The sequence below is a fragment of the Catenulispora sp. GP43 genome (assembly GCF_041260665.1).
Classification (GTDB): Bacteria; Actinomycetota; Actinomycetes; order Streptomycetales; family Catenulisporaceae; genus Catenulispora.
In genome coordinates, this window is the sequence record NZ_JBGCCT010000019.1 from 112,992 (window position 1) to 228,334 (window position 115,343).

Annotated in this window: 96 protein-coding genes and 6 pseudogenes (1 of these 102 only partly in view); 45 read left to right on the forward strand and 57 right to left on the reverse strand. The window is 70.5% G+C overall.

Annotated elements, in window-relative coordinates; all coding sequences use genetic code 11:
- Positions 1-198 precede the first annotated feature (198 nt).
- Together ABH926_RS32845 and ABH926_RS32850 are read left to right on the forward strand one after the other, a co-directional pair.
- A complete protein-coding gene (locus tag ABH926_RS32845; protein ID WP_370369809.1) occupies positions 199-3,402 on the forward strand; it encodes a discoidin domain-containing protein in 3,204 nt (1,067 codons plus the stop codon).
- Between the two features lie 14 nt (positions 3,403-3,416).
- Positions 3,417-3,731: pseudogene (locus tag ABH926_RS32850) on the forward strand (L-rhamnose mutarotase); the annotation flags it as partial.
- 72 nt (positions 3,732-3,803) lie between these two features.
- Here the strand turns inward: ABH926_RS32850 and ABH926_RS32855 are convergent.
- The 4 genes and pseudogenes from ABH926_RS32855 to ABH926_RS32870 form a co-directional block, all read right to left on the reverse strand.
- Positions 3,804-4,127: pseudogene (locus ABH926_RS32855) on the reverse strand (AraC family ligand binding domain-containing protein); the annotation flags it as partial.
- A gap of 43 nt (positions 4,128-4,170) precedes the next feature.
- On the reverse strand, positions 4,171-5,067 hold the full coding sequence (locus ABH926_RS32860; protein WP_370369810.1) for a serine protease: 897 nt from the start codon (positions 5,065-5,067) through the stop codon (positions 4,171-4,173).
- A gap of 68 nt (positions 5,068-5,135) precedes the next feature.
- On the reverse strand, positions 5,136-6,125 hold the full coding sequence (locus tag ABH926_RS32865) for a hypothetical protein (protein WP_370369811.1): 990 nt from the start codon (positions 6,123-6,125) through the stop codon (positions 5,136-5,138).
- Positions 6,122-7,078: an STM4015 family protein gene (locus tag ABH926_RS32870; protein WP_370369812.1), complete on the reverse strand. Its 957-nt coding sequence runs from the start codon at positions 7,076-7,078 to the stop codon at positions 6,122-6,124. Before ABH926_RS32870 ends, ABH926_RS32865 begins: the two co-directional genes overlap by 4 nt.
- A 122-nt stretch (positions 7,079-7,200) precedes the next feature.
- Between ABH926_RS32870 and ABH926_RS32875 the strand changes: the two genes are divergently transcribed.
- Complete coding sequence (locus ABH926_RS32875) at positions 7,201-7,476, forward strand: hypothetical protein (protein WP_370369813.1); 276 nt, start codon at positions 7,201-7,203, stop codon at positions 7,474-7,476.
- Here ABH926_RS32875 and ABH926_RS32880 read toward each other — a convergent pair.
- On the reverse strand, positions 7,470-8,117 hold the full coding sequence (locus tag ABH926_RS32880; RefSeq protein WP_370369814.1) for a GntR family transcriptional regulator: 648 nt from the start codon (positions 8,115-8,117) through the stop codon (positions 7,470-7,472). The genes ABH926_RS32875 and ABH926_RS32880 overlap by 7 nt on opposite strands.
- A 114-nt stretch (positions 8,118-8,231) precedes the next feature.
- Here ABH926_RS32880 and ABH926_RS32885 point away from each other — a divergent pair, with 114 nt between their 5' ends.
- The 7 genes from ABH926_RS32885 (at position 8,232) to ABH926_RS32915 (ending at position 17,388) form a co-directional block, all read left to right on the forward strand.
- Positions 8,232-9,254, forward strand: a complete 1,023-nt coding sequence (locus tag ABH926_RS32885; RefSeq protein WP_370369927.1) for a bile acid:sodium symporter family protein — start codon at positions 8,232-8,234, stop codon at positions 9,252-9,254.
- A 43-nt stretch (positions 9,255-9,297) separates the two neighbouring features.
- Positions 9,298-10,122, forward strand: a complete 825-nt coding sequence (locus tag ABH926_RS32890; RefSeq protein WP_370369815.1) for an HAD family hydrolase — start codon at positions 9,298-9,300, stop codon at positions 10,120-10,122.
- Positions 10,123-10,241: 119 nt separating this feature from the next.
- Positions 10,242-11,057 carry a class I SAM-dependent methyltransferase gene (locus tag ABH926_RS32895; RefSeq protein ID WP_370369816.1) on the forward strand — a complete coding sequence of 272 codons (816 nt, stop codon included), beginning with the start codon at positions 10,242-10,244 and terminating at the stop codon, positions 11,055-11,057.
- A gap of 416 nt (positions 11,058-11,473) precedes the next feature.
- Positions 11,474-12,454: an ABC transporter permease gene (locus ABH926_RS32900; protein WP_370369817.1), complete on the forward strand. Its 981-nt coding sequence runs from the start codon at positions 11,474-11,476 to the stop codon at positions 12,452-12,454.
- Positions 12,454-13,422 carry an ABC transporter permease gene (locus tag ABH926_RS32905; RefSeq protein WP_370369818.1) on the forward strand — a complete coding sequence of 323 codons (969 nt, stop codon included), beginning with the start codon at positions 12,454-12,456 and terminating at the stop codon, positions 13,420-13,422. The genes ABH926_RS32900 and ABH926_RS32905 overlap by 1 nt, the downstream gene beginning before the upstream one ends.
- Positions 13,423-13,433: 11 nt before the next feature.
- Positions 13,434-15,596, forward strand: a complete 2,163-nt coding sequence (locus tag ABH926_RS32910; protein WP_370369928.1) for a dipeptide ABC transporter ATP-binding protein — start codon at positions 13,434-13,436, stop codon at positions 15,594-15,596.
- A 49-nt stretch (positions 15,597-15,645) separates the two neighbouring features.
- The gene (locus ABH926_RS32915; protein ID WP_370369819.1) at positions 15,646-17,388 is read left to right on the forward strand and encodes an ABC transporter family substrate-binding protein; all 1,743 of its coding nucleotides are present in this window, start codon (positions 15,646-15,648) and stop codon (positions 17,386-17,388) included.
- Positions 17,389-17,491: 103 nt separating this feature from the next.
- Here the strand turns inward: ABH926_RS32915 and ABH926_RS32920 are convergent, their stop codons facing one another.
- On the reverse strand, positions 17,492-18,265 hold the full coding sequence (locus tag ABH926_RS32920) for an ATP-grasp domain-containing protein (RefSeq protein WP_370369821.1): 774 nt from the start codon (positions 18,263-18,265) through the stop codon (positions 17,492-17,494).
- Between the two features lie 2 nt (positions 18,266-18,267).
- On the reverse strand, positions 18,268-19,011 hold the full coding sequence (locus ABH926_RS32925) for a class I SAM-dependent methyltransferase (protein WP_370369822.1): 744 nt from the start codon (positions 19,009-19,011) through the stop codon (positions 18,268-18,270).
- A 53-nt stretch (positions 19,012-19,064) separates the two neighbouring features.
- On the opposite strand from ABH926_RS32925, the gene ABH926_RS32930 reads away from it, so the two are divergent.
- A complete protein-coding gene (locus tag ABH926_RS32930) occupies positions 19,065-19,721 on the forward strand; it encodes a pentapeptide repeat-containing protein (protein ID WP_370369824.1) in 657 nt (218 codons plus the stop codon).
- A gap of 82 nt (positions 19,722-19,803) precedes the next feature.
- Positions 19,804-21,861, forward strand: a complete 2,058-nt coding sequence (locus ABH926_RS32935) for a prolyl oligopeptidase family serine peptidase (protein ID WP_370369825.1) — start codon at positions 19,804-19,806, stop codon at positions 21,859-21,861.
- An 18-nt stretch (positions 21,862-21,879) separates the two neighbouring features.
- On the opposite strand, the gene ABH926_RS32940 is transcribed toward ABH926_RS32935, so the two are convergent.
- The gene (locus ABH926_RS32940; RefSeq protein ID WP_370369826.1) at positions 21,880-22,608 is read right to left on the reverse strand and encodes a GNAT family N-acetyltransferase; all 729 of its coding nucleotides are present in this window, start codon (positions 22,606-22,608) and stop codon (positions 21,880-21,882) included.
- Positions 22,609-22,779: 171 nt separating this feature from the next.
- Between ABH926_RS32940 and ABH926_RS32945 the strand changes: the two genes are divergently transcribed.
- Positions 22,780-25,080: an FdhF/YdeP family oxidoreductase gene (locus ABH926_RS32945; protein ID WP_370369828.1), complete on the forward strand. Its 2,301-nt coding sequence runs from the start codon at positions 22,780-22,782 to the stop codon at positions 25,078-25,080.
- 223 nt (positions 25,081-25,303) lie between these two features.
- Here ABH926_RS32945 and ABH926_RS32950 read toward each other — a convergent pair whose 3' ends face one another.
- From ABH926_RS32950 to ABH926_RS32960, 3 genes are all read right to left on the reverse strand, one after another.
- Positions 25,304-25,639: an RNA polymerase-binding protein RbpA gene (locus ABH926_RS32950; protein WP_370344021.1), complete on the reverse strand. Its 336-nt coding sequence runs from the start codon at positions 25,637-25,639 to the stop codon at positions 25,304-25,306.
- Positions 25,640-26,109: 470 nt separating this feature from the next.
- On the reverse strand, positions 26,110-26,826 hold the full coding sequence (locus ABH926_RS32955) for a response regulator (RefSeq protein ID WP_370369829.1): 717 nt from the start codon (positions 26,824-26,826) through the stop codon (positions 26,110-26,112).
- Positions 26,823-28,466: an ATP-binding protein gene (locus ABH926_RS32960; protein ID WP_370369830.1), complete on the reverse strand. Its 1,644-nt coding sequence runs from the start codon at positions 28,464-28,466 to the stop codon at positions 26,823-26,825. The genes ABH926_RS32955 and ABH926_RS32960 overlap by 4 nt, the downstream gene beginning before the upstream one ends.
- Before the next feature lie 219 nt (positions 28,467-28,685).
- Between ABH926_RS32960 and ABH926_RS32965 the strand changes: the two genes are divergently transcribed.
- The 3 genes from ABH926_RS32965 to ABH926_RS32975 are packed head-to-tail and all read left to right on the forward strand — an operon-like array spanning position 28,686 to position 31,545.
- Positions 28,686-29,489, forward strand: a complete 804-nt coding sequence (locus tag ABH926_RS32965) for an ABC transporter ATP-binding protein (RefSeq protein ID WP_370369832.1) — start codon at positions 28,686-28,688, stop codon at positions 29,487-29,489.
- Between the two features lie 3 nt (positions 29,490-29,492).
- Positions 29,493-30,398 carry an ABC transporter permease gene (locus tag ABH926_RS32970; RefSeq protein WP_370369833.1) on the forward strand — a complete coding sequence of 302 codons (906 nt, stop codon included), beginning with the start codon at positions 29,493-29,495 and terminating at the stop codon, positions 30,396-30,398.
- Positions 30,399-30,444: 46 nt separating this feature from the next.
- Positions 30,445-31,545, forward strand: a complete 1,101-nt coding sequence (locus tag ABH926_RS32975) for an ABC transporter substrate-binding protein (protein ID WP_370369834.1) — start codon at positions 30,445-30,447, stop codon at positions 31,543-31,545.
- Between the two features lie 18 nt (positions 31,546-31,563).
- On the opposite strand, the pseudogene ABH926_RS32980 reads toward ABH926_RS32975, so the two are convergent.
- Positions 31,564-32,100 (reverse strand): annotated as a pseudogene (locus tag ABH926_RS32980) (TetR/AcrR family transcriptional regulator); the annotation flags it as partial.
- A 127-nt stretch (positions 32,101-32,227) separates the two neighbouring features.
- On the opposite strand from ABH926_RS32980, the gene ABH926_RS32985 reads away from it, so the two are divergent.
- Positions 32,228-33,022, forward strand: a complete 795-nt coding sequence (locus tag ABH926_RS32985) for an alpha/beta fold hydrolase (protein ID WP_370369835.1) — start codon at positions 32,228-32,230, stop codon at positions 33,020-33,022.
- A gap of 149 nt (positions 33,023-33,171) precedes the next feature.
- On the opposite strand, the pseudogene ABH926_RS32990 reads toward ABH926_RS32985, so the two are convergent.
- The 15 genes and pseudogenes from ABH926_RS32990 to uvrA form a co-directional block, all read right to left on the reverse strand.
- A pseudogene (locus ABH926_RS32990) lies at positions 33,172-33,513 on the reverse strand (TipAS antibiotic-recognition domain-containing protein); the annotation flags it as partial.
- 40 nt (positions 33,514-33,553) lie between these two features.
- Positions 33,554-33,736, reverse strand: coding sequence for a MerR family DNA-binding transcriptional regulator (locus ABH926_RS32995; protein WP_370369836.1), 183 nt, complete (start codon positions 33,734-33,736; stop codon positions 33,554-33,556).
- Positions 33,737-33,846: 110 nt separating this feature from the next.
- Positions 33,847-34,092: a preprotein translocase subunit SecG gene (secG, locus tag ABH926_RS33000; protein WP_370369837.1), complete on the reverse strand. Its 246-nt coding sequence runs from the start codon at positions 34,090-34,092 to the stop codon at positions 33,847-33,849.
- Between the two features lie 85 nt (positions 34,093-34,177).
- On the reverse strand, positions 34,178-34,969 hold the full coding sequence (gene tpiA, locus ABH926_RS33005) for a triose-phosphate isomerase (protein ID WP_370369838.1): 792 nt from the start codon (positions 34,967-34,969) through the stop codon (positions 34,178-34,180).
- Between the two features lie 5 nt (positions 34,970-34,974).
- On the reverse strand, positions 34,975-36,168 hold the full coding sequence (gene pgk / locus ABH926_RS33010) for a phosphoglycerate kinase (RefSeq protein WP_370369839.1): 1,194 nt from the start codon (positions 36,166-36,168) through the stop codon (positions 34,975-34,977).
- Between the two features lie 79 nt (positions 36,169-36,247).
- Positions 36,248-37,273: a type I glyceraldehyde-3-phosphate dehydrogenase gene (gene gap, locus ABH926_RS33015; protein WP_370369840.1), complete on the reverse strand. Its 1,026-nt coding sequence runs from the start codon at positions 37,271-37,273 to the stop codon at positions 36,248-36,250.
- A 321-nt stretch (positions 37,274-37,594) separates the two neighbouring features.
- A pseudogene (gene whiA / locus ABH926_RS33020) lies at positions 37,595-38,545 on the reverse strand (DNA-binding protein WhiA); the annotation flags it as partial.
- A gap of 259 nt (positions 38,546-38,804) precedes the next feature.
- Positions 38,805-39,704, reverse strand: coding sequence for an SGNH/GDSL hydrolase family protein (locus ABH926_RS33025; RefSeq protein WP_370369841.1), 900 nt, complete (start codon positions 39,702-39,704; stop codon positions 38,805-38,807).
- A gap of 116 nt (positions 39,705-39,820) precedes the next feature.
- Positions 39,821-41,221, reverse strand: coding sequence for a uridine diphosphate-N-acetylglucosamine-binding protein YvcK (gene yvcK, locus ABH926_RS33030; protein ID WP_370369842.1), 1,401 nt, complete (start codon positions 41,219-41,221; stop codon positions 39,821-39,823).
- A gap of 44 nt (positions 41,222-41,265) precedes the next feature.
- Positions 41,266-42,096, reverse strand: a complete 831-nt coding sequence (rapZ, locus tag ABH926_RS33035; protein WP_370369929.1) for an RNase adapter RapZ — start codon at positions 42,094-42,096, stop codon at positions 41,266-41,268.
- Between the two features lie 149 nt (positions 42,097-42,245).
- On the reverse strand, positions 42,246-44,237 hold the full coding sequence (gene uvrC, locus ABH926_RS33040; RefSeq protein WP_370369843.1) for an excinuclease ABC subunit UvrC: 1,992 nt from the start codon (positions 44,235-44,237) through the stop codon (positions 42,246-42,248).
- Between the two features lie 95 nt (positions 44,238-44,332).
- Positions 44,333-44,938, reverse strand: coding sequence for a hypothetical protein (locus tag ABH926_RS33045; RefSeq protein WP_370369845.1), 606 nt, complete (start codon positions 44,936-44,938; stop codon positions 44,333-44,335).
- Positions 44,935-45,525, reverse strand: coding sequence for a helix-turn-helix domain-containing protein (locus tag ABH926_RS33050; RefSeq protein WP_370369846.1), 591 nt, complete (start codon positions 45,523-45,525; stop codon positions 44,935-44,937). Before ABH926_RS33050 ends, ABH926_RS33045 begins: the two co-directional genes overlap by 4 nt.
- A gap of 159 nt (positions 45,526-45,684) precedes the next feature.
- Positions 45,685-46,179: a Rieske (2Fe-2S) protein gene (locus ABH926_RS33055; protein ID WP_370369847.1), complete on the reverse strand. Its 495-nt coding sequence runs from the start codon at positions 46,177-46,179 to the stop codon at positions 45,685-45,687.
- 149 nt (positions 46,180-46,328) lie between these two features.
- A complete protein-coding gene (gene uvrA, locus ABH926_RS33060; protein ID WP_370369848.1) occupies positions 46,329-49,451 on the reverse strand; it encodes an excinuclease ABC subunit UvrA in 3,123 nt (1,040 codons plus the stop codon).
- 156 nt (positions 49,452-49,607) lie between these two features.
- On the opposite strand from uvrA, the gene ABH926_RS33065 reads away from it, so the two are divergent.
- From ABH926_RS33065 to ABH926_RS33090, 6 genes are all read left to right on the forward strand, one after another.
- Positions 49,608-50,378, forward strand: a complete 771-nt coding sequence (locus ABH926_RS33065; protein ID WP_370369849.1) for a maleylpyruvate isomerase family mycothiol-dependent enzyme — start codon at positions 49,608-49,610, stop codon at positions 50,376-50,378.
- An 11-nt stretch (positions 50,379-50,389) separates the two neighbouring features.
- Positions 50,390-50,998: an MBL fold metallo-hydrolase gene (locus ABH926_RS33070; RefSeq protein ID WP_370369850.1), complete on the forward strand. Its 609-nt coding sequence runs from the start codon at positions 50,390-50,392 to the stop codon at positions 50,996-50,998.
- Positions 50,999-51,191: 193 nt separating this feature from the next.
- Positions 51,192-51,854 (forward strand): MBL fold metallo-hydrolase, encoded by a 663-nt coding sequence (locus tag ABH926_RS33075; protein ID WP_370369851.1) that lies wholly within the window; start codon positions 51,192-51,194, stop codon positions 51,852-51,854.
- 7 nt (positions 51,855-51,861) lie between these two features.
- Positions 51,862-52,773, forward strand: a complete 912-nt coding sequence (locus ABH926_RS33080; protein ID WP_370369852.1) for a hypothetical protein — start codon at positions 51,862-51,864, stop codon at positions 52,771-52,773.
- A gap of 121 nt (positions 52,774-52,894) precedes the next feature.
- A complete protein-coding gene (locus tag ABH926_RS33085) occupies positions 52,895-53,572 on the forward strand; it encodes a hypothetical protein (protein WP_370369853.1) in 678 nt (225 codons plus the stop codon).
- Positions 53,573-53,748: 176 nt separating this feature from the next.
- Positions 53,749-54,459 (forward strand): YoaK family protein, encoded by a 711-nt coding sequence (locus ABH926_RS33090; protein ID WP_370369854.1) that lies wholly within the window; start codon positions 53,749-53,751, stop codon positions 54,457-54,459.
- Between the two features lie 54 nt (positions 54,460-54,513).
- Here ABH926_RS33090 and ABH926_RS33095 read toward each other — a convergent pair whose 3' ends face one another.
- The 3 genes from ABH926_RS33095 to ABH926_RS33105 form a co-directional block, all read right to left on the reverse strand.
- Entirely contained in the window at positions 54,514-55,401 is an 888-nt protein-coding gene (locus ABH926_RS33095) for an RNA polymerase sigma-70 factor (RefSeq protein WP_370369855.1), read from the reverse strand.
- Positions 55,398-56,003 carry a carboxymuconolactone decarboxylase family protein gene (locus tag ABH926_RS33100; protein WP_370369856.1) on the reverse strand — a complete coding sequence of 202 codons (606 nt, stop codon included), beginning with the start codon at positions 56,001-56,003 and terminating at the stop codon, positions 55,398-55,400. Before ABH926_RS33100 ends, ABH926_RS33095 begins: the two co-directional genes overlap by 4 nt.
- A gap of 105 nt (positions 56,004-56,108) precedes the next feature.
- Complete coding sequence (locus ABH926_RS33105; protein ID WP_370369857.1) at positions 56,109-57,389, reverse strand: chitinase; 1,281 nt, start codon at positions 57,387-57,389, stop codon at positions 56,109-56,111.
- A gap of 276 nt (positions 57,390-57,665) precedes the next feature.
- On the opposite strand from ABH926_RS33105, the gene ABH926_RS33110 reads away from it, so the two are divergent.
- Positions 57,666-58,943 carry a chitinase gene (locus tag ABH926_RS33110; protein WP_370369858.1) on the forward strand — a complete coding sequence of 426 codons (1,278 nt, stop codon included), beginning with the start codon at positions 57,666-57,668 and terminating at the stop codon, positions 58,941-58,943.
- 90 nt (positions 58,944-59,033) lie between these two features.
- Here ABH926_RS33110 and ABH926_RS33115 read toward each other — a convergent pair whose 3' ends face one another.
- The 6 genes from ABH926_RS33115 to ABH926_RS33140 form a co-directional block, all read right to left on the reverse strand.
- A complete protein-coding gene (locus ABH926_RS33115) occupies positions 59,034-59,597 on the reverse strand; it encodes a TOPRIM nucleotidyl transferase/hydrolase domain-containing protein (protein WP_370369859.1) in 564 nt (187 codons plus the stop codon).
- Positions 59,598-59,622: 25 nt separating this feature from the next.
- Positions 59,623-60,087, reverse strand: a complete 465-nt coding sequence (locus ABH926_RS33120; RefSeq protein WP_370369860.1) for a hypothetical protein — start codon at positions 60,085-60,087, stop codon at positions 59,623-59,625.
- A 272-nt stretch (positions 60,088-60,359) separates the two neighbouring features.
- The gene (locus tag ABH926_RS33125) at positions 60,360-61,223 is read right to left on the reverse strand and encodes an SDR family NAD(P)-dependent oxidoreductase (RefSeq protein ID WP_370369861.1); all 864 of its coding nucleotides are present in this window, start codon (positions 61,221-61,223) and stop codon (positions 60,360-60,362) included.
- Complete coding sequence (locus ABH926_RS33130; protein ID WP_370369862.1) at positions 61,220-62,701, reverse strand: flavin-containing monooxygenase; 1,482 nt, start codon at positions 62,699-62,701, stop codon at positions 61,220-61,222. Before ABH926_RS33130 ends, ABH926_RS33125 begins: the two co-directional genes overlap by 4 nt.
- Positions 62,702-63,025: 324 nt before the next feature.
- Complete coding sequence (locus tag ABH926_RS33135) at positions 63,026-64,306, reverse strand: NADH-quinone oxidoreductase subunit D (RefSeq protein WP_370369863.1); 1,281 nt, start codon at positions 64,304-64,306, stop codon at positions 63,026-63,028.
- Between the two features lie 377 nt (positions 64,307-64,683).
- Entirely contained in the window at positions 64,684-65,106 is a 423-nt protein-coding gene (locus ABH926_RS33140; protein ID WP_370369864.1) for a DUF5990 family protein, read from the reverse strand.
- Between the two features lie 93 nt (positions 65,107-65,199).
- Here ABH926_RS33140 and ABH926_RS33145 point away from each other — a divergent pair, with 93 nt between their 5' ends.
- The gene (locus ABH926_RS33145) at positions 65,200-65,640 is read left to right on the forward strand and encodes a hypothetical protein (RefSeq protein WP_370369865.1); all 441 of its coding nucleotides are present in this window, start codon (positions 65,200-65,202) and stop codon (positions 65,638-65,640) included.
- 168 nt (positions 65,641-65,808) lie between these two features.
- On the opposite strand, the gene thrS is transcribed toward ABH926_RS33145, so the two are convergent.
- From thrS to ABH926_RS33160, 3 genes are all read right to left on the reverse strand, one after another.
- Positions 65,809-67,038, reverse strand: coding sequence for a threonine--tRNA ligase (thrS, locus tag ABH926_RS33150; protein ID WP_370369866.1), 1,230 nt, complete (start codon positions 67,036-67,038; stop codon positions 65,809-65,811).
- Between the two features lie 174 nt (positions 67,039-67,212).
- Entirely contained in the window at positions 67,213-68,928 is a 1,716-nt protein-coding gene (locus tag ABH926_RS33155) for an ABC transporter permease (RefSeq protein ID WP_370369867.1), read from the reverse strand.
- Positions 68,925-69,824 (reverse strand): ATP-binding cassette domain-containing protein, encoded by a 900-nt coding sequence (locus ABH926_RS33160; protein WP_370369868.1) that lies wholly within the window; start codon positions 69,822-69,824, stop codon positions 68,925-68,927. The genes ABH926_RS33155 and ABH926_RS33160 overlap by 4 nt, the downstream gene beginning before the upstream one ends.
- A 75-nt stretch (positions 69,825-69,899) precedes the next feature.
- Here ABH926_RS33160 and ABH926_RS33165 point away from each other — a divergent pair, with 75 nt between their 5' ends.
- On the forward strand, positions 69,900-70,457 hold the full coding sequence (locus ABH926_RS33165; RefSeq protein WP_370369869.1) for a GbsR/MarR family transcriptional regulator: 558 nt from the start codon (positions 69,900-69,902) through the stop codon (positions 70,455-70,457).
- Between the two features lie 25 nt (positions 70,458-70,482).
- Here the strand turns inward: ABH926_RS33165 and ABH926_RS33170 are convergent, their stop codons facing one another.
- Entirely contained in the window at positions 70,483-71,145 is a 663-nt protein-coding gene (locus ABH926_RS33170; RefSeq protein ID WP_370369870.1) for a response regulator transcription factor, read from the reverse strand.
- A gap of 377 nt (positions 71,146-71,522) precedes the next feature.
- Between ABH926_RS33170 and ABH926_RS33175 the strand changes: the two genes are divergently transcribed.
- From ABH926_RS33175 to ABH926_RS33190, 4 genes are all read left to right on the forward strand, one after another.
- On the forward strand, positions 71,523-71,939 hold the full coding sequence (locus ABH926_RS33175; protein ID WP_370369871.1) for a hypothetical protein: 417 nt from the start codon (positions 71,523-71,525) through the stop codon (positions 71,937-71,939).
- A gap of 61 nt (positions 71,940-72,000) precedes the next feature.
- On the forward strand, positions 72,001-72,396 hold the full coding sequence (locus ABH926_RS33180) for a BlaI/MecI/CopY family transcriptional regulator (RefSeq protein WP_370369930.1): 396 nt from the start codon (positions 72,001-72,003) through the stop codon (positions 72,394-72,396).
- Complete coding sequence (locus ABH926_RS33185) at positions 72,393-73,442, forward strand: M56 family metallopeptidase (protein WP_370369872.1); 1,050 nt, start codon at positions 72,393-72,395, stop codon at positions 73,440-73,442. The genes ABH926_RS33180 and ABH926_RS33185 overlap by 4 nt, the downstream gene beginning before the upstream one ends.
- Positions 73,443-73,560: 118 nt before the next feature.
- Positions 73,561-74,256, forward strand: coding sequence for a hypothetical protein (locus ABH926_RS33190; protein ID WP_370369873.1), 696 nt, complete (start codon positions 73,561-73,563; stop codon positions 74,254-74,256).
- A 162-nt stretch (positions 74,257-74,418) separates the two neighbouring features.
- Here ABH926_RS33190 and ABH926_RS33195 read toward each other — a convergent pair whose 3' ends face one another.
- The 5 genes from ABH926_RS33195 to ABH926_RS33215 all read right to left on the reverse strand — a co-directional run bounded on the left by ABH926_RS33195 (position 74,419) and on the right by ABH926_RS33215 (position 80,536).
- Complete coding sequence (locus ABH926_RS33195) at positions 74,419-75,312, reverse strand: sigma-70 family RNA polymerase sigma factor (RefSeq protein WP_370369874.1); 894 nt, start codon at positions 75,310-75,312, stop codon at positions 74,419-74,421.
- Positions 75,313-75,335: 23 nt separating this feature from the next.
- Positions 75,336-76,673: an MFS transporter gene (locus tag ABH926_RS33200; RefSeq protein WP_370369875.1), complete on the reverse strand. Its 1,338-nt coding sequence runs from the start codon at positions 76,671-76,673 to the stop codon at positions 75,336-75,338.
- Positions 76,674-76,792: 119 nt separating this feature from the next.
- A complete protein-coding gene (locus ABH926_RS33205) occupies positions 76,793-78,733 on the reverse strand; it encodes an ABC1 kinase family protein (RefSeq protein WP_370369876.1) in 1,941 nt (646 codons plus the stop codon).
- A gap of 111 nt (positions 78,734-78,844) precedes the next feature.
- The gene (locus ABH926_RS33210) at positions 78,845-79,393 is read right to left on the reverse strand and encodes an MscL family protein (protein WP_370369877.1); all 549 of its coding nucleotides are present in this window, start codon (positions 79,391-79,393) and stop codon (positions 78,845-78,847) included.
- A 96-nt stretch (positions 79,394-79,489) separates the two neighbouring features.
- Positions 79,490-80,536, reverse strand: coding sequence for a TerC family protein (locus ABH926_RS33215; protein WP_370369878.1), 1,047 nt, complete (start codon positions 80,534-80,536; stop codon positions 79,490-79,492).
- A gap of 297 nt (positions 80,537-80,833) precedes the next feature.
- Between ABH926_RS33215 and ABH926_RS33220 the strand changes: the two genes are divergently transcribed.
- From ABH926_RS33220 to ABH926_RS33230, 3 genes are all read left to right on the forward strand, one after another.
- Entirely contained in the window at positions 80,834-81,607 is a 774-nt protein-coding gene (locus ABH926_RS33220) for a sugar isomerase domain-containing protein (RefSeq protein WP_370369879.1), read from the forward strand.
- 160 nt (positions 81,608-81,767) lie between these two features.
- Positions 81,768-82,691 carry a proteasome assembly chaperone family protein gene (locus ABH926_RS33225; RefSeq protein ID WP_370369880.1) on the forward strand — a complete coding sequence of 308 codons (924 nt, stop codon included), beginning with the start codon at positions 81,768-81,770 and terminating at the stop codon, positions 82,689-82,691.
- 70 nt (positions 82,692-82,761) lie between these two features.
- Complete coding sequence (locus tag ABH926_RS33230; RefSeq protein ID WP_370369881.1) at positions 82,762-85,941, forward strand: NACHT domain-containing NTPase; 3,180 nt, start codon at positions 82,762-82,764, stop codon at positions 85,939-85,941.
- Here the strand turns inward: ABH926_RS33230 and ABH926_RS33235 are convergent.
- The 4 genes from ABH926_RS33235 to uvrB form a co-directional block, all read right to left on the reverse strand.
- Entirely contained in the window at positions 85,838-86,869 is a 1,032-nt protein-coding gene (locus ABH926_RS33235; protein ID WP_370369882.1) for an LLM class F420-dependent oxidoreductase, read from the reverse strand. The genes ABH926_RS33230 and ABH926_RS33235 overlap by 104 nt on opposite strands.
- Positions 86,870-86,923: 54 nt before the next feature.
- On the reverse strand, positions 86,924-87,796 hold the full coding sequence (locus ABH926_RS33240) for a hypothetical protein (protein WP_370369883.1): 873 nt from the start codon (positions 87,794-87,796) through the stop codon (positions 86,924-86,926).
- On the reverse strand, positions 87,793-88,287 hold the full coding sequence (locus tag ABH926_RS33245) for a DUF6343 family protein (protein ID WP_370369884.1): 495 nt from the start codon (positions 88,285-88,287) through the stop codon (positions 87,793-87,795). The genes ABH926_RS33240 and ABH926_RS33245 overlap by 4 nt, the downstream gene beginning before the upstream one ends.
- 358 nt (positions 88,288-88,645) lie before the next feature.
- Positions 88,646-90,757, reverse strand: coding sequence for an excinuclease ABC subunit UvrB (uvrB, locus tag ABH926_RS33250; protein WP_370369885.1), 2,112 nt, complete (start codon positions 90,755-90,757; stop codon positions 88,646-88,648).
- A gap of 72 nt (positions 90,758-90,829) precedes the next feature.
- On the opposite strand from uvrB, the gene ABH926_RS33255 reads away from it, so the two are divergent.
- Both ABH926_RS33255 and ABH926_RS33260 read left to right on the forward strand, forming a co-directional pair.
- Positions 90,830-91,525: an alpha/beta fold hydrolase gene (locus ABH926_RS33255; RefSeq protein WP_370369886.1), complete on the forward strand. Its 696-nt coding sequence runs from the start codon at positions 90,830-90,832 to the stop codon at positions 91,523-91,525.
- 121 nt (positions 91,526-91,646) lie between these two features.
- Complete coding sequence (locus tag ABH926_RS33260; protein WP_370369887.1) at positions 91,647-94,010, forward strand: family 20 glycosylhydrolase; 2,364 nt, start codon at positions 91,647-91,649, stop codon at positions 94,008-94,010.
- A 26-nt stretch (positions 94,011-94,036) separates the two neighbouring features.
- Here ABH926_RS33260 and ABH926_RS33265 read toward each other — a convergent pair whose 3' ends face one another.
- Positions 94,037-94,498, reverse strand: a complete 462-nt coding sequence (locus tag ABH926_RS33265; RefSeq protein WP_370369888.1) for a GNAT family N-acetyltransferase — start codon at positions 94,496-94,498, stop codon at positions 94,037-94,039.
- Between the two features lie 128 nt (positions 94,499-94,626).
- Here ABH926_RS33265 and ABH926_RS33270 point away from each other — a divergent pair, with 128 nt between their 5' ends.
- Positions 94,627-97,104, forward strand: coding sequence for an RICIN domain-containing protein (locus ABH926_RS33270; RefSeq protein WP_370369889.1), 2,478 nt, complete (start codon positions 94,627-94,629; stop codon positions 97,102-97,104).
- Between the two features lie 282 nt (positions 97,105-97,386).
- Positions 97,387-99,831, forward strand: coding sequence for an RICIN domain-containing protein (locus tag ABH926_RS33275; protein WP_370369931.1), 2,445 nt, complete (start codon positions 97,387-97,389; stop codon positions 99,829-99,831).
- A 94-nt stretch (positions 99,832-99,925) separates the two neighbouring features.
- Here ABH926_RS33275 and ABH926_RS33280 read toward each other — a convergent pair whose 3' ends face one another.
- Positions 99,926-100,627 carry a zinc-binding dehydrogenase gene (locus ABH926_RS33280; protein ID WP_370369890.1) on the reverse strand — a complete coding sequence of 234 codons (702 nt, stop codon included), beginning with the start codon at positions 100,625-100,627 and terminating at the stop codon, positions 99,926-99,928.
- Between the two features lie 147 nt (positions 100,628-100,774).
- Here ABH926_RS33280 and ABH926_RS33285 point away from each other — a divergent pair, with 147 nt between their 5' ends.
- From ABH926_RS33285 to ABH926_RS33295, 3 genes are all read left to right on the forward strand, one after another.
- Positions 100,775-101,269 (forward strand): hypothetical protein, encoded by a 495-nt coding sequence (locus ABH926_RS33285; protein WP_370369891.1) that lies wholly within the window; start codon positions 100,775-100,777, stop codon positions 101,267-101,269.
- Between the two features lie 228 nt (positions 101,270-101,497).
- Positions 101,498-101,881: an LD-carboxypeptidase gene (locus ABH926_RS33290; RefSeq protein ID WP_370369892.1), complete on the forward strand. Its 384-nt coding sequence runs from the start codon at positions 101,498-101,500 to the stop codon at positions 101,879-101,881.
- 82 nt (positions 101,882-101,963) lie between these two features.
- On the forward strand, positions 101,964-102,359 hold the full coding sequence (locus tag ABH926_RS33295; RefSeq protein WP_370369894.1) for a hypothetical protein: 396 nt from the start codon (positions 101,964-101,966) through the stop codon (positions 102,357-102,359).
- A gap of 91 nt (positions 102,360-102,450) precedes the next feature.
- On the opposite strand, the gene lon is transcribed toward ABH926_RS33295, so the two are convergent.
- Positions 102,451-104,955, reverse strand: coding sequence for an endopeptidase La (lon, locus tag ABH926_RS33300; RefSeq protein ID WP_370369895.1), 2,505 nt, complete (start codon positions 104,953-104,955; stop codon positions 102,451-102,453).
- Positions 104,956-105,508: 553 nt separating this feature from the next.
- Here lon and ABH926_RS33305 point away from each other — a divergent pair.
- Entirely contained in the window at positions 105,509-106,096 is a 588-nt protein-coding gene (locus ABH926_RS33305; protein WP_370369896.1) for a hypothetical protein, read from the forward strand.
- Here ABH926_RS33305 and ABH926_RS33310 read toward each other — a convergent pair.
- A pseudogene (locus ABH926_RS33310) lies at positions 106,081-106,581 on the reverse strand (cupin domain-containing protein). The gene ABH926_RS33305 and the pseudogene ABH926_RS33310 sit on opposite strands and share 16 nt — an antisense overlap.
- Positions 106,582-106,771: 190 nt before the next feature.
- Between ABH926_RS33310 and ABH926_RS33315 the strand changes: the two are divergent.
- Positions 106,772-106,855: a putative leader peptide gene (locus ABH926_RS33315; RefSeq protein WP_370369932.1), complete on the forward strand. Its 84-nt coding sequence runs from the start codon at positions 106,772-106,774 to the stop codon at positions 106,853-106,855.
- Positions 106,856-106,975: 120 nt separating this feature from the next.
- The gene (locus ABH926_RS33320; RefSeq protein ID WP_370369897.1) at positions 106,976-108,364 is read left to right on the forward strand and encodes an LLM class flavin-dependent oxidoreductase; all 1,389 of its coding nucleotides are present in this window, start codon (positions 106,976-106,978) and stop codon (positions 108,362-108,364) included.
- Positions 108,365-108,832: 468 nt separating this feature from the next.
- Here ABH926_RS33320 and ABH926_RS33325 read toward each other — a convergent pair whose 3' ends face one another.
- The 4 genes from ABH926_RS33325 to coaE all read right to left on the reverse strand — a co-directional run bounded on the left by ABH926_RS33325 (position 108,833) and on the right by coaE (position 112,765).
- Positions 108,833-109,588 (reverse strand): decaprenylphospho-beta-D-erythro-pentofuranosid-2-ulose 2-reductase, encoded by a 756-nt coding sequence (locus tag ABH926_RS33325; protein WP_370369898.1) that lies wholly within the window; start codon positions 109,586-109,588, stop codon positions 108,833-108,835.
- A 58-nt stretch (positions 109,589-109,646) separates the two neighbouring features.
- Entirely contained in the window at positions 109,647-111,041 is a 1,395-nt protein-coding gene (locus ABH926_RS33330) for an FAD-binding protein (protein WP_370369899.1), read from the reverse strand.
- 71 nt (positions 111,042-111,112) lie between these two features.
- Complete coding sequence (locus ABH926_RS33335; RefSeq protein WP_370369900.1) at positions 111,113-112,126, reverse strand: decaprenyl-phosphate phosphoribosyltransferase; 1,014 nt, start codon at positions 112,124-112,126, stop codon at positions 111,113-111,115.
- Positions 112,127-112,135: 9 nt separating this feature from the next.
- Positions 112,136-112,765 carry a dephospho-CoA kinase gene (gene coaE, locus ABH926_RS33340; protein WP_370369901.1) on the reverse strand — a complete coding sequence of 210 codons (630 nt, stop codon included), beginning with the start codon at positions 112,763-112,765 and terminating at the stop codon, positions 112,136-112,138.
- Positions 112,766-112,875: 110 nt separating this feature from the next.
- Between coaE and ABH926_RS33345 the strand changes: the two genes are divergently transcribed.
- Both ABH926_RS33345 and ABH926_RS33350 read left to right on the forward strand, forming a co-directional pair.
- Complete coding sequence (locus tag ABH926_RS33345) at positions 112,876-114,639, forward strand: N,N-dimethylformamidase beta subunit family domain-containing protein (RefSeq protein WP_370369902.1); 1,764 nt, start codon at positions 112,876-112,878, stop codon at positions 114,637-114,639.
- Positions 114,640-114,996: 357 nt separating this feature from the next.
- On the forward strand, positions 114,997-115,343 hold the 5' end (the start) of the coding sequence (locus ABH926_RS33350) for a N,N-dimethylformamidase beta subunit family domain-containing protein (protein WP_370369903.1). The gene runs 1,282 nt beyond the window's last position; only the first 347 of its 1,629 coding nucleotides appear in the window; the start codon lies at positions 114,997-114,999; its stop codon lies beyond the right edge, outside the window.

Sequence of the window (115,343 nt, forward strand, 5' to 3'; positions counted from 1 at the left end):
TGGCTTTGCTGTGGTGGCGGAAACCCTTGCGGTGCAAAGGATTCACGACACCGTAAAGCAGAACGTTGACGAGTATCCGAGCTCTGACTAGTCTCCGACCGACCGAAGCGAATGAATCGTTTCAACACCGGCTGAGACGCCTTCCCAGAGCCCGGAGTCCCTATGCGCATACGTTCTGGCACTTCCTTGCGCCTTCTGATGAGCCTCGCGCTGACGACCTTGTCGTTGAGCGCGCTGGCCGAACCCGATGTGGCGTCCGCCGCCACCGCCGGTCCCGCCGTGTGGATCCTCGACGCCGCCGACCGGCCCTTCACCTCCACCACCGAGCCGAGTACCGCGCCGACCTCAATCCAGTTGTACACGGCCGGCGACGACACCGAGGCCGCGCAGATCCTCGTCCGGTCGGCCTCGGCGCAGACCGGGGTGTCGGTCACGGCCGGGGCGCTGACCGGGCCGGGTGGCGCGACCATACCGGCCGCCGACATCAGCGCCCGGTATGAGTACGACCACCCGTCCATCTCCAAGGTCGGCAACATCCAGAACCCGCCCGATGGTGGCACCGCTTACTACGACGCGTTGATCGACGACAGCCCGCAGTCGGTGGCGGCGAACACGACCTTCGCCAGCTACTACGAGGTGGCCGTGCCCTCGGGGCAGGCACCGGGTGTTTACACCGGTACTACGACGGTGAACAGCAGCCTGGGCGCGGTGGCGGTGCCGGTGTCGGTGACCGTGTATCCGGTGACGATCCCGCCGACCAGCCAGTCCACGTTCAAGATGAACAACTGGTTCACCTCGGCGGGCTGGGACTACACCGGTACGGTCACGTCCATCCCCGGCGAGTACGGGGTGCAGATGTTCGACCCGAACTGGTGGACCGTCGAGACCAACATCGCCGCCGACATGGCCAGGCACCGCAACAACGTGATCTACGCCGACGCCGAGGCGCTGGCGATCCCGGACACCACCGTCGACGCCTCCGGGAACTTCACGTTCGGCTGGAGCACCTTCGACCGGTTCGTGAACCTGTTCGTGAACTCCGGCGCGATGCAGTACATCTACACCCCGACGCTGCTGGAGCCCAGCCCCACCAACGGCGGGACCGACCCGCAGGTGGACACGCTGGTCGCGGCCAACGGCGTGAGCGGCGCGGTCAAGCACGTGCTGTGTCCGGTCAACGCCGGCCCGGCAGCAGGCTGCCCGAACACGACGACGTGGCTCAACCAGTTCTTCCCGGCGCTCAAGGCCCACCTGGACGCCATGGGCTGGACGAACCGCTTCTACATGAGCGGCCTGGACGAGCCGACGACCTCGCAGCAGGCCGCGGCGGCCAACTGGTTCTACGCCGTCTACGACAAGTACTTCCCGAACCCGCTCACCAACGAGGCCCAGGACAACGCCTTCACCGGCGACGCCTCCTACCTGACGACCTCGACCCCGCAGAGCATCGTCTACGACCAGAACACGGCGCTGTACCAGAACTACCGGATCAGCGGGAAGGACCTGTGGCTCTACACGTGCATATCGCCGCAGGGCAAGTACATGAACAGGTTCACCAGCAACTACTTGGACGAGACCCGGTTGATCCCGTGGTTGGACTGGAAGATCGGCGGCGACGGCTACCTGCACTGGGGCTGGAACTACTGGATCGACACCTCCAAGCCGCAGTGGACGCCGGCCGACACGTTCAACGGCCCGCAGACCGGCGACCAGTGGCTGGTGTATCCGGACAAGTCGGCTTACACGATCTACGACAGCCTGCGCAGCGAGGCGCAGACCGCCGGGTTGCAGGACTACGAACTGCTGCACCAGCTCGCGGCGGTGAAGCCGGATGCGGCGCGTACCCTGTCCGAGACCCTGGTCACCAACCCGACGTCGTACGACACGTCCGGGTGGGACGTCGAGGCCGTGCACAAGCAGCTGCTGGACGAACTCGCCGGCACCAGCGCCGACCTGGCACTGCCGTTCACCGACGACTTCAGCGGCGGCGACCACTTCTGGACCCACACCAAGGGCACCTGGTCCACGAACGGGGCCGAGTACACGCAGTCTGACTCCTCGGCGAACTGGGGCTACGTCTCCTACCTCCGCGGCCGCGGCTACCAGGACGTCTCGGCCAGCGTGGACCTGCAGATCACCGGGGTGAACGCCAGCGGCGGGAGCCAGAACTGGGCCGGGCTGATGGTGCGCTCGGCGAACGGCACGGACATGGACTCCGGGTATCTCATAGCCCAGCGCGACGACGGCGAGGTGTTCGTCTACCGCAGTGGCACCACGCTCGCGCACGCGACCGTCCCGGGCTACGTCTCCGGAGCGCGGACCCACCTGCGGGTGGTCGCTCAGGGCAGCACCCTGACGGTGTACTCCGGGACCGGCCAGGCGCCGGTGCTGACCGTCACCGACTCGGCGTTCAGCGCCGGCGACGTCGGGGTGGTCACCGGCGGGGCCAGCGCGAACTTCTGGAACGCGCGGGTGATGCCGACGTCCGTCGACCCGGTGGAGACCGCGGCGATCACGGCCTCGAGTTCGTACGAGGGCGAGGGCTGGGGCATCCGGTCGGCCGTCGACGGGCAGCGCTCCTCGGCGGCTGACGCCATGGGCTGGAGCAGCCTGGGGACGTACACCGTCAACCACACCGAGTGGGTGCAGCTGGATCTGGGGTCGGCCCGTTCGTTGGACCGCGTCGACCTCTACCCGCGTGACGACGGGGCCAACACCGGTTTGGGCTTCCCGATCGACTTCACGATCCAGGTCTCGGCCGACGGCACGAACTGGACCACCGTGAGCACCCGGACCGGCTATCCGAAGCCCGGCGCCGGAGCCCAGACGTTCCCCTTCGCCGCGACCACGGCCCGGTATGTGAAGGTCACCGGCACGAACCTGGGCACCGACCCGCTGGGCCACTACCACATGCAGTTCGCCGAGATCGAGGCGCACGGCGGCGACCTGGCGCTGGGCCGCCCGGCCAGCGCGTCGAGCTCGGCGAACCTGCCGAACGAGGGCTGGCTCACCGCGAACCTGACCGACGGTGCGCACCACACCGACCTGTGGAGCTCCTCGGGCTGGAGCAGCGCCGGATCGAGCTCGCCGGACACCACGCAGTGGGCCCAGGTGGACCTCGGCGGGCCGTCGCTGATCAGCCAGGTCACGCTCTACCCGCGCGATGATGCCCCGAACACCGGCCTGGGCTTCCCGACCGCGTTCACGATCCAGATCTCCCCTGATGGCACGAACTGGACCACGGTGACGACGCAGAGTTCGTACCCGCGGCCGACAGCCGGCGGGCAGGCCTTCGGCTTCGGTGCGAGCACGGCCCGGTATGTACGGGTCACGGGCACTCAGCTCACTGCCGATCCGTTTGGTACGTACTACATGCAGCTGGCCGGGATCTCGGTCACGTAGGGGGGCAGCACAGCATGCAGCGCGTCTGTTTCCTGTTGAAGGTGAAGGCCGAACTGGCTGAGGAATACCGGGCACGCCACGAGACGGTGTGGCCGGACATGCTGGCGACGCTGAGCGCGTCCGGTTGGAGGAACTACTCGCTGTTCCTGCGGCCGGACGGGCTGCTGGTCGGCTACCTGGAGACCGAGGACTTCGGCGCCGCGCTCGCCGCGATGGCCGGCTCCGAGGTCAACGCCCGGTGGCAGGAGGAGATGGCGCGCTACTTCGAGGGGATCGACGGCGGTGCGCCGGATGGGGCGATGGTGCCGCTCGATGAGGTGTTCTATTTGGAAGGTCAGTGTGTGCAGGGCCCGCAGGACCGGGACGTCCTCGGGATGGCCTACCAGGAAGTCCTCGTTGAACAGCAGTACCGAGCCTTCGACGCCGGTGGCGTCCTGCCAGTGGTGCACCTGTCCCGGCACGATGACCCCGAAGTGCGGCGGGGTGATCGGCCAGGGCTGGGAGTCCACGACGTGCAGGCCGCGGCCGGCGGTCACCAGCACGATCTCGTAGAAGGTGTGCCGGTGCGGGAAGTCGGCCAGCGACAGGGGCCCGATGCGCTGGAAGGAGCCGGCCGCGAACGGCAGGAGGGCGACCTCGGGCACCTCCAGCTCGTGCAGGTCCAGACGGCCGCGGCCGGCGCCGGGTGCGCGCTCGGTGTGGGGGGACGGCGCCGAAACGTCCATATCGGCATCCTGCGATGTCCGCACGCCGCGCGTCCAGCCCGGGTCAGGACCCTGAGGTGGCCTGGTAGATCTTCGCGATCCGCTTCGAGAAGTAGATGCTGTAGGAGATGTCCGGGGAGTTGCCGCCCTGTTCGTACCCGCCGAGCACGCCGACCAGCCGGTTCCCCGAGGCGATGAACGGGCTGCCGCTGGCCCCTTCGGGCAGGCCCGAGCAGTCCAGCTCCAGCTGGGTGTCGGTGTACTTCTTCGTCGGCGCGGTGCAGCCGACGGGCCGGGACGCCAGCAGCGGATACGACGCGATGCTGATCGAGTTCGCGTACCCCGGCTCGGCGGAGAACGTGTCGGCGCCGGTGAGGCTCTCCAGGGTCTGCGTTCCGCCGCCGACCTTGCGCACCTTCAGGAAGGCTATGTCGGCGTCCGGGTCCTCTTGGGCCACCCAGTTCGAGTCCAGGTAGGCGGTGGTGGCGACCCACTCCCCGTAGGGCGCGGTGTTGTCGTGGTACCCCGGTACGAACACGATGTGGTTGTTCCAGCCGGTGTAGAGCTTGTCGTACACGCAGTGCCCGGCAGTGACGATCAGGTCCCCGGATCCGCTGTGTACGACACTGCCGGTGCAGTAGTGCGCCGACACCACGCCCCCGACGCTGAAGAACACCGCGCCGACCTTGGGGATCCCGTCGAAGGCGACAGCGCTGACCTTGCCGTTGGCCGTGGTGCCGGCCGGGATCGATCCGGTCAGCGGCGGCCCCGAACGCAGCACGGTGTGCGGGTCTTCCGGGGTGGACTCCATGACGTGCGTGACGACCTTCGTGGCGGCCGCCTCGCTGCTGGCGGAGCTGGCAGCGGCATCAGCGGCGGAAGAGCCGCCGTGGCAGGCCGTCGCCAGCACCGACACGGCGAGGGCTGTGGACGCGAGCAGACCGTGGCGGCGGTTCTTCATAACAGTGAGGATGCCTCCGGATTCGGAACGTTGTCAGTCGCGCAGCATACCGGTCGCGGTTGTCGGGATTACCAATGCGCTGATAGCGAGCGCAGCACCGCGCCGCGCACGGAAACCGGCTCCCCCTCGGCGCCCGGCAGGCCGCCGACGAGTCCGGGCAGGGACGCGCCGAACGGGTCCACGTCGAAGACGTATTCGGATTTCTCGTTGTCCAGGATGAGATCCACTCCCAGGGAGCGGATCCCGGCGAAGAGCGTGGCGGTGCGCTCGGCCAGCGCGATCAGCCGCTCCCAGCGCTCGGTCGCGAACCGGGTGAGGAAGGCGTCGATCTCGCGGCGCCTGCCGCCGTACCACTCGCGCAGCGCGTCCCCTTCGCGCTTCACGCCGACGGCGTGGGTGACTTTGCCGTCCAGCACCGCGAACCGGAAGTCGTAGAAGTTGTTGAGCAGGTGCACGCGGTGAAGCGAGGCGACCGCGTGGATCCCGTCGGGGGCCAGCAGTTCGGCGACTTCGGCCAACTCCCGTCGGTCGCCGGCGCCCTGGCCGGGAGCGCGCCAGACCTCGAAGCCGGTGCGGGTGCGGTGCCGGAACAGCTGCGTGCGCCAACCGTCGATCATCCACTCGTCGGAGCCGGCGAACCGGGGTCGCAGGGTGTTGCCGCCGACGGCGGACACGTCGGAGAGTTCCAGCAGCGGAAGGCCGCTGTCGCGCAGGAACGCGTCACACTTCGTACGGTCCAGTGCCAGCAGCGTCTGCTCGACAGAGGCCGCGAGGCTCGCGCCGGCCTTGGTGGCCGCCGCGTCCAGGCGTTCCAGGGCTGCTTGAAGGTGCGCGTACCGCGCACGCTGGCCGCCGACCGGATCGGCCGCGGTGTCAGGGTACAGACGTTCGGCGAAGACCACCTCGCCTGAGCCGAACTCGGCCTCGGAGTCCACCACGGCGGACCACGGCACGAAACGCGGCTGTGCGAGGCCGGCCTGCTGTGCCGCACGCGACCATTCGGCGCGCGCCGCCTCGTCCTCCTGGCCGGTCACGACCGCCCAGCTCGGCGTGCTCATTCGGCGACCGCTATGAATCGGTCGTTGTCGCGGCCCAGCAGTGCTTCGTCCACGTTGATGTCCGCTTCCGGGAGGGCTTGCCAGAGCCGTTCGATCATCTCGTCGCTGATCCAGTGGTGGTGCAGGTCTAGGCGGTGCAGGTGGGTCAGGGGCTGGCCGGCGAGCAGTGCGGCCGCGCCGTCGTCGCCGAGGGTTCCGAGGGCGAGGTCCAAGGATTGCAGGCGGGCCACGACGGGGGCGTGGGCGAGGACGGCGGCCAGGGCGTCGGTGTCCTCGGCGTTGCGCAGGCCCAGGTGTCGCAGGGCTGGGAAGGCGGTGCCGGACAGGATGGCGGCGAGGTCTGCGGCCTCGGCGCCGCCTTCGTAGATCGAGGTGCCGAGGTAGAGGTCCAGGCCGGTGAGGGCGGGCAGGGTGGAGGCGCCGATGGCGCGGACGACGTGCGGGGGCAGGCCGCCGGTCTGCAGTGTCAGTTCTCGTAGTCGGTCGTGGGCCAGGGGTTCCATCGACATCTCGGCGGTGCCGCGCAGGCCGAATTCGACCAGGTTCGGGAAGGCGGCGAGCAGCGGGCCGGGGTCGGGTTGTCCGATCCAGGAGACTTCGGACATCTCCGAGGGGACGTCTCCGACGAACAGTGCTTCCAGGTTGGGGAAGCGGTCGGCGGCGGCCAGGAGTGCGGCGTGGTATTCGTCCCAGCCGGTGCCGGACTCGCAGGAGTCCCAGGCGGCCAGGGTCAGGGCTTTGACGCGGGTGGTGTCGACGGTCTGGAGGAAGGCCGGCCAGATCTGTTCGCCGTCGGCCTCGTCGTATTCGTCGGCGCCGACGCGCCAGGCCCAGGCTTCGATGTCGTCGGGGACGCCGCCGGGTTCCAGCTCGGCCGGGTCGCCGTGGGCGAAGGGGAACACCGGCAGACCGTGGAAGGTGGTCAGGGCGTCGCGTCGGAAATCCTGGATCACCCGGGCACGGTATCGGTTGCCGGGGACACTGTGACGGCCGGCCGTGTTGTATACAATCGTGTTCTCAGAGCTTTGATTCTCAGCGATTGCTGCTTGACGGTGGCAGCATCGGAAGAGAGGGCATGCTCAATACGCCGGGGGGTGCAGTGCTCGGGGTCGTGGTCGTCCCGTTCTTCTGTGCCATGATCCTGACGTTCGTCGCGGCGTTGCTGGTGCTGCTGGTTCTGCTGGCCGCGCGGATCGTGCTGCTGCCGGTCGCGCTGGCCCGGCGCGTCAGGCTGCGCGCCTGGCTCAAGCCGCCGTTCGACCGCTTCCGCCGGATCTGTTCGGCGATCGCAGTGATCGCCGACAGCCTCGAAGACCTCCTGGACAAGATGCCGCCGACTCGCCCTCACTGATCCCGGTGGGCGTCCCGTCCCCGGGCGATGTGCCGGACCACGATGCGGGCCGCCTTGTCCGGGTCGCCGGATTCCAGGACCTCGACGATCTCGCGGTGCTCGCGCCAGGAATCCTGGGCACGGCGCGGCAGCTTGGCCGTGTAGACCCACTCCATCTTCCATCTGAGCTGGGTGATCAGCTCGGTGAGGGTCCGGCTGCCGGAGGCCTGGGCCAGGACCTCGTGGAAGCGGCTGTTCAGCCGGGCCAGCTCCTCCAGGCGGCCGGCGGCCAGCGCGTCGTCGGCCAGTGCCACCAGTTCCTTGAGCCGGCCGAGCTGCTCGGGGGTGTGGCGGACGGCGGCCCGTGCGGCGCCCAGCGGCTCCAACAGCGAGCGGATCTCGATCAGGTCCTCGGCCTCGGCGTCGTCGAGCTCGGCGACGACCACGCCGGCGTAGGGGCGCCGGGCGACGAAGCCCTCGGCCTCCAGCGTGCGCAGGGCTTCGCGGACCGGGACGCGGGAGACGCCGTAGCGCGCCGACAGCGCCTCCTCGGCCAGCCGGGCGCCTGGGGCGTGGACGCCGCGGATGATGTCGTCACGGATGGCGCGGGTGACGCCGCCGGCTCCGGCGGTCCCGCGGTCCTTGCCAACCCTGCCGTCCATCCGTCACCCTTGATTGTATACAATCGTGCCCGACCGGGAGGTGGAAGGGCTGTGGCGAACGTACTACAGGGCGGCGGGCAGGCCGTGCGTGGCGCTCTGGGCTCGATCAACCGCCTGGGCAGGATCGGCGTCGACCCCTATCTGCTGACCATCCTCGGCACGGTCGCGCTGGCCACGCTGCTGCCGGCCCGGGGCCCGGCGGCGACCGGCCTGAGCCATGTCACCGTGGTCGCGATCGGCCTGCTGTTCTTCCTGTACGGGGCACGGCTCTCGCCGAAGGCCGCGTGGGACGGTATGAAGCAGTGGCGGCTGCACGCGGTGATCCTGGCCGCGACGTTCGTGCTGTTCCCGCTGCTGGGGCTGGCCGCCGAGGCCGCGTCCCGGCCGGTGCTGGGGCCGGAGTTGGCCAAAGGCGTGCTGTTCCTGACGCTGCTGCCCTCGACGGTGCAGTCCTCGATAGCGTTCACGTCCCTGGCCCGGGGCAACGTCGCGGCGGCGGTGTGCGCGGCGTCGTTCTCCTCGCTGGCCGGGATCGTGGTGACGCCGGCGCTGGCCTCGGTCGTGCTCGGCGGCGCGGTCCGCGTGAACGGCGGCGCGGTGCTGGCGCTGACCGCGCAGCTGCTGCTGCCCTTCGCCGCCGGCCAGATCGCGCGCCGCTGGATCGCCGGGTGGATCGGCGCGCACAAGCCGCTGCTGACGCTCGTCGACCGCGGCTCGATCCTGCTGGTGGTGTACAGCGCGTTCAGCGAGGGCATGGTCGCCGGGGTCTGGCACTCGGTGTCGGCGGCGCGGCTGGGGGCGCTGGTGGTGTGCTGCGCGGCGCTGCTGGCGGCGGTGCTGACGCTGACCGGGCTGGCCTCGGCGCGGCTGCGGTTCGCGCGGGCCGAGCGGGTGGCGCTGGTGTTCTGCGGGTCGAAGAAGAGCCTGGCCTCGGGGCTGCCGATGGCGGCGGTGTTGTTCCCGGGGCACGAGCTGAGCTTGATGGTGTTGCCGCTGATGGTGTTCCACCAGGTTCAGCTGATGGCGTGCACGGTCCTGGCGCGGCGGTGGGGACAGCGGGACGCCGGCTCCGGCGCGCAGGCCGGCGGTCCAGCCAGCGATCCGGCCGGGACGCGGTTGGCCGCCGTGCGGGCCTGACGCGAGATTCTCAGCGTCCGCGCCGCGTGCGAGTCTTGATCGTGTGAACCCACCTAAAGTCATCGCCACCGACCTGGACCGCACCCTGCTGCAAAGCGGCGGCACCACGTCGGAGCGCACCCGCGCCGCCCTCGACATGGCCATGGAGCGCGGGGCGCACGTGATAGCCGTGACCGCGCGGCCGATCCGGTGGCTGGACCGGCTCAAGCCGTGCTTCTCGCGGCTGCCGCACGTCATCGCCTCCAACGGGGCGGTGTGCTACGACCTGGGGGCCGGCCGGGCCTACGACACCCGGCCGTTCGAGACCGCAACGCTGCCGAAACTGCTGTCCGGGCTGCGCGCGGCGCTGCCGGACGCCCGGATCGCGATGGAGACGGCATACGGCCTGGTGCGCGAGGACGGTTACGAGCTGTCGACGTTCGACCGGGACGGCGACGATGCCGGACGGCTGGTAGTGCCGTTCGAGGACCTGGCCGGGGCGGTGGCGGACCAGCCGGTGCTGAAGCTGCTGACCACGGACCGGACGCGCGACAGCGCCGAGATGTTCGCCGAGGCGAGCCCGGCGGTCGGGACGCTGGGCCACCTGACCTACTCCACCCGGTACGGCGTGCTGGAGTTGGGGCCGCCCGGGGTCACCAAGGCCACGACGCTGGCCGCGTGGTGTGCCGCCCGGGACATCGACGCCGCGGACGTGGTGACCTTCGGGGACATGCCGAACGACATCCCGATGCTGGGCTGGGCCGGCCGGTCCTACGCGGTGGCCAACGCGCTGCCGGAGGTGAAGGACGCCGCGAAGGGCGTCACGGCGAGCAACGACGACGACGGCGTGGCGCTGATCGTGGAAGAGCTCTTCGATACCCGGGGCTGAACTCGAGCTCGTACTCGCACTCGCACTCGGATGCGTCTCAGATGGCGAGACATATCTTCTCGAATATCGAACACTTCACTAGAGTCTCCGGCATGACGACGAGGCCGGAGACTTTGGATATGCCGACTCCACAGAACACGTACACCCACGGCCACCACGAGTCAGTCCTCCGCTCGCACCGCTGGCGCACCGCGGAGAACTCGGCCGGGTACCTGCTGCCGCACCTGTCCGCAGGTCAGGCCGTGCTCGACGTGGGCTGCGGGCCCGGCACCATCACCGCCGACCTCGCCGATCGCGTCGCCCCGGGCACCGTCACGGCCGTGGAGATCACCGACGAGGCGCTGTCTCTGGCACGGGAGGAGATCGCCAAGCGCGGCACCGGCAACGTCCGGTTCGCGGTCGCCGATGTCCACGCCCTGGACTTCCCGGACGACACCTTCGACGTCGTACACGCCCACCAGGTGCTGCAGCATGTCGCCGATCCGGTGCTGGCGCTGAAGGAGATGCGGCGGGTCTGCAAGCCCGGCGGGATCGTCGCGGCGCGCGACGGCGACTACGGCGGCTTCCGCTGGTTCCCGGAGGTCCCGGCGCTGGATGAGTGGCTGCGGCTGTATCAGGCCTTGGCGACGTCCAACAGCGGCCACCCGGACGCCGGGCGCCGGCTGCGTAGTTGGGCGCTGGCCGCCGGGTTCCCGGAGGATGCCGTGACAGCCGGCGCGTCGTCTTGGGTGTTCGCCGACCCGGCGGACCGCCGGTGGTGGGCCGAGCTGTGGGCCGATCGCACCACCAAGTCCTCGACCGCCGCGCAGTACGTCGAGAAGGGCTTCGCATACCTCGAGGACCTGGACGCCGTCGCGGCCGGCTGGCGCGCGTGGGCCGGTGCCGAGGACGGGTGGTTCAACGTCGTTCACGGCGAGATCATCTGCGTGGCCTGATATACCCGGAATAGCCTTCCGCGCAGGCCAATACGCCGACCGACGGCGTTATTCGGGGGCCGAACCATTCGGTGTCCCGATATTTCCGACCGCAGCCCGGTCCTCTCGCATGTCGAGAGGGCCGGGCTGTGCGTGCACAATCAGGGTTTTACCGCTATGGTTCCAGCCCATGGACCGCGCCGTGTTGCTGACGACCCGCGGCCACGTGGACTACTGCCGCGTGGCCAGCGCGCTGTGTCCGTTTTCCTGAAAAGGGTTCTGACCTCCCCCGCCATCCGCATGCCGGTCTTTTAGTCGAAGGCTTTTGCATATAAGCGGTGTTTCCCGGGTACCGATCGGTCCGAGAACCGCTCAGCGCCATGCCAAGTCCTTTCGACACGCATAAGCGTGCCCTGATACGGGAGCCACACGACGCCATGGGCCCTTTCCTGCTGCGCAGGATCGTCAACTATCTGGTTCTGATCACTCTGGCGACGTGCCTGGGCTACCTGCTCGCGGCCTCCAGCCTCCAGCCCCGCGAGTACTTCGCGCAGCGCCAGCCGCCGCCTCCCGCGGCGTCGGTGAACGCCACGCTCAACGAGCTGAACCTGAACGACAAGACACCGATCCTGGACCGGTTCGGACACTGGGCCGAGGGCGTGGTGACCGGCGACTTGGGCAAGACCATCGACGACACCTCGGTGTCCACCGAGATGGGACGCCGGGTCGGGGTGACGCTGCGGCTGGTGCTGGTCGGCACGATCACCGGCGCGCTGGTCGGCGTCGCGCTCGGGTTCATCGGCGCCATCAGACAGTACCGACCATCGGACCACGCCATCACGTTCCTGTCTTTCCTGGTGCTGTCCACGCCGGTGTTCCTGCTGGCGGTCCTGCTGAAGATCGGCACCGTGAAGATCAACCAGGCCGCCGGCACCACGCTGCTGCCGTACACCAACGAGACGACGCCGGGACTGGCCGGAGGATGGCTGCGGCATCTGGTCGACCGCGGACAGCACCTGGTCGTGCCGACGCTGTCGCTGATGCTCGGGCAGGCCGCGCTGTTCAGCCGGTATCAGCGCTCGGCGATGCTCGACGTGCTCGGCGCGGACTACATCCGCACCGCGCGCGCCACCGGCATGCGGCGCGGCCCGGCGCTGGTCAAGCACGGGCTTCGCACCGCCCTGATACCTATGGCCACGCTTTTCGCCTACCAGATGGGCATGCTGCTGACCGGGGTCACGTTCACCGAGAAGATCTTCGGCTGGCACGGGATGGGTGAGTGGTTCGTGGACTCCATCGGGCGTCAGGACGTGAACTCGGTGGCCGCGATGGTGCTGTTCACCGCGGTTCTGATCCTGATAGCCGGGCTGCTCTCGGACGTGGCGCACGCGCTGCTGGACCCGCGGGTGCGTGTCTGATGGCCGCCGGGATGGAGCTCGTGATCGCCGAGGAGGACGCGGCGCGTCCGGCCGAGCCGGAGGCGCTGAGCCGGGGCCGGATCGTGCTGCGCAGGTTCCTGCGGCGAAAGCTGGCGGTGGCCGGGCTGGTGATCCTGGTGCTGATGTTCGCGCTGGCGTTCATCGGGCCGTATCTGAGTTCGTGGAACTACAAGGACCAGGACTACAGCAACTTCCTGACCGGGCCGTCGGCCACGCACTGGTTCGGCACCACGCAGATCGGCTCGGACGTGTACGCGCAGACGTTGCGCGGTCTGCAGAAGTCGCTGATCATCGGGCTTCTGGCGGCGGTGCTGTCGACCGGGCTGGCCGGGATCGTGGGCGCCACCGCCGGGTACTTCGGCGGCTGGACCGACAGGGTCCTGATGTGGTTCGTGGACCTGCTGCTGGTGCTGCCCTCGTTCCTGATCCTGGCGATCACCTCGCCGCTGTTCCACGGCCGGACCTGGCTGCTGTTCGTGGTGCTGCTGGCGGCGTTCAACTGGATGGTGACCGCGCGCATGGTGCGGGGCCTGGCGCGCTCGCTGCGGGAGCGGGAGTTCGTCACGGCCGCCGAGGTCATGGGGGTGCACCCGCTGCGCATCATCACCCGGCACCTGCTGCCGAACATGGCCTCGCTGCTGATCATCGACGCCACGTTGAACGTCGGCGGGACCATCATCGCCGAGACCTCGCTGAGCTACTTCGGTTTCGGCGTGCAGCCCCCGGACGTGTCGCTGGGCACGATCATCGCCGACGGCACCGATTCGGCCCTGAACTTCCCGTGGCTGTTCTACCCGGCGGGCATCCTGCTGATCCTGACGGTGATGGCGGTGGCGTTCGTGGGCGACGGCCTGCGCGACGCGATGGACGACACGGCCGGCACCGCCTCGGCCTCCACCTCGGCCGCGATGTCCGCCGCCGACCAGGCCTCGGAGGGTGCGGCGTGAGTTCGGACGCGATGGTGTCGTCGGACGCGGTGTTGGAGGTCACGGACCTGCGCGTGTCGTTCCCCGGCGAGAAGGGCAGGCCGCTGGAGGCTGTCCGAGGCCTGAGTTACACGGTGCGGCGCGGGGAGACGCTGGCGATCGTCGGCGAGTCCGGCTCGGGCAAGTCGGTGTCCTCGATGGCGGCGATCGGCCTGCTGCCGACGAACGCGAAGGTGACCGGCTCGGTGCGCTTCCGCGGCCGGGAACTGCTGGGGCTGGGCGACAAGGAGATGTCGCGGATCCGCGGCGCGGGCATCTCGATGGTGTTCCAGGACCCGCTGTCCGCGCTGACCCCGGTGTACCGGGTCGGCGAGGCGATCGCGGCGGCGATCCGGGTGCACCAGGAGGTGTCGGCGGACGCTGCGATGCGGCGTGCGGTGGAGCTTCTGGAGCTGGTCGGCATCCCGGATCCGGTGCGGCGCGCGCAGGCGTTCCCGCACGAGTTCTCCGGCGGCATGCGCCAGCGCGTGATGATCGCCATGGCGATCGCCAACGACCCGGACGTGATCATCGCCGATGAGCCGACCACGGCCCTGGACGTGACGGTGCAGGCACAGATCCTGGAGGTCCTGGCCACCGCGAAGAAGGCCACGGGCGCGGCGATCGTGCTGATCACGCACGACCTCGGCGTGGTCGCCGGCTTCGCCGACCGCGCCGCGGTGATGTACGCCGGGCGCCCGGTGGAGACCGCGACGGTCGAGGAGCTGTTCGCGAAGCCCGCGATGCCGTACACCGCGGGGCTGCTGGGTTCGCTGCCGCGCCTGGACGCCGGCCGCGGCGCGCGCCTGCGGGCGATACCCGGGGCGCCGCCGTCGTTGCTGGAGTTGGGGGCGGGGTGTCCGTTCGCGGCGCGGTGCGAGTTCGTGGTGGATGTGTGCCGGTCGGCGGAGCCGGAGCTGGTGGACGTCGCGCCGGGGCGGCAGGCGGCTTGTCATCGCAGTGGTGAGGGGCTGGATCTGATGGCCGGCGATCCGGCAGAAGATCACAGTGCCGATTCGGATTCCGTCGTCGGTGGATCAGAGCCTGCCGAAGACTGTCAGCCGAGGCCGGAGGCGAGCGCCGAACCCAAGGATCCCGTCCTGACCGTCCGCGACCTGATCAAGCATCATCCGTTGACCAAGGGTTCGATCATCCGCCGCCGCATCGGCACGGTTCGCGCCGTGGACGGCGTCAGCCTGGACATCCCGGCCGGCACCACGTTGGCGCTGGTCGGCGAGTCGGGCAGCGGCAAGACCACGACGGTGATGGAGATCCTGCGTCTGCGCGCGCCGCAGGCCGGGAGTATCAGTGTTCTGGGTCAGGACCTTGACGCGCTGAACCGGGGCCGGGGGGTGCGGCGGCGCGCGAACCAGGTGCGGGCCGGGATCGCGGCGGTGTTCCAGGATCCGCTGGCTTCGCTGGATCCGCGGCTGCCGGTCGGTGATCTGCTGGCCGAGCCGCTGCGTACGCACGGGCACGGCAAGACCACGCCGCGGGTGCGTGAGCTGCTGCGGATGGTGGGTCTGGAGCCTTCGCACGCCAACCGTTTCCCGCGGGAGTTCTCCGGCGGGCAGCGGCAGCGGGTGGCGATCGCCCGGGCGCTGGCGTTGGAGCCGCGGCTGGTGGTGCTGGACGAGCCGGTCTCGGCGCTGGACGTGTCGGTGCGGGCCGGGATCTTGAACCTGCTCGCCGAGTTGCAGCGCGAGCTGGGGCTGGCCTATCTGTTCGTGTCGCACGACCTGGCCGTGGTGCGGCATGTCGCCGACCGGGTGGCGGTGCTGAACCTGGGGCGGGTCGTGGAGTACGGGGACGCCGACGCGGTGTTCGAGGATCCGCGGCATCCCTATACGCGGGCGCTGTTGTCGGCGGTGCCGGTGCCGGATCCGGTGGTGGAGCGGCGGCGTGAGCGCATCGTGCTGCCCGGTGACCCGCCGAGTCCGGTGGTGCTCGACAGTGACGCCGACGCGCTGCGCGGCTGCCGGTTCCGGGGTCGGTGTCCGTTGTACGCGGCGCTGGAGTCCCCCGAGGCGCGGGGCCGCTGCGAGGCCGAGGATCCGGCGCCGGTGCCGGTCGACGGCGATCCGGGCCGTACCGCGGCCTGCCATCACCTGGGCGCCTGGGCGCCTTCTCTGATCCCGCACAGCACCGTGGCGTGATCCGCCTCGGTCTGACAATCCCTCACCCTCACCTAAGGAGAACACCGCTGTGAGACGCAGTCCCCGTTCTTTGGTTCTGAGCACGGCCGCGGTGGCCGTGTTGGCGCTCGGCCTGGCCGCGTGCGGCGGTTCCTCGTCCGGCAAGTCCGGCTCCGGCGGCAGCGGCGCCCCGGCGAAGAACATCAACACCCAGCCGGGCAACGACATCAACCCGCAGCCGCGCGAGAAGATCGCCGACGGCGGGACGCTGCGCTGGCCGGAGGCGGCGATCTCGGACCAGCTGAACTACAACGAGGTGGACGGCACCGACGGCTCGGTGTCGGACATCATGGGCGCGGTCCTGGAGCAGCCGTTCTACGCCGACTCCAAGGGCGTGCCGCACAACAACAAGAACCTGGTCGCCTCCTACACGGTCACCCAGTCCCCGCAGCAGGTGGTGACGCTGGAGATCAACCCGCAGGCGGTGTGGCTGGACGGCACGCCGGTGACCGAGGCCGACTTCGAGGCACAGTGGAAGGCGCTGAACGGCACGAACCAGGCGTTCCAGGTCTCCGGCACGGTCGGCTACGACCAGATCGCCAGCATCAAGGCCGGCAGCAGCCCGAAGGAGGCGATCATCACCTTCACCAAGCCCTACAGCGAGTGGCAGGGCTTGTTCTCGCCGCTGTACCCGGCGGCGACCAACAGCGACCCGAAGAAGTTCGTGAGCGACTTCAAGGACGCGATCCCGACCAGCGACGGCCCCTTCAAGCTGGGCTCGATCGACCAGACCGCCAAGACGCTGACGCTGGTGCGCAACGACAAGTGGTGGGGTGACAAGGCCAAGCTGGACAAGATCGTGTTCATGTCGATCGACTCCGACGCGCAGAGCGGCGCGCTGGCCAACAACGAGGTCGACCTGCAGTACGGCATCGGCGCACACGTGGCGTACTACGCGCAGGTGAAGAACCTGCCGAACGTGACGGTGCACAAGGCGGCCGGCCCGGTCTGGGCGAACCTGACGTTCAACGGCGCCGGCACCGGCCCGCTGTCGGACGTCAAGGTCCGCAACGCGGTGACCATCGGCATCAACCGCAAGCAGATCGACACCGCGATCGTCGGCCCGCTGGGGGTGAGCACCGACCCGCTGGACAACCACGTGCTGCTCACCAACCAGCAGGGCTACCAGGACAACTCCGGCGACCTCGGCACGCAGGACGTGGCGCGCGCCAAGAGCCTGCTGGACCAGGCCGGCTGGACGAGCACCGACGGCGGCAAGACCCGGACGAAGGACGGCAAGACGCTGAACCTGAAGTTCGTGATCTCCTCCACGAACGACACGTCCAAGCAGCTGGCGGAGATCGTGCAGAACCAGCTGGCGGCGGTCGGCATCCAGATCACGATCGTCCCGGTCCCGGGTTCGGACTACTACACGAAGTACGTGAACACCGGCGACTTCGACATCGCCCCGGTGACTCTCGGCGGCAACGCCTACCCGATCAGCACGGCGCAGCCGGTGTTCGCCAACCCGACGACCGCCCCGGACGGCTCGCTGAACATCCAGCAGAACTACGGCCGGATCGGCAGCAGCGACATCGACGACCTGTTCACGAAGGCGCTGAGCACGATGGACCGCACCCAGACCATCGCGTACGCGAACCAGGCGGACGCGGCGATTTGGAAGCTGGACACGATTGTGCCGTTGTATCAGCGTCCGCAGATTGTGGCGACGAACTCGAAGTTGGCGAACTATGGTGCGCCGGGGGTTCAGGACACGGTTTACGAGAATCTGGGGTTTGTGAGCGGGAGCTAGGTGCGGGTCGGTGCCTGATCCTTCTCCCCGAGGTAGAAGCAGGCGCTGAAAGGCAGTCGCCGTAAGGGGCCGCCGGGTTTTCGAACCCGGCGGCCCGTCCGCGTCAGGCGTCCGGGAACGGCGGGTCCAGGAACGGCAGGTCGGCGTGCCGGACGGCGTCGCGGGGGCCGGCCGCGGCGATGACCACATCCAGGACGCGGTCGGGGTCGGCGGCGTAGCTGTGCGCGAACCAGGCCATGTTCGCCTCCACCACGGCCCAGTGTTCGGTGCCGGTGTCCGGGTCGGAGATGAGGCCGATGTCCATGACCACCGCCGATGGGAGCAGGTCTGTGACCTGGTGGGCGACCCGGGCTCCGAACGTCGCGGCCGCGGCGGTGGCGGGCGCGACGTCCAGGCCGCCGAAGCGGGCGTAGCGGCTGGCGGTGTGCACCAGGCCGTCGAGGAGGAAGAGGCGGTGTTCCTCGGCGAAGGTGACGACCTCCGATACCTGCACGACGGTGTGCGGCGGGAGGCGGGGCAGGCGGGTGCCGTCAGTGAAGACACCCGCGTCGAAGGACTTGTCGGTGGGTGGTTTGGCGAAGAACGGCCGGCTCAGGTGCCGGGCCTCGGCGGCGGTCATGGCCTGGACGCGGCGTCCGAGCAGGTCCGGCGGCAGCGACTGCAGGAAGTCGTCCGGTGGGACGAGCAGGCCGACGCCCAGTGCCGCAGCGACCTTCGCGCCGAACAGCGGACCGCCGTAGTACGCGGCCCGCGCGCCGGCCGGTGCTTGGTCGGCGGCGAGCACGCGCAGGCTGCGGGCGCGTGCCGCGTCGGCGAGTAGTTCGGAAGTCGAGGTCTGCTGCGGCGACAGGGCCAGTGCGGTGATTGGTGCGGCCATGGTCACCGATGATCCCGTCTGCGGGCGACGAACACGAACTCCTTTCCCATCCGGTCCGGGGCTTCGCGTACGTCGACGACGTCGAACCCGCACTCGTCCAGGCCGGCCTGCACCTCTTCGCGTTCGCGGAAGCGCAGGGTGGACTGGGAGTTGACGATTTCGCCGTCGGGGAAGTGGTAGGAGCTGCCGAAGGACACGTACGGCACGTCGACGCTGAGGAAGGCCCTGCGTTCCTGCACCGTGCCGATGCCGGGGACCTCGCGCACCACCGGCGCGGCATCGGCGGTCCATTCCTCCCATCCGCGCCGCTCGGGGCGGCGGGTTTCGAAGACGAAGTGGGCGCCGGGGTGCAGGGCGGCGGCGATGGCGTGCAGGGTGGCGATCCAGTCCTCGTCGGTGAGGAAGACCTGCGCGACGTTGCCGGTCATCAGCGCGAGGTCGGCGGCGGCCGATGGCAGGGCGGTGGCGTCGCCTTCGATCCAGGTGACGGCGTCGGCGTGGGGCTTGGTGCGGGCCACGGCCAGCGAGGCGGCGGCCGGGTCGACGCCGGTGACGCGGTAGCCGAGCGCGGCGAGCCGGACGGCGAGGCTGCCGGTGCCGCAGCCGACGTCCACGACCGACGCCGCGGCCGGGCCGGGGGTGAGCTCGGCGGCGATCGCGACGTAGGCGTCCAGGTCGGAGCGGTCGTCGTCGAAGGTGTCGTAGATCGCTGCGAGGCGGGGATGGGCGAAGATCGCATCGGGCATGACTGTGACGGTAGCCCCGGCGACCGGCTTGCGGGTGGGCCACAATGATCGGCATGCCATCTTCACAGCCTGTCCCGCCGCCCCGCCCCGACCTGCCGCCCTTAGCCGAACTGGCGCTCCTGGACTCCCGGGTGCGCGACGAGGGCCAGTATGAATACCAGCGTGCCGCCGACGTGAGCTGGGACGACGTCTTCGCCAGCCACGCCCGCTTCAGCCAGTGCCTGCTGGCCGAGGTGACGCTGGTCGGCGGGGAGTGGAGCAAGACGACGTTCGCCGACGTGCGGATGGAGGACTCGCGCCTGCTGGGGCCGGACCTGTCGGCCTCGCACTGGCGCGACACCGAGCTGGTGCGCGGCATCGCCTCGGGGGTGCAGTGGCACGACGCCGATATCCGCCGCGTGCATTTCGACCAGGTGAAGCTGGACGCGGTGAACTTCCGCGGCGCGGCCCTGACCGACGTGGTCTTCACCGACTGCCTGCTGCGCGAGGCCGACTTCGGCGGCGCCAAGCTGACCCGGGTGCGTTTTCCCGGCTGCACCTTCGAGGAGGCCGACTTCAGCCGCGCCAAGCTCGCCGAGGTCGACCTGCGCGGCGCGCGCCTGCATTTCAAGGCCGGCCTGGACGCGTTGCGCGGCGCCACGATCGACGGCGGGCAGCTGGTCGAGCTGGCGCCGGCGATGGCGGCGCATCTGGGTCTGAAGGTGGGGTGAGGTAATCCACCTGACGCTGGTGCGATAGCGCGACAGGATGTTCGCTTGTTCACCGAGGAGTGACGAGCGAAAGGCAGTCCGTATGCAGGATCGCGCGACGCAGCCGACGTCCGGGCCGGCTGTGCCGACCGGACCGATCGGACCGACCGTGCCGCTGACCGCTGAGCTGGTGGTGGACGCGGCCGCGGCGGTGGCGCCGGTCGTCTCGCCGGACGGGCGCCTGGTCGTCTGGTCGGTGGTCGCGAACGGCGGAGAGGACGGGCGTTCGCATGGGTCCATCTGGGTCGCCGCCGCCGACGGCAGCACGTCGGCGCGCAGGCTGACCGATGGCGGGGCCATGGAGCTCGCGCCGAAGTGGGCGCCGGATTCGGCCTCTGTCTTCTTCACCTCTGACTGCGCAGAGCAGGGCGTTGCCCAACTTCAGCGGGTCCGGCTGGACGCCGGCGGGGGTGGCAGCGAGGGTGGCGGCGAGGTTGAGGCCTTGACCAGGTGGCGTGGCGGCATCTCCGACCACTGTCCGCTCTCCGACGGCCGTACGGTCGCCGTGCTCGTTGAGGATGAAGGCCGGGAAGCAGAGGGCGATGACGTCAAGGTCTGGGGCCGGCACCTTCCGGTGACCCGGTTGCGGTTGCTTGACGTTCAGACCGGTGTGTTGCGCACTGTCGACGGGCTCGGCGACCGGCATGTGGTCGGGCTGGCTCAGCGTCCGGATAGTGGTGCGCTGGCGGTGCTGAGCTGGTCCACGCCTGAGATCGATCCCGGGGTGCTGACGGCGGAACTGCATGTGGTCGGCCTGGGGTCGGCGGCGGTGCAGGATCTGGGTCCGGTCGGGGCCGAGGCTCAGTCGCCGGTCTGGTGGAAGCACGACGGGATCTGGCATCTGGCTCATCTGGCGGTGTCCCCCGTGCACCTGATCGGCGGGCTCGCGGTGATGGATACCGGCCTGCCGGTGAACGGCGCAGCGGCGAGCGGCAGGCAGGCGAGCGGCGGGCAGGCAATCAACCCGGCTGCCGAACACCGCGACCTCACCGCCGGCATGTCCGTCTGCCCGACCGAGCTGGCGCAGGTCGCGGACGGCCCGCCGCTCGCGCTGTTCGCCGACGGGCTCGACACCGCGCTGTACCGCCTCGACCCGCAGTCCCTGCGCTTCCATCGGCTGTCCTGCACGCCCGGCACCCTCTCCGCGCTCACCGCGAGCCGCTCCGGGGAAACCTGCGCCGTGCTGGCCAGTACGGCGTACGAGCCCGAGAACGTCCACGCCGGACCCGCCGGACCCGCCGGACCCGCCGAAGCCGCCGGCGCAGCCCTGGTCCGGCTCAGCGACACCAGGCCCGAGCTGCGCGCGGTCCGCTGGGGTGTCCAGGAGCGGCTCGGCTACCGGGCGTCGGACGGAACCGCGTTGGACGGCCTGCTGATCCTGCCGGTCGGCCGGGGTCGGGACGAGGGGCCGTTCCCGATGGTCACCATGGTGCATGGCGGCCCCTACTTCCGTTATGCCGACGAGTTCAACCTCAATCCGATGGACTCCGGGCAGTGGCTCGCGACCGCCGGCTACGCGGTCTTCCTGCCCAACCCGCGAGGCGGTTCCGGACACGGCCACGAGTTCGCCGCCACGGCTGCGGGCGCGGTCGGCGGTGCGGAGTGGACTGACATCCTCGGCGGGATCGACCTGCTGATCGCGCAGGGGGTCGCCGATCCCGAGCGTCTGGCGATCTCCGGGTGGAGCCACGGCGGCTTCATGGCGGCCTGGGCGATAGGCCACACCGACCGGTTCAAGGCCGCGGTGATGGGCGCCGGGATCAGCGACTGGGGCGTGCAGGCCGGGACCGGCGAGTGGGGGATCCTCGACGCGGCGCTCGGTGGCAGCACCGGGTGGGAGGGCCCGGGACCCCATGTCCACGACCGGCACAGTCCGATCTCCTACGCCTCCCGGATCCGTACCCCGGTGCTGATCCTGCATGGGGAGGAGGACACCAACGTTCCGCTCGGCCAGGCGATCCACTTCCACCGTGCGCTGCGCCACTTCGGGGTCGAGCACGAGTTGGTGGTGTATCCCCGCGAGGGCCATTGGCTTCGCGAGCGTGCCCATCAGCTCGACGTCCTTCGGCGGATCCGTGCCTGGTACGACCGCTGGTTGTAGGCGGTGCGGCCCTGGGGCCTACTTCACCCGGAAGTAGAACGGGACCAGCTCGCTGAACCCGACCCGGCCGTACAACCGCAGCGCGGCCGGATTCTCGTGCTCGACCTGCAAGTACATCCGCGGCGCGTCGTTCACCGAGGCCCAGTCCGCCAACGCGGCGAGCACGGCGCCGGCCGCGCCCTTGCCGCGCGCCTCGGGGCGGGTCGCCATGCCGAACGCGCCGGCCCAGCCGGTGTCGGCGACCGCGCGTCCGACGGCGACGGTCTCGGCGCCGAGTTCGACGCTGGCGTAGGCGGCGGGTTGCTGGATCCGTTGCAGGAGCCGCCATTGTGGGTCCGGGTCGCCGCCGACCACGGCGTGCCAGACGTCGAACCACTCGCGGGTCGGCCGTTCCTCCAGCCGCACCCGGAGTGCGCCGCGCGGTGCGAGGGCCAGCACCTGGGATGTCTCCGCGATCTGGAGCGAGACAGAGGCCTGACGGGTGTAGCCGCGCGCTTCCAACTGCGCGTCCAGGTCGGGGTGTACGGCTCCGGGCGTCATCTGCAGCAGCGTCGGGATGCCGCGCTCTGCCGTGTACGCCTCAGCCTCCTCGATCGAGCCGTCACCGTGCGGTAGCACCGAACCGATCCACCACGAACACCCCGGAGCGTGACGGAGCAACCACGTTCCGGAGCGCTGTTCGTACTCTGTGGGCACCGCCCTGGCCGCGCGCTCCTGGAGCTCGGCCTCCACACCCGACTGCCTCACGCGCTCCCGCTCCCCTGCCGGCGATCTTTTCCGAAGTGACGCCCACCATAGTGCCGGACCGGACATTTCCACGTGGGGGTCCGTGGCGCGACAATGGCGGGGCCGAACCACCGAACCACCAAAGCACCGAAGCACAGCGGTAAAGCAGGACAGAGGCAAAGGAGCCCGCACATGGCCCGCAAGGCGCCGACCACCGACCCCGGAGACGAGAACCTGCGCGTCGGGCACGCCAAGGACTGGGCCGCGGGGGTTCCGGCGGTCACGGTGGCGTTGCGTGACGCGGTGAACCAGATGGGCGTCAAGCGGTCGGCCGAGACTCTGTTGCGGCTGAACCAGAAGAAGGGCTTCGACTGCCCCGGCTGCGCGTGGCCCGAGGAGGACAAGCGGCACATCGCCGAGTTCTGCGAGAACGGGGCGAAGGCCGTCGCCGAGGAGGCGACGCTGCGGCGGATCACGCCGGAGTTCTTCGCCGAGCACTCCGTGGCCGAGCTCGCCGGGCGCAGCGGGTACTGGCTCGGGCAGCAGGGCCGGCTGACCACGCCGATGCTGCTGGACGCCGACGCCACGCACTACCGGCCGGTGACGTGGGACGAGGCGTTCGGCGTGATCGCCGAGGAGCTGCGCGCTCTGGACTCCGCCGACGAGGCCGTCTTCTACACCTCCGGCCGTACCTCCAACGAGGCGGCGTTCCTCTACCAGGCGTTCGTGCGCTCCTTCGGTACCAACAACCTGCCGGACTGCTCGAACATGTGCCACGAGTCCTCGGGATCGGCGCTGACCGAGACCCTGGGCGTCGGCAAGGGCTCGGTGTCGCTGGCCGACCTGGGCAAGGCCGACCTGATCCTGGTGGTCGGGCAGAACCCGGGCACCAACCACCCGCGCATGCTCTCGGCGCTGGAGAAGGCCAAGCGCGGCGGCACGCGCATCACCGCCGTGAACCCGCTGCCGGAAGCCGGGCTGCTGCGGTTCAAGAACCCGCAGAACCCCTCCGGCGTGGTCGGCCGGGGCACGCCGCTGGCCGACCGGTTCCTGCAGATCAAGGTCGGCGGGGACCTGGCGCTGTTCCGGGCGTTCGGCAAGCTGCTGCTGGAGGCCGAGGACGCCGCGCCCGGGACCGTGCTGGACCAGGAGTTCATCGCCGCGTACACGCACGGGTTCGAGGACTACGCCAAGACCGCGCGCGCCACGGACTGGCCGGAGATCCTGGCGGCGACTGGGCTTTCGCGCACGGAGATCGAGGCGGCGTTCGCCGAGGTGCGGGCTTCGAAGCGGCTGATCGTGTGCTGGGCGATGGGCCTGACGCAGCACAAGCACGCGGTGCCGACGATCCGCGAGGTGGTGAACGTGCTGCTGCTCGGCGGGCACGTGGGGCGGCCCGGCGCCGGGGTGTGCCCGGTGCGCGGGCACTCGAACGTGCAGGGCGACCGCACGATGGGGATCTACGAGAAGCCCAAGGACGCGTTCCTGGACGCGATGGAGGCCGAGTTCGGCGTGCCGATGCCGCGCGAACACGGCTTGGACACGGTCGACGCGATCCGGGCGATGCGCGACGGCCGGGCGAAGGTGTTCTTCGCGATGGGCGGCAACTTCGTCGCGGCCACCCCGGACACCGACGTCACGGAGGCGGCGCTGCGCAGCACGGCGCTGACGGTGCAGGTGTCCACGAAACTGAACCGCTCGCACGTGGTCGGCGGCCGGCGCGCGCTGATCCTGCCGACGCTGGGCCGCACGGAGGTGGACCGGGCCGGCGCCGGCGGCCAGGAGCAGTTCGTCACCGTCGAGGACTCGATGGGCCTGGTGCACGCCTCGCGCGGACGCCTGGACCCGGCCGGGGAGGCGCTGCTGTCGGAGGTGGCGATAGTGGCCCGCCTGGCCCGCACGGTGCTCGGCGCGCAGCATCCGGTGCCGTGGGAGGACCTGGCGGCGGACTACGACCGCATCCGCGACCGCATCGAGCGCGTCATCCCCGGCTTCGAGCAGTTCAACAGCCGCATCCGCCGCGGCTCGGGCTTCGCGCTGCCGCACGCCCCGCGCGACTCGCGCACGTTCCCCACGGCCACCGGCAAGGCGAACTTCACGGCCAACGCCTTCGAGGCGCCGACGATCCCGGAGGGGCGGCTGCTCCTGCAGACGGTGCGCTCGCACGACCAGTACAACACCACGATCTACGGCCTCGACGACCGCTACCGCGGGATACACGCCGGGCGCCGCGTGGTGTTCGTGAACCCGGACGACCTGTCGGCCCTGGGCTTCGCCGACGCCGCCATGGTGGACCTGGTGTCGGAGTGGACCGACGGCTCCGAGCGGCGCGCGCCGGGGTTCCGCGTGGTGGCCTATGACACGGCGCGGGGGTGCGCGGCGGCGTACTTCCCGGAGACGAATGTGTTGGTGCCGTTGGATTCGACGGCTGAGGTGAGCAATACGCCGACGTCGAAGGCGATCGTGGTGCGGTTGGAGGCGGCGCGGCCGTAGCCGGTATGACTGAAGCCCCGTCTCCCTGTCGGGGAGGCGGGGCGAAGACGCCCTTCCGGGCGCCGGGTACCTCTACCGCGCACCGCGCGACCGCTCTACCGCTCTACCGCCTCAGGGCGGTCGCGGGCCCGGCGTCACCGCCCGCGGTGACCGCCCGACAGCCGAGTGGGGCCCGGCCGAGCGGTGTCGCGGGGGTTCGCACGGGTCCGCGAAGCGGCGGTCCTCAGATCTGGCCGCGCAGCTTGGCCAGCGCCTCGGCCAGGATCTGGTCGCCGTCCTCGGCGGAGCGGCGCTCGCGGACGTAGGCCAGGTGGGTCTTGTAGGGCTCGGTGCGTGAGCGCGCCGGGGGGTTGTCCTTGTCCGGGCCGGCGGGGAAGCCGCAGCGGGGGCAGTCCCAGGTGTCGGGGATCTGCGCGTCGCTGGCGAAGGAGGGCTTGGTCTCGTGCTTGTTCACGCACCAGAAAGAGACGAACACCCGAGGCGCGGCATCGCCGCGCTCGGCCTCCCCCATCGGTCCCGCACCGACGCGGCTGCCTCGGATCGCGTTTCCACTTGCCACTGTCTGGTCTCCCTTGGGTTCCGATCTACACGCCCCGCTGCCCCCGCAGGTGCCCGAGCGCCTGTGGAGATGCGGTGCAGACAGTGTAGGCATGTGCTGATGCACGATTCAGCAGGACCAGCCGGAAATCGCCGCCTTGGCGCTGCGATAAACGGACAAATAGGGGCGGAAGTCAGGGTTTCGTTATCGAAGCGCGACTGCCGGCCGTGGTGGGGGCGGGTGCGGGCGGCGTCGTCGGCGATGCGGAATCCGAAGGCGGGCAAGGGATTGCGGCCACGCCTGACGCATATGCGGCCACTGTGTGCGAGCGGTGGCCGGTGCCGCGGGCAGCCGAATCGTTATAGACGCCCTGGGGCTCGCTGACTTCGCGCTGTGCGGCATTCAGCCCATCCGGCACCGGACCTAAGCCGAGCCCGGCCGGCCCCGAGCGAGACCGACGCGGCCCGACCGGCCTGTCTCCGCGCCTGCCCTCACCCCAGCGCGGAGTACCGGTGCTCCGGCCGCCCCGTGGCCCCGTACCGCAGCTGCAGCCGCACCACCCCGTGCCGTGTCAGATAGCTGAGATACCGCTGCGCCGTCGGCCGCGAGATCCCGACCCGCTCGGCCACCTCCGAGGCCGAGACGTCCCCGCCGGCGGCCCGCACCGCGGTGCGCACCAGCTCCAGCGTCGGCGCCGAGTGCCCCTTGGCCGGCAGGGCCGGCAGCGCCGGCTGGCCGCGCAGCAGGCCGAACAGCTCGTCCACGTCCGCCTGGTCGGCGTCCGCGTCGGCGTCGTCCATGCTCCGCATCCGGCGGCGCAGGTCCAGGTAGGAGGTCAGCTTCTCGGCCATCGCCGGGTAGCCGAACGGCTTCACCAGGTAGTGCACCGCGCCGAGCTGCATCGCGGTGCGGACGGTGTTCACGTCGCGGGCCGCGGTGATCACCACGAAGTCCGGGTGCGGGCCGGACGCCGCCGACTCCGGCGCCTCCAGCAGCTTGCGGATCACGGCCAGGCCGTCGCCGTCGGGCAGGTAGACGTCCATCAGGACCAGATCGGGGCGCAGGGCGGCGACCAGGTCCAGGGCCTGGGCCGCGGAGTGCGCCTGGCCGCAGACCGTGAAGCCCGGGGTGCGCTCGACGTAGGCGGCGTGGATTTTGGCGACCCGGTAGTCGTCGTCGACGACCAGGACGGTGGCGGCGGCGCTCATCGTGATCTCGTGCCTCCTCCGGCGCTCAGCAGCGGGTCGGCGTCCCGGTCCCCGGCGGCCTTGGGCAGCCGCACGGTGAACACCGCGCCGGGCCCCTCGGTCGCCGCGATGCTACCGCCGAGCCGCTGCACCAGACGGTGGACCAGGGCCAAACCGAGACCTCTTCGCATCGATCCCGTAGCCGGCTTGGTGGTGAAGCCGTCGGTGAAGACGTGCTCGGCGGCACCGGCCGGGATGCCGGGGCCGTTGTCGGCGACCCGGACCGTGACGCCGTCGTCGTCCTCGACGATCGAGACCAGGACCCGGCCGGGCTTGCCCGGATCCACTCCGGGCCCGGACACCGCGTCGAAGGCGTTGTCGATCAGGTTGCCCAGCACCGTGGTCAGCGCCTGCACCTTGTCCGGGGTGTCGCCGAGCCAGGTGTCCTCGGCCAGCTCCAGATCGACCCCGCGCTCGCCGGCGACCGCGGCCTTGGCCAGGATCAGCCCGACCAGCACCGTCGGCGCGATCCGTGAGCGCACCGACTCGGCGAAGGCCGACTCGGCGCCGGACAGGTCGGTCAGGTACTGCAGCGCCTCGTCGGACTCGCCGAGCTCCAGCAGGCCGGCGACGGTGTGCATGCGGTTGGAGAACTCGTGCTGCTGGGCCCGCAGCGCGTCGGTGAGGCTGGTGACGCTGTCCAGCTCGCGCAGCAGCCCGGACAGCTCGGTGCGGTCCCGCAGCGTCACCACCGCGCCGTGCGGCTTGCCGGCCAGCCGCACCGGCATCCGGTTCACGGTCAGGCAGTACTCGTCGGTGAGCACCACCTGGTCCTTGCCCTCGATCTCGCCGGAGAGCAGGTCCTGCAGCCGGCCGGCCGGGACCACGTCCTCCAGGTGGCCGCCGATGCCGCCGAACATCGGCAGGCCCAGCAGCCGCCGCGCCTCGTCGTTGACCATGGTGACCCGGCCGGCCCGGTCGAAGGCGATCATGCCCTCGCGGATGCCGTGCAGCACCGCCTCACGCTCCTGGAGCAGCTTGGCGATCTCGTCGAGCTCCAGGCCGAAGGTGCGGCGCTTCAGGCGGTGGGCCAGGGCGTAGGAGGCCAGGGCGCCGACACCGAGCGCGGCGCCGAACCAGGCCGCGTACACCGGGAGCTGGCCGACGAAGATCGCGGTCACCGAGGCCACCCTGCGGCCCACCGAGACCTCGCCGACCTGGTCGCCCAGCGGCCCGTACAGCGGCACCCGGCCGTTCACCGAGGTGCCCACGGCCCCGTGGTCGATGCGCACGTTGGGCCGGGTGACCAGCGGCTCGTCGATCGGCTTGCCTCTCAGGCCGACGTCCGGGTGGGTGTGCCGGATCCCGGACTTGTCGACGATGACGACGTAGTCGGACCCGGTGTCGAGCTGCAGCCGATGGGCGATGTCCTGCAGCGTGCCGTCGCAGTCCAACGACGGGAACGCGATGCAGGTCTTGACCGAGGGGGTGTCGGCCACGGTCTGGGCGATCTGCAGGTCCTCGTCCATGTACTGGCGGTCCACCTGCCGCCGTTCCTGGATCGCGAACAGCGCGAAACCCACCAGCACCACCGCCAGCAGGATCGAGACCTGGCTGACGAAGATCTGGCTGCTCAGCCGTCGTCCCGATCCACGTCGCATTTTTCAGATTGTGTGCTGTTTCCGCAGATCAGACAAGGGTCCGCCCGGCGAGCAAAACGCACACAACCGCGAGTAACGCGGCAAACGCGGGTTGCGCACGAAACGGCGACGTAACCCGCCGGACGCGCCTAGTTTCACAGCACCCCGCCGGAGTGAGGCGCACGCCACATCGGCTCCGGGGGCGCAAGTGATCGGCAAGCAGCGAGGGAGACCGATGCCATGACAGGCACCGCGATCGAGATCAGGGACGTCACCAAACGGTTCCTCACGCCCAAGGGCGAGGTGTTCACCGCGATCCGGGACGTGACGTTCACCGTCGAACCGGGCCAGTTCTGCGCCGTCGTGGGACCCACCGGCTGCGGCAAGTCCACGACCCTGTCGCTGGTCTCCGGACTGGACCGGCCCAGCGAGGGCTCGGTCTGGGTCGGCGGCAAGGAGGTCGAGGGGATCACCGACGGCGTCGGGTTCATGTTCCAGGCCGACGCCCTGCTGCCGTGGAAGACGGTGCTGCAGAACGTCGCCCTGGGCCTGATCTTCCGCAAGGTCGGCAAGAAGGAGGCCGTCGAGCGGGCCCGGGACTGGATCCGCCGGGTCGGCCTGGCCGGCTTCGAGGACCGCTACCCGCACCAGCTCTCCGGCGGCATGCGCAAGCGCGTGGCGATGGCCGCGGCGTGGATCACCGAGCCCCGGGTGCTGCTGATGGACGAGCCCTTCGGCGCCCTGGACGTGCAGACCAAGGCGATCATGTCGAACGAGCTGACCCAGCTGTGGGAGGTATCCCGGCCCTCGGTGCTGTTCATCACGCACGACCTGGAGGAGGCCATCGCGCTGGCCGACCGGGTGGTCGTCATGACGTCCTCGCCGGGCGGTGTGAAGCAGGTCTTCGACATCGACATCCCGCGGCCGCGCGGCTCCGTGCAGGAGATCCGCTTCGGCGCCCGCTTCCTGGAACTGCACCACGAGATCTGGGCCACGCTGCGCGACGAGGTCGAGCGCGCCTACGCCCGCACGGCAGGAGTCTGACGCATGAGTGACGACAAGCTTTCGGCAACGGTGACCCGCCCCGCCCACGAGGAGGTCCTGGCCGCCGGCCAGCAGGCCCTGGACGAGCGCACCCGCGCGGCCACCGTGGCCTTCCGCCGCCGCAAGGCCAGGATCTGGGGCGCGCGCCTGCTGCTGGCCGTGGTCATCATCGGCGGCTGGCAGTGGTTCACCTCGGTGGGCTGGGTCGACCCGTTCTTCTACGCGCAGCCCTCCGGCATCTGGAACCGGCTGTGGGACTACTTCCAGAACGGCACCGAGTTCGGCTCCTACCCGGCGCAGATCGAGACCACGATGCAGGAGGCGCTGTACGGCTTCCTGATCGGCACCGGCGTGGGCGTGGTCATGGGCGTGGGGCTGGGCATGAACCGGTTCCTGGCCCAGGTCCTGGACCCCTACATCAAGATCGTGAACGCCATCCCGCGCATCGTTCTGGGCTCGATCTTCATCGTCGCCTTCGGCGTCGGGATGACGCCCAAGGTGCTGCTGGCGGCGGTCCTGGTGTTCTTCATCGTGTTCTTCAACGCCTTCCAGGGCGTGCGCGAGGTGGACCGCAACGTGCTGAACAACGCCAAGGTGCTGGGCGCCAGCCGCCGGCAGACCATCCGGCACGTGATCATCCCCTCGGCGCTGACCTGGATCATCGCCTCCCTGCACAGCGCCTTCGGCTTCGCCATCGTCGGCGCGGTGGTCGGCGAGGTGCTGGGCGCCCAGCAGGGCCTGGGCCTGCTGATCAAGTCCGCGCAGGGCAACTTCGACCCCTACGGCGTGTTCGCGAACATGTTCGTGATCGCCGCCCTGGTGCTGATCGTCGAGTTCGTCATCGAACGGCTCGAACGCCGCCTGCTGGCCTGGCGGCCGAAGGTGCAGTCCGAGACCGTCCTGGTCTGATCCGCCTGCTCCACCTCCCCTCACCCCGATGAAAGGCGATCCACTCGTGTCCGCAACGAAGAAGATACTGATCACGGCCGCCGCCGGCGTCCTGAGCCTGACCGCCCTGAGCGCCTGCTCGTCCTCGAAGAGCTCCTCCGCCTCGGCCTCCTCCGGCGGCGGGAAGACCACGCAGCACGTCACGCTGATGGTCGGCGGCATCGACAAGCAGATCTACCTGCCGTACAAGCTGGCCGACCAGCTGGGCTTCTACAAGAAGCACAACGTCGACGTCACCTTGAGCACCGAGCAGGACGGCGGCGTCGGCGCCGAGGACGCCATGGTCTCCGGCCAGGTGGACATGGCCGGCGCCTGGTACAACCACGCGATCGACTTCCAGATGAAGCACAAGAACGTCGAGGACGTGGTGCAGCTGTCCGGCGCGCCGGGCGAGCGCGAGATGTGCGCGACCAAGGCGAACGTCCACAGCGGCGCGGACTTCGCGGGCAAGACGATGGGCGTCACCGACCTCGGCTCGGGCACCGACACCCTGACCCAGCTGCTGGCCGCGCAGGCCGGCATCGCCAAGGACAAGTTCAGCCGCACCGGCGTCGGCGCCGGCTCCACGGCCCTGGCGGCGCTGAAGAACGGCTCCATCTCCTGCGTCATGACGACCCAGCCGACCGTCACCGCCATCGAGAAGGAGAACCTCGGCTACTCCGCGATCGACCTGGCCACCACCGACGGCGCCAACAAGGCCCTGGGCGGCGCGTGGCCCGCCGCCGGCGTCCTGGCCCGCACCGACTGGGTCAACCAGCACCCCGAAGCGGTGCAGGACGTGGTGGACGCGCTGGTGGACACCATGCACTGGATCAACACGCACTCCGCGACCGACATCGCCAACGCGCTGCCGGCGTCGTACACGAGCAACGCGACCATCACCAAGGCCGACTACATCACGGCCCTGAACATGGACAAGGGGCAGTTCCTGCCCGACGGCATCATGCCGGCCGGCGGTCCGAAGGTGGTCCTGGCCACCGAGAAGCTGATCGGCAACGCCGACGACTCGATCAACCTGGGCACCACGTTCACCAACACGTACGCGATCAAGGCCAACCAGGAGGACGGCTTCACGACGACCACGACGCCGGCGGGGCCCACCGGCTGAGCCGACGACCACACCGTCGGCCGACCCACTAGCCGACCCCAGCGCGCCCGGGTTCACTCCCCTCGCCCGGGCCGGAGCCGCCGCCTGCCGAGTTCGCTCGGCAGGCGGCGGCTTTTTGGCTTTGTCAGCCCGCGCTACTCCGCGCTTACGCAGGCCGTCTGCCACGGCTGCCGCCAGGACGGTGCCCTTGTAGACGGATCGCTCTTGGAGCTCGACGTTGGCGGTGATCAGGACCGTGAGTTTGGCCCCGAGGCCGCGGCGGTCCTCGGTGAAGGAGTCGGCCAGCGCGTCGAGTGCGGTTCCGACCGCTTCCAGCGGGGTCGCGTCGTCGGGGGCGGCGGCGATGCCGTCGGTGAGCAGTCGGACGTGCACTTCCTGGCCGGCGAACAGGACTTCGCGCTTGTCGGGGAAGTGGCGGAAGAAGGTGGTCTTGGTCAGGCCGCCGGCCCGGTCGGCGATCTGCGTGACGGTGGTGGCCTCGTATCCCTGCTCGGTGAACAGGTCCACGGCGGCTCGGACCAGGCGTTCGCGTGCGTTCGGTTCCCATCGGGCCATGGGGACAGCCTCCGCCGGGCCGGCCATCAGGTGCTGGGCCTGGCCCGCTCCGACGACGCCGCCTTCGCGGCCAACCCGCACTTCGCCGAGGCCGGATAGTCACGCCGACAGGTATACGCTCCCGCACATGTCCGAGCCCACGCCCGATCTCACGCCCGACCTCACAGTGTCCTTCTTCACCACCGGCGACGGAGTTCGTCTCGCCTACCGCGAGCTGGGCGAAGGCAGACCCCTGGTCCTGCTGCACGGTGCCATGGGCGACGGGACACTGTGGATCCGGCACGGTCAGGCCGAAGCGCTCGTAGGCCGTGGCTTCCGTGTACTGCTGCCGGACTTCCGCGGCCACGGCAGCAGCGCCAAGCCTCGGGACGCCGCCGCCTACCCCGCCGACATCCTGACCGACGACACCCTGGCGTTCCTGGACCACCTCGGGCTCCACCAGCCGCAGGACTACGACCTCGGCGGCTACTCGCTCGGCGCCCGCATCGTGGTGCGCATGCTGGTGCGCGGCGCGACGCCGGGCCGGGCGGTGGTCGCCGGCCAGGGGATGCGGCAGGTGCTCGGCATCAGCGGCGGGGCGGGCACGATGTTGCAGCGGATCGTCGATGCGACGGAGCCGCTGGACCCGGACTCGCAGGAGGGCCGGTTCGCGGCGTGGATGCGCGCGAACGGCGACGACCCGGCGGTCCTGATGCTGGCGCTGGATTCGCTGGTGGCCACGCCGGCGGAGGAACTGGTCCGCGTGCAGGTGCCGACGCTGGTCGCGATGGGCACCGAGGACGAGCGCGCGGTGTCGGTCGACGAGCTGGTCGCGGCCCTGCCGCGGGCCATGAAGGCGACGATGCCCGGGGACCACGGCAGGGCGGCTTCGGCGCCGGAGTTCGTGGCGGCGATGGTGGATTTCCTCGACGCGGAGCGGTGATCAGGCGGCGGTTCGCCGATCAGGCAACGGCTCGCTGATTCGCGGCGGGCACGTAGCAGGAGAGCCACGGCACCATCGTGCCGATCAAGCTGCGGCTCGCTGAATCGCGGCGCGCACGTACCGCGAGAACTCCGGCACCAGCTCGCCGCTCAGCCTCCGGCCCGCTCGCGGTTGGCGACGATCGCGTCGTGCACGTACCGAGAGAGCCCCGGCACCATCTCGTCGTAGTTCCGTCCGCTGCGCCGGTTCTCCCGATAGTGCTCGGCCATCTCGCGATGGGCCCGGTGGTCGCAGCCGTGGAACCACCGATCGGTGTGCTGCCGCAACTGCTCGGCCAGGTCCATTGCGACCGGGTCCGCGGCGCGGACACCCCGCGCCATCGCGTCGGCCAGGCCCTGGTTGATCGCCGCCAGCTCGGTCCGCAGGCGGCGCCAGTCCTGCTCGCCGTAGCGCGCGGTCCGCTGCCGGCGCTGCACGCCCTCCGGTGTGCCGCCCCAGTCGCGCTGGGAATCCGCGTGATGCGCTGGTCGATCAGGTCGCGTTTGCGCCGCAGGTGGTCCTCGTCGGAGGCGTCCGGGGCGGCGAGGATCTCCGCGATGTCGCCGAGGTCCAGGCCCAGTTCCCGGCCAGTCCGATGTGGTCGTAGTAGTGCAGCGTGCGCACCGACATGCCGGTCATGTCCGCCGCGACGCCCACCGTGTACTCGTCGTTCATGCCGCCGCCCACTGTGCGCCCTGACGCGACGTGAGGGTCAACGCGCGCAGGAAAAAGGCGCCTGCCCGGACCGAGTCCGGGCGGGCGCCTGCATTTCTGCCCTGCGTCGCCTAGAAGTTGTGCTTGTACATCAGCGCCAGGGCGACGATGCACGTGATCCAGATCGACGACAGGATCACACTGATCCGGTCCAGGTTCCGCTCCACCACCGAGGAGCCCTGCAGGCCGCCGGACACGCCGCCGCCGAACATGTCGGACAGGCCACCGCCCTTACCCTTGTGCAGAAGCACCGACATGATGAGGAGCAGGCTGGTCGCGACCAGGATGCCTGAGACGATCCACTGGTAAAGAGTCACTTCGGCGGTCCACTCGCTTTTCGGATAAGGACAGGGACGGGATGCCAGAGCACCCCGCCCCTACATTACGCAATGGACCCGGTGCTCAGCCAGCGGCGACAGCGGAATCGCGGAAACGCACGATCCGCGTGAAGTCCGCGGCGTCCAGGGAGGCCCCGCCGACCAGCGCGCCGTCGATGTCGGGCTGCGCCATCAGCTCGGCGGCGTTGGCGCCCTTCACCGAGCCGCCGTACAGGATCCGGGTGTTCTGCGCCACGCTCTCGTCGAACAGCGTGCCCAGCTCGACGCGGATCGCGGCGCACACCTCCTGGGCGTCCTCCGGGGTCGCGACCTCGCCGGTGCCGATCGCCCAGACCGGCTCGTAGGCGATGACCGAGGCCTGGACCTGCTCGGCGGAAAGGCCCGCCAGCGAGCCGCGGGTCTGCTCCACGCAGTGCGCGACGTGCGCGCCCTCCTTGCGGACGTCCAGGTGCTCCCCGACGCAGACGATCGGCGTGATCCCGTGCTTACGCGCCGCCACCGCCTTGGCCGCGACCAGCGCGTCGGTCTCGCAGTGGTACTGGCGGCGCTCGGAGTGGCCGACCACCACGTACTGGCAGTCCAGCTTGGCCAGCATCGCCGCGGAGATGTCGCCGGTGTAGGCGCCGGAGGCGTGCTCGGAAACGTCCTGCGCTCCGTACTGGATCCGCAGTTTGTCGCCCTGCACCAGGGTCTGGACCGAGCGCAGGTCGGTGAACGGCACCAGGACCGCCACGTCGACCGCGTCGAAGTCCTTGTCGTTCAAGGAGAACGCCAGCTCCTGGACGTGCTTCATGGCCTCGAAGTGATTGAGGTTCATCTTCCAGTTGCCGGCCATAAGCGGCTTACGATCTGCCATGAGGACTACTTCCCTTCCTCGAGAACGGCCAGACCCGGCAGGGTCTTGCCCTCCAGGTACTCCAGGCTCGCGCCGCCGCCGGTGGAGATGTGGCCGAACGAGGACTCGTCGAAGCCCAGCGTGCGCACCGCCGCCGCCGAGTCGCCGCCGCCGACCACGGTGAACGCGTCGGAGTCGATCAGGCCCTGCGCGACGGCGCGGGTGCCGCCGGCGTAGGGCTCCATCTCGAACACGCCCATAGGACCGTTCCAGAAGACGGTCTTGGCGGTGGAGAGCTTGTTGGCGAACAGCTTCCCGGACTCCGGGCCGATGTCCAGGCCCAGCCGGTCGGCCGGGATCGCCGAGGCCGAGACCACCTCGTGGTCGGCGCTCGCGGAGAACTCCGTGGCGGCGATGATGTCGATCGGGAGCACGAACTCCACACCGCGCTCGGCGGCGCGCCGCAGGTAGCCCTTCACCGTGTCGATCTGGTCCTCCTCCAGCAGCGACCGGCCGACCTCGAAGCCCTGGGCCTTGAGGAAGGTGAAGACCATCCCGCCGCCGACCAGGATGCTGTCGGCCTTCTCCAGCAGGTTCGCGATGACCGCGAGCTTGTCGGAGACCTTCGAGCCGCCCAGGACCACCGCGTAAGGGCGCGCGACGTCCTCGGTGAGCTTCTTCAGGACCTCGACCTCGGCCTGGATCAGCAGGCCGGCGCCGGCCGGGAGCCGGGTGGCGATGTCGTAGACCGAGGCGTGCTTGCGGTGCACGGCGCCGAAGCCGTCGGAGACGAAGACGTCGGCCAGGGCCGCGAGCTGGTCGGCGAACGCGCCGCGCGCGGCGTCGTCCTTGGCCGTCTCGCCGGCGTTGAAGCGGACGTTCTCCAGTAGCACCACCGAGCGCTCCGGCATCGCGGCCACGGCCGCCTGCGCCGAGTCCCCGACGGTGTCGGTGGCGAAGGTCACCGGGACGTCCAGCAGCTCGCCGAGCCGCTTGGCCACCGGGGCCAGGCTGTACTTGGGGTCCGGCTCGCCCTTCGGGCGGCCCAGGTGCGCCGCGACGATCACCTTGGCGCCCTTGGCGAGCAGCGCGTTGATGGTCGGGACCGAGGCGCGGATGCGGCCGTCGTCGGTGATACGGTCCCCGTCCAGCGGGACGTTCAGGTCCGAGCGCAGCAGGACCTTCTTGCCGGCGACGTCGAGGTCGTCGAGGGTCTTCATACGGCTTCCTTCGTATTCAACAAGAAACCCGCACGAGGCCCGGAGACGGGACTCGTGCGGGCACGGGTTCGGTGTTCGGCTACAGCGAGGCGCCGACGTAGGCGACGAGGTCGACGAGGCGGTTGGAGTAGCCCCACTCGTTGTCGTACCAGCCGACGACCTTGACCTGGTTGCCGTTGGCCATCGTCAGCTTGCTGTCGAAGATGCAGCTGCTGGGGTCGGTGACGATGTCGCGGGAGACGATCTCGTCCTCGGTGTACTTCAGGAAGCCCTTGAGCGGGCCGTTCTCGGCGGCGGCCTTGAACGCCGCGTTGATCTCTTCCTTGGTGGTCTCCCGGCCCAGGTCCACGGTCAGGTCGGTGACCGAGCCGGTGGGGACCGGCACGCGCATCGCGAAGCCGTCGAGCTTGCCCTTGACCTCCGGGATCACCAGGCCGATGGCCTTGGCCGCGCCGGTCGAGGTCGGGATGATCGACTGCGGGGCGCTGCGGGCGCGGCGCAGGTCGATGGTGCCCTTGCGGGTCAGCGCGATCTGGTCGAGCAGCTGCTGCTCGGTGGTGTAGGCGTGCGTGGTGGTCATGTAGCCGCGCTCGATGCCGAACTCGTCGAGCAGGACCTTCACCAGCGGGGCCAGGCAGTTGGTGGTGCAGGACGCGTTGGAGATCACGTGGTGGCTCGCCGCGTCGTACTTGTCCTGGTTCACACCCATGACGACGGTGACGTCCTCATTGGTGGCCGGGGCGGAGATGATGACCTTCTTGGCGCCGGCCTCGATGTGCTTGCGCGCGTCGTCGGCGTTGGTGAACAGGCCGGTGGACTCCACGACCACGTCCGCGCCGAGCTCCTTCCACGGCAGCGCCGCGGGGTCGCGCTCGGAGAGCACCTTGATGGCCTTGCCGTTGACGATCAGCTGGCCGTCGGCGGCCTCGATGGTGCCGTCGAAGCGGCCCAGGATCGAGTCGTACTTCAGGAAGTGCGCCAGGATCGGGGCGGCAGCGAGGTCGTTGATCCCCACGACCTCGACGTCAGCGCCGGAGGCGACGATCGCGTGGAAGAAGTTGCGGCCGATGCGGCCGAATCCGTTGATGCCTACCCGGACGGTCACTGTCGCAGGGCTCCCTTCAGGTTGCCGGGCGCCTTGTGCACACCCGGACGAGAGTCGACGCATAAGGTGGCGATTCGCTGATAAGTCCAGAACGGACCGCGCACGATCACGAGCCTATCGCGAACCCGGTGAGGACAGCGCACCCGGCCCGACCTGCGAGACGATCGCAGAATCCGTACTCGCCGGTAAGTCGTCGGACGTCTGCCCGGACGAGGCCGCCGGACCGGCGCCAGCCTGCGCCGGGACCGCCGGGCGCGCCAGGGTCGGTTCCTCTCTCAGGTAACCGGACGACGGTCCGTATCCGCCGCCGGAGGACGGCACGTCGGTCCCGTCCACGCCCAGCTCGAACGCCCGCCGGTCGGCCATCGCCAGCAGCCGCCGGATCCGCCCGGCGATCGCGTCCTTGGTCAGCGGCGGGTCGGCCAGCGTCCCCAGCTCCTCCAGCGAGGCCTGCTTGTGGTCCAGGCGCAACCGGCCGGCGGCGGCCAGGTGCTCCGGGGCGTCCTCGCCCAGGATCTCCAGCGCCCGGGAGACCCGGGCCCCGGCGGCGACCGCGGCGCGGGCGCTGCGGCGCAGGTTGGCGTCGTCGAAGTTGGCCAGCCGGTTGGCGGTGGCGCGCACCTCGCGCCGCATCCGCCGCTCCTCCCAGGCCAGCACCGCCTCGTGCGCGCCCAGGCGGGTGAGCAGCGCGCTGATCGCGTCGCCGTCGCGCAGCACCACCCGGTCGCTGCCGCGCACCTCGCGGTGCTTGGCGCCGGTGATGCCCAGCCGGCGCGCGGCCCCGGCCAGCGCGATCGCCGACTCCATGTTGGGGCAGTTGATCTCCAGCGCCGAGCTGCGGCCGGGCTCGGTGAGGCTGCCGTGCGCCAGGAACGCGCCGCGCCACACCGCCTCGCAGTCGCACAGCGGGCCGTTCACCAGGTACGGAGGCAGGCCGAAGGCCGGGCGGCCCTGGCCGTCGACCATGCCGATCTGCCGGGCCATCGCCTCGCCCCCGGCGGCCACCCGCAGCTGGTAGCGGTGCCCGCGCCGGATGCCCCCGGGCGACTGGATGACCAGCTCGGCGCGGTGGGAGTAGACCTCCCAGATGTCCTTGCGCAGCCGCCGGGCCGCGGCCCCGGTGTCGAGCTCGGCCTCGATGGCGATCCGCCCCGAGACGATGTGCAGGGACCCGCCGTACCGGAACACCGAGGCCACCTCGGCCTTGCGGCAGCAGGGCTTGGTCACCGCCAGGCGGCTCAGCTCGTCCTTGACCGCCGCCGTCATCGCCATCGCGCAGCTACCCCTTTTTCGCTTGTTACCGCAGCTCAACGCACCGAGCTGGAACCGTTCCCGTGACCGGTCCACCCTAGCCAACGCCGCGGGGCGCCAGGTGCTTCCGCCCGGCGCATTCACGAGGTTGGATGACGCTCGTTCGGCCTAACGGACGCCGCGGCGGCGCGGTTCGGGCGGTTCGGGTGCTCGCACAGAAAGACGGCCCGGCGGGTCGCACGGTTCCCGCCGGGCTTCTACGCAGGGGCTGAAGGCAGGACTAAAGCCCGAGCCGACTCTTGATCATCGCCGCGACCGCATTCTGCCCCGCCGGGTTCGGATGCACGGGCGCGGCCGGCTGGGCCGGGATCACCGGCTCCACCCAGCGGGTCCACGGCAGCTGGCAGGCGTCACGCCCGGTGACGCCGTTGGGGTTCACGCTCAGCGCGCCGTCGGCGGCGGCCCGCTCGGCGAGCATGTCGTTCAGCTTCTGCTCGATCCCGTGCAGCCACGGCACGTCCCCGAGCGCCACCGGCATCGACGGCCAGCATCCCCAGGCGGCGGGCAGCACCGGCAGGTAGCCGACCACCACGACGGTCGCGTGCGGGGCCCGCTGGTGGATGCCGGCGATCACCGCGTCGATCGTCGGCGCCAGGGCGTCGATCCGGGCCGCCAGCTGGTCGGTCCCGCCGACGGTGAAGTGCTGCCGGCAGGGGTTGCCGAAGACGTCGAGCGACAGCTCGCCGCAGGTGGTCACGATGTCGCCGAAGCCGATGTCGTTGCCGCCGATGCCGACGGTCACCAGATCGGTGTCCGGGGTCAGCGCGTCGAACTGCGCGGGGTTGGTGCCGCCGATGACGGACTGCGGGCCGGTCATGTCCGCGGTGACCGCGCCGCCGCAGGAGGCGTCGACGAAGTCTGCGACGTGCAGCGAGGCGGCGAGGTCGTGCGGGAAGTTCACGGTGCTGCGAAAGCACCCCAGCGGTCCGTCGGCCGGCTTGAGCAGATCGCCGACGGCGGTGTAGGAGTCGCCGAGCGCGACGTACTTGTGGAAGCCGGCGGCACTGGCACCGGCACTGGTGCTGGCCTGCGCCGGGGCCGTGACCAGCGCGGCCGTGGCGGCGGCGAGGGCGAGCGCGGCGGAGAAGACGGCTGTCCGGCGGATCGGTGTGCGCACCATGGGAGACCCCTCATACGACTGGGAACACCGTTGTTAACCGACCAGTCAGTATGAAGCGGTATCAGGGCCGCGACAATCACCCCGAAGAGGGATTTCGGACCCTGATCAGGGCGAGGTCAGCCTCCTGCGAACACCCCGCGGAACGCCCGCGCGAGCAGCGCGTGATCATGCCGCGGACTCTTGTCCCCGGCCCGGTACGGCGCGGCCAGCGGCGCCAGCACCACCCGCGCCCCGAGCGCGGCGGCGGCCTTCTCCATCGGGCCGTACACGCGCGGGGCGCCGCAGGACATCTCGTCGGCCAGGACCAGGTCCAGGCGCAGGCCCGGGCAGTGGTCGGCGAGGACCTCGATGTGCTGCTCGGCGGAGAAGCCGTCGGTCTCGCCGGGCTGCGGGGACAGGTTGAAGACCAGCAGCTTGCGGGCCCGGGTCTCGGCCAGGGCCGCGCACAGTTCGGGGACCAGCAGGTGCGGGATGACGCTGGTGAACCAGGAGCCGGGGCCCAGCACCGTCCAGTCGGCGGCGCGGATGGCGGCTGCGGCCTCTGGTGCGGCCGGCGGCTCCGGCGGGCTCAGCCGGACCGAGAGCACCCGGCCCGGGGTGACGGCGAGTTCGTGCTGGCCGCGGATGACGCCGGTGGCCCCGGGGTCGGCCGGGTCCGCGCCGGCCACCAGGGCCTCGATCTCCAGCGGCACCGTCGACATCGGCAGCACCCGGCCGCGCGCGCCGAGCAGCCGTCCGACCCAGTCCAGGGCGCGCACCGGGTCGCCGAGGCGCTCCCACAGTGCGGCGATGAGCAGGTTGCCGACCGCGTGGCCGTGCAGGCCGCCCTCGGCCGGGCCGCCGAAGCGGTGTTGCAGGACGTCGGCCCAGGTGCGGCCCCACTCGTCGTCGCCGCACAGCGCGGCCAGCGCCATGCGCAGGTCGCCGGGCGGCAGGCCGCCGAGTTCGCGGCGGATGCGGCCGGAGGAGCCGCCGTTGTCGGCGACGGTGACGATCGCGGTCAGGGCGTCGGTGACGGTGCGCAGCGCGGCCAGGGTCGCGGACAGGCCGTGGCCGCCGCCCAGGGCCACGACGTGCGGCGCGGGCCGGCCGTCGACGGCCTTGTTGAACGCCTTGAACTCCACCGTCGGCGCGTCCTGCGCGGCCGGGTCGGCCCAGTTCGCGGCGGCGACTGCGGCGCCGATCATCGGCACGGCGGCCGGGATCTGGCCGGCCGGATTCTGGGCGCCGGGCACCTGCCCCGCGGGCACGCCGGAGGCGGCGAACGGGCCCGGCGGCGGGACCAGACCGGCCAGCGGGTCGCCGGCCGGGGCGGTGTGAGCAGCGGGGGCCGTGTAGGCGCTGTGGCCTGTGTAGGCGGTGTGGCCTGTGTAGGCGGTGCCGGCTGGGTGGGCGGTGGGGGCCGCGGGCGCCGGCGGGTAGCCCGCGGGCGCCGCATGGGCCCCGGGCCCGTCGGCCGCGGGCCCCTGCGCGGGCGGGTCGGGACGGAACAGGTTCCCCGAGATGGTCGGGACCACCTCGTTCTGTATGACCCGCCTGGAAGCCGCCCGGTCCTCCGGGCTCACTCGCGACCCATGTCGCGGTGCACCACCTGGGTGTCCACGCCCTCGGCGGACAGCCGCGCGGCGATCTGCTCGGACATCGCGACGCTGCGGTGCTTGCCGCCGGTACAGCCGATCGCCAGCGTCATGTAGCGCTTGCCCTCACGGCGGTATCCCTCGGTGATGATGTTCAGTACCTCCGCGTACCGGTCGAGGAACTCCTTGGCCCCGTGCTGGGACAGCACGTACCCGCTCACCTCAGGGTCCTGGCCCGTGCGCGGACGGAGCTCGGGCACCCAGTGCGGGTTTGGCAAGAACCGTACATCCGCGACGAGGTCGGCGTCGACGGGCAATCCGTACTTGAATCCGAAACTCATCACGGTCGCCCGCAGCGGCACCTCGCCGGGGTCGCCGAACGCCGACTCGATGGCCGTGCGCAGCTCGTGCACGTTGCGCGCCGAGGTGTCGATCACCAGGTCGGCCTCGCCGCGCAGCTCGCGCAGCAGTTCGCGCTCGCGCTCGATGCCGTCGGTGACCCGGCCCTCGCCCTGCAGCGGATGCGGCCGGCGCACGCCCTCGTAGCGCCGCACCAGCACGTCGTCGTCGGACTCCAGGAACACGATGCGGTGGTTCAGCCCGGCCGAGTCCAGCTCGTCCAGGCTGCTGCGCAGCGTGTCGAAGAAGGCCCGGCCGCGCACGTCGACGACGAACGCCAGGCGGTCGGTGCTGCGCGACTCGCGCATCACCAGGTCCACCATCGGCGCGATCAGCGTCGGTGCCAGGTTGTCCACGACGTACCAGCCGAGGTCCTCGAAGATCTTGGCGGCGGTCGACCGGCCGGCCCCGGACATGCCGGTGACGATCACCAGCTCCGGCGCGTGCGGGCCGTCCTGCGCGGCGTCGGAGCCCTCGGCGTCCGCGGAGCCCTCCGGCTCCTGGACGACCTGCTCCGGCTCCTCGTGCGCGTCGCTGCCGCTCGGTCTGTTCTCCCTCACGCCCGTCACTCCTCGTGTGGCCCGTTCCTGCTCTCTCCCCCGTCCAGGATCTCACCTGTCGCGGCGTTCACCGCACGACTTACCGGAAGCTCCGCCAACGCCGAGTGGATCTGCCGCGCGGTGGCAGGCCCGATACCAGGCACTTCAGCGATTTCTGCCACCTCGGCCGCACGCAGTTTGCGAAGAGTTCCGAAGTGCGCCAACAACGCTTTGCGCCGCACTTCCCCCAGACCGGGCACATCGTCCAGCGCGCTGGCGACCATCGACTTGGAACGCTTCTGCCGGTGGAAGGCGATGCCGAAGCGGTGAGCCTCGTCACGGACCCGCTGGAGCAGGTACAGCCCCTCGGAGCTGCGCGGGAGCAGGACCGGGTCGTCCTCGTCGGGCAGCCAGACCTCCTCCAGGCGCTTGGCCAGGCCGACCAGGGTGACGTCGCTGATCTCCAGGTCGGCCAGGGCCCGCGCGGCCGCCGCGACCTGGGGCTGGCCGCCGTCGACGACCACCAGCTGCGGCGGGTAGGCGAACTTCTTGCGCTCGCCGGTAGTCTCGTCGATCAGCTTCTCCTCCTCCTGCTCCTTCAGGAAGGCTTTGAAGCGGCGGGTGACGACCTCGTGCATGTTGCGCACGTCGTCGTTGGTGGCGCCGTGCTCGTCGGTGCCCTTGATGGTGAACCGGCGGTACTCGCTCTTGCGCGGCAGGCCGTCCTCGAAGACCACCATGGAGGCGACCACGTTGGTGCCCTGCAGGTGGGAGATGTCGTAGCACTCGATGCGCAGCGGCGCCTGGTCCATGCCGATGGCGTCGGCGAGCTCCTGCAGGGCCACCGAGCGGGTGGTCAGGTCCGAGGCGCGGCGGGTCTTGTGCAGGGCCAGGGCCTGCTTGGCGTTCTGCGCGACGGTCTCCATCAGCGCGGCCTTGTCGCCGCGCTTGGGGACCCGGACCTCGACCCTGGATCCGCGGCGCTCGGAGAGCCACTCCGTTATGGCCTCCACGCTGCCGGGCAGCTCCGGAACCAGGATCTCCCGGGGCACGGTCTCGGTGTCGACGCCCTGCACACCCTGCTCGGAGCCGTAGAGCTGCTGCATGAAGTGCTCGACCAGGCCGGCGGTGTCGACGTCCTCGACCCGGTCCACGACCCAGCCGCGCTGGCCCCGGATGCGGCCGCCGCGCACGTGGAACACCTGGACCGCGGCCTCCAGCGGGTCCTCGGACAGCGCGATCACGTCGGCGTCGGTACCGTCGCCGAGCACGACGGCGTTCTTCTCCAGGGTCTGCCGCAAGGCTTGGAGGTCGTCTCGCAGGCGGGCCGCCTTCTCGAACTCCAGGTCCTTGGCAGCCTCCTTCATCTCGTCTTCCAGACCCTTGATGTACCGGTCGGTGCGGCCGGCCATGAAGGTGACGAAGTCCTCGACGATCTCCCGGTGCTCCTCGGCGCTGACCCGCCCCACACACGGCGCGGAGCACTTGCCGATGTAGCCGAGCAGGCACGGCCGGCCGCTCTGCGCGGCGCGCTTGAACACCCCGGAGGAGCAGGTGCGGATCGGGAAGACGCGCAGCAGCGAGTCCAGGGTCTCGCGGATCGCCCAGGCGTGGGAGTACGGGCCGAAGTAGCGCACACCGGGCCGCTTGGGACCGCGCATGACCTGCGCGCGGGGGAACTCCTCGCCGACGGTGACGGCCAGCGACGGGTAGGACTTGTCGTCGCGGTACTTAACGTTGAAGCGCGGCTCGAACTGCTTGATCCAGGTGTACTCCAGCTGGAGCGCCTCGACCTCGGTGGCGACCACGGTCCACTCCACGCTGGCCGCGGTGGTGACCATGGTCTGCGTGCGGACGTGCAGGTTGGCCAGGTCCTGGAAGTAACTGCTCAGCCGCGAGCGCAGGTTCTTGGCCTTGCCGACGTAGATCACCCGGCTGTGCGGGTCGCGGAACTTGTAGACGCCGGGCGAGGTCGGGATCTCGCCGGTCTTCGGGCGATAGGTTGCCGGGTCTGCCACAGGGAAAGCCTACGCGGCCGGGGGGACACAACAGGTCCCACCGGCCTCAGCAGGCACTACAAGCAGGTACTACAGGCAGGTACTACAGGCAGGTACTACAGGCAGACGGGCTCCGTGACGAACTGCACGGTCCCCTCGCTCAGCATGCCGACGACGCAGTGCGCGCTCGGCGCCATCGGCGCGACCGGCTTGGAGTACGGCCAGGCGAAGGTGTTCTCGCTCTGCGGGCCGAGCACGAAGGAGCCGTTGTCGTCGTCCCCGCCGCCCTTGACCGCGCCGGCTCTGTCGGCCCACCGCCAGTGGAAGCGCAGGCTGTCGGCCCGGGGCCCGTCGACCTTGATGTAGCTGTCGCGGACCATGCTGACGGTGCGCTCGGCGGCGTCCCCGCAGACCTCGACGACCAGGAGGTTCTTGCCGGAGGCGACGCGGTGCAGGCCCAGGCCGAGGTAGGTGCCGTAGTCGTGGCACAGGGTGATGGCCATGGGGGCGGCGGGGCCGCCGGGGGAGGTGTCGGCGCTCTGGATACCAGAGCTCTGGGTGTCGGCGGTGGAGCCGGTGCCGCCGGCGGCCGCGCCGGTCGTGCCGGTCGTGCCGGTCGTGCCGGTCGTGCCGGTCGCCGCGACCGGCCCGGCGCTCAGCAGCGCCGCCCCGACCAGCGTCATCCCGATGGCCAGGGCCCTGCGGAACCTGCGGATGCTCACTGTGATGATCTCCCTTGTGTGTGGTCCGCGATCACGATCACTAGGGGTATCGGACGCGCCGTGCGGAGGCTGAACACGGCGCCGAGTCGCCCGATCGGAGCGAATGACAGGATGTTTCTCTGGTAGGCGCGATACCCGGCGCACCACCGCGCGCGCCGGTGCGCGGCGGCGCATACGACGTCCTTGCGCGCGGGCCCGGCCCCCGAAGGTGCGACCACCGCATACAGCCCTCGTCCGCTGAGCAGTTGCCGTCGTACCTCGGCCAGTAGTTTGCCCACGGCCTCGTCCCGGCCGAAGAACCAGCGCGCTGTGTGCTCGGAGTACGACGTCATCCCCGGGTAGGGGCACTCCTGCCCGAGCCCGCTGCGTACCGCCGCCAGCAACTCGCCGTCGGCTCCGAGTGCCCGGTCGCAGGCCTGCGCGAGATCCTCGGTCATGCGCTGCATGCCGTTCTCGACACGGCTCAGGTAACCGCGCGAATAGTGCGTCTCGCGCTCGAGCCGGCTGAGCGACCAGCCGCGTTCCCCGCGCCGGGCGCGCAGCCGGCGCCCCGGGCGCGGGTCGACGCCGGATGTGGTCTCGGTCAAGGGGCCCCCGGGCAGGTGAAGGGATGCCTGAGCTGCCACCCTCGGGGATCGGCGGCCGTGCGCGCGGGTCCGACACGCGGTCCGCACGGCCGCCTCATTCATGGTTTTCGCTCGTTGGAGTGATACTCGGGCAATTCCGAGAAGTGCTCCTTCGAGGTACTACTTCGACGAGCCGGTGACGTCCACGTTCGCCCCGCTCACCGTGGCGGTCATGGCCGCCAGCGGGGAGGTCGCCGGGCCGTTGATCACGGAGCCGTCCTTCGCGCTGAAGATCGAGCCGTGGCAGGGGCACATGATCTGGTTGTTCGACACGGAGGCCACCGTGCAGCCCTGGTGCGTGCACACCGCGGTGAAGGCCTTGTACTGCCCGGCCACCGGCTGCGTCACCACGACCAGGTGGGACTGGTCGACGTACCCGCCGCCGACCGGCACGGAGGACGAGGGCACGGTCACCGTGCCGTTGCCGCTCCCGCCGCCACTGCCGCTGCCGGCGCTCCCGCTGCCGCCGGTCGACGAGTTGTCCGTCGACGAGTTGCTGCTGCTGCAAGCCGCGACCGCGCCCACCCCGGCCACCGGCACCACGACCAGCGCGGCGGCCTTCATGATGGACCGGCGGTCCGGTCCCGACTCCTCGACCTCAACATCTTCAGACATGGGCAGTAGTTCATCATGCCCGTCTGTGAGAATTCTTTGAGGCTCCGTAGTAAGGCCGGATCACGGCGGAGCCCGTGCCGATCGTCACCGATCGGCACGGGCCCGGATGCGCAGCGCTACTTCGGCGCTGGTTCAGTGCCCCTTCGGTGCTACTTCTTGGCCGCCGCCTTCTTCGCCGGCGCCTTCTTGGCCGCCGGGGCCTTGGCGGCGGCCGTCTTGGACGCAGCCGTCTTTGCCGCCGTGGTCTTGGCCGCCGTGGTCTTGGCCGCCGTCTTCTTCGCCGCCGTCTTGGCCGCGCCGCCGGTGCCGGCCGCCGCCTTCGGCGCGTTGCTCCGCTTGGCCGCCTCGATCGCCATCGCCACCTTCGGCTTGCGCGCCTGCGCCGCGGTCAGCGCCGCGGTCGCGGCGTTCGCCTCGCCGGTCAGAATCGGCACCAGGAAGCGGCCGGTGTGGCTCTCGTCCACCTTCGCCACGTCCTCCGGCGTGCCCTGGGCGACCACCACGCCGCCGCCGCGCCCGCCCTCCGGGCCCATGTCGACCAGCCAGTCGGCGGTCTTGATGACGTCCAGGTTGTGCTCGATCACGATCACCGAGTTCCCGGCGTCGACCAGCCGCTGCAGCACCCCCAGGAGCTTGTTGATGTCCTCGAAGTGCAGGCCGGTGGTCGGCTCGTCCAGCACGTAGACGGTGCGGCCGGTGGCCCGGCGCTTGAGCTCGGCGGCCAGCTTCACGCGCTGGGCCTCGCCGCCGGACAGCGTGGTCGCCGACTGCCCCAGGCGCACGTAGCCCAGGCCCACGTCGACCAGCGTCTGCATGTGCCGGGCGATGGCCGGGACGGCTTCGAAGAAGGTCGCGGCCTCCTCGATCGGCATGTCCAGGACCTCGCCGATGTTCTTGCCCTTGAAGTGGACCTCCAAGGTCTCCCGGTTGTAGCGCGCGCCGTGGCAGACCTCGCAGGGCACGTACACGTCCGGCAGGAAGTTCATCTCGATCTTGATCGTGCCGTCGCCCTGGCAGTTCTCGCAGCGGCCGCCCTTGACGTTGAACGAGAACCGGCCGGGCAGGTAGCCGCGGACCTTGGCCTCGGTGGTGTTGGCGAACAGCTTGCGGATGTGGTCGAACACGCCGGTGTAGGTGGCCGGGTTGGAGCGCGGGGTGCGGCCGATCGGCGACTGGTCGACGTGCACGACCTTGTCCAGCAGGTCCACGCCGTCCACCCGGGTGTGCCGGCCGGGCACGGTGCGCGCGCCGTTCAGCTCGCGGGCCAGGGTGGAGTACAGGATGTCGTTGACCAGCGTGGACTTGCCGGAGCCGGACACGCCGGTGACCGCGACGAAGACCCCGAGCGGGAAGGCCACGTCGATGTCGCGCAGGTTGTTCTCCCGCGCGCCGCGCACCACCAGCTGGCGCTTCTTGTCGATCGGCCGGCGCATGGCCGGGATCTCGATGCGGCGCCGCCCGGAGACGTACTGGCCGGTCAGGGAGTCCTCGGAGGCCAGCAGCTCCTCCACGGTGCCGGACACCACGACCTGCCCGCCGTGCTCGCCGGCGCCGGGGCCGATGTCCACGACCCAGTCGGCGATGGCGATGGTGTCCTCGTCGTGCTCCACCACGATCAGGGTGTTGCCGAGGTCCCGCAGCCGGATCAGGGTCTCGATCAGCCGGTGGTTGTCGCGCTGGTGCAGGCCGATGGAGGGCTCGTCGAGCACGTACAGCACGCCGGTCAGGCCCGAGCCGATCTGCGTGGCCAGCCGGATGCGCTGGGCCTCGCCGCCGGCCAGGGTGGCGCTGGCCCGGTCCAGCGACAGGTAGTCCAGGCCGACGTCGACCAGGAACTGCAGGCGCTCGTTGACCTCCTTGAGCACCCGGGCGGCGATCTGCGCCTCGCGGTCGGTCAGGGTGAGCTCGCGCAGGTACAGCGCGCACTCGCCGACCGGCAGCGCGCAGATCTCGTCGATCGAGCGGCCGCCCTGCTCGCGCTCCCCGCCCAGGGTGACGGCGCGGATGACCGGCTTGAGCCGGGTGCCGTCGCAGGCCTCGCACGGGACCTCGCGCATGTAGCCGGCCAGGCGCTCGCGGGCGCTGTCGCTGTCGGCCTCGGCGTAGCGCCGGGTGACCCACGGCTTGACGCCCTCGTAGGTGGTCTCCCAGGCGCGCTTGGAGCCGTGCCGGTTGGTGTAGCGGACCGTGATCTTCTTCTTGTAGCCCTCCAGGACCACCTTCTGCGCCTTGGCCGGGATCCGGTGCCACGGCGTGTTCACGTCGAAGCCCAGCTCCCCGGCCAGCGCGGTCAGGATGTGGTTCCACCAGCTGGAGCCCATCCCGGCGGTGGCCCAGACCGTGATCGCGCCGTCGGCCAGGCTCCGGTCCGGGTCCGGGATCACCAGCTCGGTGTCCACCTCCAGCTTCACGCCCAGGCCCGAGCAGGTCGGGCAGGCTCCGAAGGGGGAGTTGAAGGAGAACGAGCGCGGCTCGAGCTCCTCGAAGGACAGGTCGTCGTAGACGCAGTACAGGTGCTCGGAGTACATGCGCTCGCGGTTCGGGTCGTCCTCGGGCAGGTCGACGAACTCCAGCGTGATCATGCCGCCGCCGAGCTGGAGCGCGGTCTCCACCGAGTCGGTGAGCCGGCGCTTGGCGCTGGCCTTGACCGAGAGCCGGTCCACCACCACCTCGATGGTGTGCTTCTCCTGCTTCTTCAGCGTCGGCGCCTCGGTGAGCTGCACCACCACGCCGTCCACCCGCGCCCGGCTGAAGCCCTTGGTCTGGAGCTCGGCGAACAGGTCGACGTACTCGCCCTTGCGCTCGCGCACCACCGGGGCCAGGACCTGGAAGCGGGTGCCCTCCTCCAACTCCAGCACCCGGTCCACGATCTGCTGCGGGCTCTGCCGGGCGATGGGGCGGCCGCAGACCGGGCAGTGCGGGCGGCCGGCGCGCGCGTAGAGCAGGCGCAGGTAGTCGTACACCTCGGTGATGGTGCCCACGGTCGAACGCGGGTTCTTCGAGGTCGACTTCTGGTCGATCGACACCGCGGGCGACAGGCCCTCGATGAAGTCGACGTCGGGCTTGTCCATCTGCCCGAGGAACTGGCGGGCGTACGCCGACAGCGACTCCACGTATCGCCGCTGGCCCTCAGCGAAGATCGTGTCGAACGCCAGCGAGGACTTGCCCGAGCCGGACAAGCCGGTGAACACGATAAGGGCGTCCCGGGGGAGGTCTACCGAGACGTCCTTGAGGTTGTGCTCCCGCGCGCCGCGGACGATCAGCCGATCCACTAGTGCAACCTTCCTGAAGACATGACTCGCACCGATGCTAGACGGGCCCTCTGACAAGTTCGGATTTCCGCCCCGTCCGCTGCTCCGCGCCCCGACACGAGGCCGGTCGCCGGATGTGTGTGGCACACGGACGGCAGGTACGGAAGAGTTACCGCCGTGACCGAATCACCGACCATCCCCGCCTCCTTCGACGCCGCCGCCGATCTCGAGCAGATCACCGAGGCGACCGCGCACCTGCTGGACACCGTCGCCGCCATGACGGACGAGGACCTGCGCGGACCCTCATTGTGCGACGGCTGGACGCGCGGGCACGTATTGGCGCACATCGCGCGCAACGCCGACGGCCTGTCCAACATGCTCAACACCGCGGCGACCGGCGAGGTCACGCCCATGTACGCATCCGATGCCAAGCGCAACGCCGACATCGAGGCCGGCTCTTCCCGGCCGGTCGCCGAGCAGCTGTCGGACCTGCGGGAATCGGCGGGCCGGTTCGCCGCGGCCTTCACCGCCGCGCAGGCCGCCGGCAACTGGAACGCGCCGGTGCAGCGCACGCCCGGGGCCCCGGGGTACCCGGCGTACCAGGTACCGGCCAAGCGCCTGGGCGAGGTGCTGATCCACCACGTGGACCTGGACCTGGACTTCACCCCGGCGCACTGGTCGGACGCGTTCACCGACCAGTGGTTCGCCGACACCCTGGCCCGGTTCCAGACCCGGGAGGACTTCCCGGCGCTGCGGCTGGACGCCGAGGAGGAGGACCAGGTCTACGGCGTGAAGGCCGACCCGCAGGACAAGGGCGTGGTCGTGGTGCGCGGGCCGAAGCGGGCGCTGCTGGCCTGGCTGCTGGGCCGGGCCTCCGGCGACGGGCTGGTCGCGGTGATCCCGGCCGGCGGCCGCGGCCCGCTGCCGAAACTGCCGGCCTGGGCCTGAGGGGGCGGGCGATGACGTACCACGGCATCGTCCACGCCGGCGGCCCGCCGGCGGTGCACGAGCTCGCGCAGCTGATCGTCACCAAGATCGCGGTGGGCCGCACGGGCGCGAACAGCTACCTGCTGCGCGACCGCCTCACCGGCGAGCAGGTCCTCATCGACGCCGCCGCCGACGCCCCGGCCCTGATCCAGCTGGTCAACGGCGAACTGGCGGCCGTGGTCACCACCCACCGGCACCGCGACCACTGGGGCGCCCTGGCCGAACTGGTCGCCGCCACCGGCGCGGTGACCATGGCCGGCGCCTACGACGCGGGCGCGATCGCGGTCCCGACCACCGTGGCCCTGCGCGACGGCGACGAGATCCGCGTCGGGCGCTCGAAGCTGACGGCCCGGCACCTGGCCGGCGACGCCCCGGGCGCGATGGCGCTGCTGTACGACGACCCGAAGGGGCACCCGCACCTGTTCACCGGCGACTGCCTGACGGGCGCGGGCCCGCACGGACTGTCACCGGCGGAGCTGCTGACCGGGGCGCTGGCCGCGCTGCCGGACGAGACGTGGGTGTATCCGGCTCGGGGGAACGACTCGACGCTGGGCGCGGAGCGGGCTGGGCTCGGGGGGTAGGGCGGCGGGGCGGGTAGGACGGCAAAGGCGGCGGGGGCTCTCCGCCGCCCGATCCCGATCCACCTGCCCGCTCCGATCCACTGCCCGCCACGCGTGCCATATCGCTATCGCTCTCATCGGCTCTTATCGCCTCGCATCGACTTCCCAGCTTCATCCCGCCTCCGAGCTTCATCTCGACTCCGAAGGGACCGCCATGCCCGACTACACCGGCGACGTCACCCAGGGCGGCCCGCCCGCCGTCCGCGACCTGCCCGAACTGACCATCACCAAGGTCTCGGTGGGCCCGACGGACAACAACGCCTACCTGCTGCGGAGCAAGGCCACCGGCACCCGCGTCCTGATCGACGCCGCCAACGAGGCCCCGACCCTGCTCGCCCTGGCCCCCGACGGCCTGAACGCGGTCATCACCACCCACCGCCACGGCGACCACTGGCAGGCCCTGGCCGACGTGGTGACCGCCACCGGCGCCACCACCCACGCCGGCCGCGCCGACGCCGAGGGCATCCCGGTCCCCACCGCCGTCCCGGTCGACGACGGCGACGTCTTGCGCTTCGACGACATCGAGCTCACCGCCATCCACCTGGTCGGCCACACGCCCGGCAGCATCGCGCTCCTGTACCGCGACCCCGCCGCCGGCGGCACCCCACACCTGTTCACCGGCGACTGCCTGTTCCCCGGCGGCGTCGGCGGGACGTTCGGCGACGGCGAGGCGTTCACGTCGTTGTACGAGGGCGTGGTGACGAAGATCTTCGACCGCCTGCCGGACGAGACCTGGGTGTACCCCGGGCACGGCAAGGACACGACGCTGGGCGCGGAACGTCCGCAGCTGGCGGAGTGGCGGGCGCGGGGCTGGTAGGAGCTCGGTGAGCTCGGTGGATGACATATGGCACGCACTCGACGCGGCGAGCGAAGACGCGATCACCGAGTGGACTCTCGGGCTGGGCGACAACAGGGGCGCGCCCGACGAGGTGGTGATCAGGCTTTTCGATGTGCCCCGGCGTACCTGGCAAAAGCTCTATTTCCTCTATCGCCGCGACGTGCCGAGCGGCGTCCTCGATGCCGCCGTCAGCCACCCGGACCGCATCGTCAGGCTCGCGGCGGCCGAAGCCGGGAACCTGACCCCGGCGCAATGGGACCGGTTGACCGCCGCGACGCCCACCGAAAAGGAACGCGCCATCGTGGCTGACCTCCGCGATGAGGCGGCGACCCGAACACCGTGGGTGACCAGGGGAAGAGGCGTCGAGAGGCCGCCGCATCCCGGCGCCGCCCCGCCCGCGACCCCCGCCGAGATCGCCGAGTGGGCAGAGGCCGTCGAGGACATCTCGCCGGACGCCCGCAGCGTGGCCCTGTGGTGGGTCGGCGCGCTGCACGACGACCCCGACGCCATGCGCCAGCTCGCCGGGTCACCGAAGCTGCTGGTCCGGCGCAGCGTCGCGCGGGCTCAGCACCTGCCGTCGGACGTCGTGGACCGGCTCGCGCACGACGAGGACCGCGTCGTGCACCTCTTCCTGACCGAGTCCTGCGACGACGCGACGCCTGAGGTCCTGCTCAGCGTCTGGAGCTGGTGGTCCGGCAGCTTCTCGTTCCCGGGACGCCCCCGCAACCACCCGAACTTCCCGAAGGACGGCCTGCTCCGCTACACCGAGGACCCCGACCCGCGCCTGCGGCTGCTCGCGCTGACCGACAAGGAATCGGCCCCCGACCTGGTCGACCGGTTCGCGGACGATCCCGATCCCCAGGTCCGTGAAGCGGTGATCCTCGGTCAACCTCGGTGATCCTCGGTGATCGCCCCGGTCGTTTCGGTAACGATCCGAAGCGACCGGACGGTAACAGCCAGGTCGGCGTCATACCGTAGCGCTGTCGCACGGGGGATCAGAGCATTCCTTGGGGGGAATCATGGATCAACGCGACTCGCATTCAGGGCAGCCCGACAGCACGCCGACCTACGCACCGCCGCAGTCGACCTACGCACCGCCGCAGCCGACCTACGCACCGCCGCAGTCGACCTACGCACCGCCGCAGCGGGCATCCGCACCGCCGCAGCGAACAGCGCAAAAACCGACCGTCCGCCGCCGCACCGCGATCCTCGGCAGCTTAGGCGGCCTCGTCCTGGGCCTGCTCATAGGCGCCGCCGGCCACAGCCCGTCCCAGACCGGCGACACCGCTGCCGGTGTGCCCTCGACGACCGCCGTCACCACCACGGTGACCGCGCGGAACGCGGCGCCGGCCGTGGCGCACACCAGCGCCGCTGCCGCTCCGCCGCCGGCTCCGAGCACGACCGCGGCGCCGAAGCCGGCGGTGGTGTTCTCGACCTCCGGCAACGGGATCAAGAACACCGCCAGCTTCACCACCGGTGCCGAATGGTCCGTGGCATACACGTTCGACTGCTCAGGCGCCGGCGGCGACGGCAAAGGCAACTTCGTCCTGGACGTCGGCGGCGACATGGGCGACATCCTCGCGAACGCGCTGGCGGCCAGCGGTTCCGACACCAGCTACGAACACGGCAACCCGGGGTCGCACTACCTACAGGTGGACTCCGAGTGCGACTGGACGCTGAAGGTGAGCAACGACTAGCCCCGGGGGCACGCGAGCGCGATACTCAAGGCCGCTCTGCCGATCGCCGCCGGGTTGGGCATCGAGCAGTTCCTCGGCGAGACCGGCGGCAGACTGCGTTTTCGAGTGCCCACCTCGTGATCCGGCTCTGGCGCGCCTGCCCCGCACGCACCGGTGATCACGCCATCCTGATACCCGTGGCGCGAACGTGGAAGGTACACGGCACCGCGGGCTTGATGGTGCTGCTCACGGCGATCGCGGGCTGGGTGGACGCGGTCGCCTACGTCCGCTCCGGTTCGGTGTTCGTGGCGAACCAGACCGGCAACGCGGTGTTCCTGGCGGTGCAGGTGGCCGAGCGCTGGGTGCCGGGCGTGCACCGCGCGGGTGTCGTCGCCGAGTCTGACACGTACGGGCCCTTCTCCTCGCTGTTCGGGTTCTGCGTGGGCGTCGCGGTGTCGGTGGTGCCGTTGCGCCGCTCGCGCCGGACCGGCGACGGGGAGGCGCCGTGGATCCTGCTGGCCATCGAGGCGCTGCTGCTGGGGTCGGTGACCGTGCTGGCGACGGATCAACGGGAGTTGAGGCTCGGGGTCGCCGCCGCCGCGATGGGGGTGCAGAGCGTCTACGCGGCCGGCGTCGCGATGCGCGGGGTGTCGACCACCACGCTGACCGGCACGCTCGTGGCGCTGATCTCGGCCTTCGCCGAGGAGCCGGGCCGGCACGTGCGCAAGGGGATGCTGGTGCTGGCGATGGTGTGGGTGGCGTACACGATCGGCGCGTGGGGCGGCGCGGCAGCCGGCTTGTCCTGGTCGATCGGCACGGCGCACGGAGTGGCCGCGGTGGGCGCGGCGCTGGCCGCGATCGCGGTGTGGAGTGATCGGCGCGGGCGGACGAGCGATACAGCGCTCTGACACTGGGCACCCGGAATGGGCACCCGGAAGTTGGGGGTCCGCAGGGCCGATCGGCTACCGCTCCAACACCACTTCCGCGTCCAGCCGCGCCAGCTTCTCCGGATTGCGCACCGCGTAGATCCGGCTGATCCGGCCGCCCTCGACGGCGAAGCTCAGCACCGTCGTCACATCGACCTCGATCCGCGCAGCCGGCGCCCCGTTCACCCACACCGTCCCGATCGAGAACCGCTCCCCCGCCCACTGGACCGCGGCGATCAGGTACTCGGCAGCTTCCTGAGCCCCGGTAACGGGATGGCGCGTCGTGGGGACCACGCCGCCGCCGTCGGCGACCACCACCACGTCCGGCGCCAGCACGTCCATCAGGGCCCGCAGATCGCCGTCGGCCATCGCGGCGAGGAAGCGCTCGACGACCAGCCGCTGCTCGGCCCGGTCCACCCGCATCCGCGGGCGGCGGGCCGCGACGTGCTCGCGCGCCCGCTTCGCGGTCTGGCGCACCGAGACCGGGGTCTTGCCCAGGGCCCGCGCGATCTCCTCGTACGGCGTGGCGAACACCTCGCGAAGTACGAACACCGCGCGCTCGACCGGCTTCAGCGTCTCCAACACCGTCAGCAGCGCGACCGACACGCTCTCGGCCAGCTCGACGTCCTCGGCCACGTCCGGGCTGGTCAGCAGGGGCTCCGGCAGCCAGGAGCCGACGTACTCCTCGCGCCGGCGTGCCAGCGTCCGCAGCCGGTTCAGGGCCAGGCGGGTCACGATCCGTACCAGGTAGGCGCGCGGGTCGGTGACCGTGGCGCGCAGTCCGGTGTCGACGTCGGCCCAGCGCAGCCAGGTCTCCTGCACCACGTCCTCGGCGTCGGCGGCCGAGCCGAGCATCTCGTAGGCGACGGTGAACAGCAGGCCGCGGTGCAGGAGGAAGGGGTCCGGCTCCGGCTCCTGACTCATGAAGCCGAGGCTACGGCCGCCGACGGCGTCGCCAGCGGCGGCAGGCCGCACGCCGCAGAGAACTCCTGCGACCGGATGCCGAGGGCGATGTTGGCCCGCGCGGTCAGGTTCGCCGCCGCGACCCGCGCCGCCAGCTCCACCATCGCCGCCGGCCCCAGCCGGGCCAGCAGCGCGGCGGCCAGCTCGTCGGTGGCCGCCGGCGGGGTCTGGCTCATCGCCTCGGCGTAGTCCATCACCTGGCATTCCAGGACGCTGAACACGTCGGACTCCCGCCAGCGCGGCACCTGGCGCACCTTGGCCTCGTCCAGGTGGCGGCTGTGTGCCATGAAGTACGCGAAGTCCAGGCAGAAGCCGCACCCGACGCGGCCCACGGCGGCCATCGTGGCGTACGTCGCCAACGGCTCGCCCAGCGCGTCCCACTTGTCGACCTTGCGCCCGAACCCCATCAGCGCTTTGAAGACCTTCGGCTGCTGCCACATCACCCCGACCGAGTCGGGAACCCGACCGAGCATCTTGCGGGTCAGCATCTTCACCAGGGCCCCGTACGCGCCGGTGATCTCGGCCTCGGGGACCCGCGTCTGGCTGGTCATGTCGCTGGTCATGGTGACCTCCAGGTGTCTGTGCCGGCTTCATGCATTCAGACACCGGAACGCCGCGTGGCGTGACCGATGCCTGGTCACGCCACGCGGCCGTGCGCGCTCACCTGCTCAGCAGGCGCCGTCGTCCTTCCAGATGTTCCAGGCGATCGCCGAGCCCGGCGTCACGCCGGTCGACCAGTACGTCGCCGTCCACGTGTGGCCGTTGTACGACACCACGTCGTTCGGGACGTACGACGTGGTCGAGCTCCACGGCGTCGCCGAGCAGCCACCGCCGCCGGTCGTGCCACCGGTGGTGCCCCCCGTCGTACCTCCGGTGGTCCCGCCAGTGGTCCCGCCCGTCGTACCTCCGGTCGTCCCACCGGTCCCGCCGCCGCTGCCGGTGTACGGCACGAACGCGTCGGCGAACGCCAGCTTGGCGTTGCTCACGCCGCTGCACGTCGAGGACGCCCCGCCGCCGGCGCCGCCGGGGCACGGCTGGTCGCGGTCCACCGACCAGTACGCCAGGCGTCCGACGCCGTTGGCGGCGGCGAACTGCTCGACGGTGGCGGCGTTGGCGGCGGTGAAGGTCGAGCCGTCGTCGTTGACGCCGATCATCGGGGTGATGCCGAGGTTGGCGTAGGTGTAGCTGGAGTCGACCGACTTCATCTGCGCCAGGGTGCTCTGCGCGGCCTTGACCGCCGCCGCGCCCATGTCCTGCTGGCCCTGGTAGTAGTCCATGGTCATGATGTTGACCACGTTGATCTTCACGCCGACGTTCTTGGCGCTCTGCAGAATATTGACGCCGTCCTGGGTCAGGCCGGAGGGCAGCACCGGCAGCGTCATCGAGAACTGCAGGCCCGGGTTGGCCGCCTGCAGGGCCTTCATGGCGGTGAAGTGCCGGGTGGCCGAGGTCTGGTCGGCGACGGCGGCGCCCTCGACGTCGAAGTCGAGCTGGTTCACGCCGTAGTCGCTGATGATGGCCTGGTAGCCGGCCTGGATCTGGGACTGGTTGGTGCAGGTCCAGGCCAGCGGCTCGCCGGCGGCGCCGCCGGAGGAGATGATGACCGAGGCGCCCTCGGACTTGGCGCGGGCGATCTCAGGGTCCGTATAGGAGTCGTTGCCGACCGGGAGGGTGTCGCCCCATTCCTGGTTGCAGCCGGTTTCGATGACGAAGGCCGCGGTGTAGGCCTTCAGGCCGTGCCCGGTGATCGCGGTGTCCAGGACCGGCTCCTGGCCGTTGGACATGTCGACGTACGGGGCGACCGAGTAGACGCTGGCGCCGGCGGCCGCCGCCTTCGGGCTGGCCGAGGCGCTGTGCGCCAGGGCGGTGGCCGTCGCGGCTATCGCTGCGACAAGCAACGCGCCGGACCGGACCGCCGTGCGGCGGCGGCCCGGGGCTGGAGTCTTCATGCGAGGGTCGTACCTTTCCGTGTGGGGACAGGAAGGTGACAGTGCGGGGCGATGTAATCGCCCTGACACACAAAGTGGAGTAGACCACTGACCGCTGTCAAGGGTCTACACCACTGATCTTTTCTCGCAGGTCAGCCGAGCGATCACTCGCGCTTGACCCTTATTTGCCGGGCCTTTACCCGTAACCCTTGACGGGGAGCTGGTCTAGTCCAATCATGATTCGCGACTCCGGAGTCTGCTCTTCCCTCCCTCCCCCCGCCACGTTTCGGAGACCCCATGGCAACCGCGAGTTTGAAGCGGCGATTGGCCTTGCCCACAGTGGCCCTGGCCCTCGCCGCCGGCACCACCATGGCGCTGGCCGCCACCGGCCACGCCGCGCCCGGCTCGGCCCCGCTCAGCAGCACCTGGTACGCCTCGGCGCCCTACCTGATGCCGGAGGACAACTCGCCGCCCGACGTCTCCGCGGTGATGGACGCCACCGGCCAGAAGGCCTTCCAGCTGGCGTTCATCCTGGCGCCCAACGGCGGCGGGTGCTCGGCGACCTGGGGCGGCACCAGCCCCATCGGCTCGGACACCGCCATCCCGGCCGTCATCAACACCATCCGCGGCAAGGGCGGCGACGTCTCGGTCTCGGTCGGCGGCTACGGCGGCACCAAGCTGGGCCAGACCTGCGGCAGCGTCGCGGCCACCGCGGCGGCCTACCAGCAGGTCATCAACACCTACTCGCTGCACGCGATCGACTTCGACCTCGAAGAGCCGGAGTACGAGAACACCGCGGCCATCGCCAACGAGCTCGGCGCGGCGCAGACGCTGCAGAAGAACAACCCGGGGCTGTACGTCTCGGTGACGATGCCCGGCACCAGCGCCGGCACCGGCTGGTTCGGCACGCAGCTGCTGGACCAGGCGCACACAATCGGCTTCACGCCGAACAACTTCTCCATCATGCCCTTCGACGGCGGCTTCAGTGGCGCCGCCTCGCAGGTCTCGGCGCTGGAGGCGTTCCACGGCCTGCTCGAGACGCACATGGGCTGGGACTCCACGACCGCCTACCAGCACGAGGGCGTGTCGATGATGAACGGCCGCACCGACGCCGCGGAGTTCTTCTACCAGTCGGACTTCCAGACGGTGCTGAACTACGCGACCAGCCACGGCCTGGCGCGGTACACGTACTGGTCGGTGAACCGCGACCGGCAGTGCAGCCCGCCGGACAACAACGGCACGCTGTCCGGGAGCTGCTCCTCGGTCCCGCAGAACGCCTGGGACTTCACAAAGTTCACCGCGCAGTTCGCCGGCGTGGCGACCCCGCCCCCGCCGCCGCCGACCACCAGCACCACCCCGACCACGACGCCCCCGACCACTCCCCCGACCACGTCCTCGTCGTCCACCGGCGGCGGTGGCGGGACCTGCACCGCGGCGGCGTGGAACTCGCAGACCGCGTACAACGGCGGCGCGGTCGTGTCGTACAACGGCCACCAGTGGACGGCGAAGTGGTGGACCGAGGCCGACACACCCGGCGGCGCGGCCGGCGTGTGGACTGACGACGGGCCCTGCTGACACACCTTTGAGATCCTGACGCTCAAGCCCGGGACCCTTGCGTCCCTGTGAGATCCCTGATGCCCCGCACGCCGACCCCGCTGCGGGGCGTCAGGTTTTCTGCGCGAACCGCGCGAGCACCGCGTCCAACGGATACGGCACCTGGTCCGAGGGCACCATCTCGACCAGCAGCCGCGCCCAGCGTTCCTTGCCGCCGCTGCGTCCGCCCATCATCCGCCGCAGCTGGTGCACCAGGCTCTTGTCGCGCATCGCCGGCTGCAACTGGAGCGTGCGGAACGAGCGCTCCTCGCCCTCGGCGACCACCAGGCGCAGCACCTCCTCGGCCCCGACCGCGCGGATGAGCTCGTCCTCCAGGTCGGCGCGGCACACGAAGAAGCCGAACTCCTCCAGGTCCTCGGTCTTCGGGCCCGGCGCGAACCCGGCGCGCTCCAGGCCCAGCCGGAAGAAGCGTTCCTCGGCCTCGTCGAACAGCCCGGCCAGCGCCAGGCCGCGGCCGGCGGGCCCGTAGTCGCGCAGGTAGCGGGCGGCGTTGGTGGCGCCGTCCATCGCGACCACCTCGATGCCCTCGGCCGCCAGGTCGCGGCCCCGGCGCCGGGCCAGCGCGCACAGCGCCGCCTGGTCGCTCACTCCCTCGACGAGGATGGCCGCGCGCATGCGTCGAGGATAGATCAGCGGCCGATCAGATGCTGAGGATAAGTGCCACGGGTACTAGCACCAGCATCAGCGCCACGACCAGGTACAGGCTGAACGCCGCGCCGTACCGGGCCAGCTGGCGCAGCGGATGCGCGGGCACGACCGGCTCGCCGTCGCCCTCCCCCGCGTCGCCGTACCGGGCCCCGTGCACCGCCAGCACGACCAGGCCCGCGGCGAGCCAGCCCAGCACCGCGCCGCGCACGTCCCCGCCGACGCCGTCCGGGCCCCACCCGGAGGCCCAGTACAGCCCCCAGGCCCCGAAGGCCGCCACCGGCGGCCACACCACCAGCGCGATCTCGTACGCCGCCATGCGCAGGCTCTCCGTGGACCACACGACACCCCGCAGCTCACCGCGCACCCGCAGCCAGTTCCAGGCCAGCCGCACCGGCAGGAGCACCGGAAAACAGACCGCGTAGAGCACCGAGGCCGGAACGGATAACACACGCACCATGCGGGCCACGGTAGGCCGCCACGACACGCGGGGGATCCGGATCCGTACGTCACGGACTACTTATTCGGATGTTGATACCCTGATCGATTGTCGTGACACCGGCCTCTGGACGATCCGTCCTCGCGGATCGAAGCTCTTAGAAACCACCCCGATCCGAGGAGTCGCACATGTTCCCCATGGGCCTGGTCATCCTCATCGCCGCCGTCATCGCCGTGGCGCTGGCGTTCATCTGTCTGATCGACGCACGCTCGGACCGCTGAGCGGCAGCACCGCTAGCGCTTGGCACCGGCACGCGGGTTCAACCGTACGAAGGCGTCCCAGTACGTCGCCGGGAACAACCGGGCCAGCAGGTCCGGCACCCGCGCCGACAAAGCGATCAGCACCCTGCCGCGCCGGTGCCGCACCCCCTCGATGATCCGGGCCGCGGCACGGTCGGCGGGGTAGGTCAGGACCTTGTTGAACGAACGCATCGCCTTCACGCTCTGCTCCTGGTCGGCGGCGGCCGCCACGCGCGCGTCCAGGGCGATGCGGGTCTTGATGCCGCCGGGGTGCACACAGGTCACGCCGACCTCGCCGGCCAGCTCGTGGCGCAGCGCCTCGGTGAAGCCGCGCAGGGCGAACTTGCTGGCCGAGTACGCGCTCTGGCCGGGCGGGGCGATCAGGCCGAACAGGCTGGAGGTGTTCACCACGTGGCTGCCTGCCGACTCGCGCAGCCGGGGCAGCAGCGCGCGGGTCAGGGCCACCGGGGCGGCGAAGTTGACCGCCATCACCCAGTCGAACTCCTCGGCGGAGGTCTCGGCGAAGGTCCCGGCCAGCGCCACGCCGGCGTTGTTGATCAGCAGGTTGAGGACCGGCTCGGCGTCCAGGATGCCGGCGGCCAGCTTGCCGACCGCGGCGGCGTCGGACAGATCGGCGACGAACGTGCGCACCCGGACCTCCGGGCGCCGCCGGGTCACGGTGCCGGCGACCGCCGCCAGCCGCTCGGCGTCGCGGTCCACCAGCACCAGGTGCGCCCCGCGCAGCGCCAGGCCGTAGGCCAGCTGCTCCCCCATGCCGCCGGCCGCGCCGGTCACCACCGCGACCGCGCCGTTGAAGCGGAACGGCGGCAGTTTCGGGATCCCGCTCAACGTGGTCACGAACCAGTCCTCACCTTCTCCCGCCGCGTGGGACGCAGCGTCCTGTCCAGGTCGGTCCGCATGGTAGTGGCCGCGTCCAGGATGTAGTTCTGCCGCACCCGCCACGGACTGCGGTGCCCGGCCCGCGGGAACTCCTGGATCGAGCGCTGGATGTAGCCCGAGCTCAGGTCCAGCAGCGGCCGCTCGCGCAGCCTGCCGTCCGGCGCCGGCACCACCGAGGCGAACCCGCGCGCCGCCAGGTGGTTCAGCACCTTGCACACCAGCCGCGAGGTCAGGTCCCCGCGCAGCGTCCAGGAGGCGTTGGTGTAGCCGATGCACACCGCGAAGTTCGGGATCCCGGTCACCATCGCGCCGCGCCACACGAACTGCTCGGCCAGCGGCACCTCGGCGCCGTCGACCTTCGGGGCGATCCCGCCGAAGGCCAGCAGGCGCAGACCGGTCGCGGTGACCACGACGTCGGCCGGGAGCACCTGACCCGAGACCAGCCGGATGCCCTCGGGCACGAAGGCCTCGATGTGGTCGGTCACCACATCGGCCTTGCCGCCGCGGATGGCCCGGAAGAAGTCGGCATCGGGAGCCGCGCACAGCCGCTGCTCCCACGGGTTGTAGCTCGGCGTGAAGTGCTCGACCACCATCGCCTCGTCCTTCAGGAACCGGGTCGCCAGCTTCGTGAGCACCTTGCGCGCGGCGGCCGGACGGCGGCGGCAGAACTGGTAGACGCCGATCGTGAAGGCGATGTTCTTGGCCCGGATGATCCGGTGCGCGACCCGCGGCGGCAGCACGGCGCGCAGCTGGTCGGCGAGCTTGTCCCGGCCCGGCACCGCGCCGATCCAGCTCGGCGAGCGCTGGAGCATGGTGACGTGCCCGGCCTCGCGCGCCATCGAGGGCACCAGCGTCACCGCGGTCGCGCCGCTGCCGATCACCACGACGCGCTTGCCGGCGTAGTCCAGGTCCTCGGGCCAGAACTGCGGGTGCACGACGGTGCCGCCGAAGTCCTCCAACCCCGGGAAGTCCGGGGTGTAGCCGCTGTCGTAGTCGTAGTAGCCGGCGCAGGAGTAGAGGAAGTCGCAGGTCAGCGTGCGGCGCTCGACGGCGCCGCCGGCTTCCCCGGCGCCCTGCTCGACCGTGACGGTCCAGCGCTGCTGTTCGCTGGACCAGTCCGCGCCGACCACCTTGGTCCGGAACCGGATCTTCTCCTCGATCCCGAACTGCCTGGCGGTGGCCCGGATGTAGTCCCGGATGGTGTCCCCGTCAGCGATCGACTTGGGCTCGCGCCACGGCCGGAAGGCGTATCCCAGCGTGAACATGTCGGAGTCCGACCGCACGCCGGGATACCGGAACAGGTCCCACGTCCCGCCGATCGCGTCCCGGGCCTCCAGGATCACGTAATCCCGCTCCGGGCATTCGGTCTGCAGCCGGTACCCGGCCCCGATCCCGGACAGGCCCGCGCCGACCACGACCACGTCGAAGTGCTCCATGCCCACAGTCTGGCCGAGGATGCTTTACGCGACAAGGGTTTGTGTAAAGAGTTTCGGCCGTGTCCTCGGCCCGGGTCCGGCTGACCAGGAGTCCAGCCAGCCCGGGGTCCGGCTGACCCGGGGTCCGGCTAGCCCAGATGCCGGCCGTGCAGGTGGTACCGGCGGATGCGGGCGATGGTGCGGTGGCGGCGGATTCTGCCGTGGCGCCGCCTCAGTTTCTGCTTCTGGTTCACGTACGTCCCCTTTCGCAGAGTTCGAATGACTCGAACCTAGTCACGGGACGTGCCCAGTCAATACCTCAGCGCAGCGTCCGGCGGGCCCACCTCACCGGTCCGCCCCGCCCAGCACCGGATCCACCGAGGCCACCGTCGCCACGACATCGGCGAGCATCCCGCCCTCGGCCATCGCCGACACCGCCTGCAGGTGTGTGAACGAGGGGTCCCGCAGGTGCACGCGGAACGGCCGGGTCCCGCCGTCGCTGACCACGTGCGCCCCGAGTTCGCCGCGCGGGGACTCCACGAAGGAGTACACCTGCCCGGCCGGCACCTCGAAGCCCTCGGTGACCAGCTTGAAGTGGTGGATCAGCGCCTCCATCGACTGCGCCATGATGTGCCGGACCCACTCGTCGGAATTGCCCAGGCCGTCGGCACCCAGGCTCAGGCGGGCCGGCCAGGCGATCTTCGGGTCGGCGAGCATCACCGGCCCGGGCTCCAGCCGGTCCAGGGCCTGCTCGACGATGCGCAGCGACTCGGCCATCTCATGCAGCCGCACCAGGTAGCGGCCGTAGGCGTCGCAGCTGGTCTCGGTGGGGACCTCGAAGTCGTAGGTCTCATAGTCCAGGTACGGATCGGACTTGCGCAGGTCGTGCGGCAGGCCGGTGGCCCGCAGGATGGGGCCGGTGACGCCCAGGGACATGCACCCGCTCAGGTCCAGGTAGCCGACCCCCTTGGTACGCCCCATGAAGACCGGATTGGCATTCAGCATCTTCTCGTAGTCCGCGAGCCGTTCCGGGAACTCGGCGATCAGGGTCCTGATGGCCTCATCGATCCCCTCCGGCAGGTCCTGCGCGAGCCCGCCGGGGCGTACATAAGCGTGGTTCATCCGGTTGCCGGTGATGGCCTCCAGGATGTCCAGGATGGGCTCGCGGTCCCGGAAACCGTTGGTCATGATGGTCATCGCGCCGAGCTCCATGCCGCCGGTGGCCAGCGCCACCAGGTGCGAGGAGATGCGGTTCAGCTCCATCAGCAGGACCCTGATGACGTTCGCCCGCGGCGGCACCTGGTCCTCGACGTCCAGCAGCGCCTCGACCGCGCGGCAGTACACGGTCTCGTTGAACAGCGGCATCAGGTAGTCGGCACGGGTTAGGAAGGTCACCGCCTGGGTCCAGTTCCGGTACTCCAGGTTCTTCTCGATCCCGGTGTGCAGGTAGCCGATCCCGCAGCGCGCCTCGACGACGCTCTCGCCCTCGATCTCCAGGATCAGCCGCAGCACCCCGTGCGTCGAGGGGTGCTGCGGCCCCATGTTGACGATGAGACGGTCCTGGCCGCCGGCCCCGGCTCCAGGCTGGCGCTCGGCCTCGCGCAGGACTTCGTCCCAGTCGTACATATGGGCTGGTCTTACCGCACACGGGGCAATGAAACGATTATCCCGAGCTCAGGGGCGACTCCGCAGGTTGGTCCAGGTGTGCGGGGTGCCCTGAATGGGCGATCGAAGGTCCGCGACACCGGTCGGGCGCGGCGCCGCCGAAGAGGTCTGGTTCGCGCGTATATTCGAAGAAGATGGACTGCCGCCGGGTGTCCTGCAGACGTACTACTCGGCGGCGCCGACGCCGGCGGCGGGCAGGACATGCGCGTCCGCCGGTGTCGGCCCATGGCGGCCGGCCGCCGGTTCGCCGGCGGGCCGGCCGCCGCTTCGCGTCTTCGGGCAGGAGCTGACAGACCAGGCAAGAGCTGGCGGCGGTCCCGGCCTCAGCCCGCGGTCCACTAGCCCGCCGTCCACTCCACAGCCGGCGGCAGCAGCCGCGCCGTGACCGGCTGCCCCTTGGCGTTGGTCAGGCCGAACCGCGCACGCAGCGCGCCGGCGGCGACCCCGGCCTCGTACACCTCCTGCGGGATCCCGGAGAGCATCAGCTTCGAGCGGCAGAACATGGTGTGGCCGCCGTCCTCGCCGATCCGGTTCCACGACAGGTACACGAAGCGGCCGCCGATGCCGTCCTGCACATGGCGGCCGCGCAGCGTGCGCTCGCCGCGCTTGTTCGTGAACGGCTCGACGCTCAGCTCCCACACCGCCTCGGCGGCGTCGCCGCGCACCGGCTCGAGAAGCTCAGCCGGCTTGTCCCTGGCCTGGACCGCCACCGCGATGCCCGGCATCCCCGGCAGATCGCGTCCCTCGATGCGCAGCAGCATGTGACCATGCTCGCATGCCGGGCGGACAGCCCCCGGGCGCCGCCGCGCTGCGTATCCTTTTGCGGTGAACACGCTAGCGACGGGGGCGGGGCGATGACGATCTGCGAAGTCCGGCAGCCGACAAGCCACAACACAGTCGAGTCCTGGCAGCGCCGCGAACCGGCCCTGCCGGCGGCGGCGGTGCTCGGCATAGGCCCGGCCGCCACGGCCCTGGCCGAGGCGGCGCGCGCCCTGGTCGCCGACGGTGCGGCGCTGCGCCTGGTCGCCGACCCGGAGTACCTGGTGGTGCTCGGCGAGGAGGCGGAGCTGCCCTGGGTGGACGGCGCCCGCTACCTCGGCTGGGACGGCAGTGCCTTGACGCTCACCACGCACCAGGTGCTCCCGGCCCCGGACCTGTGGCGCGAGGCGGCGCTGGCGGCCGGCACGGCCGATGCCGGGTCGCTGGTGATCGTGCTGCCGGATCAGGTGCTGATCGCGGCGGCGGAGCACGACGCCGGGATGCCGGCGCCGGCTCCTGTTGCCCGGCCAGCTTAGGAGAACAGCAGGCCCTCGCTGGGCTGCTGGACCGCCGGACCGCCCGCGGCGCCGTTGTGCAGACACGGGTCCGGGTTCGCCACGCCGGCATCGGCCGCCCGGATGGACCGCCCGCAGCGCCATCCCGCCAGCCACAGCCCACCGCCCCGGGCCCGGGCCCGGCCGCGGCTAATCCGCCCACAGCACTCTGCCCCGAGCCGCGACCCGCTCCGCGATCCGCTTCCCGGCCTCGGCCACCGACATCGGCTCCAGCTTCCGTCCGTCGCGCAGCCGGATCGCGACCGCGCCGGCGGCCGCCTCCCGTCCGCCGATCACCGCCTGGTACGGCACCAGCCGGGTCTCCCGGATCCGCGCGCCGAGGGTCCCGCGCTCCGGGTCCAGCACCTCCGAGCGCAGGCCGAGCTCGAGGCACTGCTCGTGGAACGCGCGCGCCGCGCCCGCCTCGTCCTCGCCGACCGGCAGCACCGCCACCTGTACCGGGGCCAGCCACGCCGGGAAGGCGCCGCCGTGCTGCTCGATCAGGTGCGCCATCACCCGCTCCATGCTGCCCACGATGCTGCGGTGCACCATGACCGGCCGGTGCCGGGCCCCGTCGGCGCCGATGTACTCCAGGCCGAACTGCCCGGGCTGGTGGAAGTCGATCTGCACGGTCGACAGGGTCGCCTCGCGGCCGGCCGGGTCGGCGATCTGCACGTCGATCTTCGGCCCGTAGAACGCCGCCTCGCCCTCGGCCTCCTCGTACTCCAGCCCGGACGCGGCGAGCACCTCGCGCAGCATGCCGGTGGCGCGCTCCCACATCTCCGGCTTGTCGACGTACTTCCCGCCGGGCCCCGGCAGCGACAGCCGGATCCGCGCCGCCTCGATACCGAGTGCCTCGTAGGCGTCGCGGATCAGCTTCAGCGCGTCCTGGGCCTCGGCCGCGACCTGCTCCAGAGTGCAGAAGATGTGCGCGTCGTTGAGGGTGATGGCCCGGACCCGGGTCAGGCCGCCCAGCACCCCGGACATCTCCGAGCGGTACATCCCGCCGATCTCGGCCATCCGCAGCGGCAGTTCGCGGTAGCTGTGCGCGCGGGACCGGTAGATCAGCGCATGGGTCGGGCACAGGCTCGGCCGTAGTACGACCTGCTCGGCGCCGAGGTCCATCGGCGGGAACATGTCGTCGCTGTAGTGCTGCCAGTGGCCGGAGATCTCGTACAGCTCGCGTTTGCCGAGCACCGGCGAGTACACGTGCCGGTATCCGGCGCGGCGCTCGACGGAGCGGATGTACTCCTCGACCTCGTGCCGCACCACGGCGCCGTCGGGCAGCCAGTACGGCAGCCCGGCGCCGATCAGCGGGTCGGTGTCGAACAGGCCGAGCTCGCGGCCGAGCCTGCGGTGGTCGTGCTGGATCTCGCTCATGGACTTCTCCTCGCCGTGGTACGTCGGGTGGGGCGAGGGTCCCGGGAGAACGGCGAAGCCCCGGGGCACTCGCCCCGGGGCTTCGTTCGCTGGTTCAGGAATCAGCGCGCCGGGACGGTGTCCGGCGTCGTCGTCTGCATGGCGCGCTTCATGAGATCAACGGTAGCAGAGCGGTCACGCCGAGGACACGTCCCGACGCGCGAAGCCGATCAGCCCGGCCGCGGTCAGCACCCCGCTGACCGCCGTCATCCAGACCAGCGGCGTCCAGTGGAAGACGCCGCCGGGGACCTTGGGGATGTGCGTGTACGGAGTCAGGTCCAGGAACCACTGCCCGGCGTTCACCAACGGCCCCAGGTAGGCGATGAAGACCAGCACCCCGAACACCCCGTAAGCCGCCGACGTCCACCTCGGCGCCAGCCCGAACAGCGCCACCGCCGCCGCGGCGATGATCCACAGCGCCGGCGTGGTGATCAGCCCGGCCCGCACCATCCGCCCGACCCAGCCCCAGAAGTCGCCGAGCACCGCCCCGGCGCCGACCCCCACCCCGAGGCCGCCCGCGGCCATCACCAGAGCGCTGCCGACCGCCGGGAACACCAGATGGCTGCAAGCCCACGCCAGCCGCCCGGCCGACCCGGACAGCACCGGCTCGGCGCGTCCGGAGGTCTCCTCCCCGCGCAGCCGCAGAACCGCTTGCACCGCATAGAAAGCAGCAGCCATTCCCAGGAAGCTGACGGCCGTGGCCAAATAGGAGTCGGTCAGGCCCTGCACCGCGCCGTAGCGCCCGATGATCTTCTCGACCTGCTGGTTGTCGTTCAACAACTGGTCGATGCCCTTGGCGATGGAGCCCATGACGATCCCGAACACGAAGATCCCGGCCATCCAGCCCAGCAACGCCGGCTGCTGCAATCGCCGCCCGAGCCCGAACACGCCGCGCAGCCCCGGCCCCGCGCTCGCCGGTCCCGGACGCTGCGGCAGCAGCCCGCGGCCCAGGTCCCGGGCGTTCTGCACGCGGTAGCCGACGGCCGCGGCCACGACCCCGGCGGCCAGCGTCACCCCGATCACCCACCACCGGTTCCCGGCCCAGGGATGCACGCGCTCGACCCACCCGAGCGGCGAGAGCCACGCCACCCAGCCGGCGCCGCCGCCGGTCCCGGCCGCGTCGCCGACGGTCCGCAGCAGATACGCCACGCCCAGGATCAGCGCGCCGATCCCGTTGGCCGCCCTGCCCGTCTCGGTGAGCTGCACCGCGACCGCCTGCGTCCCGGCGAACGCCACGCCGACGGCGAACAGGCAGGCCCCGAACGCCAGGGCGCCGCCGACGCCCTGCCCCAGCGCCACCATCACCACCGCCGCCAGCAGTCCGATGCCGAAGCAGGCGCTGACGGCGATGGCCAGCGCCGCGCTCAGCGGGGCGTTGCGCCCGACCGCCCCGGACCCGAGCAGCTCCAGGCGCCCGGACTCCTCCTCGGCGCGGGTGTGCCGGGTGATCAGCAGCACCACCATGATGCCGATCAGCAGGCCGCCGAAGCCGAGCGTGCGCCAGGCCGTCAGGGCGCCGAGGCTGCGGTCGTCGTACAGCGGGCCGTACAGCGCGCGCAGCGAGGGGTTGGCGCCGATGCTGGTGGCGAGCTTGTCGCGGTCGCTCTGCGCCGGGTACAGCTTCTTCAGCGAGTAGGCGGTGCTGCCGACGGTGGCCAGCAGCGCGTAGATCCAGACCGGCAGCATGATGCGGTCGCGGTGCGCGGCCAGTTTGATCAGGGTGCGCAGACCGCCGTCGGTGTCCTTCTGGACGCCGGGCCGCGTGGCGAACTTCGAGGGCTTCGCAGCCTTCTTCGCAGTCTTCTTCGTGCTCTTCTTCGTGCTCTTCTCGCCAGCCGTCGCGGCGCTCACCGGTGCGCCGCCCCTTCGGGCTCGTAGTGCCGCAGGAACAGCTCCTCCAGCGTCGGCGGCCGGCTGACCAGCGTCTTCACCCCGACCTCGGTCAGCGCCTTGAGCAGGCCGTCCAGGTGGTCGGTGTCGACCTGGCCGGCGAAGGTGCCGGCGCTGATCTTCGCGTCGTGCACGCCGGGCAGGTCGGCCAGCCCGGCCGCGGGCCCGGCGAGTTCGGCCTCGACGGTGGTCCGGGTCAGGTGCCGCAGCTCGGCCAGCGACCCGGTCTCGACGGTCCGGCCGGCGCGGATGATGGTCACCCGGTCGCACAGCGCCTCGACCTCGGACAGGATGTGGCTGGACAGCAGGATGGTGCGGCCGCGTTCGCGCTCCTCGGCCACGCACTGCCGGAACACGTCCTCCATCAGCGGGTCCAGGCCGGACGTCGGCTCGTCGAAGATCAGCAGCTCCACGTCCGAGGCCAGGGCGGCGACCAGCGCCACCTTCTGGCGGTTGCCCTTGGAGTACTGGCCGCCCTTCTTGGTCGGGTCCAGCTCGAAGCGCTCCAGCAGATCGGCGCGGCGCCCAGCGTCCACCCCGCCGTGCAGCCCGCCGAGCAGGTCGATCACCTCCCCGCCGGACAGGTTCGGCCACAACGTGACGTCGCCCGGCACGTAGGCCAGCCGCTTGTGCAGGGCCACGCGGTCGCGCCAGGGGTCGCCGCCGAGCAGGCTCGCCTGCCCGGCGTCAGCGCGGATCAGGCCGAGCAGCACGCGGATGGTCGTCGACTTGCCGGCCCCGTTGGGCCCCAGGAACCCCAGGACCTCACCCTCCTGGACGCTCAGGTCCAGGCCGTCGAGCGCGCGGGTCCGGCCGAAGGTCTTCACCAAGCCGGACGCGCTGATCGCAGTCGTCATGCGGCCGATGCTACTCGAATCTTCAGGATTTTGTGAATGTTATGAAAGTGCGAGCGGGACCGCTACCGTGGAGCCATGCGCAAGGACGACGCCGACCGGCCGGCCCCCGACCCGCTGCTGGTGTACATCGAGCGCTTCGCCAGCGTGCTGACCGACAGCGGCATCCCGCGCATGCCCTCCCGCGTCTTCGCCGCCCTGATCACCCAGGACGACGGCCGCCTGACCTCCCAGGAACTGTCGGACCTGCTCGACATCTCCCCGGCCGCGGTCTCCGGCGCCATCCGCTACCTGACGCAGGTCAACCTGGTCACCCGGGAACGCGAACCCGGCACCCGCCGCGACCGCTACCGGGTCCTGGACGAGGTCTGGCAGGACGCCCTCTTCCAGCGCGACACGATCATGGCGCGCTGGGAGAAGAGCCTGGCCGAGGGCGTCGCGGTGGTCGGCGCGGACACCGCGGCCGGACGGCGGCTGACGGAGTCGGTGCTGATGTTCCAGTTCCTGCGCGGGGAGCTGTCCGGGATGCTGGAGCGCTGGCAGGAACGGCGTGCCGAGCTGCGGGCGGAGCCCGCGCGGACGGACGCGGTGGCGCGGGCGCTGGGGTCGGGGTCAGGGAAGACTTCCGGCCCCTGATACTCGACCCTCAGATACTCGGCCCTCAGACCCTGATGCTCCTGGGCAGCTCCGCGTCCGCCACGTAGCCGATGCCCCGCACCGTCCGGATCAGGTCCGGCACGCCGAGCTTGGCCCGCAGCGTCGCGATGTGGACCTCCAGCGTCCGGTTCGCCGACTTCTCGGTGGTGTGCCACACCTTGCGCAGTATCAGCTCCCGGCACAGCACCGCCCCCGGCGTGCTCGCCAGCAGGTGCAGCAGGTCGAACTCCTTGCGGGTGAGCACCACCGGCTGGCCGTGCACGTTCACCCGGCGCTCCTCGGCGTCCACCACCACCGGCCCGACGCCCAGGTGGTCGGGGCGCTCGGAGGGCGTGCGGACCGCGGCGCGGATGCGCGTGGACAGCTCGGTGAGGCCGTAGGGCTTCACCACGAAGTCGTCCACGCCGATCCGCCGGCCCTCGATCCACAGGCCGCGGTCGGCGCGCGCGGTGATCGCGACCAGCGCGGCCTCGGTCTGGCGGCGGATGCGCTCGCACAATGCGAGCGCCTCCTCGTCCAGTAACCCCAGATCCAGGAGTACTGCGTGCGGGGAGAACGCCGCCATGCCCGGCAGATCGTCGGCACGCAGCCGCCGGACCGCGAACCCGTCCAGGCGCAGTGCGTTGTCCAACGCCGGTTGCACCCGGTCGTCCCTACGGCCGGCCACTACTAGCCTCATCGAACCGTCACCTCACAGCGCCGCGAGCGCGCCCGTATCGCATAAAATCGGGGTAATTCGTAAATAATGTTTGCCAGGGTCCTGCCATTCTGCTCACCCAGCGTGCCGGAGCGCAATACCGCGCGTGTGGGTTTTCTCAATGCGGCCTCAAGTCGCGATACTCGACCAGGGGTGGAAGAACACTGACAGTGAGGATTTCCGTTCCGGAGCTGTGGCACGGCACCGAGCGCCACTTCCCGCCACCCCGGCCGGAGTGCCGCGCGCCAAATGTGGAAGATCTGACGAATGCGCCGAACGTATGACGCGATCCCGCGGCGCGCGGCCCGCGGACCGGAATCGGCGCCGCCGTCGGCGAGGGTGGCGGCATGACCGTCGACGGCTCGTACACGGAGTGGGCGCGGCCCACGCGCCGGGTCCACCTCGCGCTGTCCGTGGGGATGACCCTCACCGGCGTCATCCTCATCGCGGCGGGCGCCTCCGGCGGGCGCGGCGCGGTGCGGCCGGCGCCGATGATCGGGCGGACCGCGGACAGCGTCGTGAGTGTCGTGAACGGCGGCAACGGCAGGAACGGCAGCCTGGTCCCGGCCGCGCCGCTCGTACAGGTCGCACCGCCCGTGCGGGTCGCGCCGCCCGTGCGGGTCGCGCCGCCGGTCACCGCGCCGCCGAAGCCGGATGCGAAGCCGCACGCCAAGCCCAAGCCGCACCGCCGGCACACGGCGCATCCCTCCGACGTTTCGCACCCGCGGTCGCGTCCCGGCCCGACTCACCCCTTCACACGCTGAATCCGGCGGTCACAGCCCTGGTCGGCATCCAAACAAAACCTCTAGGCTTACGGCCGTGGCGATGCGACAACTCGGGGACCTCGAAGCGGCGGTCATGGACCGCATATGGCGGCGCAACCGCCCGGTGTTGGTTCGCGACATCCTCGACGACCTCAACACCGACCGGTCGCTCGCCTACACCACGGTCATGACGGTGATGGACAAGCTGCACCGCAAGGGGTGGCTGCGCCGTCAGCCGCAGGGGCGCGCGTACGTCTACGAGGCGGTCGCCTCGCGCGAGTCGTACACCGCGCGCCTGATGCGCGACGCGTGGGCGACCAGCGACAACCAGGCGGTGGCGTTCGTCCACTTCCTGGAGCAGCTGTCCGACGAGGAAGCCAAGGCGCTGCGCGCGGCCCTGGAGATCTGCCCCCCGGCGTCGCCCCACCCGGCCGCGGAGGAAGAGCGGATGCAGTGACGTCCGCGCTCCTCCTGGTCCTCTACGCGCTCGCGGTGGCGCTCCTGGCACCGCCGCTGCTGGCCCGGCACTGGCCCGCGGACCGCGCGCCGCGGCTGACGGTGGCCCTACTGCAGATCCTGACGTGCTCGTTCCTGCTGGCCGCCGTCGGCGCCGGCCTGGCCCTGGCCTTCACCCTGGTCGAGGGCCTGTCCGAACTGTCGCCGACCCTGGACTCCTGCGCCGACCAGCTCCCGGTCACCGACCACGGCTCGCTGGGCACGGCCCTGGGCCACCTCGGCTGGATCTCGGCGGTCCTGCTGTCGGCGCGCCTGCTGTACTGCCTGGCCGCCACCTTCGGCACCGCCCGCCGACGCCGCCGCGCCCACAGCAGGATGCTCCGCATCCTCGCCACCCGCGACGACGAACTGGGCGTCCTGGTCCTGGACCACCCGGCACCGGCCTGCTACTGCCTCCCCGGCGACGTGGTGATCACCACCGGCGCCCTGGAACGCCTGAGCGCGAAGCAGCTGGAGGCGGTACTCCTGCACGAACGGGCGCACCTGTCCGGACGCCACCACCTGATCATCGCCCTGGCCACCGCCATCCGCCGCACCATCCCGCACATCAGGCTCCTGGCGTACGCCGAACGCGAGACCCGCCGCGTGGTCGAGCTCATCGCCGACGACGCGGCCGTGGCCCACACCGGCGCCCCCACCGTCGCCGCGGCCCTGGCCGTCATCGGCACCGCCCACCACCCCATGGACCACGCCGGCCACACCGACCACGCCGACCACGCCCCCGGCTACGACCCGGTCCCCGAAACCGCCCTGGCCATCGACTCCTCCCCGACCCTGCGCCGCATCCGCCGCCTCCTGCGCCTGGACCGCACCCTCACCCGCCGCGGCCACGCCCTGGTCATCGCCGCCACCACCGCGGCCACGGTGTTACCGGTCGCGCTGCTGGCGGTGTCGGGGGCGGCGATTTTGCGGCCATGCCCGCCGGACAGCGACGGCGGGTGGGCGCCGGCGGTGGTGGTGTCGGTGGATGCGGCGGAGGGGAGTTAGGGGATTGCGGCCGAGGGGATTACGGCCGGCAAGGGGATTGCGGCCGGCGACTCGACTGGCGAGGCTGAGCTAGTGGGGTTTGTGGGGTGGGCAAGCGTGTCGCGGCCGGGGGGACTACGTGCAGATCATCGAGGACAGCATCGTGGGCGTGCGCGCGGCGGTGATCACGCTGTCGCGCAGTGAAACACCATTGCGCTTCCAGCTCTACCCGATGCTTCACATCGGCGACCGTGGCTTCTACCGCGAGGTCACCCGCCGCCTGCGCGACTGTGACCTGATCGTCGCCGAGGGAGCGCCCGACACGGTGGCCACCCGGGCCCTCACGCTGTCGTACCGCCTGGCCCACCGCAACAAGACCATGCAGGTGGAGACCCAGAGCCTGGACCTGCTGGCACTGGGAAAACGCATCGTGGTCCCCGACATCAACACCACCGACTTCGAGGCCGGCTGGCGACGCGTCCCCCTCGGCACCCGCGCGGCGATCATGATCGCGGCACCCCTGTACGGCCTCTGGCTGGCCGCCTTCGGCACCCGCCGCTGGATCGGCAAGCACGCCGCCCTCGACGACCTGAAGACGAACGAGGAAACCCTGGCCGAGTCCCCGGACGACTCACTCGACGCGCTACTGCTAGATGCCCGCGACAAGCTCCTGGTCGAGGAACTGCTGCGGATCCACGCCGAGCACCGCGACGAACCCATGACGGTCGCGGTGGTCTACGGGGCGAGCCACATGCGGGCGGTGACGAGGGCACTGAACGCGGTTCACGGGTATCGCGCGCGGGATGCGGAGTGGGTGATGGTGCTCGGGTACTGAGGCGACCGAGCACCGCGACGGACTGCTTGTGCCGGGTCGCCGTGCAGGCCGACCGTTCCGACCGCTGCGACTGCCACGACTGCCACGACTATGCCGAGTTCGTGTCGGTCGGCGGCGGTGGCCGGTCATGCGCACCCCGCCGCCGACCCTCGGGCCAGTTATCTACTCCCCCACCCCACCCACAACCTCCACCGCCAGCTCCCCGAGCAACCCCGCGTCCGCCAGCATCTCGATCCCCACGATCCGCCCGTCGACGATCGCGAAGTCGAACACCACCTTCGGCCGCCCGGCCACCGACCACACCAGGCCGGCGCTGCCGTCCACCAGGGCCAGCTGCGCCGCCTCGGCGCGGCCGGAGAACTGCCCGGCGACATCGGCGGCGCCGCGCAGCTCGGCCACGGCGCCGATGCCGACGGCGGCCGGGTCGCCGCGCAGGACGACGTCGGGATCCAGGAGCTTGAGCAGGCCGGCGAAGTCGCCGCCGCGGGAGGCCTTCAGGAAGGCGCTCACCACCTCGCGCTGGCGGCCCCGGTCGGCCTCCGACTCCTCGCCCTGGCCCTGGACGCGGCGGCGGGCGCGGCTGGCCAGTTGGCGCACGGCCGCGGTGGACTTGCCGACGATCGGGGAGATCTGCTCGAAGGGGACCGCGAACAGGTCGTGGAGGACGAAGGCCAGGCGTTCGGCCGGGGCCAGGGTGTCCATCACCACCAGCAGGGCCAGGCCGACCGAGTCCGACAGCTCCGCCGCCAGTTCCGGGTCGGCCAGCGCGTCGCGCTCGGTGGCCTCGACCGCCTCGACGCCCGCCGGGCCCTCCAGGTCCTCCTCGCCGTGGTTGCGGCGGGCGCGCAGCACGTCCAGGCAGACCCGGCCGGTGACCGTCGTCAGCCAGCCGGCCAGGTTCTCCACCTCCGCCACGTCCGAGCGGTTCAGCCGCAGGTACGCCTCCTGCACGGCGTCGTCCGCCTCGGCCAGCGACCCGAGCATGCGGTAGGCGACCGCCCGCAGGTGCGGGCGCTGGGACTGGAAGAACTCGGCGAGCTGGTCGGCGTCGGTCATGGCTCCACATTCTGCGGGCGGGCTCAGGCGGTCACCACTTTGACGTCCGCGTTCGCGGGAATGTGACAGCCTTCGACGGCGGGAGGATCACTATGGCCGTGATCACTAATACCACCGGCACCATCGGCCCCGCCAGGCCTCAGCCGTCCCCGCAGCGACACCCCGGCCGCCAAGGCCGCCGCCACGCTCACCACCGCCGTCGCCGCGAACCCCCACCGGCTGTCGGTGTGGTCGGTGAGCTCGGCGACCCCGAGCATCACCACCACCGTGGCCGCCAGCCCGCCGCCGTTGGCCAGGCCGAAGGCCCGCCCCACGTGCGCCTCGTCCACGCTGGTCATCACCAGCGTCCGCGAGGCGATGCGCGCCGTCCCGAACGTGAACGCCCCGATCGCCACCCCGACCGCCAGGAACCCCGGCCCGAACTGCGGCTGGAGCACGAACACGGTGTTGCACGCCAGGAACCCCACCACCGCGATCGGCAGGTCCCCGAACCGCCGCCCCACGACCTTGTAGAACGCCGTAGCCGCCAAGAACCCCAGGCTCCCGATCGCGTCGACGAGCCCGAACAAGCCGGCCCCGCGTCCCCACTCTCCCATCACCAGCTTGGGCAGCAGCGCATTGAACACCGTCACCACAACACTGCCCTGCGCGTAGAGCAGGATCAGGCGGACGAGCGGAACGGACCGCCCGCCGGGAACAGCAGAACCGGAAGAAGCCGCGCCGACCGAGATCTGAGCCCTGGCAACGCTTTCAGCTCTTGGTTCTACCTCTGGTTCTACCTCCCGGGGCAACGCCCCGACCGCCACCACCAGCAAAGCCGACACCACGAACGTCCCGGCGTTGAACATCAACAGCGGCGAGGCCCCCAACCGCTGCACCAGCAACCCGCCGACGGTCGCCGACAACAACATCCCGGCCTGCGTGGCCATCTCGTAGTCCGCGTTGAAGCGGCGCACCTGCGAAGCCCGCACCCGCTCTTTGATCATCGCGTTGCTCACCGGAAAGAACAACGCCGCGACCACCGCCAGCGCGAAGTTCGCCGCGTACACCCCCGGCCCCTTGGCCCCGCCGAGCGTCAGCCACACCGGCAGCGCCAGAGCCAGCACCGACGACGTCGCGTCGCACCCGATCCACAACCGCCGCCGGTCGTACCGGTCCGCCAGCCGCCCGAAGTACGGCGAGAGCACCGCCTGCGGCACCGCGACCGCGATGAACAACAATCCGACCGACAGCATCGTCTTGTCGCTGCGGATCATCAACAGCGCCCCGGCGATCAGCTGCACGTTGTTGCCCAGGGCGGTGACGAAGGCAGCCGGTACGAGCAATCGCTCGGCCCGCCGCGTGGTGCCGGTGTGCTCCATACGACCCAGTGTCGGCATCATCACTGACACCAACTGGCAGCAATGCCGGAGCTAATACCGGAGCTCGTACCGGAGCTAGAGACGAGGCTGGAAACCCAACGCCCGCCCCGAAACCGGCGTCAATCCTCCGGCCGCCGGAAGACCACCACCAGCACCCGCAGCGCCAACACGCTCGCCACCGCCAGGAAGCTGTACCCGAGGAACTGGTACAGGCTCACCGACTTCCCGACCATCGGCCCGTTCTGCCGCCCCACCATCAGCACCCCCATCAGCCCGGACGTCGCGGCGAGCACCGTGATCAGCACCTGGTGCACCAGCCCGGTGACCACGTCCCGGTCCCGCCGGTCGGCGAACAGCCGCACGTTCACGCTCAGCTTCCCGTCCTCGGCGGCCCCGAGCAGCCGGTCCACCCGGCGCGGCAGCCGCCGCAGCATCGGCACCAGCGCGACCAGCTCGGCGGCCGCCTCGCGCTTGAGCGCCTCCGGCGTCAGCTGCTCGGCCGCGTACCCGCCGGCCAGCTTGCGAGCCTCGGTGACGATGTCGAAGTCCCGGGCCAGCTCGGTGAGCGTCCCCTCCAGCGTCCCCAGCGCCCGGAACACCGCCGCCACCTCGGCCGGGACCGCCAGGCCGTGGGAGCTCACGATCCGGAACAGGTCGGTGAACATGGCGACGTCGAACCCCGAGTCGGTGCGCAGGTGCCGCGCGGTGAAGCGTCCCAAATCCCGTTCCAGCGCGGCCTCGTCGATCTCCTCCGGCGCCGTCATCACCTCCAGCACCGCGTCGCACAGGTACAGCGGGTCCCCGGCGTCGACGGCGGCAAGCAGCCGCCGCATCGAGGCCCGCAGCGCGGAGTCCAGGCGGCCCACGGAGCCGAAGTCGAGCATGCCCAGGCGGCCGTCGGCCAGCAGCAGGATGTTGCCGGGGTGCGGATCGGCGTGGAAGACACCGTCGATCATCACCTGCCGCAGCAGGTAGTCCAGCAGCCGCTCGGCCAGCTCCCGCGCGGCGATCTCGCGCTCGGCCAGCCGCGGCAGCGCGCACCGCAGCGGCACGCCCTCGAAGCGCTCCATCACCAGCACCCGGGCCGAGGAGTGCTCGGTGAACGCCTTGGGGACCGCGACGCCCTCGACCCGGGTGACCGCGACGGCCGCCAGGTTCCGGGCCTCGATGCGGAAGTCCAGTTCCTCGCGCAGCGCCGCGGCGAAGCCCTCGGCCAGGGCCGTGACGCCGAGGGACCGGGCCCAGGACGTGCGCCGCGCCAGCGTCCGGGCCAGCCGCCGGATGATGTCCAGGTCCCGGTTCACCTGGGTGGTCACCCCGGGCCGGCGCACCTTGACCACGACCTCCTCGCCGGAGACCAGCCGTGCGGAGTGCACCTGCGCGACCGAGGCGGCGGCCAGCGGCTCGCGGTCGAAGCGGTCGAAGACCTCCTCGACCGAGCCGTATTCGGCTTCCAGCACGGCCTGGATCTGCGGCCACGCCACGAAGGCGGCCTGGTGCTGCAAAAGCGAGAGCTCGTCGATGATCTCGGCCGGCAGCAGGTCGCGCCGGGTAGACAGGATCTGCCCGAGCTTGATGAAGGTCAGCCCGCCCTCGTTGAGCGCCTCGCGCAGCGAGCGTCCGATGTTCGCCTGCGGACGCCGGCCGCGCAGGTAGGGCCCCAGGCCGTGGCGCATGAGGATCATGGTGAAGCGCCAGTAGCGGCGCGAGCGGGCCACCCGGCTGCGCAGGCCTCTGATCCACTCCAGCGGCGTCGGCAGGCTGCCGCTGGGCGCCAGCGCCTCGGCGACCACCAGGAACACCATGCTGGGCAGCAGGATGACCAGCATCGCCAGCACCAGCAGCAGCGGCTTCCCGGCGTCCGCCAGGGTCCCGTCGGGCAGTTTCGGGCCGAGCATCGCGGTCATGATCGGGGCGGACATGCCCCAGGAGATCGCGGCGGCCAGGACCAGCCGGGTGGCGGAGAACCGGACGCCGAGCAGGCGCCGCACGATCGAGGCGAGCACCACGACGGCGACGGCCGCGGTCAGGACGAACAGCGGTCCCTGCAAGAAGCCCATGCGGCGACCCTATTGGTCGCCGCATGGGCAATGCGGCGCTCTCAAGCGCGCTTGGTTGCTCTCAAAGCGCTCTCAGTGTCCTCAGTCGTCTTCAGTCGTCCTCGGTCGCCCTCAGGCGTCCGCGGCACCGGCGGCGGCCACGGGCTTGGCCTCGACCGCCACGACCGGCTCGGGCAGCTTCATCTCCGGCAGCGCGGTGTGCAACGGGATCTCGCCGGGGGCGTCGTCGGTGAGGTCGGTGGAGTCCTCGTCGAGGATCGGGTTAACCTGCGAGGTGCAGAAGCTGCACCGGCGGGCCCGCGCGGGGATCTGCTGCAGGCACTCCGGGCAGGCGCGCTTGGCGTGGGACAGGTCGTGGTGCGGGTTCAGCTCCTCGGTGAGCTTGTTCACCGGCAGCACGATGAGGAAGTACAGGGTCGCGGCGGTGAGCAGGAAGCTGATGCCGGCGTTGATGAACGTCCCGTAGGGGAACGTCGTCTTGCCGAGGGTGAAGACCTTCTTGCTGTAGTCGCCGATGCCGCCGGTCGCCCAGCCGATCAGCGGTGTGAGGAACGCGCCGGTGAACGCGGTCACCATCGCGGCGAAGGCGGCGCCGATGACGACGCCGACGGCCAGCCCGACGACGTTGCCGCGCACGACGAACTTCACGAAGCCGTTCATTGACCCCCCTGGGTCCGACAGGATGCTGACGAGATGTGCGCGCGGCAGCATCCCACATCCGGTCGGCCCGAGAGAAGTGAGCCCGGGTAAGGGTTTTCAGCCCTGCGGCTGGCGCGAGGACTGCTCCCCGGCCGGCTTGTCTGCCGGCTCCTCGGCCGGCTTGTCCGCCTGCCCCTCGACAGCCTTGCCGGCCTGCCCGCGCCGGGTGCTCCACAAGCTGGTCACCGTGGTGATCGCCAGCACCCCGACGATCACGCCGAGCGAGGCGGCGATGCCGATGGTGGGCACGGTGACCGGGCCGATGTGCTCGACCCCGGAGCCGTGCAGCGCCTCGAAGAGCATCTTCACGCCGATGAAGCCCAGGATCACTGACAGGCCGTAGGACAGGTGCACCAGCCGGTCCATCAAGGCGCCGAGCAGGAAGTACAGCTGCCGCAGGCCCAGCAGCGCGAAAACGTTGGCGGTGAAGACGATGTACGGCTCCTTGGTGAGCCCGAAGATCGCCGGGATCGAGTCCAGGGCGAACAGCAGGTCGGTCGAGCCGATGGCGACCATGACGATCAGCATCGGGGTGAAGCGCCGGTGCCCGCCGACGTGGGTGACCAGCCGCGCGCCGTCGTAGTCGTCGGTGGTCTTCACCGCCTTGCGCACCCGGCGCAGCAGCCGGTTCTCCTTGAACTCCTCGTCGCCGTGCCCGGTGGCCAGCTTGACCGCGGTGTAGACCAGGAACGCGCCGAAGACGTAGAAGATCCAGCTGAACTGGTTGATCACCGCGCTGCCGATCCCGATGAAGAACCCGCGCAGGATCAGCGCCATCACCACGCCCCACAGCAGCACCTGGGACTGGTAGGCGCGCGGGACCCGCAGCTTGGTCAGGATGATGACGAAGACGAACAGGTTGTCGACGCTGAGGCTGTACTCGGTGATCCAGCCCGCGAAGAACTCACTGCCGGAGCGGTGCCCGCCGAAGTACGAGAGGCCGACGCCGAACAGGATGCTGGCCGCGACGATCCCGGCGACCCAGACCGCGGCCTCGCGGGTCCTGATCGCGTGCGGGTTCCGGATGCCGTGCCACAGGTCCAGCCCGACGGCCACGGCCAGCACGGCGATGGTGGCGATCCAGACGGTCAGGCTGACGTGCATTGCGGGACTCCTCCGGCGTTGTCATGGCATACCCCAAGGGCATGCACAGGCGCCGAAAGTCTTCTCCACCTGAAACCGCTGAAACCGCTGGTCAGGCCGGAGGGCCGGGAGCGGTGAGGCTCCGTGATGACGACCCGTCCGATTGAGGAGTACTCCCCTTCGATGGATCAATCGTCCCAGGAAGACAGGCGTTCGCGCAAACCCTCGTCCACAGGAGCGCGGATCTGCTTTGATGGAGCCGGATCTTTGTGGTTTAGACCACATGCGCCAGACCGAACCGCACCGAGGGAGAAGCCCATGGAGTCCCTGCCGCCGGAGCTGTCGCCGACCGGATACCTCGCCGAGGTGCGCCGGGTGCTGGAGCACATCGAGAAAACCCAGACCGACGCGGTCCTGGCCGCCGGCGCGCTGATCGCGGAGTCGATCGCGGCCGAGGGCGTGCTGCAGGCCTTCGGGACCGGGCATTCGGAGGCGCTGGCGATGGAGCTGGCCGGCCGGGCCGGCGGGTTCGTGCCGAGCAACAAGCTGGCGCTGCGCGACCTGATCCTGTTCGGCGGCGAGCCGGTGGACTTCCTCAACGATCCCAAGATCGAGCGCCGGGAGGGGCTGGCGAAGCGGATCTACGAGCTGGCGCCGGTGGAGCCGCAGGACGTGTTCGTGATCGCGTCCAACTCCGGCGGCAACGGCGTGATCGTGGACCTGGCCGAGCACGTGGTGGCGCAGGGCCACAAGCTGATCGCCATCACCTCCTTGGAGCACACCGCGCGCATCACCTCGCGGCACTCCTCCGGCAAGCGCCTGAAGGATTTCGCGGACGTGGTGCTGGACAACGGCGCCCCCTACGGCGACTCGGTGCTGCCGCTGCCCTCCCTGGGCGCGAACGTGTGCGGGATCTCCTCGGTCGGCAACGCGGTGCTGGCCCAGATGACCGTCGCCGAGGCGGTGCGGCTGCTGGCCGAGCGCGGTGTCGAGCCGCCGGTGTACCTGTCGGCGAACTCCATCGGCGGCGACGCCCACAACGACGTGCTCGAGGCGAGATTCGCCGGGCGGATCCGCCGTTCGGCGTCCTGAAGGACGCCGGCAGGACGCCCGCAGGTCGCCCGGGGAAAGCCCCGGCACGCCCGCAGACTCCGTCGCGGCGGCAGGAATAGATCACCACTCGTTCGCCGCTGATGGTTAGGCTGGACGTGAACCGCCGGACAGCCACGACAAGACGGATGAGGTGCTTCAAGTGGTCGCGCGCAAGGATCCGAAGGCTCTGTACGAGCTGGCGCCCGGCACACCGGGCCTGGCCGGCGTGGTCTTGCTGCACCAGATGGAAGGCTTCATGGACGCCGGCGGCGCCGGCCGGCTGGCCTGCGAGCACCTGCTCGACCAGTTCGACCACCGCCTGGTGGCGTCCTTCGACGTGGACCGGCTCATCGACTACCGCAGCCGGCGCCCCACGATGACCTTCGACAAGGACCACTACGACCACTACGAGGACCCGGCGCTGGACCTGCACCTGCTCACCGACGGCGCCGGCAAGCGGTTCCTGCTGCTGGACGGTCTGGAGCCGGACCGCGAGTGGGAGCTGTTCGCCCTGGCCGTGCGCAGCCTGATCGAGCACTTCGACGTGAGCATCACGGTCGGCATGCACGGCATCCCGATGGGCATCCCCCACACCCGCCCCCTGGGCATCACCGCCCACGCCACCAACCCCGGGCTGGTCGACACCACCGACCAGCCGGTCCTGGACCGCCTGCAGGTCCCGAGCTCCGCGGCCTCGCTGCTGGAGTACCGGCTGGGCGAGTGGGGCCACGACGCCGCCGGCTTCGCCGTGCACGTCCCGCACTACCTGGCCTCCTCCCTGTATCCGCAGGCTGCGATCCGCCTGCTACGCGCGGTCTCGGAGGCCACCGGCCTGGTCCTGCCCGACGTCGAACTGCGCGACGCGGCCCGCCGGGCCTCGGAGGACATCGAGCGCCAGGTGCAGGAGTCCTCGGAGGTCGAGGACGTGGTGCGGGCCCTGGAGCGGCAGTACGACGCCTTCAACGTCACCGACCGCAAGAACCTGCTGTCCGACAACGACGGCCGCATGCCGACCGCGGACGAGCTGGCCGCGGAGTTCGAGCGCTTCCTGGCCGACCAGGACGGTCCGCCGCCGGGCGCGTGAGAGTCCTGATTCACCTGGAGCTCTGATTCTCGGGTGGATCACAGACCGCCGTAGCCGACATGATGGTCGGATGCGGCGGTCTTTGCGATACACGGACGCGGTCAAGGTGTTGGCCGGCGGCGAGAACCAGCTGGTCAAGCTGATAGACGAGGCCAGCGCCGCGATGTTGCTGGGCGCGGGGGTGTTCGACCTCTTCGAAGCCCGCCAGCAGGCGCTGCGGCTGCTGGAGAAGGCGCTGGACAAGTTCGGCGAGAAGCTGCGCGGCCTGGACCGGCTGACCCGCACCGAGCGCATCCACGCGGCGCACGAGATCATACGGATAACTGCGTACTTCGACGCCTTCGGCGCGGCGATGGCCGAATTCCACAACGCCGCGACGGTGCGTTTCTCCGCCTCCCAGGAAGTCGCCCTGACCGCCGGCTCCGAACCGGATCCCGGATGGCGCGCCCTGTTCCAGGAGCTGTGCCGCAAGGAGAACTACGGCTCGCCGCTGTGGGACAACACCTCGGTGGCGATCTTCGCGAAGATGGCCGCGGACTCCCAGCGTTTCCTCACCGGCCTGGCCCTGTGGGACGAGCTCACCGCGACCGAGCACGACCGTCTCAGCACCCTGCTGAAGGAGCAGGTGCCGGCCGAAGCCGCCGCGCGCTACCAGGAGAACCTGCGGCGCCTGTCGGCCGAATGCCCGGAGTTCGGCGTCTGGGTCAACCTGCAGGCGCACGCCGCGAGCCGCGAGCAGCTGGCCGCCGGCCTGGCCGGCCTGGAGACGCTGCTGGCCCCGCTCACCGCCGGATACCCGGCACACCAACAGGAAGCGCTGGCCCGCGCCTACCGCGCCGGCCTGGCCAAGCCGATCCTGCTCACCAGCGGTCCGGACTCCCACCTGACGCTGCCCTCCCTGGGCGAGGGGTACGTCGACCACAGCTTCCGCCTGGCCTTCGGCCGGCTTCCCACCAGCCTGAGCTGGGACCGGCACGACCTGCGGCACGACCTGCCCGCCCTGCTGGGCACCTACCTGATGTCCGAATACGCGCTGAGCACGCCGCTGCTGATCCTCGGCCAGCCCGGCTCCGGCAAGTCGGTCCTCACCCGGATCCTGGCCGCGCGCCTGCCGGCCGAGCACTTCCTGCCGATCCGGGTCGAGCTGCGGCGCGTGAACGCCGAGGCGGACCTGCAGGACCACATCGAGTCGGCGATCCGTGAGCAGACCGGCGAGAACGTGCAGTGGACCCGCTTCGCCACCGCCGACCCGGCCCTGACCCCGGTGGTGATCCTGGACGGCTTCGACGAGCTGCTGCAGGCCACCGGGGTGGCCCAGACCGACTTCCTGCAGCGGATCGAACGCTTCCAGGAACGCGAACTGGACCAGGGCCGCTCGGTCGCGGTGATCGTCACCAGCCGGACCGCCGTCGCCGGCCGCGCCACGCTGCCCAGCGACATGCCGATCATCCGGCTGGAGCCGTTCGACGACGCGCAGATCGTCGCCTGGATCGACATCTGGAACCGGGCGAACAGCGCGACGCTGGCGAACCGCTCCATGCTGCCGCTGTCCGCACCCACGATCCTGCGCTACCGCACGCTCGCCGAGCAGCCGCTGCTGTTGCTGATGCTGGCCTTGTACGACGCCACCGACAACGCGCTGACCGCCGTCGCCCCCGGCCTGAGCCAGAGCGCGGTCTACGAGCAGCTGCTCAAGGACTTCGCCCGCCGGGAGCTGACGAAGGACCCTGACATCTCCGATCTGGACCGCCGGATCGAGGTGGAGCTGCTGCGGCTGTCGATCGTCGCCTTCTCGATGTTCAACCGCGGCGCGCAGTGGATCGACGCCGACAGCCTCACCGAGGACCTGCGCGCGCTGGGCATCTGGGAGGCCGAACGCAACCAGAACACCTTCCGCTCGACGCTCAGCGCCGGGCAGCAGATGGTCGGCCGGTTCTTCTTCATCCACAACGTCCAGGCGACCCGCGACGGCGGGGAGTTGCAGACCTATGAGTTCCTGCACGCCACCTTCAGCGAGTACCTCATCGCGCGGCTCGTCGTGCGGCTGCTCGCCGAGCTCGCCGCCCAGCACCTGGCCTCGACGTACGCGGTGTCCCGCGCGGTCAACGACGCGATGCTCTACGCGCTGCTGTCCTTCGACTGCCTGGCCGCGCGGGCACCGATCGTGGAGTACATCGGCGAGCTGATCGCCCACCACGCCCCGGCGATGCGCGGCGCGATGACCGACATCATCGTCAAGCTCTTCCACGGCAGCCTCATGGCGCGCACCGACCACACCTACGCCGACTACCAGCCGGTGGCCGCGGAGGTGGTCACCCGGGCCAGCTGCTGGAACGCGAACCTCTTCCTGCTGCTGGCGCTGACCCGCGACCGGGTCAGCCTGCGCGAGCTGTTCCCGGAGAAGGGCAACGGCGCGGTGTACGAATGGCACCGGCTGTCGAACCTGTGGCGCAGCTGCGTCCGGGGCGAGGGCTGGAACGGGCTCGCCGACGCGCTGGCGGTCGAGCGCGTGTGGCACGGGGACGGCCGGGACATCATCGTGCGCGTCGGGCCGGCCGTCGTACCGGCCGCCAAGCCGGACATGAAGTGGTCGTACAACATCCCCGACGTGCCGTGGCCCGACGGCGGCCGGTGGGAGTCGCACTCGCATGACGAGCTGGCGCGGCGCGCGAACTTCCTGATGGACCGGCGCATGGACGTCGCGATGCACAACATGATGGCGGTGGCCGACGCGCTGCCGACCCTCGGCAACGCCCTGTACAACACCAAGGACGGCCGCCTGGTGACCGCGACCGCGCTGCTGACCACGGCGTTCGTCGCCCCGTACCTGCCCGAGCCGGCCGACGAGGCGATCATCGAGCTGGCCCGGTCGCTGCCCCGGCTGAAGGCCAAGTTCAAGCACGAGACCGAGCTCTACGACAAACTCGCGCTGAGCGTGTTCACCACCGCGGTCGAGTTGGACTCGCTGACCGCCGGCGCCCGGGAGGAGCTGCTGGCGCTGCTGCTCAGCGACGCGGTCTTCACCGCCCGCGACCCGCAGGTCGTCCGTCTGCACGAACGTCTGGAGAACCTGCTGATCGCGAGCCTGCCGGTCGCCGAACCGACCCGGGCTATTGAAGCGGCTCCGGCTACAGCACCAGCTCCGGTTACAGCACCAACTCCGCCAACGCTCGCACTGTCTCCTGCTCCCGGGCCGTCACCAGCAGCGTCGTCACCGGCGACTCCCGCCAGGCCGCCAGCCGTTCCTTGATCCGCTCGGCCGGCCCGACCAGCGAGATCTCGTCGGCGAACGCGCTGGGGACGGCCATCACGGCCTCCTCGCGCTTGCCGGCCAGGAACAGCTCCTGGATGCGGTCGGCCTCGGCCTCGTAACCCATGCGGACCATGAGGTTCTTGTGGAAGTTCGCACCCTTGGCGCCCATGCCGCCTACGTAGAAGGCCAGGGCGCCCTTGATGGGCCACAGGGCCTGCTCGATCTCGTCGTCGGACGCACCGGTGAAGGCGAGGTGCACCATGGCGGTGATCTCGAAGCCGTCCTTGGCGCCGGCGATCTGGTCGGCGTAGACCTCGGGGCGCTCCGGGACGTAGTACAGCGGGAGCCAGCCGTCGGCGATCTCGGCGGTCAGGGCCACGTTCTTGGGGCCCTCGGCGCCCAGGACGATCGGCAGGTCCTTGCGCAGCGGACGCAGGTTGGTGCGCAGCGGCTTGCCCAGGCCCATCGCGTCCGGGCCCTGGTACGGCAGGGGGTAGTACTCGCCGTCGTTGGTGACGGTCTCGCGGCGCAGGACCTTGCGGATCACCTCGACATACTCGCGGGTGCGCGCCAGCGGCTTGGGATAGGGCCGGCCGTACCAGCCCTCGACGACCTGCGGGCCGCTCAGGCCCAGGCCCAGGATCACGCGGCCGCCGGACAGGTGGTCCAGCGTGAGGGCGTGCATCGCGGTGGCGGTGGGCGTGCGGGCCGCCATCTGCGCGATACCGGTGCCCAGGCGGATGCGGCTGGTGGAGGCGGCCAGGTAGGCCAGCGGCGTGAACACGTCCGAGCCCCAGGACTCCGCGGTCCACACCGAGTCGTAGCCGAGGTCCTCCGCGTACCGCACCAGGCCCACCCAGTCGTACTCGGGCGGCTTGGAGGCCCAGTAGCCGAGCTGGAGGCCGAGTTTGAGGTCCGTGGTCATGAGGGCTCCTTGGCGGACTAGAACACGTTGCAGTTGCGGACGGCAGAGTGCAGCCTACGGGTGGTCGCGGCCGGTCGCCAGGGGCGAGAGTTCGGCGTAGGAGACCGAGGTAGTGCCAGGGTCGTCGCTCGGGCTGTGGTGCCAGGCGTCCTGTGGGAGGACCCAGCCCTCGTCGTGGAAGATCCGCTTCGCCGCGGCACGCAGATTCGCGTCGGCCCGCGCCTTGGTGACCCAGTCCTGCGGGGAGTCGAACAGCTCGCGCAGGCGCGGCGACCTGTCCAGCAGCTCGGCGAGCAGCGCGGCCTGGGGGCCGGGATGGAGCGGGGTCCCGTCGGAGCCGGCGAGCACGCCGGTCGCGTTAACGTACAGGTAGGCGGCGTCCAGGTGCTCGCCGGAGGGCAGGACCATCGGGAGGTCGGCGGCCGGCAGCAGGACTCTGCGGTAGCGGGGCAGCTCGGTGTCGTCGACGGCACGCAGCTGGTCGGAGTCGAGGAGCGTCAGGACGACGTCGGCGGTGCATTCGGGATCGAGGAACGGGGAGTTGGCGACGTACCCGTTCAGCCCCACGTGGGCCGAGACGCCGACGCCGAGCCCCGAGACGCGCAGAGGGGTCATCGGGACGACGGCGGGCAGGCCGAGGCGGCTCAGCTTGTGGTGCAGCTGGCCGGGCGCGCCGTTGGAGCCGACCGCGATCACCGGATGCCGCTCGCCGGCCGGTGGTAGGTCCAGCGCGACGAGCGCTTCGTCCAGGGTCTGGGCGTCGGAGGCACCGTCGTTCACACGCCAGCGCCCCATCGGCTCGCGTGAAGGCACCATCGGCAGCAACCCCGCCCCGCACAGCAGCTCGGGTTCATCGACGAGGCGGCCGGGATAGCTCAACGGATCCAGCGCCGGGACACCGTCCATCCCGAGTGCCGCCAGGCTCACCAATCCCGCCCCCGCGCGTTCGCCACCATCACCGCGAACGGCGGGATGAACGCCGCGATCACACTCATCGCGATCGCCAGCCCCGGCGAGAACAGGCGAACGACGGTCCAGGCGAGGACGACCAGCACCAGGCACGTGCCCATCATGGCGAGGTACACGTGCTCGCGCGTGTGCTGCGACAGCGGCCGACGCTCATCGGGCTCGTCCCCGGGCTCCTCGACCGGCCGGTAGGGCGGGATGTCGCGCCCGGGCTGCCAATGCGGCCCCTGCCGGATGTGCCGCGCCACCACGATCGCATCGACGAGCGCGACCAGCCCGACGACCGCGCAGAAGACCACGAAGCCGACGGCGTGCTGGCTGAGGAAGAAGGCGACCCCGCCGATCGCACTGGCCAGACCGATCAGCGCCATGGTCAGCCGCATGCGCAGGGGGCTTCGCGCATGCATGGGCTCGTCGCCGCTGCGGATGCGGTGCGGATCGGACCTGGTCATCGCGGTAGCCACGCTCCTCTCTCTCCCAGAGTGATGCCCGCTGGGGACCCGGGGGTATCACCGGCGGGCGGAGTCGGCGGGCGAGACCAGGTCCCGCGCCTGCTCAGGCACGTTCCGGCGATCTAGAGGCTCCCGGTACCCGCCGGGACCACAGCCATGCCCGCCGGCCGATCCACTGCCAGCCTGACTGTGCCGAGTCGCCGCCGCATGACATGCGGTCGTCGCAGCCGGTAGCCGCCGCAAGCCCGCAGCAACCCTGCCGCCGCCGCGCCCAGCAGCACCCGCCAGTCAGCCGCCTGCTCGGCCCGCCACCTGGCTGAGTGCCGCCTGCCAGCCGCCAGCCTGCCTGCCGCCTCCGCTACATCGCCGCCTGCATGGCCCGCAGCTCCTTCTTCAGCTCCCCGATCTCGTCGCGGAACCGCGCCGCGAGCTCGAACTGGAGCTCCGCGGCGGCCGCGTGCATCTGCTGGGACAGGTCCTCGATCAGGCCCATCAGCTCCTCGGCCGGCTTGCCGGCCAGGTCCAGCGTCCGCACGCTGCCCTTCGACGCCACGCCCGGCACCGGCGCCTTGCCGCGCGACTGCTGCCGTCCCGAGCCGCCGAGCAGCTCAGCGGTGTCGGCGTCCTCGCGCGCCAGCAGGTCGGTGATGTCGGCGATGCGCTTGCGCAGCGGCTGCGGGTCGACGCCGTTGGCCACGTTGTAGGCGACCTGCTTCTCACGGCGGCGGTTGGTCTCGTCGATCGCCAGCTTCATCGACGGGGTGATCGTGTCGGCGTACATGTGCACCTCGCCAGAGACGTTACGAGCCGCGCGGCCGATCGTCTGGATCAGCGAGCGCCCGCTGCGCAGGAAGCCTTCCTTGTCCGCGTCGAGGATCGCCACCAGCGAGACCTCGGGCAGGTCCAGGCCCTCGCGCAGCAGGTTGATGCCGACCAGGACGTCGTACTCGCCCATGCGCAGCTCGCGCAGCAGCTCCACGCGCCGCAGCGTGTCCACCTCCGAGTGCAGGTAGCGCGTCCGCACCCCGCGCTCCAGGAGGTAGTCGGTCAGGTCCTCGGACATCTTCTTGGTCAGCGTCGTGACCAGGGAGCGCTCGTTGCGCGCGGCGCGGGCCTGGACCTCGGCGACCAGGTCGTCGATCTGGCCGTGCGTCGGCTTGAGCACCACCTGCGGGTCCACCAGGCCGGTGGGCCGGATGATCTGCTCCACCGGGTTCTTCGACGGCTCGTCGGCCTGCTTGGCCAGCTCGTAGGGGCCCGGCGTGGCCGACAGGTACACGGTCTGCCCGACGCGCTCCTCGAACTCCTCCCAGCGCAGCGGCCGGTTGTCGATCGCCGAGGGGAGGCGGAAGCCGTGCTCGACCAGGGTGCGCTTGCGGGAGGCGTCGCCCTCGTGCATCGCGCCGATCTGCGGGACGGTGACGTGCGACTCGTCGATGACCAGCAGGAAGTCCTCGGGGAAGAAGTCGATCAGGGTGGACGGCGGGGAGCCGGCCTCGCGCCCGTCGATGTGCCGGGAGTAGTTCTCGATGCCGGAGGTGAACCCGACCTGCCGCATCATCTCCAGGTCGTAGGTGGTGCGCATGCGCAGCCGCTGCGCCTCCAGCAGCTTGCCCTGCCGCTCCAGCTCGGCCAGCCGGTCGGCGAGTTCGGCCTCGATGCCGCCGAGCGCGCGCTCCATGCGGTCCGAGCCCGCGACGTAGTGCGTGGCCGGGAAGACCCGCAGCTCCTCGTCGACGGTGAGGATCTCGCCGGTGACCGGGTGCAGCGTCATCAGGCGCTCGACCTCGTCGCCGAACATCTCGATCCGGACCGGGTGCTCCTCGTAGACCGGGAAGATCTCGACCGTGTCGCCGCGCACCCGGAACGTGCCGCGGGTGAAGGCCACGTCGTTGCGCGCGTACTGCATGTCCACGAAGCGGCGCAGCATCTTGTCCCGGTCGTGCTCCTCGCCGACCCGCAGCTGCACCGAGCTCTTCAGGTACTCCTCCGGCGTGCCCAGGCCGTAGATGCAGGACACGGTGGAGACCACGACCACGTCGCGCCGGGTCAGCAGCGAGTTGGTGGTGGAGTGCCGCAGCCGCTCGACCTCCTCGTTGATCGAGGAGTCCTTCTCGATGTAGGTGTCGGTCTGCGGGACGTACGCCTCGGGCTGGTAGTAGTCGTAGTAGGAGACGAAGTACTCGACCGCGTTGTTCGGCAGCAGCTCGCGGAACTCGTTGGCCAGCTGCGCGGCCAGCGTCTTGTTCGGCGCCATGACCAGGGTCGGGCGCTGGACCTTCTCGATCAGCCACGCGGTGGTGGCCGACTTGCCGGTGCCGGTGGCACCCAGCAGCACCACGTCCTTCTCCCCGGCCTCGATCCGGCGGGCCAGCTCGGCGATGGCCGCGGGCTGGTCGCCGGCGGGCTGGTAGTCGCTGACGACCTCGATCGGGGCGACGGTGCGGGTGAGTTCGGACAGAGGGCGCATGGTTCAAAGGCTACGCGGCGGCTCTGACAAGCGCGGGAAAGTCGAAGGAGGCAGCTGGCGGAGAATCGCCTCATGTCACAACAGCCACTCCTGCTCATGGTTCACAGCCCGTTGGTAGGACGGGCGACCTGGCGGCCGGTCGCCGAGCTCCTACGGGACCGGTTCGAGGTGGACGTCCCCAGCCTGCACGGCATCGCCGCCGGTCCCGGCCCCTACGCGCGCCGTATCGCCGACCAGGTAGCTCGGCCGTACTACGACGAGGTCGTCCTGGTCGGCCACAGCGGCGCTGGTGCCTACCTCCCGGTCATCGCCGATACCCTCGGCGGGCGCGTGATCGGCGCCGCGTTCGTCGACGCGCAGCTCCCCCGCCCCGGCCTGAGCGACTTCGACGCCTCCCCGCCGGACTTCCGCGAAGCCCTGACCGAGATGGCGGTCGAGGGGGTGCTCCCACCGTGGGACCAGTGGTACCCCCCGGAGGTCACAACAGAGCTGATTCCTCAAGCGAAGCAACGAGAAGCGTTCCTGGCCGAGCTCTATCCGATCGCGCTGGCGTACTTCGAGGAGCCGATGCCGGACACTGTGTTGCCGTCGGAGACACAGTGTCTCTATCTCCAGCTCAGCGAGGGCTACCAGGAGCAGGCCGACCGTGCCGAGGCCCTCGGCTGGTCCACGGCCCGGCTGGCCGCCGACCACCTGGCCGTCGTCACGAGGCCCGAGCCGGTCGCCGAGTTCCTGTCAGAGTTCGTACTGACGCTTGCCAACCAGTGATCCCTGCTCAATACTGCGCACTAGCGCGCGCCAGCGGTCTAGACCACGCAGCACCACGCACCTTTCGCTCAAAACCATGCACCGCTCCCCCTAGTGATCCTCTAGTGAACCGGGCAGGTCCATGCGATCCCTCCGTATTCTCCCGGCGGCTGCCCTTGTAGCCGCCGTCGTCCCCGTCACCCTGGCCGCGACGCCGCACACCGCGCACGCGGCGGCCACGGCGGCCACGGCCACCTCGGCCGCCGCCTCCGGCCCGCCGCAGACCATCCCCGCCGTGCGCACCTGGTCCGCCGGCTCCGGCTCCTTCACCTGGAGCACGGCCAGCCGCGTCGTCATCGATCCCGCCTACGCCTCGCAGCTGCAAGGCGACGCGAACACCTTCGCCGCCGACCTGTCGGCGCTGGAGGGCCGCACCGTCGGCGTGGCGCAGGGCACGGCCGGCCCCGGCGACGTCGCGCTGACGCTCGGCGGCAGCCAGCCGTCCGAGGGCTACACCATGACCGTCGGCAGCCGCATCGCCATCCAGGGCAGCACCACCACCGGCGAGTTCTGGGGCACCAGGACCGTGCTGCAGCTGCTGCACCAGGGCCCGTCGATCGCGGCCGGCACCGCGACCGACTCCCCGGACAAGTCCGAGCGCGGGCTGATGCTGGACACCGGGCGCCGGTTCTTCGACGTGGCGTTCGTGGAGAACCAGATCCGCGAGATGTCCTATCTGAAGATGAACTATCTGCACCTGCATCTGTCGGACACCTACGGCTTCCGGCTGGAGAGCGACACCCATCCGGAGATCACCTCGCCGCAGCACTACTCCAAGCAGGACATCGCGAACATCATCGGGCTGGCGAAGCAGTACCACGTGACCGTCGTCCCGGAGATCGACATGCCCGGGCACATGGACGCGATCCTGTCCGCGGAGCTCGGCATCGGCCACGACTACCGGCTCAAGGACAGCTCGGGCAACGCCAGCTCCAGCTACATCGACCTGACCATCCCTGGAGCCCGGCAGCTGATCAGTGACCTGATCACCGAGTACGAACCGTTGTTCACGAACAGCCCGTACTGGCACCTGGGCGCGGACGAGTACGTCACCAACTACAGCTCCTACCCGCAGCTGCTCACCTACGCCCAGCAGAACTACGGCGCCAACGCCACCGCGAAGGACACCTTCTACGGCTTCGTTAACTGGGCCGACGGGATCGTCCGGGCCGGTGGTAAGACCATGCGGATGTGGAACGACGGACTGAAGTCCGGCGACGGCACGATCACCGTCGACAAGGACGTCATCGTGGAGTACTGGAGCAACACGGGCCTGTCTCCGCAGCAGGTCATCGACGCCGGCCACACCATAGCCAACGAGGCCTACACGCCGACGTACTACGTCTACGGCGGCGCCAAGCCGGACACGACGTGGATGTACGAGTCCTGGAACCCGGACTTGTTCGACGGCTCGACGACGATCAACAACGACGCCGCGAACCTCGGTTCCCTGATCCACGTCTGGTGTGACAACCCGGGGGCCGAGACCGAGGACCAGACCGCCGACGGCATCAAGTACCCGATGCGCGACCTGGCGCAGATGACCTGGAACTCGCCCAAGCTCGTGTCCACGTACGCCGCGTTCGTCCCGATCATGGACGCCATCGGCCGCAACCCGCTGTACCCGAAGCCCTCGATCCCCGGGGACCTGGCGCAGGGCAAGCCGACCACGGCCTCCAGCATCGAGACGCCGAACTTCCCGGCCGCGGACGCCACCGACGCCGACCTGAGCACCCGCTGGTCCAGCCAGTACGTCGACCCCACGTGGCTGCAGGTAGACCTGGGCTCGGTGCAGACGGTGAACCGGGTGGTGCTGGCCTGGGAGACCGCGTACGGCAAGAACTACCAGATCCAGCTGTCGAACGACGGTGCGACCTGGACCACCGTCTACACCCGTACCAACGGCACCGGCGGCACCGAGACGCTGACGTTCCCGAACACCTCCGGGCGCTACCTTCGGATGTACGGCACGGCACGGGGCACGCAGTACGGCTACTCGCTGTGGGAGTTCGAGGCCTTCGACGACGCGAACAGCCAGGTCCGCGGCACCCACACGGTCGCCACCGGCGGCCAGGCCCTGGACGACCCGGGCAGCTCCACCGCGACCGGCACCCAGCTCATCACCTGGGGCCTGCACGGCGGCAGCAACCAGCAGTGGACCTTCACCGAGCAGGCCGACGGCTCCTACCAGCTCACCAACGGCGCGTCCGGGCTGTGTCTGGACGTCACCGGCAGCTCCACGGCGGCCGGGTCGGCGGTGATCCAGTGGACGTGCACCGGGAACACGAACCAGCACTGGACCGTGACGGCGCTGGCCGGCGGCGGGTACACGATCGCCTCGGCGAACAGCGGCCTGCTGCTGACCACGGCCTCGACGGCGAACAACGCCCTGGTGACGCAGCAGAACGACAGCAACAGCGCCTTGCAGCACTGGTCGATCAACTAACCACTGGTCGATCGACTAACCGCTCGTCAGAGGTCGAAGGCGTACCGGTTCAGCGTCCGCCCGGGAATCGAGCCTGAGGGCACGACTCCTACGCGTACGAAACCCATCGCCTCATAGAACGGCTCGGCATTGGGGTCCGCATCAAGAACGACGGTGCGGGCCCCGATGCCGCGCGCCATGTCGAGCATGTGCTGGAGCAGCCGGCGCCCCACACCCTTGCCGATCACGTCCGGGTCGACGAACAGACTCCCGAGCTCGCCCTCCGGTGGCTCCCCTTCCAGCGTCGCGACGGCCACGACGCGCCCCTGGGACTCGGCGACCGTCATACGCGAAGGAGCCATCTCCTCGGCGCGGATCGTGAGCTCCGCCCGGCAGCGTTCCATGAACTCATCGCTATAGCCCCAATGGGCTTTCGAGCGCATGACGAGCTCGGTGAGCAGCTCGGCCTCGTCGGGTCGGGCCGACCGCAGTGTCACATCCGGAACCATGCTCCAGACCTTACCGAAGCTGCTGTGTTTTTCTCGGGCCCACCTTGGATTCTGCTTGGAAACGCTCGACTCGTGACCGCCGGTGAGAGATAACTCTCGGGCATCCCCACCCCTCGAGAGGAGTACCTGTGAGACTCCGCAAAACCCTGCTGGCGACCCTCGCCGGCGGCGCGCTGGCCTGCGTCGGCATACTGACACCGGGCAGCGCGTCAGCCACGCCCCCAAGTGCCACCTACACGGTCTCGATCGGCTCCAACGGAACGTTCTCCGCACAGTCCGACTCCCCCGCCGGCGCGTTCGTCGACCGGGACGGCACGTTCTACTTCCAGGAGTCGTACTCGGGCTACGGCTCGACCGAAAGCCGGGTCTGGCAGTTCTACTCCGGCAGCGACTTCGACAGCTACAGCCTGAACTCGACGATCAGCAACTCGGTCAACCCCGCCAACTCCCAGGACGCGAACAACAACACCACCTGGCGCTGCGACAACAGCCCGACCGGCCTGTCCGCGACCAGCGCCGGGTCCGGCTCGGGCTACACCCAGCCGAACTTCTGCGACCTGATCGGCATGTGGGTGGACCCCGACACCGGGAACTGGGTCGGCCTGGTGCATAACGAGTTCACACCGCAGCCCTTCGGCGACGGCCTGCACTACGACGCCATCGACTACGCCGTGTCCACCGACCGGGGCATGACCTGGAAGATCGAGGGCCACGCGATCACCTCGCCGTACAGCACCACGCGCGACGACACGACCGCGTTCCCGAACCAGACGTACTACTACGGCGACGGCGACCAGCGCCTGTACGTGGACACCGCGTCGGGCTACTTCTACGTCTACTACGGCTCGCGTGTCGTCCCCAAGGGCGGCGTCGGCGGCAGCACCGGCGGGCTGGCGCACGTCGCCCGGGCCCCGATCAGCGGCAAGATGGCGACCGGGACCTGGCAGAAGTGGTACAACGGCAGCTGGTCCCAGCCGGGCGTGGGCGGCCTGGAGAGCAACATGGAGCCGGTCGACTCCACGAACCCCAACGGGTACACGCCCGTGGCCAACGACTACAACCCGGCCAACACCGGGACCGTGGACCAGCAGGTGGCGGCCGGCGAGCTGCCCTCGAAGTCGCCGCTGTTCATCATGAACATCACCTACGACGCCTACCTCGGCCTGTACGTCGGCACCCCCGAAGTCGTCTCCGGCACCCTGCCGCAGCAGTACTACGTCACCGACGACCTGTCGACCCAGAAGTGGTACTACGTCGGGGACTCCGGATCGTCCTACACCCAGGGGTCCTGGTACCGCTGGTTCGCCGACAGCGGCGACAAGTGGAACCCGACCATCGTCGGCAAGTCGTTCCGCGCGTACTGCTCGGTGGCCTGTGTGAACAACGCCGGCTCGCTGTTCACCAACGAGACGATCGACTCCACCGCCCCGGCCCAGCCGCCGATGGACACCACGAAGACGTACACCATCGGCACCTCCGCGGGCCGCGTGCTGGCCCAGGTCTCGGGCAGCTCGGCGACCACGTCCGACGCCGCGGCGACCGGCTCGGCGCTGGAGGCGTGGAAGTTCACCGCGAACGGCGACGGTTCCTACCGCATCACCAACTCCTCCACCGGCCAGGCGCTCGGCGTCAACTCATCGGCGACCTCCAGCCGCGCCTGGGGCACCGCCCCGACCGCGACGGCGCTGTCCGGCGGGACCGGCAGCGTGGGGCAGCAGTGGTGGATCGTGCCGGTCTCCGGCGCGAGCGGCAGCTACAAGCTGGTCAACAGGTACAGCGGCCTGGTGTTGGCACTGTCGTCGAACACCTCGCGGTTGGCCGAGACGACGCCGACGCGCGCCTGGACCGACACCTCGGGCAGCGGCGTCGGCGGCGGCCGGACCGCGGCGGAGCAGACGCTGGCGTTCACACCGGCGACGTCCTCCGGCGCCGAGACGGTGACCGTGGCGAACCCCGGGACGCAGACCACGACGGTGAACACGGCAGCCTCTTTGCAGATCACGGCCTCGGACAGCAAGAACAACGCCCTGACGTACTCCGCGACCGGTCTGCCGGCCGGGCTGTCGATCAGCTCCTCGGGCCTGATCTCCGGCACGCCGAGCCAAACGGGGACGTCCCCAGTTACGGTGACCGCCTCGTCGGGGAGCGCGAGCGGTTCGACGACGTTCACCTGGACCGTGAGCCCGGCGGCGGTGAACCTGACCGGGACGCACACGCTGACCGCCTCGGGGCAGGCGCTGGACGATCCGAACCACTCCACGACCGCCGGGACGCAGCTGATCACCTGGGCGCCGAACGGCGGGTCGAACCAGAACTGGGTCTTCACGCAGCAGTCGGACGGCTCCTATCAGATCCAGAACCAGCAGTCGCAGCTGTGTATGGACGACAACGGCGGTTTCACGACCCCGGGGACGTCGGTGATCCAGTGGACCTGCACCGGCAACAGCAACCAGCACTGGACTGCGGCGCGGCTGCCCAGCGGGGCGTACACGCTGACGAACGTGAACAGCGGCCTGCTGGTGACCACGGCCTCGACGTCGAACGGCGCGCTGGTGACGCAGCAGACGAACACCGGTTCGACACTTCAGCAGTGGACGATCTCCTGATCTCCGGCGGGAGGTCGACACAGAGCTGAAAAGCCGTGCGGGCGCTCGGATCCATGCCGATCCGGGCGCCTGCACTTTTCTCAAGGCGGCTTGGATTCTGCTTGAGAATGCTCGACTGTCTGCTCGTTCTTGCGAGATAACCGTCAGGTACCACCGGATGAACGTTCAGAGCTGAACGGAGTACCTGTGCGACACCCGCGCAATGTGCACCACCCGCGCAAAACTGGGCCCCAACCGCGCAAATCCCTCGCCGTGACCACCGCCGTCGCGGCGGTCGCGGCCATGGCGCTGCTGCCTTCGGGCCAGGCGTCGGCCGCGTCCGGAGCAGCCGGCGCGAATCCCTCGTACCAGATCACCATCGGCGCGGTGAACAGCTTCGCCTACCCGGACGACACCCCGGCGTCGGCCTACCTCGACACCGACGGCTCGTTCCACTTCCAGGAGTCGTACTCGCTGTACGCCAAGACCGACCCGCGCGCCTGGGAGTTCTACAGCGGGACGAACTTCGACGACGCCACGCTGGACACCGGCCTGAGCAACGCCGTGAACCCGGCCAACTCCCAGGACGCCAACAACGACACCACCTGGCGCTGCAACAACAGCCCGACCGGGCTGGAGTCGACGTACATGAACAACGGCACCGGCTACTACTCGCAGCGCAACTACTGCGACCTGTCCGGCACCTGGGTCGACCCCGACACCGGTGACTGGTACGGCCTGGTGCACAACGAGTTCACACCGCAGCCCTTCGGCGACGGCCTGCACTACGACGCCATCGACTACGCCGTCTCGCACGACAAGGGCAAGACCTGGTCGATCCTCGGGCACGCGATCACCTCGCCGTACAGCACCACGCGCAACGACACCAAGGCCTTCCCCAACCAGACGTACGACTACGGCGACGGCGACCAGCGCCTGTTCGTGGACCCGGCGTCCGGCTACTTCTACGTGTTCTACGGCTCCCGCGTCGTCAACAAGCCGGGCACCAAGGGCACGCAGAACGGCGGCCTGGCGCACGTCGCACGCGCCCCGATCAGCGGCAAGATGGCCGCCGGGACCTGGCAGAAGTGGTACAACGGCAGCTGGTCGCAGCCCGGCATCGGCGGGCTGGAGAGCAACATGGAGCCGGTGGACGCCGCGAACCCGACCGGCTATACCGCCCCGAGCCACGACTACAACCCGGCCAACACAGGGACCGCCGACCAGCAGATGGCCGCGGGCACGCTGCCGACCAAGTCGCCGCTGTTCATCATGAACATCACCTACGACGCCTACCTGGGCCTGTACATCGGCGAGCCGGAGACGGTCGGGCAGACCGGCAAAGAGCCGCAGCAGTTCTACGCCACGGACAACCTGGCGACGCAGAAGTGGCATCTGATCGGCGACTCGGGCAGCTACGTGTCGGGGTCCTGGTACCGGTGGTTCGCGGACACCGCGAACAAGTGGAGCCCGACGATCGTCGGCAAGACCTTCCGCTCCTACTGTTCGATCGCGTGTGCGACCTCGGACGGGGAGTACGCGGACGTCACGATCGGTTCCTCGGCGCCGGCCAAGCCGGTGGTAGCACGGGGGCAGAACGTGGTCATCAACAGCGGGAACGGCCGGGTGCTGGCGCAGAGCGCGGGCAGCTCGCAGGTGACGTCGCTGGACGCGTACTACGGCTGGGCGCAGGCGGCGTGGACGATCGCGCCGACCGGTGACGGTTCGTACACCGTTGTGAACACGGTGACCGGGGACGCTCTCGGGGTGGACTCCTCGAAGACAGCTTCGCGGGCTTGGGGCACGGCGCCGTCGGCGACCCCGATCGGCGCGTCGGGGCCGAGCGTGGGCCAGGAGTGGTTCGCGGTGCCGGACACGTCCTCGCCGGGGTCGTACCGCCTGGTGAACCGGGACAGCGGTCTGGCGCTGGGCATGGCGTGGGACTCCTCGCGCTCGGCGGAGACCACGCCGGTGCGGTCGTGGACCGACACCTCCGGCAGCGCGGTCGGCGGCGGCCGGCAGCCCTCGGAGCAGACGCTGACGTTCACGCCGGCGCATCCGGCGCAGGGCCCGGAGGTAGTACATGTGCTAACACCGGGGAACCAGAGCGGCGTGGTCGGCACTGCGGTGAGCGTGCAGGTCAACGGCAGCGACTCCAAGGGCAAGGCACTGAGCTACTCGGCGACCGGCCTGCCCGCGGGCCTGTCGATCGACGCCGCCAGCGGCCTGATCAGCGGCACGCCGACGGAAATGGGGACGTCCCCAGTTACGGTGACCGCCTCTTCGGGACACGCCTCGGCGAGCGCCACGTTCACCTACGCGGTGAGCCCGAGGCCGGTGGACCTGTCCGGCGTGCACACGCTGACGGTGGCGGGGCAGGCGCTGCAGACGCCGAACGGTTCGAAGAACGGCGGCGACCAGCTGGTGACCGGCGCTGCGAGCGGTGCCACGAGCCAGTGGACCTTCACGCGGCAGTCGGACGGCAGCTACACCCTGACGAACGGCGACTCGGGGATGTGCGCGGACGACAACGGAGGTAACACGGCGCCGGGCACCGCGGTGATCCAGTGGTCGTGCACCAGTGCGGTGAACCAGCGTTGGAGGGCGACGCAGTTGCCGTCGGGGTTGTGGACGTTGAAGAACAACCACACGGGTCTGCTGATGACCGCGGCCTCGTCGAGCGCCGGCGCGCTGGTGACGCAGGAGGCGGACACCGGGTCGGCGCTTCAGCAGTGGACGCTGAGCTAGTCGACAGCAGCTCAGAGCTGGGGCCGCCGTGGGGATTCCTCGCGGCGGCCCCGGCGTTTTCCGGGCCGCGCGAAGTGTTGCATCCGCATGATGTTCAGGGCACGAACACGATGCGCCGCGCCGATTCCTCGGCCCAGGCCTCTTCGACGTCGGCCAGCGGGACGGTCCGGGCCTCGACGGGCAGGCCGCCGGAGGTGAGTCCGTCGGCGAGCGCCGGCAGCTCCGCGAGGTATTCGCGGGGGCCGATGGATCCCTGGCCGCTGCCGACGAACTGGAGCCGGACCGCGCGCAGCGCCGCTGACGGGATGGCGGCGGTGGGGCCGGCCGTCGAGCCGATCTCGATCCAGGTCAGCGGCTTGCGGGGGTCTTCGCGGCGGGTCACCAGGGCAACAAGGGCGTCGACGGCGGGCTGGCCCCACACGTAGTCGATCACGACGTCCGTCTCCGAGGCGGCCTTCGCGAGCTGCTCGGCGGTCTGCTCGGTGCCCAGCCGCACGGTCTCGGTGGCGCCGAGCGCGGGCAGCTCGGCCAGGGCCCGCGGGTCCCGGCCGGCGGCCACGACCCGGTTCGCGCCGAAGAGCTTCGCGATGCGCACGGCCATCCGCCCGGAGCTGCCGGTGGCGCCGGTGGCGCCGAGGATCAGCACGTCCTGGCCGGCCTGGAATTCGATGCGCCGGCGCAGCGCGACCCAGGCGCACATCGCCGGGTTCATCCCCGCTGCTACGACGACGGGGGCGGGCACGAGCGGGAGCTCGCCGGTGCTGGTGTAGTGCGAGCCGTTCGCCTGGGAACGCACCCGCGGCATCCTGCGCGACCGGCGCGTGCGGGTCACCGATTTGGCGCGCTACCTGGGGCTGGACTAGTCGAGCGTCTCAGGCCTGTCGACCGGGCGGTCAAGCGAGGCCTGCTCGAACGCTCACCGAACGCGCTGGACGGCCGGGCCGTGGACGTGCAGCTGGCGGCACAGGGCGCGGAGCTGGCCGCGATCGGCGCCGCCGAGGTCGCCGAGGCGCTCACGCCGCTGACCGGTGCCCTGACGGCGGGCGAGGTCCGGCGGCTGACCGCGCTGCTGGACCGCATGCTGGGCGTGCGGGAGATTTGGCGGTCGTTTCGACTCAACTCGGGGCCGCAATGGCGGGGCAGCGTACGCCCGGCAGCAGGCGGCGGCCGGCCCGGGCGCGGCAGGCGGCAGGCAGCAGGCGGCAGGCGGCAGCATGCGCGGGCGACGCGCGGCGTACGCAGGCGACGGGCGGTGAGCGCAGGTGGGCGGCGGGCGGCGGGCGGCGGGCGGCGGGCGGCGGGCGGCGGGCGGCGGGCGGCGGGCGGCGGGCGGCGGGCGCAGCGTAGGCGGCGGCTCGGCGTGAAGGTGCCCGGACCGGCTGGCGGTGGGGGTCTCCTTGCGCGGGCCGCTCGCGACGACTTTCATGCGCCGGCCTAGGTTTTTCGCCTCGTATGTAGCTCGGATGGGAACGCCGTTCAAAGTCAGGTGACCTTGGCCGGTGGGCCAGCGAGACTGACGCGATGACTGGTTCCGCATTGCCCCATGTGCTTCGACCACGTGCTCTGAAACCCGGGGACCTGGTGGTCGTCGCAGCACTGTCCGGCCCGCTGCCGGCCGAATACGAGCCCAATGTCGGGCAGGCGGTGGTCGTGCTCGAACGGATGGATGGGGTTCCGTGTGCGCCGGGCTCCGCTGCTGGAGGTAGGACGGAGCCGTTGGTGGAGCGCTGCCGCTCCGGCGGAGATCGCCGGGGAGCTCAATGCTCTGCTGCGTGATCCCGAGGTGCGGGCGATCGTCGCCAGTGACGGCGGTCAGACGGTGGTCTGCTACCTCGACCTGATCGATGTCGAGGCGATCCGGGCCGATCCCAAGCCGATCCTCGGCTACAGCGACCTCTCGCTGCTGCATCTGGCGATGTACGCCCGCACCGGCCTGGTCGGGTTCCATGCCGACATGGCCGCGCCGGGCTTCCGGGGGGCATTGGCAGTCGGCGACCGCCGCCCGGCAGGCCGAGCTGGAGCGGCTCTACTTCGGGCTGCTGACCGATGAGGAGGCCGTTGGTGCGCTGCCTGTGAGTGCGTCGTGGGAGTGCTGGCGTGCTGGTCGTGCCGAGGGGCGGTTGATCGGCGGGGTGATCAACCGCATCGCGTTGGTGCAGGCGACGGGTTTCGCGCTGCCGCTCGAAGCGTTCGATGGGGCTGTGCTGTTCTGGGAGGAGTTGGGCGGGCTGTCCTCGTACGTGTGGAGCTACCTGCAGGTGATGCGGCATGCCGGCATCCTCGATCGGATCGCGGGCATGGTCGTCGGTGTTCCGCAGGGGGTCGCCGGGCTCGGGCCCGGAGCATCGCCGACGTTGCGGGAGATCGTCCTGGACGTGCTCGGCGAGCGTGACATCCCGGTGCTGGGCAACGTCGAGGTCGGGCATGCCGGGCCTAATCTGCCGATGCCGGTCGGCGTGCGCGTGGGTCTGGACGCCGGGCAGCGGACGCTGTCGCTTCTCGAACCCGCAGTAGTGCACCCGCGGTAATGCGTCCGCGGTAGTACGACGTGGCTGGGCATGCCGAAGCCCTGGACCGGAGGGGATCGGTCCAGGGCTTCGGTTTTACTCGCGGAATCGCCTAGACGGCAGCCACAGCGACAGGGCGCTCCGCGGGCTCCAGGGCGAGGTCCAGGACCTCGCGCACGTCGCCGACCAGGTGCACGGTCAGCTTGTCCAGCACCTCGGCCGGGACGTCGTCCAGGTCGGGGCCGTTGCGCTTGGGCAGCAGCACGGTCGTGGCACCGGCCTGGTGCGCGGCCAGCAGCTTCTGCTTCACGCCACCGATCGGCAGGACCCGGCCGGTCAGGGACACCTCACCGGTCATCGCCACGTCCTTGCGGACCAGGCGGCCGCTCAGCAGCGAGGCCAGCGCGGTGGTCATCGTGACGCCGGCGCTCGGGCCGTCCTTGGGCTGGGCCCCGGCCGGCACGTGGACGTGCACCGCGCGCTTGCTGAGGTCGGCCACCGGCAGCTCCAGCTCGGCGCCGTGCGAGCGCAGGTAGCTCAGCGCGATCTGCGCCGACTCCTTCATCACGTCGCCCAGCTGGCCGGTCAGGGTCACGCCGGTGCCGCCGGTCTCCGGGTCGGACAGCGAGGCCTCGACGAACAGGACCTCGCCGCCGGCGCCGGTCACCGCCAGGCCCGTCGCCACGCCCGGCACGGCCAGGCGGTCGGCGGTCTCGGGGGTGTGGCGGGGACGGCCCAGGTAGTCCTTCAGGTTCTCGACCGTGATGGTGAGCTTGGCCTTCGAACCCTCGGGGGCGACCGCAGAGTCCTTCACCTCGGCCTCGGCCGAAGCCGGTGCGTCGGTGGAAGCGTCCGCAGTGTCCTGATCCAGAACCGGCGTCTGGCTTTTGGCGGCGGCTTCGGAGTCGGCCAGGGCCGTCTTCGCCGCGACCTTGCGCAGCACCCGGGAGATGGCGCGCTCCAGGTCGCGCACACCGGCTTCCCGCGTGTACTGCTGGGCCAGCAGCCGCAGCGCCTCGTCGTCGAACTCCACCTCGTCGACGGACAGCCCGGCGCGGTCGATCTGGCGCGGCAGCAGGTGGTCGCGGGCGATCAGGACCTTCTCGTCCTCGGTGTAGCCGTCCAGGCGCACCAGCTCCATGCGGTCCAGCAGCGGGCCGGGGATGGACTCCAGGACGTTGGCCGTGGCCAGGAACACCACGTCCGACAGGTCGAGCTCGACCTCCAGGTAGTGGTCGCGGAACGTGTGGTTCTGCGCCGGGTCCAAGACCTCCAGCAGGGCCGCCGTCGGGTCGCCGCGGTAGTCGGCGCCGACCTTGTCGATCTCGTCGAGCAGCACGACCGGGTTCATCGTGCCGGCGTCCTTGATCGCCCGGACGATGCGGCCCGGCAGCGCGCCGACGTAGGTACGCCGGTGACCGCGGATCTCCGCCTCGTCGCGCACGCCGCCCAGGGCGACGCGGACGAACTTGCGGCCCATGGCGCGCGCCACGGACTCCCCGAGGCTGGTCTTGCCGACGCCGGGCGGGCCGACCAGGGCCAGCACCGCGCCGGAGCGACGGCCGCCGACCAGCTCCAGGCCCTTGTCCTGCCGCTTCTTTCGCACGGCCAGGTACTCGACGATGCGCTCCTTGACGTCGTCCAGGCCGGCGTGGTCGGCGTCCAGGACGGCGCGGGCGCCGGCGATGTCGTAGGAGTCCTCGGAGCGCTCGCTCCAGGGCATCTCCAGGACGGTGTCCAGCCAGGTGCGGATCCAGCCGGCCTCGGGGTTCTGGTCCCCGGAGCGCTCCAGCTTGTCCACTTCCTTCAGCGCCGCCTCGCGGACCTTGTCGGGAAGGTCAGCGGTCTCGACGCGGGAGCGGTAGTCCTCCTCCTCGGAGGCCTCCTTGCCGTCGAGCTCGGCCAGTTCCTTGCGGATCGCGGAGAGCTGGCGGCGGAGCAGAAATTCGCGCTGCTGCTTCTCCAGGCCGTCCTCGACGTCCTTGCGGATGGTCTCGCTGACGTCCAGTTCCACCAGGTGTTCGCGGCCCCAGGTCAGCAGCTTCTCCAGCCGCTCGTCGACGCTGAGCGTCTCCAGCAGCTCGACCTTCTGCACGGCCTTCAGGTACGGGGCGTAGCCGGCGGAGTCGGCCAGCTGCGAGGGGTCGGAGATCTGCTGCACCATGTCGACGACCTGGAAGGCCTCGCGGTGCTGCAGGATCTGGATGGCCAGGTCCTTGTACTCCTTGGCCAGCTCGCGGGTCTTGGCGGTGATCGGCGGCTCCTCGAGCACGATCGCCTCGACCCACAGGGCGGCACCGGGACCGGTGGTCCCGACGCCGATGGTGGCCCGGTTGGTGCCGCGCACGACGGCGACCATGCGCCCGGAGCCGGCCATCCGGCCGGTCTGCTCGATGATGCCCACCACGCCGGACTTGGCGTAGGTGCCGTCCAGCCGCGGCACGAGCAGCACCTGCGGCTTGCCCCCGCGGGTGGGGCCGTTGGCGGCGGCGTCGACGGCCGCGCGGGTCTCGGAGTCGGACAAATCCAGCGGCACGACCATGCCCGGCAGGACGACGGCGTCGTCCAGCGGGATGACCGGGAAGGCCTTGGTCGCGCCGGTCATGTTCTCACTCATTCGCTGTGGCTCCCTACAAGAAGTAAGTTGAGTCTGACTCACTCAATGTCTGTGAGCCGACTGGTGTTCCCGGGGAGCTGTTCGCTGTGAGCGATCGACGGGATGGGATGGGATTCCGGCTGGTCAGGAGGCCTTTCGAGGCGATGGGGCGATCGCCCGGAGCGCAACGGCCGATAACCGGAACGCAGCATCCGACTGGGTTGAAGGCATGCCGCACTCCACACCTGCCGCTTACGACGCGATCGCCGACTGGTACGAGGCGGAGTTCCTCGCCGCCCAGGCCAACGCTGAGCACCTCCCTGTCGGAACGCATACCCTCGACGCGGTGATCGCGGTCATGGTGCACACCGATATGCCGGGCTTCGCACAGGGTCGTCGCCGAAGCCACAAGAGTTCTGCGACCTGGCGGAACGCTCATCCACGTCGACGTCCATCCCTGTTTCTGCGGCGGCTTCGCCGACCGGACCGACCCCGAAGCCACTGCGCGCCGGCAAACCAAGGCGCTAAGGGGTTATCGGTGGCAGCGCAGCGCGGGGCCGAACACGATGGAGTGATGGGGAGAACGGTGGCCGAGGCGGCGCGGGAGTACGAACGACTCGTCGCGGGATTGGCCGGACAGATGATCGTCGGCGTCGACTACTTCGTGCTGTGCGGTGGCGAGGACGGCACCGAGCCCGAGGACTGGGACCGCGGCGGCTGGCACGAGCCGACGATGGGCGTCGAGCTGCTGATGGCCGACGGCGAGAAGTACTCGGCGGTCTGGGACCACACCTTCGACTACTACGGGATCGAGCTGTACCGCTCGCCGATCACCGATCATGTGCGCACCACCGAGAACGGGGGTACGACGGCACGGTGCGCGCTCACGGGGAATCCGGCGTGGGCCGGGATCGTGTCGGAGCCGATTGAGTCCTCGACGATCCAGTGGCTGACGGACGAGCCGCATTCGGCGGCCGTCGTTCCGCTGGCGATCCGTCTTCGTACGGCGAAGGGGCAGGTGTGGATCGGTGTCGGCGTGCTTGCCGGCCTCACGCCGGATGACCGGTTCCGCCTGGCCACCGACGACGTCTTCGTCGCCTTCGGCCCGGAGTCCGAGCCGGTCCGGCAGCTTCGCGAGCTGGGTCCTCAGGCCATGAACTGATCGTGCCGCGCGTAAAGCTCGGTCCACTCCTGCTCCGACAGCTGCCGCCCCTCGCCCCGGATCGCCGCCAGTTCCTCGAAGTACGGCTCGCGCGGCGCGCCGGGTGCGAACAGCACCAGCATCGAGGCCGCCTCGCCGGAGGTGTTGGCGAAGCTGTGGACGCCGCCGGGCGGCACGAACAGGTAGTCGCCCGCGCTCGCCTCGCGCCAGGTGTCGCCGTCGTACAGGGCGACGCTGCCGTCCAGGATGAAGAACGCCTCGGAGAAGGTCTTGTGGAAGTGGCCTGACGAGGCCGCCGGCTTCGGTGTTCCCGGGAGCATGTCTCAGCGGTACAGGCCGTACCGGCCTTCGGTGCTCTGGCCGGTCGACAGCAGGCTGACGCGTGAGGCGGTGCCGATGTTCAGCTCGGGGTCGGCGTCGGCGGTGCGGAAGGTGGCGCTGACTTCGCCCCGGTCGGCGAAGTAGCGGGGTGAGGGGTAGGTCATGGCCCGAACACTACGGGCGGCTTCCGGGCGGAGGTAGGGCCGATCATGGCCTGCGCGACTGGGCCACTCGCCGCCGAGCACCCACCGGGCACCGGCAGGCACCGGCAGGCACCGGCGAAATCGCGCCGAATACTGAGACGGATATCCCGCGATATTGACGTTCACTGAGTTGTGATGTCATTCTCAGAACATGAGACGCGCCACCATTCTCGTGGCTCGCCGTCACGTCGATCTGCGCCGGACCGCGAGCGCGATCTGTCCTGCGTGCGGGTGAGGCCGCTTCGCCCTTGAGCTGGGCTTGAGGCATCCTCCAGAGGCATTAGTTTCTGCCTCCGAAATATTCGGAGTCCATTTTTCTCCGCCACCGAAGAATCCCATTCCGGGGAGCACTCTCATGCCCGCACGCAATCCACGCCGGCTCCATCTGAACGCATTCCTTCACGCCCCCGGCCACCACGACGCCGCCTGGCGCCATCCGGACAGCGGGGGCCACCGGGCCCTGGACGTCGACTACCACATCGAGCTCGCCCGGACCGCCGAGCGCGGGTTGTTCGACGCCGTCTTCCTCGGGGACAGCCTGGCGGTGCGCAGCCGGCCCGACGCGACCGTGGCCGCCGGGCTGGAGCCGCTGACGCTGCTGACCGCGCTGGCCACCGCCACCGAGCACATCGGCCTGATCGCCACCGCCTCGACCACCTTCTACGAGCCCTACATCCTGGCGCGCACCCTGGCCTCGCTGGACCACATCTCGCACGGCCGCGCCGGCTGGAACGTGGCCGCCGGAGGTGATCTGGCCGAGGCCGCGAACTTCAACCTGGACGAGCCGGTCGAGCGCGCGGTGCGCTACGAGCGCGCGGCGGAGTTCCTGGACGTCACCACGCAGCTGTGGGACAGCTGGGCCGACGACGCCGTCGTGCACGACCGCCGCGCCGGCCGCTACGCCGACCCCGAGCGCATCCGCGAGGTGGAGCACACCGGCCTGTTCTTCAAGGTCCGGGGACCGCTGAACGTCCAGCGCACGCCCCAGGGCTGGCCGCTGCTGGTGCACTCGGCCTCCTCGGCCGTCGGCCAGGAGTTCGCGGCGCGCTACGCCGAAGTGGTTCTCACCGCCCAGCAGAACCTCGGTGACGCCGCGGCGTTCGCGCTGGAGGTGAAGTCGCGGGCCGCCGCCTACGGCCGGGAGGCGGACGTCCCGGTCATCATGCCGGGCATCGCCCCGGTCGTCGGCTCCACGGAGGCCGAGGCGCGGCGCCTGGCCCGGGAGCTGAGCGAGTTGCAGCTGGTGGAGCCCGGGGTGAGCCAGCTGTCGGACCTGCTGGACGTCGACGTGGCGGGGCTCGAGCCCGACCGGCCGATCCCCGCCGGGCTGCTGCCGCGCGAGGAGGAACTGGCCGACCACCGATTCGCCGGCTCCTGGTCGACGATACAGATCACCGATCTGGCGATCCGGGAGCGGCTGACGGTCCGGCAGATCGTCGCGCGCCTGAGCGGCGGACGCGGCTACCGCACGGTGGTCGGCACGCCCGAGCAGATCGCCGACTCGATGCAGGAGTGGTCGCAGGCCGGGGCCGCCGACGGCTTCACCGTCGCGCCGCCGATCCTGCCGGGCGGACTGGCCTCTTTCGTCGACCAGGTGGTGCCGGTGCTACAACGACGAGGTCTGTTCCGCACCGAGTACGACCTGGGCACATTGCGGGAGCGGTTCGGGGTGGAGCGTCCGGAGGATCATTTCCCCGAGCGCGCGACGGCTCCTGTGCGGCGGCCGACGCTGGCCCGCGTCTAACAATCGTGTTCTGAATAACCACCGATTCAGGTGTATTGAATCAGGTGTATTGAATACAGACTCCGCGTCCTGACACTGCCGGCAGGACGCGGACCCGCCGGGGTGGCTGAGCTGTGGGAGGATCGGCCGCCCCGGCGCCTTCGGGCTGAATACCGGTATCGGGGTCACACCGGCGGTTTGACCAGGCCGTAGCTCACCGCGCACGCCGCAGCCTGAAGCCGGGAGTTCACGCTCAGCGGCGGTGCGCCGAATTCCTGGGTGGGCCGCCGCACGGTCACCGCGTGTCGGACTAATACGGGGTCGTAGTACCCGGTGCCAGGGCGTGCAGCGGTCCGGCGTCCTCCTCGCTGGTCAGCCCAAGCAGCTTCGAGTGGCTCTTGCTGCGGCGCTGAAACACGGCGCGCGCCGGGGAAGTGGTTCCCCGGCGCGCGCCGTCGTGGCTGTGCTGGTGTGGTTGTGCTGGTGTGGCTACAGCGGGAGCTTGCGGAAGATCGGGCGCGGCACGTGGCGCAGGCCGGACATCACGTAGCGGAAGGCGCCGGGGGCCCAGACGGTGTGCGAGCCGCGGCGCAGGCCGGTGATGATGGCGTCGGCGACCGCGTCGGGGGTGGTGGCCAGCGGGGCCTTCTCCATGCCGTGGGTCATCTTCGTGTCGACGAAGCCGGGGCGGACGACCATCACGTGCACGCCGGTGCCGACCAGGCTGTCGCCCAGGCCCTGGGCGAAGGCGTCGAGGCCGGCCTTGGAGGAGCCGTAGATGAAGTTGGACCTGCGGGCGCGCTCGCCGGCCACCGAGGACAGGACCACGAGGGCGCCGTGTCCCTGCTTCTTCAGCGCCTGGGCCACGACGATGCCGCTGGAGACGGCGCCGGTGTAGTTCACGTGGGCGACGGCGGCGGCGCGGGCCGGGTCCTTCTCGTCCTCGGTCTGGTCGCCGAGGACGCCGAAGGCCATCAGGACCACGTCGATGTCGCCGCCGGCGAAGACCTGGGACAGCACCTTGTCGTGGTCGTCGGTGGCGGCGGCGTCGAAGGCGACCACGTCGACGTCGGCGCCGAGCTTGCGCAGTTCGGCGGCGTTGTCCTCCAGGCGCTGGGAGGGGCGGCCGGCCAGGAAGATCTTCTTGGTGCGGGCGGCGGCCATCTTGCGGGCCGTGGCCATGGCGATGTCCGAGGAGCCGCCGAGCACCAGTAGTGACTGGGCCGCGCCCAGGGAGTCCTTCATATCCGTTGTTCCAATCCGTTGTTGCTGCAAAGGCCCTGCGACGTTACGTCCTGGGCCTCTACAGGTGCAGGCGGCGTGCCTGGTCCGACATGAACACCTGGTGCGGGTCGATCTCGGCCCGCAGCTTGCGGAACGCCTCCAGGCGCGGGTACATCTCCGCCATCAGCTCCGGCCGCATCCGCGAGTCCTTCGCCAGGTACAGGCGGCCGCCGGCCTCCAGCACCTTCTCGTCCAGGCCGTCCAGCAGCTGGGCCAGGCCCGGGGTGTTGGTCGGGAAGTCCAGGGCCAGGGTCCAGCCCTTGCTCGGGAACGACAGGTAGCCGGGGCTGCCCTCGCCGAAGCGCTTGAGCACGGTCAGGGCCGCGGGGGCGCCGTGCGCGGAGATCTGCTCGACGATCCGCCGCAGGGTGTCCTCGGCGCCGAAGGGGACCACGAACTGCCACTGCAGGAAGCCCGCCGGGCCGTAGACGCGGTTCCACTCCATGATCCCGTCCAGCGGGTGGAAGAAGGCGCCGACGCCCTGGATCACGCCTTCCTTGCGGACCGGCGCCTTGCGGAACCACATCTCGTTGAAGGCGCGGCCGGTCATCTTGTTCAGCAGGCCGCTGACCGGGACCGGGGGAACCTTGCCCAGGGACAGCGGGGCGAACTTGCGCGGGGCCTTGCGGACCTTGGCCGGGAGCTCGTCGAGCTTGGCGAAGTCGCCGCAGGTCAGGACCGAGCGGCCGAGGTTGCGGCCGGTGGACAGGCAGTCGATCCAGGCCACCGTGTAGGGGTACTTCTCGTCGGTGGCGGCCAGTTCGGCCAGGACGCCGTCCAGGTCCGGGGCGCGCCAGATGTCGGCCTTGATGCGGGCCGTCTCGACCTTCTTGAAGGCGATGGTGGCCTGGGTGACGATGCCGGTCAGGCCCATGCCGCCGGCGGTGGCCCAGAACAGCTCGGGCTCGGTGGCCGGGGTGAGGGTGCGGATCTGCCCGTCGGCGCCGAGCAGGTCCATGGACAGCACGTGCTGGCAGAAGGTGCCGGCGCTGTGGTGGTTCTTGCCGTGGATGTCGGCGCCGATCGCGCCGCCGACGGTGACGTAGCGGGTGCCGGGGGTGACCGGCACGAACCAGCCCAGCGGCAGCATCGTGTTCATCAGCTGGTGCAGGCTGACGCCGGCCTGGGCGGTGACGATCCCGTTCTCGATGTCGATGGTGAGGATCTTGTCCAGGGAGGTGGTGCGCACCACCCGGCCGCCGCCGTTCTGGGCCGGGTCGCCGTAGGAGCGGCCCAGGCCCCGGGCGATGACGCCGCGCGGGCCGGCGCCGGCGACCAGCTCGGCGAGCTGGTCGATCGCCGTGGGGTCGGCGACGTCGGCGACCGAGGGGCTGGTCATGCCCCAGCCGTAGAGGCGCTCGGGGTGCACGTCGGTGCCGGTCGAACTCTGCTGTGGCACAGCCACGTCTCTCACGTCCCTATATTCATTTCGGCATTCGGTACTGCGGTGCGCCGCCCCGGCCCGGGCCGGGGCGGCCTGCGGGCTCAGCCGCGCGCGCCGACCAGGATCACGCCGGTGGCGAACACGACGAGCCACACGGCCCCGATACCCATGATGACGCGGTCCTTCAGGACGACGTCCTCGGGCTCCCCGGCGCGGCCGGTGTCGACGAACATCGAGTAGCGCAGGAAGATGAAGACCCAGGGGATGACCGAGATCTCCAGCCACGGCTTGGCCGACTTGTGGGCGATGTCGGGGGTGGAGGCGAGCTGGAAGGCCCACAGCGAGTAGGTGACCATGGTGACGGTCGCCGCGGCCTGCCACACGAAGCGCAGGTAGGTCTGCGAGTACTCCTGGAGCGACTTGCGGGAGGAGGCGGCGTCCTCCCCCATCAGCACCATCTCCGAGTAACGCTTGCCGGCGACCATGAACAGCGAGCCGAAGCCGGTGGTCAGCAGGAACCACTGGGACAGCTCCAGGTTCGCCGCCACGCCGCCGACGATGGCGCGCAGCAGGAAGCCGGAGGCGACCATGGCCAGGTCCAGGACCGGCACGTGCTTGAACCACATCGAGTACACGATGTGCAGCGCCATGTACACGGCGACCACGCCGACCGTGGTCCAGTTCGCTATGGCCGCCACGCCCAGGCCGATCACGCCGCACACGATGCCGGAGACCACGGCCAGCGGGATCGGGACCCAGCCGGCGGCGATCGGGCGGAAGCGCTTCTTGGGGTGGCGCCGGTCGGACTCGACGTCCATGACGTCGTTGATGAAGTAGATGCACGAGGCGGCGAAGCAGAACGCGACGAAGGCGATCGCGGAGGTCCGCAGCACATCGGCGTGGCCGAGCTTGGCCGCGGCCAGCGGGGCGGCCAGGACGAGCACGTTCTTGACCCACTGCCGCGGCCGCGCCGCGAGCACCAGGGCGACCGGCATGGGGGGGCGCTTGCGCAGGTCGGCCTGGGTATCGACGGCGGCGGCGGAGTCGGTGGGCGCCGTCGTGGTCTGGCTGCCGGGCGCTTGCGGCTCAGCGGGCTTCGTGGGGATGGATGTCACCGGGCAAACCTATCGGATGGTTGATTCGCGGAGCGTGAGCAGTTCGGACCACACCCGATCCGTTTCCTGGTCGAGGTCTGCGAGCGACCCGTTGTTCGCGATCACGTAATCCGCCGCCGCCAACCGTTCCGCCCGCGTCGCCTGCGCCGCCATCCTCGCGGCCGCGTCCTGTCTGGACATGCCGCGGTTGGCGAGCAGTCGCGCGTAGCGGACCTCATCGTCGGCGTCGACGACGATCACGGCCGCGTAGCCGCGGTCCGCTCCACCCTCGACCAACAGCGGAATATCGTAGACGACGATGCCCCCGGCCGGGGCGGCATTCGCCCATTCGGCCATCAGCGCGCCGACCCGCGGGTGCACGATCGCGTTGAGCGCGGCCCGCCGCTCGGGGTCGGCGAACACGATCGCGCCCAGCTTGGCCCGGTCCAGCGCGCCGTCGGGCCCGACCACCTCGGAACCGAACTCCGCGACGACCGCGTCATATCCGTCGGTGCCGGGTTCGACCACCCGGCGCGCGGCCAGGTCCGCGTCGACCACGGTGGCGCCGCGGGCCTTGAGCCTGGTGAGGACTTCGCTCTTGCCCGAGCCGATGCCGCCGGTCAGCCCGACGTTGAGCGTGGTCGGCTGGTCCTTGTGCATGGGGCTCCGTTCGGCTGGCTGTCGTCTGTTCGCGGGCGCCGTCTTCAGAAGGCTAACGTGGCGCTGCACGTTTTGGGTCACCAGTGTGGAACGGAAGCGGACGGGAGCGAATGGACGAGCCGGCTGCGCGGGACGCCGCGACGGGAAACGCTAAGGGGATGCCGCGCTGGCTGACCGTCACCGGTTCCACCGCATTCGCTGCCGCGGTGTTCGCTCTGGGCTATGGCTGCACCGGGGCTGCGGCCCCGGCCGTGGTCAGCGCCGGGCCGCCGGTGAAGGTCACGACGCAGACCCCGGAGCAGCCGAACGCTTATGGGAAGCTCCCGGCGGACCGCACTATGCCTTCCTCCGCACCGTGCGCGACGGCGGTCCGACCGGCCGGCTGGTCCAAGATCGAGAACGCCAAGCACGGTGACTCCTCGTGGCGGTCCAGCTTCGACGCGGACACCTCAACGGTCGCCGGGTATCTGGACAAGGTGAGCGCGGCCTGTGGGGACACCCTGACCCTGCACCTGTCCGGCTACGTGTCCTCGGCCTCCGTCACCGCCTACCGGATGGGCTGGTACGGCGGCGCGGGCGGACGGGTGGTGTGGAGCGCCTCGCATGTCCCGGTCACCGCGAGTCCCGTGAAGTACTCCGGTGCGCCGACGTACACGGTCGAGGCCTCGTGGCCGGCCGCCGAGCGCATCCCGGTCACGCCCGCCTGGACGCCGGGCTACTACCTGCTCGTGGTCCGCGCCAAGCCGGACGACGCCGGGGACGCGATCCCGTTGATCATCCGGGACGACAGTGCGGGCAACGGAGCGCCGGGCACCGGGAGTTCGCCGCTGTTGTTGCAGGCGTCGGTGCTCACGTATCAGGCGTACAACAACTACGGACGGTACAGCCTCTACTACGGGCCGAAGGACCAGTCCGCTAAGCGTTCGGACCGTTCACGGGTGGCGTCCTTCGACCGTCCGTACAACGGTGACGGCTATCGCGCGCCGTTCCTATACGACATCCCATTGGCGGAAGAGGCGGAGAAGCTCGGCCTGGACGTCGACTACACCACGGACATAGACGTGGACGAGCGGCCGAGCCAGGTGGCCGCGCACAAGGCGCTGCTGATCGGCGGACACTCCGAGTACTGGACGCGGCGCATGTACGACGCCGCGCTATACGCGCGGGACAAGGGCACCAACATCGCGTTCTTCGGCGCGAACGAGATCTACTGGCACGCGCGTCTGGAGCCCGCTCCGTCGGGTCAGGACCGGCGCATGGTCGTCTACCGCTATGCGAACGAGGATCCGTTGGCCAAGTCCGATCCCTCGCAGGCGACCGTGCTGTGGGACTCCCCTCAGCTGCAGATGCCGGAGGCCTCGATCGTGGGTCCGGCCTATGGGGAGCTCGGTGCGAACGGCGGGGCGTTCCGGGTGCTCCAGCCGGACTCGTGGATCTTCGCCGGGACCGGGGTCGTCAAGGACCAGGTGCTGAAGAACTCGCTCGCCGGCGAGTACGACACGGTGAAGAACATAGCGGCGACGCCGCCGGACATCGACGTGATCGCGGCGGTGCCGATCGTGTTCTCCGGGCAGTCGACGATGGCGACGATGTCGTACTACACCGATCCGTCCGGCGCCGGGGTGTTCGCCGGGGGGATGACGTACTGGGACTGCCAGATGGCACAGATGTGCGGGGACCGTCCGGTCGACCCGGCGACGGGGAAGATGCTGGCCCAGATGACGGACAATGTGCTGCGCGTGTACGCGCAGGGCCCGGCCGGGAAGCGGTACCCGTCGGTGCACCGGCCGGCGCCGACCGCGCAGGCGCTGATCTCCACGGCGGTGTCGCAGAGCGACGTCGGGATCGGCCCGCCCAAGCCGACGGCGGGGTAGCTCCGCGCCACGGGAATCCGCTTCGCGTGCCTGCCGGGCCGGCCCGGGTGGCTGGTCCAAGATGGCACCAGCCCGGTGCTTGGCCGGCGCGGAGAACGGGAGTCAGGGAGTGCGGACAGACGTGGTGCCGGGGGCTGGGGTGGCTCGGGTTCCGGTCGCGTGAGCACCGAGGCCGCTTCACCGGGAGGTGCCGCCTTACCGGGAGGTACAGATTCAGCCGGAGATACACACGGTTCCGGTGTCTTCGTCGGCTCGGGGCCGATCGCCCTGCCGGTGTATGTCGAGCCCGGAGGTGGTGATCCCGCGCTGCCCGCTTCTGCCGCGGCGCCCCGCGACGGGCTCACTCTGTGGCGGGGTGTGCCGCTGCCCGCGCGGCTGATGCGGCTGGGACTGGCCGCCGCGCTGGTCGCCGCGTGTGCCGCGGACCTGCCGAACCAGTCGGCGGCCTATGACAGTTTGGGGTTCGGCTCGGGCGACCAGATCGCCCTGTCCACGGCCGGCGCGCAGGCGGGATGCCCGACCGGGCTCGCGCGCGGCTGGCTGCGTGCGGAGAACAGGCTGCCCGGGACGACGGCGTGGCAGGACGCGAAGCGTACGCGCGCCGGGAGTGTGAACGGATATCTGGACCGGCAGAGCGTGCGGTGCGGCGACACGGTCACCGCGTATCTGAGTTCGCTGGCGCCGGTGTCGGGGGCTTCGCTGTC

What these genes read in the sequence shown, in the direction of transcription:
- ABH926_RS33095 (WP_370369855.1), bottom strand. Translation starts at nt 55,401, where the DNA reads ATGAGTCAGGAGCCGGAGCCGGACCCCTTCCTCCTGCACCGCGGCCTG.
- ABH926_RS33210 (WP_370369877.1), bottom strand. Translation starts at nt 79,393, where the DNA reads ATGAACGGCTTCGTGAAGTTCGTCGTGCGCGGCAACGTCGTCGGGCTG.
- ABH926_RS33315 (WP_370369932.1), top strand. Translation starts at nt 106,772, where the DNA reads ATGAGACGCGCCACCATTCTCGTGGCTCGCCGTCACGTCGATCTGCGC.
- ABH926_RS33145 (WP_370369865.1), top strand. Translation starts at nt 65,200, where the DNA reads ATGACGATCTGCGAAGTCCGGCAGCCGACAAGCCACAACACAGTCGAG.
- ABH926_RS33160 (WP_370369868.1), bottom strand. Translation starts at nt 69,824, where the DNA reads ATGACGACTGCGATCAGCGCGTCCGGCTTGGTGAAGACCTTCGGCCGG.
- ABH926_RS33140 (WP_370369864.1), bottom strand. Translation starts at nt 65,106, where the DNA reads ATGCTGCTGCGCATCGAGGGACGCGATCTGCCGGGGATGCCGGGCATC.
- ABH926_RS32920 (WP_370369821.1), bottom strand. Translation starts at nt 18,265, where the DNA reads ATGGCCGCACCAATCACCGCACTGGCCCTGTCGCCGCAGCAGACCTCG.
- ABH926_RS33230 (WP_370369881.1), top strand. Translation starts at nt 82,762, where the DNA reads ATGCGGCGGTCTTTGCGATACACGGACGCGGTCAAGGTGTTGGCCGGC.
- ABH926_RS33215 (WP_370369878.1), bottom strand. Translation starts at nt 80,536, where the DNA reads ATGCACGTCAGCCTGACCGTCTGGATCGCCACCATCGCCGTGCTGGCC.
- thrS (WP_370369866.1), bottom strand. Translation starts at nt 67,038, where the DNA reads ATGAGCGAGATCCAGCACGACCACCGCAGGCTCGGCCGCGAGCTCGGC.
- rapZ (WP_370369929.1), bottom strand. Translation starts at nt 42,096, where the DNA reads ATGTCCGGGGCCGGCCGGTCGACCGCCGCCAAGATCTTCGAGGACCTC.
- ABH926_RS32960 (WP_370369830.1), bottom strand. Translation starts at nt 28,466, where the DNA reads ATGCGACGTGGATCGGGACGACGGCTGAGCAGCCAGATCTTCGTCAGC.
- ABH926_RS33025 (WP_370369841.1), bottom strand. Translation starts at nt 39,704, where the DNA reads ATGGTGCGCACACCGATCCGCCGGACAGCCGTCTTCTCCGCCGCGCTC.
- ABH926_RS32875 (WP_370369813.1), top strand. Translation starts at nt 7,201, where the DNA reads ATGCTCAATACGCCGGGGGGTGCAGTGCTCGGGGTCGTGGTCGTCCCG.
- ABH926_RS33265 (WP_370369888.1), bottom strand. Translation starts at nt 94,498, where the DNA reads ATGGTTCCGGATGTGACACTGCGGTCGGCCCGACCCGACGAGGCCGAG.
- ABH926_RS33305 (WP_370369896.1), top strand. Translation starts at nt 105,509, where the DNA reads ATGGGGAGAACGGTGGCCGAGGCGGCGCGGGAGTACGAACGACTCGTC.
- ABH926_RS32935 (WP_370369825.1), top strand. Translation starts at nt 19,804, where the DNA reads ATGCAGGATCGCGCGACGCAGCCGACGTCCGGGCCGGCTGTGCCGACC.
- ABH926_RS33165 (WP_370369869.1), top strand. Translation starts at nt 69,900, where the DNA reads ATGCGCAAGGACGACGCCGACCGGCCGGCCCCCGACCCGCTGCTGGTG.
- ABH926_RS32995 (WP_370369836.1), bottom strand. Translation starts at nt 33,736, where the DNA reads ATGAACGACGAGTACACGGTGGGCGTCGCGGCGGACATGACCGGCATG.
- ABH926_RS33235 (WP_370369882.1), bottom strand. Translation starts at nt 86,869, where the DNA reads ATGACCACGGACCTCAAACTCGGCCTCCAGCTCGGCTACTGGGCCTCC.
- ABH926_RS33255 (WP_370369886.1), top strand. Translation starts at nt 90,830, where the DNA reads ATGTCACAACAGCCACTCCTGCTCATGGTTCACAGCCCGTTGGTAGGA.
- ABH926_RS33200 (WP_370369875.1), bottom strand. Translation starts at nt 76,673, where the DNA reads ATGGAGCACACCGGCACCACGCGGCGGGCCGAGCGATTGCTCGTACCG.
- ABH926_RS32860 (WP_370369810.1), bottom strand. Translation starts at nt 5,067, where the DNA reads ATGAAGAACCGCCGCCACGGTCTGCTCGCGTCCACAGCCCTCGCCGTG.
- tpiA (WP_370369838.1), bottom strand. Translation starts at nt 34,969, where the DNA reads ATGGCAGATCGTAAGCCGCTTATGGCCGGCAACTGGAAGATGAACCTC.
- pgk (WP_370369839.1), bottom strand. Translation starts at nt 36,168, where the DNA reads ATGAAGACCCTCGACGACCTCGACGTCGCCGGCAAGAAGGTCCTGCTG.
- ABH926_RS32845 (WP_370369809.1), top strand. Translation starts at nt 199, where the DNA reads ATGAGCCTCGCGCTGACGACCTTGTCGTTGAGCGCGCTGGCCGAACCC.
- ABH926_RS33180 (WP_370369930.1), top strand. Translation starts at nt 72,001, where the DNA reads ATGCGACAACTCGGGGACCTCGAAGCGGCGGTCATGGACCGCATATGG.
- ABH926_RS32985 (WP_370369835.1), top strand. Translation starts at nt 32,228, where the DNA reads ATGTCCGAGCCCACGCCCGATCTCACGCCCGACCTCACAGTGTCCTTC.
- ABH926_RS32955 (WP_370369829.1), bottom strand. Translation starts at nt 26,826, where the DNA reads ATGAGCGCCGCCGCCACCGTCCTGGTCGTCGACGACGACTACCGGGTC.
- ABH926_RS33130 (WP_370369862.1), bottom strand. Translation starts at nt 62,701, where the DNA reads ATGGAGCACTTCGACGTGGTCGTGGTCGGCGCGGGCCTGTCCGGGATC.
- ABH926_RS32925 (WP_370369822.1), bottom strand. Translation starts at nt 19,011, where the DNA reads ATGCCCGATGCGATCTTCGCCCATCCCCGCCTCGCAGCGATCTACGAC.
- ABH926_RS32945 (WP_370369828.1), top strand. Translation starts at nt 22,780, where the DNA reads ATGGCCCGCAAGGCGCCGACCACCGACCCCGGAGACGAGAACCTGCGC.
- ABH926_RS32965 (WP_370369832.1), top strand. Translation starts at nt 28,686, where the DNA reads ATGACAGGCACCGCGATCGAGATCAGGGACGTCACCAAACGGTTCCTC.
- ABH926_RS33245 (WP_370369884.1), bottom strand. Translation starts at nt 88,287, where the DNA reads ATGACCAGGTCCGATCCGCACCGCATCCGCAGCGGCGACGAGCCCATG.
- ABH926_RS33085 (WP_370369853.1), top strand. Translation starts at nt 52,895, where the DNA reads ATGGATCAACGCGACTCGCATTCAGGGCAGCCCGACAGCACGCCGACC.
- ABH926_RS32905 (WP_370369818.1), top strand. Translation starts at nt 12,454, where the DNA reads ATGGCCGCCGGGATGGAGCTCGTGATCGCCGAGGAGGACGCGGCGCGT.
- ABH926_RS32865 (WP_370369811.1), bottom strand. Translation starts at nt 6,125, where the DNA reads ATGAGCACGCCGAGCTGGGCGGTCGTGACCGGCCAGGAGGACGAGGCG.
- ABH926_RS32970 (WP_370369833.1), top strand. Translation starts at nt 29,493, where the DNA reads ATGAGTGACGACAAGCTTTCGGCAACGGTGACCCGCCCCGCCCACGAG.
- ABH926_RS33325 (WP_370369898.1), bottom strand. Translation starts at nt 109,588, where the DNA reads ATGAAGGACTCCCTGGGCGCGGCCCAGTCACTACTGGTGCTCGGCGGC.
- ABH926_RS32895 (WP_370369816.1), top strand. Translation starts at nt 10,242, where the DNA reads ATGCCGACTCCACAGAACACGTACACCCACGGCCACCACGAGTCAGTC.
- ABH926_RS33120 (WP_370369860.1), bottom strand. Translation starts at nt 60,087, where the DNA reads ATGGTGCGTGTGTTATCCGTTCCGGCCTCGGTGCTCTACGCGGTCTGT.
- ABH926_RS32910 (WP_370369928.1), top strand. Translation starts at nt 13,434, where the DNA reads ATGGTGTCGTCGGACGCGGTGTTGGAGGTCACGGACCTGCGCGTGTCG.
- ABH926_RS33320 (WP_370369897.1), top strand. Translation starts at nt 106,976, where the DNA reads ATGCCCGCACGCAATCCACGCCGGCTCCATCTGAACGCATTCCTTCAC.
- ABH926_RS33290 (WP_370369892.1), top strand. Translation starts at nt 101,498, where the DNA reads ATGGGGTTCCGTGTGCGCCGGGCTCCGCTGCTGGAGGTAGGACGGAGC.
- uvrB (WP_370369885.1), bottom strand. Translation starts at nt 90,757, where the DNA reads ATGCGCCCTCTGTCCGAACTCACCCGCACCGTCGCCCCGATCGAGGTC.
- ABH926_RS33260 (WP_370369887.1), top strand. Translation starts at nt 91,647, where the DNA reads ATGCGATCCCTCCGTATTCTCCCGGCGGCTGCCCTTGTAGCCGCCGTC.
- ABH926_RS33195 (WP_370369874.1), bottom strand. Translation starts at nt 75,312, where the DNA reads ATGACCGACGCCGACCAGCTCGCCGAGTTCTTCCAGTCCCAGCGCCCG.
- ABH926_RS33075 (WP_370369851.1), top strand. Translation starts at nt 51,192, where the DNA reads ATGCCCGACTACACCGGCGACGTCACCCAGGGCGGCCCGCCCGCCGTC.
- ABH926_RS33100 (WP_370369856.1), bottom strand. Translation starts at nt 56,003, where the DNA reads ATGACCAGCGACATGACCAGCCAGACGCGGGTCCCCGAGGCCGAGATC.
- ABH926_RS33070 (WP_370369850.1), top strand. Translation starts at nt 50,390, where the DNA reads ATGACGTACCACGGCATCGTCCACGCCGGCGGCCCGCCGGCGGTGCAC.
- ABH926_RS33055 (WP_370369847.1), bottom strand. Translation starts at nt 46,179, where the DNA reads ATGTCTGAAGATGTTGAGGTCGAGGAGTCGGGACCGGACCGCCGGTCC.
- ABH926_RS32900 (WP_370369817.1), top strand. Translation starts at nt 11,474, where the DNA reads ATGGGCCCTTTCCTGCTGCGCAGGATCGTCAACTATCTGGTTCTGATC.
- lon (WP_370369895.1), bottom strand. Translation starts at nt 104,955, where the DNA reads ATGAGTGAGAACATGACCGGCGCGACCAAGGCCTTCCCGGTCATCCCG.
- ABH926_RS33135 (WP_370369863.1), bottom strand. Translation starts at nt 64,306, where the DNA reads ATGTACGACTGGGACGAAGTCCTGCGCGAGGCCGAGCGCCAGCCTGGA.
- ABH926_RS33345 (WP_370369902.1), top strand. Translation starts at nt 112,876, where the DNA reads ATGGACGAGCCGGCTGCGCGGGACGCCGCGACGGGAAACGCTAAGGGG.
- ABH926_RS33175 (WP_370369871.1), top strand. Translation starts at nt 71,523, where the DNA reads ATGACCGTCGACGGCTCGTACACGGAGTGGGCGCGGCCCACGCGCCGG.
- ABH926_RS33205 (WP_370369876.1), bottom strand. Translation starts at nt 78,733, where the DNA reads ATGGGCTTCTTGCAGGGACCGCTGTTCGTCCTGACCGCGGCCGTCGCC.
- ABH926_RS33110 (WP_370369858.1), top strand. Translation starts at nt 57,666, where the DNA reads ATGGCAACCGCGAGTTTGAAGCGGCGATTGGCCTTGCCCACAGTGGCC.
- ABH926_RS33105 (WP_370369857.1), bottom strand. Translation starts at nt 57,389, where the DNA reads ATGAAGACTCCAGCCCCGGGCCGCCGCCGCACGGCGGTCCGGTCCGGC.
- coaE (WP_370369901.1), bottom strand. Translation starts at nt 112,765, where the DNA reads ATGCACAAGGACCAGCCGACCACGCTCAACGTCGGGCTGACCGGCGGC.
- ABH926_RS32880 (WP_370369814.1), bottom strand. Translation starts at nt 8,117, where the DNA reads ATGGACGGCAGGGTTGGCAAGGACCGCGGGACCGCCGGAGCCGGCGGC.
- ABH926_RS33115 (WP_370369859.1), bottom strand. Translation starts at nt 59,597, where the DNA reads ATGCGCGCGGCCATCCTCGTCGAGGGAGTGAGCGACCAGGCGGCGCTG.
- ABH926_RS33220 (WP_370369879.1), top strand. Translation starts at nt 80,834, where the DNA reads ATGGAGTCCCTGCCGCCGGAGCTGTCGCCGACCGGATACCTCGCCGAG.
- ABH926_RS32930 (WP_370369824.1), top strand. Translation starts at nt 19,065, where the DNA reads ATGCCATCTTCACAGCCTGTCCCGCCGCCCCGCCCCGACCTGCCGCCC.
- ABH926_RS33275 (WP_370369931.1), top strand. Translation starts at nt 97,387, where the DNA reads ATGGCGCTGCTGCCTTCGGGCCAGGCGTCGGCCGCGTCCGGAGCAGCC.